Source organism: Streptomyces sp. CC208A (assembly GCF_030010625.1).
Taxonomy (GTDB): Bacteria; Actinomycetota; Actinomycetes; order Streptomycetales; family Streptomycetaceae; genus Streptomyces.
Genome location: NZ_JASCXN010000017.1, coordinates 56,583 through 144,972, shown reverse-complemented (window position 1 = coordinate 144,972; position 88,390 = coordinate 56,583). Strand labels below are relative to the sequence as shown.

Sequence of the window (88,390 nt, the reverse complement as noted above, 5' to 3'; positions counted from 1 at the left end):
GGAGGTCCGGTACAGGTCGAAGTCCTTGCCCATGGTCTTGAGCTCCCTGGAAATGCTTGTGGCACCTGGCTTTGTGGCACCCGGTAACGCCTACGGTACCGCTTATGGCACTGAGTACCCTCAGCAAAACACACTCAGTGCCATGACGCCAGAGCGCCCCGACGGCGATCGCCGTCGGGGCGCTCCAGGAGACCGATCGGTCGGTTTCTTCTCAACTCTCCGCATCCGTCGGGTCGGCCTCCTCTCGTCGCCGTCGCGCCTCGTCGTACTGGGCCGCCAGGAGCGTCGCGCGCTCCTCGCTCATGTCGAGTCCGGTCAGCACCGCGGGGGTGCTGATGCTCGGCAGGACGTGCCGGAGCAGCACGATCACGCGATGGGTCAGGTCTGCGCGATCGCAAACCACCTGGGACATGGTCTGGATCCCCGCGAACGCGCCCGAGAAGAGCTCGGCGGTGTCCAGTACGTTGACGTGCGGCAGGATCTCGCCCTGTGCTTTGGCCACGGTGAGGGCCTCCGCGACCTGGTCCACCCAGGCCTGGAACGGCGCCGCCCGGTCCACACTGGTCGCCCCGCTGTCGAGGGCGAGCGCCACGCTGGCCCGGACCAGCGAGTCGGTCTGCAGCCGGTGGGCGAGGAGGAAGCCCTGGTCCACCAGTTCCTGGAGCTTCACCGCCTGGGGGGTGAGGGGCTCGTCGAGCAGCTGGGCGCTCAGCACGCCGAGGGCGAGTTCTTCCTTGGAGGCAAAGTGGAAATACAGGGCTCCCTTGGTGACCCCGGCGCGCGCCAGGATCTCCCCGATCGTCGCCCGCTCGTAACCGCGCTCCGCGAAGACCGCCGCCGCCGAATCGAGGATGATCCGCCGCGTCCTGATCGCACGCGCTTGCTGCGCCAAGATGCCTCCTGCTGTCTCGCTGTCCGTGCTCGCCCCGTGACGTGAAGCATTGAAAAGAAAACCGGATTGTACGTACTCTACGCGCGACCTAACTCAGCGAACCTCGATGGGTGATGCAAGGGGAGTCATGGATCAGAACCTTCAAGGACTGTCAACTCCCGTACCCGGAGAGTTTGTTCACCGTGCTGATCCCGCCGACATCCTTCCTACCGGTTGGGCCCGTGTCGCGGAGAACCGATTCTCCGTGACGGCTCGCTGGCCCGGCGACCACCCCTATTTCGTACCGCGAACGGGGGACCGGCACGACCCGCTCCTGGTCGCCGAAACCATGCGCCAAGCGACCATGCTGATATGCCACGCCGAATTCGGGGTACCCGCGGACGATCAGTTCGTCATGTGGGACCTCTCCTACGGCGCCGTCGCCGGGGAACTGACCCGGACCGGGGGACCGACGGAGATCACCGTCGACCTGCTCTGCTCGGACATACGCACCCGGGGGCGCGGCCTGAGAGAGATGCGCACCGCCCTCGTCCTCAGCCGCGACGGCCGGCGGCTCGCCTCGGGCGGCGGCGGCATCAACTGCACCTCGGCCCCCGCCTACCGCCGGATGCGGGGCGCCCGCATGGCCGTCCTTGCCGACTCCGTACCGCTCCTGCCCGCCCTGCCCCCGCACCTCGTCGGCCGGGACCGCGAGAAGGACGTCGTCCTCGCCCCCGGCGACGCGCCGGGCCGCTGGCGGCTGCGGGTGGACACCACCCATCCCACACTCTTCCGGCGCCCCAACGACCACGTTCCCGGCATGATGCTGCTGGAAGCCGCCCGCCAGGCGGCCGTGGCCGCCACGGCCGACCCGGGGCTGCTGCCCGTCGGCCTCGACGCCCGTTTCCACCGCTACGTGGAGCTGGACGAGCCCTGCTGGTTCGAGGCCGAGGTGCTGACCGGCCTCGACCGGGACACCGTCACCGTCCAGGTCTTCGCCCATCAGGGCGGCGCCGCCGTCCTCGACTGCACCCTCATCTCGCCGCGGCGCGTCCCGGCGGCGGCCTCGCTCGCCCCCGCCGCCCGCACCGCCGACTGACCGGCCGCCCGGCAGCCCCGCCGGACACCGGCCCACCACCCACCCGCACCGACCGGAAGAACCCCATGGGAACCCGCATCCTCGTCACCGGCGCCACCGGCTTCATCGGCGGCCGGGTCGCCGCCGCGGCCGCGACCCACCCCGACCTCGACCACGTGCGCCTGCTCGTCCGCCGCGCCGACGCGACGGACCCGGCCCGCACGGAGGGGACCTCCTCCGACAGGGCCGGCGGACCCGTCGTCGAGACCGTCGTCGGGGACCTGCGCGATCCCGAGGCCCTGCGCCGGGCCACCGACGGCGTCGACGCCGTCGTGCACTGCGCCTCCGCGATCGGCGGCGACGAGGAGCTGCTGCGTACCGTCAACGAGGAAGGCACCCGCGACCTCGTCGGCGCCGCCGTCCGCGCCGGCGCCCGCCGGATCGTCACCCTGAGCACCGCCTCCGTGCACGGCCGCGGACCCTTCCGGGCCGCGGGGCCCGACGGCCTTCCGCTCGCGCCGGTGTCGGCCACCAGCCGCACCCGGGCAGCCGGGGAACGGTACGTCCTGGAGGCCGGCGGCACCGTGCTGCGCCCGCACCTGGTGTACGGGACGGGGGACCGGCAGGTCGTCCCCGGACTCCTGCTGCTGCTCTCCGCCCTGCCGGGACCGCTCGCCCCCACCGGTTCGCTCCACTCGATGGTCGAGGTGGAGAGCCTGGCGGGCGCCCTCCTGGGCGCGGCGCTCTCCCCGGCCACCCGGCCGGGCGCGTACTACCTCGCCCACCCGGACCCGGTCTCCGACGCCGAACTGCTCGCCGCCGTCGAACCGCTGCTCCCGGAACCCGTGCGGGCCGCCCGGGGCCCCGCCGTGGAGCTCGCCGAGGCCCGCGCGCTGCTCGCGGGGAACCCGGTGGCCGCCCACCACCTGGAGCTGCTCGGCGTCGACCACTGGTTCGCCGACGAGCGCCCCTGGACCGACTTCGGCCGCGGCCCCGGTCCGGGCTTCACCGCCGCGTTCCCCCGCCATCTGCCCTGGTACCGGGGCCTGCTCGCCGCCCGAGGCTGAAGCCGTACCCACCCCCGCCGTTCCACCGCTCACAGCACGAACCACAGGACGTACCCCCATGTCGAGACTGGCAGGCAGGACCGCGATCATCACCGGCGCGAGCCGGGGCATCGGAAGAGGGATCGCCGAGCGGCTGGGCCGCGACGGCGCCCTCGTCGCCGTTCACTACGGCAACGACGAGCAGGCCGCCGCCGAGACCGTCGCGGCCGTCGAGAAGGACGGCGGCCGGGCCTTCGCCCTCCGCGCCCGGCTGGACCGTCCCGACGCCGTCGACACCTTCTACGCCGCCCTCGACCGCGGCCTCGAAGAAGCCGGCGCCGGGCCGGAGATCGACATCCTGGTCAACAACGCGGGCGCCAGCGGCTCCGGCCGGCTCCACCAGCTCACCCCCGAGGTCTTCGACCGGCTCTTCGCCGTCAACGTGAAGGCGCCGCTCTTCCTCGTCCAGCGCGGCCTCGACCGGTTCCGCGACGGCGGCCGCATCGTCAACGTCTCCTCGCTCACCTCCCGGAACGCCTACCCGGAATCCGTCACCTACGCCATGACGAAGGGCGCCGTCGACACCATGACCCTGGCCCTCGCCAAGGAACTGGGCCCGCGCGGGATCACCGTCAACACGGTCGCCCCCGGCTTCGTCGCCACCGACATGAACGCCCGCCTCCGGACGACCCCCGAGGCCGCCGCGGCCCTCGCCGCCCACTCGGTCTTCGGACGGATCGGGACCCCCGGGGACATCGCGGACGTCGTCGCCTTCCTCGTCTCCGACGACGCCCGCTGGATCACCGGCCAGTACCTGGAGGCAGGTGGCGGGGCGGGTCTGTGAGGCACGGGGCGCCCCTTTGAGGTGGGGGCGATGACACGTTTCCGCCGCCCGGGGCGGCGCCGACGCCGATCCGGGCGCTTGTCCGACCACGCGCACCGGGCCCGTCTCCGGGACGGCGACGACGCCGCTCGACGCGTACGCGATCGAGGCCCGGCCCGACGTGGACGAGGAGTCCCGGCGGCCCGCCGTCGGTCTGAGCCGGACTCGGCCTGCGCCCGGACCCCGTCGTCTGCGCGGAACGGTCCGGTACGGGGTCGGTACGGCTCCGACGCGGCGGCTCCCGGCCGGGCCGGCGCCGCCTGTCCCCGTGCCTCTCGGATCGCGCCAATCTCGCGGGGCGGCCGGACGGGCCGCCCGGCCGGAAGTGCCCGTTCCCGGACCGGGCCGCCCCGGTGGGGCGGTGGCGGCGGGCGGTGGGCGTGGCCCGTTCCCGTACATCGGAGGATGTCCGGACTTCCGGGTTGCCTCCGGGGGCGCCGGGCCGTAGTGCCGTTGGCGGGCCGGGCGCTCGTCCGCATCATCGGATCCGGCCCGTCCGGCCGTGCGGGGCCGCGACCGATCCGGTGAGGGGACACACGTACATGGAGAGCCGCTTCCACACCGGACGCCGACTCGCCCGTCTCGTCGCCGACCGCACCGGCCGGCCCGAGCTGGGGCACGACGCCGAGGTGGTGGCCCGGGTGCTGCCGTTCAAGGTGAGCGCGTACGTCGCGGACGTGCTCGTCGACTGGGAGCGCGGTCCCGACGACCCCCTCTACCGGCTGGTCGTGCCGCACCGCGACATGCTCGCCCCTGCCGACTTCGCCGCCGTCGAGGCGGCCCTGCCCGACCACGACCGGCTCTGCCGGGTCGTCACGGGCATCCGGGAGCGGCTCGACCCCGGCCCCGACCCCGGGGCCGCCACCGCCGCGCCGGGGCTCCAGCACACCTACCCCGACACCCTCCTCGTCCTCCCGCCGCAGGGCCAGACCTGCCACAGCTACTGCGGCTACTGCTTCCGCTGGGCGCAGTTCACCGGCGCGCCCGGCGCCCGGCAGGCCGTCGAGGGGCCCGGCACGATGTGCGCCCACCTCGACCGGCACCCGGGGATCACCGACGTCCTGCTCACCGGCGGCGACCCGCTCGTGATGCGCGCCGAGGCGCTCGGCCGCTATCTGGCGCCGCTCACCGGACGACGGCGGTACGCCCACGTCCGCACGGTCCGGATCGGCACCAAGGCCGTCTCCTTCCAGCCGGAGCGGTTCCTCACCGCACCCGACGCCGACGAGCTGCTCCGGCTCCTCGGCGGGGTGGTCCGCTCCGGCCGCCACCTCGCCCTGATGCTGCACGTCACCCACCCCCGCGAGCTGGAGCCCGCGCCGGCCCGGCGGGCGCTGCGCCGGCTGCACGCCACCGGCGCCGTGCTGCGCACCGAGGCGCCGGTCGTCCGGCACGTCAACGACGACCCCGCCGTCTGGGCCCGGATGTGGCAGGAGCAGGTGGGGCTCGGGCTTGTCCCGTACTCGCTGTTCGTGGCGCGGGACACCGGTCCGCGCCGCTATTACGGGCTGCCGCTGGCGCGGGCCCTGAGCGTGTACGCGGACGCCTGCCGGCGCGTCCCGGGCCTGGCGGGGTCGGCGCGCGGCCCGGTGATGGTCACGGAGCTCGGCGAGCTGGTCGTGGACGGGATCGCCCGGCTCCCCGACGGGCCTGCCTTCGCGCTGCGGGCGCTGCGCACCCGCGACCCGGCGCTGGCGGGCACGCTCGCCCACGCCCGCTTCGACCCGACGGCCCAGTGGTGGAGCGACCTCGTGCCGTACGGCGACCACGACCGGTGCCTGATCCCCTACCGTCCGCCGGCTCCCGTGCCGCTGCCGCCGGGGGAGTGAGCCCCGCCGCGTACGAGTCGCTTTCCGGGTGCGTGCATCGGCACGGCGATTCCGGGCAGCGGCCAGGGGAGAGACGGAGCGCGGGGGCCCGCGTCGGTCCCCGTGGCACGACGCTCGGTGAAGGGAGCGATCGACGGTGAAGCTGGACTTCCTGGAACCCGTCACGACGGGAAGGGGGCCCTGGGCGAGCGTGTACGCCGCGACCGGGCCGCCCGACGAAGCGGGCCTGACGCGCCGGGAGCTCTCCTGGCGCGAGCTGTGCCGTTCCCTGGACGAACAGGGGGCGGACCCCGCCACGGTGGCGGCGGTGCGGGAGGCGCTCGAGGACGCCGCGCCCGACGCCGAGCCCCGCGCGCTCGCGCTCTTCGCGGCCGAGGGGAGGGTGGCGCTGGAGTGCCGGCTCGACGAGCCCCCGGCACGGTCGGAGGCCACCTGGTCCGCCCTGCCGCACGTGGCGCCCCTGGTCGAACTGAGCGGACGGGAGCCCCCCTGTCTGGTCGCCCGCGTCGACCGGGCCGGCGCCGACTTCGAGCTCCACGGCACCGGCCGGGCCGAGGCCGCGGGCGGGGTCGAGGGCCGTGACTGGCCGCTGCACCGCGCGTCCGCCGGTGACTGGTCGGTGAAGCACTTCCAGGCGGCGGTCGAGAACACCTGGGAGGAGAACGCCCGGCTGATCGCGGACGAGATCACCCGCATGTGCGAGACCTCCGGCGCCGAACTGGTCGTACTGGCCGGCGGCGCCCGGGAGTGCCGTGCCGTACGGGACCACCTGCCCGAGGCGCTGCACGGAGCCACCTCGATCAGCGAGCACGGCGGCCGCGCCGCCGGGACGGACGACGCGCCCCTCATGGCCGACGTCCGAGCGGCCAGGATGGACCACATGGCACGCCGCACGGAGACCGTCCTCGACCGCTTCCGGGCCGGACGGAACGCCTCCGGCCGCCCCGAGGCCGCCGTCGAGGGCGTGCCCGCCGTCACGGAGGCCGTGCAGGAGCACCGCGTCGACACGCTGCTGCTCACCGAGGCCGGTTCCGACCTCCAGCGCGAGGTCTGGGTGGGCGCGGAGCCCGGCCAGGTGGCCGCCCGGCGCTCCGACGCGCAGGCGCTCGGCGCGGAGCCGGCCCGGCCCGCCCGCGCGGACGACGCCCTGCTGATCGGCACGGCGGCGGCCGGCGGCGAGGCGGTCCTGGTGCCGGGCGACGGCACCGCGGACGGCGGCGTGCCCGCCGGGGGCGTGGGCGCGCTGCTGCGCTGGCCCCGCGGCGAGGAGGAACGAGCGGCACAGCGCTGAGCGAGGAGGTGCGCGAGCATGCAACGCGGCAGCAACCCGGTGAGCGCCCGCCGGGACGACGAGATGAAACACGAACTGCAGGGCTACCTGAAGTCCGGGCAGCCCACCCACGCCGAGGACTACCGAGACCCCGAACCGCCCGCCGACGACGACCCGGAGGCCGCGGCCCCGGCCGCGGAACCGGCCACCGAGCTGGCCCGCCACCTCGGCCGTACGGCCTTCCCGACGGACGGACGGCGCCTCGCCGCCGCACTGGAGGAGGGGCACGCCCCCGGCACCCTGGTCGACGCGGTACGGCGTCTGCCGGAGGGCGGCCGGTACGGGTCCCCCGCCGAAGTGGCCCGCGCCCTCGACGAGTCGGCGGGCGGAGAGTGAAGGAGGCGGCAGCCATGCCCGATCCCCAGCAGCCCGAGGCCCGGCGCAGCGGCCGGGGCGGGGCGACCCCGCAGGAGAGCGGCGAGACCAAGGCCCGGGAAGCCCCCCGGGACGCCCTGAAGGGACGGCCCCACGGCAGCGACAAGGGCCGCAGGGGCGGTGGCGAGGGAGGTGACGTGCCTCCCGGGCAGCGCCCGGACCACCCGTGACCGCGGGCTCTGAGGGCCCCGCCGCGGCCGGCCGGTCACGGCGGGGCCCTCACACGGCCGGAGTCGCCGCCGGGGCCGGTCCGAGGACGCGGTCGAGGTAGGGGTTGGTGAGGACGCCGGCCGGGTCGAGCGCGTTCCGGAGGGCGACGAAGTCGTCGAACCGCTCGTAGCGGTCCCGGAGTTCGTCCGCGCCGAGGTCGTGCATCTTGCCCCAGTGCGGCCGGCCCCCGTACGCGCCGAGGATCTCCTGGCAGGCGTCGAAGTACCGCCGGTACGGCATCCGGTGGTACTGGTGGAAGGCGATGTAGCAGCTCTCCCGGCCCTGTGCGGTGGAGAGCCAGATGTCGTCGGCGGCCGTGAAGCGGACTTCGAGCGGGAACGACACCGGCTCCCCGCGGGTGTCGATCCACCGCCGGATCTCCCGCAGCGCCTCCGTCGCGTGGGCGCGCGGGATCGCGAACTCGCCCTCGTGGAAGCGGACGTCACGTGTCGAGGCGAAGACCCGGTACGCGTGATCGGTCCAGGTACGGGACGACATGGCGCGCGCCGCGAAGCGGGTGATCGGCGGCACCAGGCGCGGCACGCGGGTGCCGAGCCGGTTCAGGGCCTCGAAGGCCGGGCCGCCGACGGCCTCGTCGAACCGCCGGGAGAGCGCGCCGACGGGGGAGAGGGGCGTGTCGCCGGGCAGCCGGCGGAAGCGGCGGGTGAGCGTGGTCTCGCTGTGCGGGAACCAGAAGAACTCGAAGTGGTCGTTCTCCTCGACGAGTTCGTCGAGCCTGCCCAGGGTCTCGGCCACCGGCATGGAGGTGTCCCGGGCGTGCAGGGCGTAGAGCGGGACGGTCTGGAGGGTGACCGCGGTGATGACGCCGAGCGCCCCGAGGCCGACCCGGGCCGCCGCGAAGAGCTCGGGCCGCTCGGTCGCCGAACAGGCCGTCACCGACCCGTCGGCCAGGACGAGTTCGAGCCTCCGCACCTGGGTGGCGATGCCGCCGAAGCGGACGCCGGAGCCGTGGGTGCCGGTGGAGATCGCGCCCGAGACCGTCTGCCGGTCGATGTCGCCCATGTTCTCCAGGGCGAGGCCGTGCGCGGCGAGCAGCGGGTTCAGCTTCCACAGCGGCATGCCCGCGCCGACGGTGACGAGGCCGGTCTCCGGGTCCACCGAGCCGACGGCGTCGAGCCGGTCGAGCCGGAGCTGGACGCCCGGGGCGACGGCGACACCGCTGAAGGAGTGGCCGGAACCGACCGCCTTGACCCGCAGTCCGTCCCGTACCGCCTCCTTCACGGCGGCGGCCACGTCCTCGGTGGACGCCGGGCGCAGGATCCGCCGGGGGCGGGCCTCCTCGTTTCCGGCCCAGTTGCGCCACACGCTGCCGTTCTCGCTGCTGCCGGTGCTGCTCATGCGGGCGTTTCCCTTCGGGCCGGACGGTCGGGCGGTGGCGGGTTACCGCCGGTTCTCGCTGCCCGGAAGGGTGGACTTGGTCAAGCGTCCAAGTCAAGGGTCCCGGAGGCTTGACTTGGACGGACGACCAAGAGACCGTGACGGCGTCGTCACGAGCCCCGAGCAGGTCGACCGCGCAAGGTCCCCGAAGAGGTCCACAAAGGTCCACGAAAGGCCGCCCACCATGGCAAGCGCCCGCCCCGACGCCGCAGCCGCCGCGCCCGCCCCGCGCCCCGCCGGCTTCGCCGACCTGGAGAAGGCGACCGCCGGCCTCCAGCCGCCCTTCGCCGTCGTCGACCTCGGCGCCCTGCGCGCCAACGCCGCCCAGATGGCCCGCCGCGCCGGCGGCAAGCCGATCCGCCTCGCCAGCAAGTCCCTCCGCTGCCGCGCCCTGATCGGCGAGGTCCTGACCCTCCCCGGCTTCTCCGGCGTCCTCGCCTTCACCCTCCCCGAGGCCCTCTGGCTCGCCGCCCACGACCCCGGCCCGGACGTCCTCGTCGGCTACCCCACCGCCGACGCCGACGCGCTGGCCCGCCTCGCCGCCGACGAGGACGCCGCCGCCCGGATCACCGTCATGGTCGACTCCCCCGAGCAACTCGACCTGCTCACCGCCGCGATCGGCCCCTCAGGGCCGCCCGTACGCGTCTGCCTCGACCTCGACGCCTCCCTCCGGCTGCTCGGCGGCCGCGTCCACCTCGGCATGCGCCGCTCGCCCGTCCACGCCCCCGGGCAGGCGGCCGCGCTGGCCCGCGCCGTCGCCGCCCGGCCGCGCCTGAGGCTCGTCGGCGTGATGGCGTACGAGGGGCAGATCGCCGGCGTCGGCGACGACCAGCCGACCCAGGGACGCCCGATGCGCACCGCCGTCCGCGCGGTCCAGCGGCTCTCCGCCCGCGAACTGCGCGCCCGCCGCGCCGCCGCCGTCCGCGCCGTACGGGAGGTGGCCCCGCTGGAGTTCGTCAACGGCGGCGGCACCGGCAGCCTGGAGACCACCTCCGCCGAGCCCGCCGTCACCGAACTCGGCGCGGGCTCAGGGCTCTACGCCCCCGCCCTCTTCGACCACTACCGGGGCTTCAGCCCGCTGCCCGCCGCCTTCTTCGCGCTCGCCGTCGTCCGCCGCCCCGCCCCCGGCCACGTCACCGTCCTCGGCGGCGGCTGGACCGCCTCCGGCGCCCCCGGCCCCGACCGGCTCCCCGTCCCCGTCCACCCGGCGGGCCTGCGGATGCTCCCCACCGAAGGCGCGGGCGAGGTGCAGACCCCGCTCACCGGACCCGCCGCCGACACCCTCCGGGTCGGCGACCGCGTCTGGTTCCGGCACGCCAAGGCCGGCGAGCTGTGCGAGCGCGTCGACACCCTCCACCTCGTCGAGCACGACCGGGTGGTGGACGCCGTCCCCACCTACCGCGGCGAGGGCATGGCCTTCCTGTAAGGGGCTTCCTGTAAGAGGCTTCCCGGAACAAGGGCCTTCACCTGAGAACCGACGCCCGCCCGCTGCGGTACCTTGGCCGCGCCCGCCGCCCGTCCCGTACCGAGGAGCCCGCCCCATGACCCGACTCTCCGCCGGTGAGCGCCGCGAGCAGCTGGCGGAGGCGGCGATCCGGGTCATGATCCGCGACGGAGTCGCCGAGACCACCACCCGGGCCGTGGTCACCGAGGCCGGGGTGCCGCTCGGCGCCTTCCACTACTGCTTCCGCTCCAAGGAGGAGCTGTTCCAGACCGTCATCGAGCGGATCATGGAGCGAAACCTTCCGCCCGCGGACCTCGCGCACCCCGAGGGCGCCACCCCGTACGAGAGGATCCGCGCCCTCCTCCACGCGTACTGGGCGCAGGTCGTCGCCCGCCCGGACGAGCACCTGGTCACGTACGAGGTCACCCAGTACGCGCTCCGCAGGCCCGGGCTCGCCGACCTCGCCCGCCGCCAGTACCGGCACTACCTGGACGTGAGCCGCGCCCACCTGGAGTCCATGGCCCGGGCGGCGGGCCTCATCTGGACGGTGGACCCGCCGGTCCTCGCCCGCCACGGCCTCGGCGTCCTCGACGGCCTCACCCTCACCTGGCTGATCGACCGCGACGACACCCAGGCGCTGGCCGCCCTCGACGAGTACGCCCGCTACCTCGCCTCGGTCGCCGCCCCGCTGCCCGCGGGGGGACCGGGCGGCACGGAAGGGGTCAGCGCTCCTCGGCGGTCCGCGTCTCCTTGACGGTGTACGTGACCGCCGGCTCGCGGGGCGCGTCGTCCGCCTTCATCTCCCGCGCCTCGGCCTTGAGGATGCGGGCCGCCTTGCCGGCGTTGCGGGCCAGCTCCGGAAGCTTCTTCGCGCCGACCACCAGGGCGACGACGACCAGCAGGATCGCGAGCTCACTCAGACCGAACACGGGGACACTCCTGGTGGGGCGGGCGGGGACGGGGTCCGACCCGTGTCAATCTACAGGGGCGTAGAAGGACCGGGTAGGGTCGCCCCCCGAACGATGAACGGCAGTCGGGTGGCCCGGGCGAGCGGCCGGGAAAGAGCAGAGGGACGACGGATGAAGAAGCGGGACGCGGACGGCGCGGAGCCCGCCCCCCGGCGCGGCCAGGGCGAGTTGGAGGTCCAGGTCCTCGCGGCGGTGCGCACGGCCGGACGGCCGGTCACCGCGGGGTGGGTGCGGGAACGGCTCGGCGGCGGACTCGCGTACACCACCGTCATCACCATCCTCACCCGCCTCCACGTCAAGGGAGCCGTCGCCCGCGAACGCGCCGGCCGGTCCTTCGAGTGGACCGCCGTCGCCGACGAGGCCGGGCTCGCCGCGCTCCGCATGCGCAGGGTGCTGGACGGCGAGGGCGACCGGGAAGCCGTCCTCACCCGTTTCGTCACCACCCTCCCGGCCTCCGACGAACGCCTCCTGCGGGAACTCCTGGGCCGCGCGGAGGAAGAGGGCAGGGGTGAAGGGGCGGGGGAGGGCTGACGCCGTGGGGGTCTTCGTCTTCCTGCCGCTGGTCCTGCCGCTGACCGCGTGGCCCGTCGCACGCCTGGCCGAGCACCACCTCCACCCGCGTACCGCGACCCGGCTGCTCACCGCCGTCGCCGCCCTCCTCGCCGTGTGCAGCACGCTCTGCCTCGCCCTCCTGATGGTCGTCGGCACCGCCCAACTCCCCGGCAACCCGCTGCCGGACGCCTGGTCGGACCCGGAGGTGCGGGCCGCCCTGCCGTACGACGAGATCGCCGGCCGGGCGGCGATCCCCGCCCTGCTCGTGCTCGTCGCGGTCTGCGGCCGGGTGCTGCTGCGCCACCGGAGGATCCGCCGACGGGCCACCCGCGCCCTCGCCGGGCTGCCGGACACCCCGGTCGCGGTCCTGCCGGACCCGGCCCCCTACGCGTACGCCCTCCCGGCCGCCGCCCGCCGCTCCCGGGGGCGGGTCGTGGTCAGCCGCGGCATGCTCGCCCTGCTCGGTCCCGCCGAGCGGCGCGCCCTCTTCGCCCACGAGCGGGCCCACTTGACGGGCCGTCATGACCGGCTGCTGCTCGTCGCGCGGCTGGCCGCGGCGGCCAACCCGTTCCTGCGCCCGCTGCGTACGGCCGTCATGTACGCGGCCGAGCGGTGGGCGGACGAGGAGGCGGCGGTACGGGTCGGGGACCGGCGCGTGGTCGCGCGGGCCATCGGCCGGGCGGCCCTCGCCTCCGGCGGCGCGGGCCCCGCGACCCTGTCGGCCTTCGCCGTCGCCGGGCCGGTGCCGCGCCGGGTGGCCGCCCTCCTCGCGCCGCCGCCCCCGGCCCCGCGCGGCTGGCCGCCGGTCCGCACCGCCGTCGGCCTCGCCCTCCGGGGCGCGGTGGCCGGAGCCGCCGCCTCGGCGTTCGCCTCCGCGAACTCGGCGGTCACGCTCTACGCGGTCCTCAGAGCCGCCACCCCGCTGTAGCGGAGACACGAAAGTGTGCTGACCTGCCGCTGCCACCGTGTCCTGCGGCTGGTCACCTGCCCCCCGGACGGCTGCCCCGACTGGCCATGGGCCGTCCCGCGCTGTCCCCTCGCTGTCGCTGTTGCCCGGCGCCCTCCTGGGCGCCGCTGCCTCCACTGCCCTCGGGAACACCGCTCACCTCTACATACCGGTGCTGTCGCCCGTCCTCGGCGGGGTTCGCACCTTCACCGCCAGCGACCGGTCCCTCGACGGCCCCGACAGCTCCATGACCGACGGGATCCGGCTCGTCACCTGGTCGCCGAACGACGGCGCCGATCAGAAGTGGTCCACACCCGCCGGACCGACGGCGGTTGCGGGCTGTGGAACCGCTCCTCCGGCAAATGCGCCGAGGCTGAGAGCGACTCCACCGCTGTGGGTGCCCGGGGTATTGGGCATCTCCGAGGAGACGCCGGGCTTCCGGCCGGAGTGGGGGTGTCTCCTGCTCATGGGGAGGGACAGGCTCCTGCGGAGCAGGACAACGGGCTGCGATCTGCCGCCGGGGCGGCTCGCGCTGCTCTGACCCGCAGGTTTGGTGGTAAGCCACAGTTCCACTAGTTCGTGAGAATGACCACGGCGCATGTGAGGCGGGCGTTCAGGTACCGCTTCTGTCCCACGGACGAGCAGGCAGCGGAGCTGTCGCGCACGTTCGGCTGTGTGCGCAAGGTCTACAACCTGGCGCTCGCGGCCCGTACGGAGGCGTGGGCGCGGCAGGAGCGGGTGAACTACAACGCCACGTCGGCGATGCTGACGGAGTGGAAGAAGACCGAGGAACTGGCGTTCCTCAACGAGGTGTCGTCGGTTCCGCTCCAGCAGTGCCTTCGGCACCTGCAGAGCGCGTTCACGAGCTTCTTCGGCAAGCGGGCGAAGTACCCGCGGTTCAAGTCGAAGAAGAAGTCGCGGAAGTCCGCCGAGTACACCACCAGCGGGTTCCGCTTCCGCGACGGCAGGCTGACGCTGGCGAAGATGGCGGACCCGCTGGACATCGTGTGGTCGCGTCCGCTCCCGGAGGGGGCGTCGCCGTCCATCGTGACCGTCTCGCAGGACGCGGCCGGACGCTGGTTCGTCTCGATGCTGTGTGACGACCCGACGGTCAGGCCGCTGCCCGTCACGGACGCGGCGGTCGGGGTGGACGTCGGCCTGGACCACCTGCTCACCCTCTCCACGGGTGAGAAGGTCGCCAACCCCCGGCACGAGCGCCGCGACCGGGGGCGTCTGGCCAAGGCCCAGCGGCACCTCGCCCGCAAGGCCAAGGGGGACGGCGCCAACCGGGCCAAGGCCCGGCGCAAGGTCGCGAGGATCCATGCCCGGATCACCGACCGCAGGCGCGACGGCCTGCACAAGCTGACCACTCGGCTCGTTCGTGAGAACCAAACGATCGTGATCGAGGACCTGACCGTGCGCAACATGGTCAAGAACCACACGCTCGCCCGGGCCATCTCGGACGCGAGCTGGAGCGAGTTCCGCTCTCTGCTGGAGTACAAGGCCGCCTGGTACGGGCGGGAAGTGATCGCGGTCGACCGCTTCTTCCCCTCCTCCAGGCTGTGCTCCCACTGCGGCACCCTTCAGGAGAAGATGCCGCTCAGCGTCCGCACCTGGACGTGCGTCAGTTGCGGCACGACCCACGACCGGGACGTGAACGCGGCGCGTAACCTTCTGGCCGCCGGGCCGGCGGTGTCGGTCTGTGGAGCCGGTGTAAGACCCCAACGGAGAACTCCGGGCGGGCGGTCGGCGACGAAGCAGAAAACCCCACGGCGCGAGCCGTAGGACTCCCCCCTCATTCGTTGAGGGGGGAGGAAGTCAACCAGTGGACCTGCCATGGCGGTGCCAACCAGCAGTGGACGGTCGGCTGACGGAACCCCGGCCCCAGGGGCCTCAGAGGGGGACGACCGTCGCCTCCGTCGCCTTCACGCTGGTCCAGACGGACACGCCGTCGGCGAGGCCGAGTTCGGCGGCCGCCTGCGGTGTGATCTCGGCGACGAGATCGGGCGCCTCGGAGGAGGTGACGAGGACACGGAGGCGACTGCCGCCGCCGGTGATCTCGCGTACGGTCCCGGGCCAGACGTTACGGGGGCTGCCGGCGGGCCTCTCGCGGTGCACGGAGACCGCCTCGGGCGCGACGATCGCGAGAGCGGGGGTGCCGGGCGGCGGCGGTTCGGCCGCGACGAGGGCACCGCCGCCGTCGAGGGCGAGACCCTCGGCGGTGGCGGTGCCCGACCAGGCGTTGCGGCCCAGCATGCGGGCCACCCACGGGGAGCGCGGGTGGCGGGTGACCTCGGCGGGGGAGTCGTACTGAAGCGCGCGGCCGTCCTGGAGGACGAGGACGCGGTCGGCGAGGGAGACGGCCTCGACGGGGTCGTGGGTGACGATCAGGCACACCCCTCCGAAACCGGCCAGATGGGTGCGGAGCGTGTGCCGGACGTGGGCCCGGGTGGTCTGGTCGAGGGCGGCGAGCGGCTCGTCGAGGAGGAGGAGCCGGGGGCGGGCGGCGAGCGCCCGGGCGAGCGCCACCCGCTGGGCCTGCCCGCCGGACAGCTGGGCCGGCCGCCGGTGGGCGAGGTGTCCGACGCCGAGGCGGTCGAGCCAGCCCCGCGCCTCGCGGCGGGCCTCGGCGCGCGGCACGCCCTGGGCGCGGAGCCCGTAGGCGGTGTTGGCGAGAGCGGTGAGGTGCGGGAAGAGGGCGCCGTCCTGCGGGACCCAGGCGACCCGGCGGCGGTGCGGGGGGAGGGCCGTGACGTCGGTGGAGCCGAGGGAGAGCTCCGCGTGCGCCCGGGGGGTGAGACCGAGGAGGGCGCGGAGGAGGGTGGTCTTGCCCGCGCCGTTCGGCCCCACGACGGCGACGGTGGTGCCGGGCCCGGCGTCGAGGGCGAGACGGGTGAAGCCAGTGACCTCGGCGCGTAGCCCCCAGCGGCCGCCGTCCGGAGTGGGAACGGCGGGCGCGGCGACGTCGGGCGCCGGCTCCTCCACGGGCGCGGCGCGCCGCTTCCGGCCGGCCGGCGCGCCCGTCCACCGCCCCCGCAGGGCGATGAGCACGCCCATGGCGATGGCGAGGAGCAGCAGCGAGACGGAGGTGGCGGCCTCGGGCTCGTCCTGGAGGAGCAGATAGACCCGGAGCGGCAGGGTCTGGGTGGTGCCGGGCAGATTGCCCGCGAAGGTGATGGTGGCGCCGAACTCGCCGAGGGCCCGCGCCCAGGTGAGGGCCGCGCCCGCGACGAGACCCGGCGCGACCATCGGCAGGGTGACGGTGAAGAAGACCCGCACCGGCGAGGCGCCGAGGGAGGCCGCCGTCTCCTCGTACCGGGGGCGCAGCCCGCCGAGCGCCCCCTCCAGGCTGATGACCAGGAAGGGCATGGAGACGAAGGTCGCGGCGAGGACGGCGCCGGAGGTGTGGAACGGCAGCGTGACGCCGAAGGTGTCCTGCAACCAGGGGCCGAGGAGCCCGCGCCGCCCGAAGGCGAGGAGCAGGGCGACCCCGCCGACGGTCGGCGGCAGGACCATCGGCAGCAGCACGAGCGAGCGGACGAACGCCTTGCCGGGGAACGGCACCCGGGCGAGCAGCCAGGCCAGCGGCACGCCGAGCAGCAGCGAGAGCCCCAGAGCCCAGAAGGACACCACCAGCGAAAGCCGCAGTGCCTCGACGGTGCCCGGCGACGTCAGATGGCCGACGAACCCGCCCCACTCGGTCCGGACGAGGATCCCGATCAGGGGGAGGGCGAGGAAGGCCACCCCGAGCAGCGCGGGCAGCGCCAGCACGAGGGGCGGCCGGGCGCCTGCTCGTCTCATCACTCCCTCCTCACTCTCCCTACGGCTTCTGGAAACCGGCGTCCTGGAGGAACTTCTGCCCCTCGGGCGAGGAGAGCCAGGCGACGAAGGCGGTGGCGGCCCCGGCGTTCTCCGAGTCCTTCAGCGTGGCGGCGGGGTACTGGGCGACGGCGTTCTGGGCATCGGGGATCTCGACGGCGTCCACCTCGTCCTTCGCGCTCTCGGCGTCCGTCCGGTAGACGAGACCGGCGTCGGCCTCGCCCAGCTCGACCTTGCTGAGCACGGCGCGCACGCTGGGCTCCTCGGAGACCGGCCGCACGGTGATCCCCTGAGCGTCGAGGATCTGCCGGCTGTACTTGCCGGCAGGGACCTCGGGGGCCGCGAGGACGACCTTGAGGCCGGGGTCGGCGAGGTCCTTCAGTTCGTCGACCTTGTGCGGGTTGCCCTCGGCGGTGGCGATCACGAGGCGGTTCTTCGCGACGACCGTCGGCGTGCTCGTCTCGGCCCTCACCTTGTCCATGCTCGTGGTGTCGGCGGTGACCAGGACGTCGGCGGGCGCTCCCTGGGAGACCTGGGCGACGAGCTCCTGCGAACCGGCGAAGGAGAACGTGAGCTTCGTGCCCGGGTGGGACCGCTCGTACGCGGCTCCCGCCGTCCTGAAGACGTCGGTGAGGGAGGCGGCGGCGAGCACGGTCAGCTTCGTCGTCGACGGGGAGCCGGACGCTCCGGCCTTCCCCCCGCCGCTCGAACAGGCCGCGAGCGGCACGAGCAGGGCGGCGGCGAGCACGGCACCGGCGGTACGGCGCCCGGCGGGGATGCAGGTGGGCATGGGGCGGACTCCTCGGGGAGGGACGGAAGACGTGTGCGGGCTCAGGTGCGGTCGATGTGCACGCTGGTCGACTTCACGCGGGCGGTGGCCCGCATGCCGACTTCCAGTCCCAGCTCCTCCACGGCCTCCCGGGTCAGCAGGGAGACCAGGCGGTGCGGGCCTGCCTGGATGGTGACCTGGGCGGCGACGTCACCGAGCTTGATCGCGGTGATGATCCCCGGGAACGCGTTGCGGGCCGAGGTGTACGGGGCGTCCTCCTCGGCCTCGCTCTGCGCGAGCTCCACGCAGAACGCGGCGAGCGACTTCCCCTCGATCACACGGCGCCCGGTCTCGTCGCGGTGGGTCGCGATCCGGCCTGCGTCCGCCCAGCGCCGCGCGGTGTCGGGGCTGACGCCCAGCAGCCGTGCGGCCTGTCCGATGGTGTAGGACTGCATGTGCGCCACGGTAGGTCTGTTCTCCTGGCATCTGCAACAAGATGGTGGGTATCTCCATGGCGGGCGAGAGGGCGCTCGGAGGAACTGACGAGAGCGGCTCGCCGCAGGGGGTGCGCAGCGAGCCGTCCGGCCGGTCCTGAGGGGCATCTACGATGTTCCGACCCGCACGCCCCTCGTGGATGCGAGGGCGGACCCCTTCCCGTGACGCGCCGACCGCGCAAGGAGCCCCGTATGCCTGTCGACCACCTCCTCCCGGCGCGCGCGGCCGAGGCCGGGGAGCTCGCGGCGGCCCTGGACGCGCCCGTCGCCGACGCCGCCCGGCTGCGGAGCGCCCTCGCCTCCTGCGGGCTCGCGGAGGCGGCGACGTACACGGTCGTCGTCGCGTCCCTGGGGCAGAGCGGGGAGCCGGGGGAGGCGGCCGCCGTCCTCGCCGAGGCGCTGGACCACCTGCCGGGCGCGGCCCGCGCCGTCGCCGAGGGGCCCGGCGGCGAGGCGACGGCGGTCGTGGCCCGCGCGGCGGACGCCGGGTACGACGTACGGGCCCGGCTCGGCGAGGTCTGGCCGCCGCCGCGGTCCCACGCCGTCCCGCACGCCGGTGTGAGCTGCCCCGTCGACGACCCGGAGCGGCTTGGCGGCGCCCTCGCGCAGGCCCGGCACGCCCTGGCGGCGGCCCGGACGGTGAGCCCCGGGCAGCCCCGGGTGGCGGGCCTCGGCGACCTCGACGGGCTCGGGATGCTGCTGGCCGGCGTCCCCGCCGACGTACGGGAGGTGTACCGCGCGACGGTCCTGGGCCCGCTCCTGGGCGCCGCCGGGCGGAGTTCGGGCGCGACGCTCCTGGAGACCCTGCGGGCCTTCCTGGCGCACGACTGCTCCTGGGCGCGGACCGCCGAGGCCCTGCGCGTCCACGTCAACACCGTCCGCTACCGCGTCGAGAAGATCGAGGCGCTGACCGGCCGTGACCTGTCCCGCCTCGACCACCAGGCGGACCTGTACGCGGCGCTGCTCCACCGCTGACGGCGGCGCCCTCGCGCGGCGACTCCCGTCCGCTTGTGCTTCTTCGGCGAACTTTCGCCGATCTTCTTGACGGGGGAGTCGTGCCCCTGAGAGGAGTGGCGGCTGCACCACTCCCACGGAACCACTCCCACGGACGGCCACCCCACCCCGAAGGGGGCGATCAGCGCATGACCAAGCCCGAGAGCGCCTACGACGTCGTCATCAGCGGCGGCAGCCTCGCCGGCTGCGCGGCGGCGGTCCTGCTCGCGCGCCGCGGTGCCCGCGTGGCCCTGCTGGAACGCCGCTCGGACCCCGAGGCGTACAAGGTGCTGTGCACCCACGCCCTCACCGCCTGCGCCTACCCGGTGCTCGACGAGCTCGGCCTCGTACCGGACCTGGAGAAGGCCGGAGCCGTCCGCAACGAGGCGCGCTGGTACACCCGTTGGGGCTGGGTCGAGCCGAAGGCCGCGCCGGGCGGGCCCGAACTCCCGTACGCGTACAACGTCCGGCGCGCCATCCTCGACCCGCTCATCAGGTCCCTCGCGGCCCGGACCGACGGCGTCGACCTGCTCCTCGGCCACAGGGTGACCGGGCTGCTCCAGGAGGCCGGGCGGACGGCCGGGGCGCGCGCCGCGACGCCCGACGGCGAACGGGAGCTGCGGGCCCGGCTGGTCGTCGGCGCCGACGGCAAGGACTCGACCGTCGCGAAGCTCGCCGGTGTGCCCACCCGGCGGTACGAGAACCGGCGCTTCGGCTACCTCGCCTACTTCCGCGACCTGCCGCTGCCCGGCGGGATCGGCCAGACCTGGTTCCTCGAACCGGACATGGCGTACTCCTTCCCCAACGACGGCGGCCTCACCCTCCTCGCGGTCCTCCCCGACAAGAAGCACCTCCCCGCCTTCAGGAAGGACCTGGAGGGCAGCTTCCTCTCCTTCGTCCGCGCCCTGCCCGACGCTCCCCCCGTCGACTCCGCCGAACGCGTCTCGAAGATCGTCGGAACCGTCGACCACCCCCTGATCACCCGCGAACCGACCGCCCCGGGCCTCGCCCTCGTCGGCGACGCCGCCCTCGCCGGCGACCCCCTGTGGGGCGTCGGCTGCGGCTGGGCCCTCCAGAGCGCGCACTGGCTGGCCGAGGCGGTCGCCCCCGCCGTGACCGGCCACGGGGACCTCGACCGCTCCCTCGCCGCCTACGGCCGTACCCACCGCCGCAGGCTCCGCCCCCACCAGCGGCTGGCCGTCGACTTCGCGAAGAGCCGCCCCTTCAACCCCCTGGAGCGCCTCATGTTCTCGGCGGCGGCCCGCGACGCCGCCACCGCCCGCCACATGCACCTCTTCGCCTCCCGCCTGATCAGTCCCCTCGGCTTCCTCGCCCCGAGGGCCGTGGCCAGGGCGGCGGCGGTCAACCTCCGGCACCGCGCCCGGGGAACAGGTCAGGCGAGGTAGGGGGCGGGGCTGCCCTCGGCGACCTCCGCCCGGCCGGCGCGACCCCCGCGCGGTCCCGTGGACCGGCCGGTGCTCCGCCGCCGCGCCCACCACACCGCGCAGACCAGGGCTCCCGCCGCCCCGTACGCGGCGGTCGGCCCCGCGATGCCGGTGACCGGGCCGGCGAGGTACGCGACCGCGCCCGCCAGGGCGACGCCGAGCCACTCCCAGCGGCCGTCCAGGGCGACCAGGGCGATCAGCAGCAGGGCGTACCAGGAATAGCCGGGCGTCAGCAGGAGGAACGCCGTGCCGATGGTCGACAGGGCGCCGCTCCACGGCCGTCCGGGGTCGCCGCGCCACCACACCGCCGCCGACACCGCCACGATGCCCAGGACCGCCGCGGGCAGCGCCCACGCGTCGGGCAGGACGAGGCGGAGCAGGGCGTACCGGCCGCCGGCGCCCGCGTCGTCGTAGCCCTCCTCCTGGGCGTAGCCGCTCAGGTAGCCGAGGACGGAGCCGTCGGAGAGGAGGACGTACGGCAGGTACGCCAGCGCCACCGTCGCCGCGGCCGCCAGCGTCACGGCCGCGACCGCGCGGGGCCGCCTGAGCCCGGACAGCGCGCCGGGCAGGAGCACGGCGGGCAGCAGCTTGGCGGCGACCGCCAGGCCCAGCAGCACCCCGCCCGTGACGTGGCGGCGGCGCGCCACCAGGGCGAGCGCGCCGACCGAGAGGAGCACGGCCAGGACGTCGACGTGGGCGTTGTCGACGGCCTCGACGGGGACGGCCGGGCACCACGCCCACAGAGCAGCCCGGCGCGGATCGCCCCGGCGGCGGAGGACGCCGAGCAGGAGGCCGGTGACGGCCAGGGCCAGCAACGCCGAGGCCACCTGGAGCCCCTTGTGCCGGGAGTCCTCCGGCGACAGGACGTGGACGAGGAGGAACCAGCCCTCCGCCACCGGCGGGTAGATCGTGTGCACGGCGGGCCGGTTGATCCGGGTGCACCGGCCGTCGCCGAGCGGCGCGAGACCGCTCCCGTCCCGCCCGCACTCCTCGGGGCCGGGGAAGAGCCAGTCGTCGCGGAGGCCGCCGAGCGCCGGGTCGGCGGGCGCGTGGTCGTAGGGCGAGACGCCGGCCGCCTGCACCCGGCCGTCCCACGCGTACCGGTAGGAGTCGGTGCTCGTCCGAGGGGCCGCCACCAGGCCGGCCGCCGTCACCGCGACCGCCCCCGCGAGCACGAGCGGGACGACGTGCCGGCGCGGGACCCGGCGCAGGACGAGCGCGGCCGCCGCGAACACCGCCCACGCGCCCGCGTACCCACCCAGAAAGCCGGTCCCGTGCGCGCCCGAACGGAGCAGGAGCACCAACGACGCCGTCAGGAACGACAGCAGAAGCGCGGTGACGAGGACGGGGAACGGGAGACGGCGGTCGCGGGTCATGGGCGCAGACTGGCAGCGCGCACGCCGGACGAGGAAGCGACCCGGCGGAGCGTCCGACTTTCGTAAGGTGTCGGACCGCCCACACGGCCGTCCGCAGCGGTGTCATGGACGGCATGACCTCCCGTACGCCCAAGCGGGCAGGGCCCGCCCCGCGCACCCTGCCCCGACTCCGGCCGCCCGCCTTCCACGGCCGACTGCACGACGCGAGAACGGCGACCGCCGTCGGCCGGTGGCTCGGCGCCGCGTTCGCCGTCTGCTTCGTGACCGGCCTGGTCAGCCACTACCTCCAGCAGCCACCGGGCTGGCTCGCCGACCGGCTGCCCACCCGGCCCGTGTGGGGCTACGCGCTCAACCAGGGCCTGCACGTCTCCACGGGACTGGCCGCGATCGTGCTGCTCCTGGTCAAACTGTGGGCGGTCTACCCACGGCTGTTCGTGTGGCCGCCGGTGCGGTCCGTGCGGCACGCCCTGGAACGGCTGTCGGTCGCGCTGCTCGTCGCCTCGGCCGTCTTCGAGGTGCTGACGGGGCTGCTCAACATCGTCGAGTGGTACCCGTGGCCGTTCGGCTTCGTGCAGACCCACTTCGCCGTGGCCTGGGTGGTGACCGGTTCGCTCCTGCTGCACATCGCGGTCAAGGCCCCCGAGATCAGGGACCATTGGAGCCGGCGTTCGGCCGGCACGCGCGCGCTTCCGGCCGAGGACGCCGTCGACCGCCGCTCGCTGCTCCTCGGCACGGGCGCGGCCGTCGGCGTGGTGACGCTGACGACGGTCGGCCAGTCCTTCACCCCCCTGAAGGCGTTCGACCTGCTCGCACCCCGCCACCCCGACCACGGGCCGCAGGGGCTGCCGGTGAACCGGACCGCCGCCGCGGCCGGAGTGACGGCAACGGCGCTGCGGGACTGGCGGCTTGAGGTCGCGGGCCCCCGCCCGTACGTCCTCACGCTCGACGCGCTGCGGGGGATGCCGCAGACCGCGGTCCGGCTGCCGATCGCCTGCGTCGAGGGCTGGACCGTGGACGCCGACTGGACCGGGGTACGGATCCGGGACCTGGTCGAGCGGGCCGGCGGCCGGCCGGGCCGCGACGCCCTGCGGGTGACGTCCCTGGAGGTGAGCGGCGCCTATCGGGTGATGAACATGGGCGCGGAGTACGCGGAGGACCCGCTCACCCTCCTCGCCCTGGCCCTCAACGGGGCCCCGCTCACGCTCGACCACGGCTCCCCGGCCCGGGTCATCGCCCCCAACCGGCCGGGAGTCCTGCAGACCAAGTGGGTGCACCGGCTGGAGGTGCTGTGAGAGGGACCAGTGTTCCGCGCCTTGTGCTCGGCGGGCTCGGCCTCGCCCTGATCGGCCTCGGCGCATGGCTGGTGGCGACCGAGCCGGAACCGCTGGGCGTGCTGCTGTGGCTGGCCGGCGCGCTCGTCCTGCACGACGGGATCCTCGCCCCGCTGGTGTTCGCCGTGGGGCTGCTCCTGGTCGGCCGGCGCCTGCGGGGCGTGCTGCGCGGGGCGCTCCTCGTGGCGGGCAGCGTGATCCTGGTGACGCTGCCCCTCCTCGTACGGCCGGGGGAGCCGCCCCACCCGTCGGCGCTGCCCCTGCCGTACGGGCGGAACCTCGCGATCGTGCTGGCGGCCGTGGCCGTGGTGACGGCCGCCCTGGTCTCCGTACGGTGGTGGCGGGACCGTCAGGAGCGTGCCGCGGACGACGGCTGAGGGACGAGGGACAGGAAGGGGCGCCCGTCCACGGTCCACCGGTCGGCGACGGCCCAGCCCGCGCCGCGCGCGTGGGCGGCCAGGGCCCGGGCACCCACCCGGGCCCACGGGAACGGCGCCCCGCTTCCGCCCCTGCCGTCGTCGACGCGCACCTCGCAGCGCTCGTCGACGTCCACGGGCGCGCACTCCGCGATGACCTGGCCGGAGGGCGCCACGACCTGCCGTATCCGGTCCAGCAGCGCGGCCGGGTCGCCGCCGATGCCCGCGTTGCCGTCGATGAGGAGCGCCGTGTCCCAGCGCCCCTCGGCGGGCAGCGGGTCGAAGACCGAACGGCACAGGGCCGCCGCGCCGAGCCCCTCGGTGCGCGCCACCGCCTCGGGACTGACGTCGATGCCGAGCGCGCGCCGCCCCTCGGCGGCGAGCGCGGCGACCAGCCGCCCCGGCCCGCAGCCGATGTCGAGGACCGTGCCGCGGCAGCGGTCGAGCACGGAGCGGTCGGCACGGTCCGGCCCCTCGCACCAGCGCTCGACCTCCAGGGGCAGCAGCCAGCCGTCGTGCCGGCGCAGGAAGAGCGGGCCCTTGCCGGTGCGCAGGGCGCAGGTGTACGGGTCGGCCTGCCACGCGGCCGTGGTCACGGTGGTCGTGGCAGCCGTTGGAACGGTCCCTGCCGTCGTGGTCCCTGCTGCCGTGGTCGCCGCCGTGGTGGTCACCGTCCCGCTCCCGTCGCCGCGGCGGTCAGTTCGGCGTGACGGGCGGCGAACCGGGTGCCCGGCGCCTCGGCCGCCACCCGCCGGGCGTCCTCCGCGGTGTCCACGTCCCGGAGGACCGGCAGGTCCCCGACCCGCAGCCCGGCGGCCAGCAGCCGCTCGTGCTGCACGGCGCCCGTGCGGGGCGTGGACATCGGGACGCCGAGCAGGAGGGAGGGAGCGGGCCGTGCGAGGCCCAGGGCCCAGAAGCCGCCGTCGGCGGCGGTGCCGAACCAGGCGTCGTACCGCTCCCAGCACAGGGCGGGGGCCAGCAGCTCCGGGGCGACCTGGGGGGTGTCCATGCCGATGAGCAGCGCGGGCCCGGAGCAGGCCGCGAACGCGGCGGCCAGGCGTGCGTCGAGCCCGCCGCCCGTCTGGGGGACGACCTCGAAGCCCGGCGGCAGCCACGGGCCCGGCCGCCCGTCGAGGACGAGAACGTGCCGGCCGGCCGGAACGAGCGCCGCGGCGGCCAGCGTGTCGGCGAGGGCCGCCTCGGCGAGGCCGGCCGCCTCCTCCGGGGTGAACGGGGGCGTCAGACGGGTCTTCACCCGGCCGGGCCGGGGCTCCTTGGCGATGACGAGGAGGGTGGTCACGGGCGGCCCCCGCCCGCCGGCACCGGTTCGTCGAGCACCTTGCGCATGTCGTGGACCGCCTGCCAGGTGCCCCGCCAGGTGCCGGTGACCTTCGACCGGCCCGCACGGGGCAGATACGGGACGTCGACCTCGTCCACGCGCCAGCCGGCGTCGGCCGCCCGGACGACCATCTGGAGCGGGTAGCCGCTGCGCCGGTCGGAGAGGCCGAGCGCGAGCAGCGCCTCACGGCGGGCGGCCCGCATCGGCCCGAGGTCGTGCAGGCGCAGGCCCGTGCGGCGGCGCAGCAGCCACGCCAGGGCGAGGTTGCCCGCCCTGGCGTGGGCGGGCCACGCGCCCCGCCCGGTGGGGCGGCGGCGTCCGAGGACGAGATCGGCGGAGCCGTCGGCGACGGAGCCGACGAGGCCGGGCAGCAGGCCGGGGTCGAGGGAGGCGTCGCAGTCGCAGAAGCAGACGAACTCGGCGTCCGAGGCGAGCAGCCCGGCATGGCAGGCGGCGCCGAAGCCGCGCCTCGGCTCCTCCACCACCCGCGCGCCGAGCCCGGCGGCGATCGCCGCCGACCCGTCGGACGAGCCGTTGTCGACGACGATCGCCCGCCACCCGGCCGGGACGCGGGCCAGGACCCAGGGCAGGGCCTCCGCTTCGTCGAGACAGGGAAGGACGACATCTACGGTCATGGGGGTCACAGCTCCCACCGTAGGAACCGAGGGGCCCTCCGGGGGCTCCGCACTCCTTACGAAACGCGGACGTCCCGCCGGACTCCGCCCGGGTGGCCGTGACCGCCCGGGTCCGCGGATGCGACGCTGTGCGGCATGAGTGAGCACAGCGTCCCGGCGGGCCGAGCGCGCATCCTGGTCGTGGACGACGACCCGACCGTCGCCGAGGTGGTCACGGGCTACCTGGAGCGGTCAGGACACGCCGTGGAGCACGCGGCCGACGGACCCGACGCCTTGACGCGCGCGGGGGAGCGGCGGCCGGACCTCGTCGTCCTCGACCTCATGCTGCCCGGCCTCGACGGCCTGGAGGTGTGCCGGCGGCTGCGGGAGGCCGGGCCCGTACCGGTGATCATGCTGACCGCGCGCGGCGAGGAGGAGGACCGGATCACGGGTCTGGAAGTGGGCGCGGACGACTACGTCACCAAGCCCTTCAGCCCCCGCGAACTGGTCCTGCGGGTGGAGTCCGTACTGCGCCGCAGCCGGGCGGCCGACGCACCGGACGCACCCCGGACCGTGCTGCGCGCGGCGGACCTGACGGTCGACCCCGCCACCCGCCGGGCCACCCGCGCGGGCGGCGAACTCGCGCTCACCCTGAGGGAGTTCGACCTCCTGTCGTACTTCCTGGAACATCCCGGCGCCGCGCACACCCGGGAGGAGCTGATGCGGTCGGTGTGGGGATGGGACTTCGGGGACCTGTCCACCGTCACGGTCCACGTCCGCCGCCTGCGCGCCAAGATCGAGGAGGACCCCGCCCGGCCCCGTCTCATCCGGACGGTGTGGGGCGTCGGCTACCGCTTCGAACCCCGGCAGGACGAGGAAGAGGACGGGACGAGGGAGAGGACCGAGGGATGAAGGACCTCCTGCTCATCGCCGCCTTCGCCCTCGGCGGAGCCGTGTGCGCCGGACTGGCGGGCGCGGTCGTGCTCCGTCTCGTCCGCCGCCGTTCCGTCGCCGTCTCGCTGACCGTCGTCGCCGCCGTGACCGTGACGGCGATGCTCGCCGGGACGCTCGCCGTCGCCCAGGCGATGTTCCTGTCCGCGCACGACCTGTGGGTGGTGACCGTCGTCGTGGCCATGGCGGCGCTCGTCTCGCTCGGCACCGCCCTCGTCCTCGGCCGGTGGGTGGTGGCCCGCAGCCGCGCCCTCGCCCGCGCCGCGCGGGACTTCGGCGACGGCGGAAGTTTCTCCGCCCCGGCCGGCACCGCCACCGCCGAACTCGCCGCCCTCACCCGGGAACTGGCGGCCACGAGCGCGAAACTCGACGCCTCCCGCCGCCGGGAGCGCTCACTGGAGACCTCCCGCCGGGAACTCGTCGCCTGGATCTCCCACGACCTGCGCACCCCCCTCGCCGGACTGCGGGCGATGGCGGAGGCGCTGGAGGACGGCCTGGCGGCCGATCCCGCCCGCTACCACCGTCAGATCCGCGTCGAGGTCGACCGCCTGACCACCATGGTCACCGACCTCTTCGAACTCTCCCGCCTCCACGCCGGCGCCCTGACCCTCAGCCCGATCCGCATGTCGGTGTACGACCTGGTGGACGACGCCCTGAGCGGAGCCGCCCCGCTCGCCCGCGAGAACGGCGTGCGCCTGGTGGGCGAGGAGGTCGCCGCCGTGCCCGTCGAGGTGGACGGCAAGGAGATGACCCGGGTCCTCGCCAACCTCCTCGTCAACGCCATCCGCCACACGCCCGCCGACGGCACCGTCGCCGTCGCGGCCGAACACCGCGCGGACAGCGTGGTCCTGTCCGTCACCGACGGCTGCGGGGGCATCCCCGACGAGGACCTCTCCCGCGTCTTCGACACCGGCTGGCGCGGCACCGAGGCCCGCACCCCGCCGGCCGGAGCCGGCCTCGGACTCGCCATCGTCCGCGGCATCGTCGAGGCCCACGCGGGCCGCGCCGAGGTGCACAACGTCCCCGGCGGCTGCCGCTTCGAGGTGACACTGCCCGCCGCGGCGACCTGAGCGGGCCTCAGCCCACGGCCGCCGAGCCGCGCTGCTCCGAGCGGGTTCAGCCCACGGCCGCCGAGGACCGCTGCTCCGAGCGGGCGAACTCGGCCATGCCCTCGGCGAAGCCGACCGCCGGCCGCCACCCGAGCTCGCGCCGCAGCCGCGACGAGTCGGCGGTGACGTGCCGGACGTCCCCGAGCCGGAACTCACCGGTGACCACCGGCTCGGGACCGCCGTACGCCCGGGCGAGGGCGGCGGCCATCTCCCCGACGGTGTGCGGCTCCCCGCTGCCGGTGTTGTACGCCGTGAGCGCGCCGCCCGGCAGCCCGGAGACGGCCTCCAGGACGAGCGCGTTCGCCCCCGCCACGTCCCGCACGTGCACGAAGTCCCGGCGCTGCCCCCCGTCCTCGAAGACGCGCGGCGCCTCCCCCCGGGCGAGCGCCGAACGGAAGAGCGAGGCCACCCCCGCGTACGGCGTGTCACGCGGCATCCCGGCCCCGTACACGTTGTGGTACCGCAACGAGACCGCCGCCCCGCCCACCGCCCGCGCCCAGGCCGCCGCCAGATGCTCCTGCGCCAGCTTCGTCGTGGCGTACACGTTACGAGGATCGAGCGGCGCGTCCTCACCGACGAGCCCGGGCACGAGCCCCGCCCCGCAGCCAGGACACCGAGGCTCGAAACGCCCCTCGACAAGATCCTCTGGCCGGCGGGGCCCCGGCCGTACGACCCCGTGGACGGCGCACTCGTACCGCCCCTCCCCGTACACGACCATCGACCCGGCAAGGACGAGCCGCCGCACCCCGGCGTCCGCCATCGCCGAGAGCAGCACGGCCGTACCGAGATCATTGCGGCTCACGTACTCCGGCGCGTCACCGAAGCCCTTCCCGAGCCCCACCATGGCAGCCTGATGACACACCGCGTCGACCCCCCGCAGCACCGCCCGCACGGCCACGGCGTCGCGCACGTCCGCACGCAGGAACTCCCCCTCCGGCAGCACGGGAGCCACGGGATGGGCATCGGCCGACAACGCGTCGAGAACGACCGCCTCGTGCCCGGCCGCCGAAAGGGCGCTGACGATGTGGGAGCCGATGAACCCGGCTCCACCTGTGACGAGTACACGCATGCCCGCGACGCTACGGACCGACCCGCCCCCGCGGACCGGACCACGCCGGTCCGTAAGACTTCCGTCATCCCGACGGGGCGCGCCGACCACGGCCGGTCCCGGTGCCCGGGGCCGATGGAGGCCCGTGTCGCACTGTCGCCGTCAGCGGGATCACGACCGGCCGTCCGGTCCAGCCCGGGCGCGGCGCCGAAGCCCCTTCCTGTGAACCGGTTCCCGGGTGGGCACATCCCCCGGGTCCCTTTCGGGGGTCAACCCGTGCCACCCGGCGCGGTCGTCCGCTCCTGCTGCAGGGCCCCCTCGCCCTCGGTGTCCAGATGCGGAAGCAGCCGATCCAGCCAGCCCGGGGTCCACCAGGCGCGACGGCCCAGCAGGGTCATCACCGCGGGCACCAGGAGGAGGCGGACGATCGTCGCGTCGATGAGGACGCTCGCCGCCAGGCCCAGACCCAGCATCTTCACCACGATGTTGTCCGAGATGAGGAAGGCCGCGAACACACTCACCATGATCAACGCGGCACAGGTGATCACCCGCGCCGTGATCTCCAGCGCGTGCGCCACGCTCGCCTCGGCGTCCCCGGTACGCAGCCACGCCTCGCGCACGCGTGACAGCAGGAAGATCTCGTAGTCCATGCTCAGACCGAAGACGATGGCGAACATCATCATCGGGACGTAGCTCTCGATCGGCACCTTCCCGGAGACGCCCAGCGCCGGACCGCCCCAGCCCCACTGGAAGACGGCCACGACCACTCCGTACGACGCGGCGATCGACAGCACGTTGAGCACCGCGGCCTTCACCGCCACCAGCAGCCCCCGGAACACGACCAGGATCACGAGGAAGGCCAGCGCCACCACCACCGCGATGATCACCGGGAGCCGGCTCGACACGATGTCGAGGAAGTCGACCTGGGCGGCGGTCGTCCCGGTCACGTACGTCTTCGCGTCCGTCCCGGCCACCGCCTGCGGCAGCACGTCGTCCATCAGGTGGTTGGTCAGCTCCGTGGTGCGCTCGTCCTGCGGGGAGGCGACCGAGTACGCGGTGCCGACCAGCACGTCACCGTCCGGCGTCGTCTGCAACGGTGTGATCTTGGCCGCGTCCGGAACGTTCGCGAGCGCCTTCTCCAGCTGGGAGGCCAGCGCGGAACGGTCACCGGTGGGCACCTCCGTCTGGTCGACCACCAGGGTCAGCGGCCCGTTCGCACCCGGCCCGAAAGCCGTGGAGATCAGGTCGTACGCCCTGCGGTCCGTGAACGACTCGGGATCGGCGCCGTCACCGATGTGCCCGAGCTGGATGAAGAGCAGCGGGAAGGCCAGGACGGCCAGGACCACGACGCCCCCCGCCAGGAACCACCAGGGACGCTTCTCCACCTTCTGGGCGTAGCGGTGCCAGGTGCCGTGCACCTGTCCGACGCCCGGTGCCGTGTCCGGTACGGCGTCCGTCTCGGCGACCGGTCGGCGCACGTGCAGGCGGTCGATGCGGCGGCCCACGAGCCCCAGCAGAGCCGGGACCAGGGTGAGCGCCGCCAGTACCGCGGTGACCACGGTGAAGGCCGCGGCGAGCCCCAGTTTGCCGATGAACGTCACGCCCGAGGCCCACAGTCCGGAGAGCGCGATGATCACGGTGCAGCCGGAGACCAGCACCGCCCGTCCACTCGTGGTCGTCGCGAGCCCTGCCGAGTCGGCGGGACGACGGCCGTTCATGATGTTCTGGCGGTGCCGGGTGATCAGGAACAGCGCGTAGTCGATGCCGACCCCGAGCCCGATCATCGTGGCCAGCGTCGGAGAGACCGTGGCGAAGGTGAACGCCGAGGCCGCCAGGCCCAGCAGTGCGAGCCCGCACACCGCTCCGACGAGCGCGGTGACCAGCGGCATCACGGCGGCGACCACACTGCCGAAGCCGATCAGGAGCACCACGACCGCGACGGCGAAGCCGATGGCCTCACTGGTCCGGTCGTCGGGCGCCGGACGGGCCAGCTCACCGAGCGGGCCGCCGTACTCGACGGTGACCCCGGAGTCCCGCAGCGGTTGTACGGCGGAGTCGACGCCGTCCAGATAGCCGGTGCCGAGCGTGGACGGCGGCACGCTGAAGCGGATGGTGACGTACGCCGTCTCGCCGTCCGTGGACAGCGGCCCTGTGTTCGGCTCCGAGGACGAGGCGGTCGGCGGGGGAGTACCCGGTGGCGGCAGCGGATTCTGCACGCTGAGCACGTCGGGCAGCTTCTCCAGCGCGGCCACGGTCGAGTTCACGGCCGAGGACTCCTGGGTGAGCGGACCGGAGGGCCGGTTCAGCACGATCTGGGAGGAGTAACCTCCGGCCACCGGATCGTGTGCCTTCAAGACGTCCACGCCCTCCGAGGACTGCACCCCGGGCAGCGTGAAGTCGTCCGAGAACTGCCCGCCGACCAGCCGGTCCGCGATCTGCAGCCCCGCCAGGGCCGCCAGCCACAGAGCGATGACGACGACGAAATGCCGGGCACACCAGTGCCCGAGGCCGTAGAGAAAGCCCTTCGGCGGTGTTCCGCCGCCCGTGGCCGGGCGGCCGCTCCCGGCCTGGTCTCGCGCGTCCATGGCACCGCCGTACGGACAGGGGGTCCCCGAGTTGCCGGTACCTCCGTCGATGAGTGGTCTTCCACGACAATTGTTGGCTCTTCGGGCGTCCCCGTCATCTCGACGCCCGTGCTCCGCTCCCCCGTCGCCGGACGCCGGGGCTTCGCCGCCGCACCGGAGGAGCCGCGTTCCGCCGTCCCTCCCCGGTGGAGACCCGTCAGCCGCCGTGCCGGATCGGGCCCGGAGCCGGGCGCCGACAGCGGGAACGCGAAGTGTTCTCCGCTCAACGCCGGTCACGGCCCGAGGGGCGTACCACAGGCCCGCGGCCCCGCGCACTCGGCCCGGACGAGGTGCGGTCGGTCGGCCCGCGGCCCCGCGCCGGCGGACGTGGTGAAACCCCTCGGGCCGGCGGTGACCTCACCGACCGGGGATCCCGGTGGGTCTTCCGTCCGGCAACCGTGTTCTCCGGCGCGGACCGGCTGCTCCCACCGCGGCGGGGGCGGGGTTCACAACCGGTCCCTGGCGGGCGTCGGCGGCTGTCGTCCGGCTGTTCCGGTTTCTGGTTGTCCGCTCCTTCCGGGCAACCGGAGTCCGAACGCGGTGGGTGTGTGCCGGATGGCGTCGGCCACGAGGTTGCCGCTGGTTTGGCGCGGTCGTACGGGGTCGGCGTCGTGCCACAGGCCGACGGCGGCGGTCTGCCCCTGCTGCCGCTCGATCGCCCGGGCCGTGGTCCGCGCGGTGAGCCCGGCCGTGGCGGCGACGCTGCTCGCTCCGACGACGGCGGTGACGAGGAACAGCCTGAACAGCAGTCTTCCCCGCACAGGGAGCCTGCCGGGCGGACGGACGGGGCGCCGCCGATTCGCCGGGCGCACCGGGCCGGATGACCGCGAAGGGCCACGGGCCGAGTGTCGGCCCGTGGTCGTTCTCCCCTGCCTGCGTGCCGTCGTGGGTCCCGGCGCTGAAGCGGCCGAAGACGGCGGTGCGCGGGGGAAAGCCGCACGGCAGGTAGCGCCAGGGCACCCCGATCCAGTCGGGGAACCGGGTCTTTTCCTGTTCGGCTCGCCGCGTTCGGGGTGTCCCGCCTCGCCTGGGGCGCGTGCGGCGTTTATATGTACAGCACGCTGTACGTCTTGAATCGGATGGAGCGGGGACTCGATGGCTGTCAGAACGAGATACCTGATCACAGCAGTGATGGCCTGTGTCCTGGTCGTCTTCGTGTCGCCGTTCTCGTCCGGAGCCGTGCCCCCTGTGCAGCACCCCACGTCGGAGCAGCGTGCCCCGACGGGTGCCTGCGTGGCGCAGACGCCGGGGTACAACCAGTGCCGGATCTTCCGGGCCGACAGTTCCGCACAGACGTTCACGCCGCCCGCCGCGGCGACCGCGGTGCGGTTCCATCTGTGGGGCGACGGCGGTGGCCCGAACGGCAGCGCCAGTGCCGGGGGAGTCGGCGGCCACACCCAGAGGTCGGTCTCGGCGCCACTGTCAGTGTCGTACTCGATCAACGTTCCCGCGGCGAGAGGCACGGCCGACGACGGCAAGGGTGCCGGCGGTGACGCCGCCTGGGTGAAGGACGCGTCCGGGACCCTGCTGCTGGTCGCGGGCGGTGATGTCGGCACCCGCGAGGGCAAGGTGAGGGCCGACGCTCCGCTCGGGACCGGTGGCGTGGACGACCCGTTCTACGGTGATGACAGGTACGGCACTCCCAGGACGGCCGGTGCGGCCGTGGTCGAGTGGAGGATCCCGGCCGTGAACATCGAGTCACCGAAGGACGGTGACACCATCGGGCCCACCATCGAGTTCACCGGGACCGGTGCGCCCGGTGCCCGGGTGGCGCTCACCCGTGGTTCGTCGACCGTCGGCACGGCGACCGTCGGTGGCGACGGCCGGTGGGCGGTCGTCGCCACCGGTCAGAGCACCAGCAGCGGCCCGGTGACCTACACGGCGACCCAGACGTTGGCAGGTCAGACGACTCTCACGCACAGCGTCTCGGTCAGGGTGGTCGGCAGCGGGAGTATCACGGGTAGTCCGGTGACACTGATCCGGACCTCCAACACCGGTGGGTGCCAGGCCGACTACAGGAGTACGAAGCAGTTCTACGGCTCCGGCGCCTGCGGCACCGGCATCGGGGTGGGGAGCAGTGTCTACGGCGGCGTGTCGTTCGTACAGAGTTCGAGCAGCGCGAGCACCAAGGCCGTCAACCAGACGCCGACCACCGGCACCGGCACCGTGGACGATCCCTTCACGATGACGACGGACTTCACGGCCGCCGACGTACTGCGCCTCTCCCAGCGGGAGACCTACGTCAACGGCGAGAACGGGTTCAGGGTCGACATCACGGTCACGAACTACGGCACCAGGGCGCAGTCCGGCCACCTGTACCGCGGGGGTGACTGCTACCTCCAGGGCTCCGACAACAGCTACGGCGTGGTCCTTCCGGCCGCTCCGGGGAGGGGCAACGGCATCGCCTGCGTGAAGAACGCCGACGGCACCGGACAGGCCATGATGTTCGTTCCGCTCACTCCCGGAAGCTCCTACATGGAGGGCCGCTACAGCACGGTCAGCAGCCAGATCGGGACCGGCAGGGCCCTGCCGAACACCTGCCAGTGCGGGAGCAACCTGGACAGCGGCATGGCCATCTCGTGGCCGTACTCGCTGGAGTCGGGCGCGTCGCAGACCTTCAGCTTCTTCACCTACTTCCGCCCGGCGGACGTGAAGCCCATGCAGGCGGAGAAGACGGTGTCGCCGGGCAGGGCGAAGCCGGGCGACACCGTCACCTACACCGTGAAGATCACCAACCCGAACACCTATCCGGTGACCACCTTCGGCTTCACCGACACCCTGGACAGCCGACTGGACTACGTCGCCGACTCGACCCGGGGCATGGACCTGGACGAACCCACCGTGACGGGATCCCAGGTGGGCTGGGCCACCTTCACCACACTACCCGCCGGGGAGTCCTCCACCTTCACCTTCCAGGCGAAGGTGAAGACCACGGCGACCCCGGGCACCGCGACCAACGACTTCAGCGGTGACGGCATCGCCGCCCTGTCGAAGGCGGCGCCGCTGGTGATCGCGCCGGGGGCGAACCTGACGGTGGCCAAGACCGTCGACAAGCCGAAGGTCCCGATCGGCGGGCAGGCGGTCTTCACCGTCACGGTGAGGAACGACGGACCGAACGCCGCGGCGAACGTCGTGCTCACCGACCGGCTGCCGACCGGTCTCACCTGGGTGTCGGACGACTCGGCGGGCACGTACGACAGGACCAGTGGCCAGTGGAAGGTCGGCGCACTGGCCAAGGACGCCACCGCGACCCTGAGGATCACGGTGAGGGGCGCCCAGGAGGGCGAGTTCCTCAACGCCGTGACGGCGCTGACCTCGGACACGATCAACGACAACCCGCTGTGCGCGGACGCCTCGGACCCGGCCACATGCCCGAACGCCAAGCTCTTGGTGCGCACCAGTGACCTGGCGATCACCGCGGGAACCTCCCCGAACCCGGTGGTGCCCGGCGGCACCTCCACGGCGACGCTGACCGTCACCAACAACGGGCCGTCGACGACGGGGGACGCGGCGACCGTGACCTTCACGCTGCCGCAGCGCACGAAGCCCGGTGCGCCGCTGCCGTCCGGCTGCACCGCGGCCACTGACGGCACGTCGGTCACCTGCACCGTGGCCGCCGGCTTGGCCAGGGATGCCAGGGCCGTCCTCGCGATCCCGTTGGTCGTCGACTCGAACGCCCCGGTCGCGGCCGCGCTGTCGGGCGGCTCGGCGGTGGTGACCTCCGCCGACGACCCGAGGGCGGAGAACGATACGGCGGCGGTGCCGCTGTCGACCACCGCGAAGGGGGTGAACGACCTGGCGATGTCGGCGACCTCGCCCACCGCCCCGGTGATTCCCGGTACGGCGGGCACCGTGACCGGGACGGTGCGCAACGGCGGCCCGTCGGACACCACGTCGGTGTCGACGGTGACGTTCACGATGCCGGACCACACCACGGCCGCCGCACCCCAGCCCGAAGGATGCATGGTGACGGCGGGCAGGAAGTCTGTGACGTGCACGATCCCGGCCGGACTGAGGAGCGGAGCCACGGCCTCGTTCGCCGTCTCGGTGGTGGTCGATCCGAACGCGCCGCTCGACACGGCACTCTCGGACGGCCGCGTCACCGTGGCGAACGCCGAGGATCCGGCGATCGGGAACAACTCGGCTCCCTTCGTGGTGCGGACCACGGAGACGGCCGAGGCCGATCTCGCGATCAAGAAGAAGGTGGACGACACCACACCCGTCGTCCTCCGGCGACAGGTCCACCTGTGAGGTCGGGTCCACGGACGACGGCCTGTCGTGGACGGTGGGCGCGGTGACGCCGGACGCTCTTCCGGCGCCGGCGTCGAAACTCGTGCAGGCCAAGCGGCGGTTGCGCCGAGTCCGGCCAGAACGCGAACGGCCGGGAGCCGGAGAGGCCGCCGGCCGGGGCAGCGGAGACGCGCGCGGCCGCCGTCCTGCTCGGCTCGGCCTGCAGCGGTGGTGACACGGGCATCAGGCCCCGTGGCAAGGCCACGCCGGCAGTTTCCGTCGGGAAGACCGAGCAGTGTGCCGGATGCGGCCACGAGCGGTCTGCTCGGGGCGGACGGGGCCGAATCCGCCGAGCCGACCCCGGTCAGGGCGGACGTCGAGCTCACGCTCACGAACGGACGATACGCTCGACGACGTACGGGCGACCGCCGTCGCCCCCCCCCAGACGCCGCGGACAGTGAGGTGGCTCGGCGGCGCCTTGTGGGTGAGGAAGCCGGGGCGTACCCGGCATGGCGCTGCGAGCCCAGCCCACTGGGTATCGCGTCCGGCCGCTCGCCGTACGCCGCCACAGCCGCTGTCGGCCCGCTGCCCGGCACCTGCTCGACGGTGGGTCACCGTCCGGCGTCTCGCCGATCGCCGGGACGGCTGACCGCCGCATGTTCTCCCATGCCCGGCCGACGGTGATGGGGTGTTCTCTTCCGGCCCGGCTCCGTCACCCCGAGACCCCATCGCTCCTGTGTCGCTGCCACACCGATCGGAGTATGACGATATGTCATGACTCGCCGTATATGTACAGAATAATCGTAACGGACTGTCGATGGGTATGGGCCGGGGCGCCCCCTGTGGGAAAGTGAGGGCCCTTCATGGAGAGCGGTCGCAAGGTGACGTGGGCCAGGGGGGCAGGTCTGCGGCGCGGGGTGGGGTACACGGTTCCCGGCGCTCTGATGATGGGGGTGGTCCTCGCCGGGGCGTCCGCTCTTCCCGCCTCGGCGGCTCTCCTTCCGTCGGAAGGGGCGGGGAACGGCTGTGCCCGCGAGGTCTCGACACTGACGTCCCGCCAGGCGGCGTCGGCCGATGGACACGGGGCACCTGCGAGGGCTGACGTGCCAGGAGCGGTGCTCCGTCCTTCCTCCGACCCGGAGTGCCAGGGTGAGGGTGAAGGCGCGAGGGCTGGGAGCGGCGTGGTGGCGCCCTCCGGCCCCCCGGCGGGGGCGAACGGGCGCGTCGCGTCGGACGGCGAGCCGAGGGAGGGGCTGCCCCGGGCGCCGGGCGAGGAGGAAGGACGGGGGGAAGGAGGTAAGGAGCAGGGGGGTGGCCGGGGGTGGAAGGGGAATCCGGGCGCGGAGGGGAGTTCGGTTTCGGGTGCGGAGAGCCGGCCGGTGATGGACGCGGATCGACGGGAGGAGGTCTCCGCTGGCTCCGGTCTGGTGGTCCTGGCTCCGGTGAGACCGCGTGCCGTGGCCCCTGGTGAGACTTTCGACTACCGGATCACGGTGGTCAACCACGGGCCCGCGCAGGCCAGGAACGTCACCGCCACCGACGAGCTCCCCCCCGCCCTGTCCTTCGTCGGTTCCAAGGACGGCTGCACGGCGGACGGCCGGCAGGTGACCTGTGGTCCGGTGGCGAGACTCGACCCGGGTGGGACGGCTTCGTGGGTCGTCACCGTGCGTCTGGATCCCGCGTACACCGGCGACGGCTCGGACATCCTCAACCAGGCGACGGTGATGTCGGACACCCACGACCCGGACACCGCCAACAACACCGGCCCGCATCCGGGTGCCGGTCCGCCGGACGGGACGGTGGAGCGCCCGCGTGCGGATCTCGCCGTCGCCAAGGAGTTCGCGGGGGCGGATCCCGTGGTTCCGGGGACCGTCTTCGCCTACACCCTCACCGCGCGGAACCACGGGCCCTCGCAGGCCGCCGGTGTGTCGGTGACCGACGACCTTCCCGACGGTATGGCGTTCGTGGACTCCCCGGACGGCTGCACGGGCGAAGCCGGTGCGTACGGCGGGACCGTCGTCTGCCCCGAGAGGGCGGCTCTCGCCCCGGACCGGCACGTGGCGTTCACCGTCCGGGTCAGGCTGGCCCCCGACTACACCGGTGACGGGTCCGACCTGGTCAACCGGGTCCGTGCCGGGGCACGAACCGACGACCCGGACCCGTCCAACAACACCGCCGAGCTCACCGGCCTTCCGGGCGAGGACGGAGGACCTGCCCCGGCCTCTGCGGACCTCGTCCTGACCAAGCGGTACGAGCTTGCCGACGGCGCCGACGCGGTCATGCCCGGTGAGACCTACGCCTACGTGATGATGGTCCGGAACGACGGTCCGTCCACGGCGCGGAACGTCTCGGTCACCGATCCGCTGCCCCGTGCCCTGTCCTTCGTGGGTTCCCCGGACGGCTGCACGGCCGAGGGGGCCACGATCACCTGTGGCGGCTCGGACCGCCTCGCTCCGGGGGAGACCGCCGAGTACCGCTTCACGGTAGAGCTCGCCCGTGACTTCGACGGTGACTGCGCCGAGGTCGACAACACGGCTCGGGCGGCCTCCGACGTGCACGACCCGGATCCGGGGAACAACGTCTCGACCGTGGGGAAGGCGAATCCCGGAGAGGTCGGCGGCTGCGGTGTGCCCATCCGTCCACTGCCCACTCCGTCGCCGTCCCCCACGCCCGACCACGACCAGAGCCACACACTTCCGGACACCGGGAGCGGGTTCCCCGGATGGCTTCCCTGGACGTCAGGGCTGGCGCTCGCCGCGGGCAGCGGACTGGTGTTCCGTGTCCGTCGGCGGCATCGAGCCTGAGCACCCGGGCGTCCGGGCTCGAAGTGTCCGGAGGCCTCGGACAGGCAGTCGAACGACCGGTGCGGCTGCTTCACACCCCTTCCCCCCCGCGTGGCCCCGGCCTTCCCGCCGGGGCGGAGAGAACAGGAAGCGATGCCGATGGCAACAAGGAGACCCTGGAGGCCACTGCCCTGGCTGGCGGCTGTGATCGCGTGCGCGCTGCCGCTGTGGGGCTCCGCTCCGACCGCGGCGGCGCCGCAGCTCGAAATGGTCTCGACGCGTGCGGCGGGACCGGGAGCGGAGGGCCGGATGGTCCCGCCGGGCGGTCTGATCACGTACACGCTCACCGTGACGAACAAGGGCCCGTCGGTGGCGAAGAACGTCACAGCCACCGACACGCTTCCTGCGAACATCACCTTCGAGTCCTCGGCCGACGGTTGCACGGCCGTCGGCCAGAAGGTCACCTGCGGCCCGGAGGCCGAGCTCGCGGTCGGCAAGACGAAGACCTGGACGTTCGTCGCTCGGCTCAACCCCTCCTACAACGGCACCGGTGACGATCTCGGTAACGCCGCCACGACCCATTCGGACGCCACCGACCCCGACGAGGACAACAACACCAACGACCCGGTCATCCCGCCCGGTCCCTTCGACCCGAAGGCGGACCTGGTCGCCACCAAGTCGGTGGTGCAGACCGGGGCCGTGACACCGGGCGAGGAGTTCGGGTACACGGTCACCGTCACCAACAAGGGACTCTCCGACGCCCGTAACGTCAAGGCAACGGACACGCTGCCGAAGCTCCTGAACTACGTGTCCTCCGACGACGAGTGCACCGAGTCGCAGCAGAAGGTCACCTGCGGCCCGGAGCCGGTCCTCGCCCCCGGAGCGTCGGTGAGCTGGACGTTCAAGGTCCAGCTCGACCCGTCGTACACCGGCGACGGAAAGGATCTGCCCAACACGGCCACGGCGGGCTCCGACACGGCCGATCCGGACACCCGGAACAACACCTCCGACCAGGCCTACCCTCTCGTCGGCACCCCCAAGGCGGACCTGAGGATCGACAAGACCACCGTCACCGACACCCCGGTGTCCCCCGGTGAGACCTTCCAGTACGCGGTGCGCGTCACCAACGACGGACCTTCCCGTGCCGAGAACGTCAGCGTCAGCGACCCTCTGCCGAAATGGCTGTCCTTCGTCTCCTCCGCGGACGGCTGCACGGCCGTCGGGCAGCGGGTCAGCTGCGGCACCCTGCCCACTCTCGACTCCGGCGCGGCCAGGACCTGGATCTTCACGGTCATGATCGACTCCGGCTACACGGGCGACGGCTCGGACATCCAGAACGTCGCGTCCGTCACCTCGGAGACGGCCGATCCCGACGAGACCAACAACACCAGCGACCCCGCCGGCCCGCCCGGCGACAAGGTCAACCCGCCCACGGCGGACCTCAGCGTCACCAAGGAGGCGGTGGGCGACACCCCGCCCGTCCCCGGCCGGGAGTTCCAGTACCGCATCACCGTCTCCAACGACGGTCCGTCCGCGGACGCGCACAGTGTGACCCTCACCGACAGGCTGCCCAAGGAACTGGCCTACGTCTCCTCCACCCCGTCCGGCTGCACCTACGACGGTGACACCGTCCGCTGCGCCAGGAGCATCCCGCTGAAGGTGGGCGAGAAGGCCGTGTACCTGCTGACGGTCAAGCTCGACCCCTCCTACACCGGCGACGGCACCGAGATCGTCAACAGCGCCACGGTCACCGCCGCGAACATCGACCCCAACAGTGACAACGACACCGGCAGTGCGCCCCTGCCCGACGGCAGGGCCGGAGACCCCAGCGCCGACCTGAAGGCGCAGAAGAGGCTCGGCAGCGACTCCCCGATCTCGCCCGGAGAGACCTTCCCCTACGAGATCACGGTCACCAACCAGGGCCCGTCCGAGGCCAAGCAGGTCAAGGCGACCGACACCCTGACGGAACACCTCTCCTTCGACCACTCGTCCAATGGCTGCACCGCCGCAGGGAAGACCGTCACCTGCGGCCCCGAGGCCACACTCGGACCGGACGAGTCCAGGACCTGGACCATCTGGGTGAAACTCGCCCCCGGCTACACCGGCGACGGGGACGACATCGTCAACACCGCCACCGTCTCCTCCGCGACCGCGGACCCGGATGGCGGCAACAACTCCAGCACGGTCACCGGCGTCCCCGGCAACAGGGTCGACGAGGCCAAGGCCGACCTCGAAGTGGACAAGGAGGCCACCGAGAACAAGGACGGAAGGACGAGGTCCGGCGGGATCCACGCCTTCGGGCGGGACTGACGGACAGCGGCTGACCGGAGACCGCACGCGGACGGCCCCGGCAGGGAAACCGGCCGGGGCCGTCCGCGAGGCATGAGCGGCGACCCCTCCCCAGATCGGACGCCCTGTCAGTGCTGGTCGGCGGCCAGGTCATGGATGCGTGGGTGGGCGTCGGGCCAGGTGAACGGAGGCGGCAGTGGTGTTCCCGGCGTCCCGGATGCACTTGACCATGAGAGGATCCGGCAGCCGGAACCGTTCCGCCACCGCGTCCACGATGCGTTCATCGGCCTGGTGGGCGACCACGGCCCGGAGCTCTTCCGACCGCCGGCCCGCCAGGCTCAGCACCTTGAGTGAGGACTGCGCCATCCGGCGGACCGCCTGGAGGCGGACCTGGCGGCCGTTCATCGCCAGGAAGCGGGCCGATCGGGGAGTGTCGTCGGAAGCGGGCGGGTGACGTGATCCACCGGTTTCGACGACCACGTGGGAGAGTCCGATTCCATCGCCTGCCAGATCCGTGGCGACGACCGACCCCGGTTCGCCGACCGTGCCCCCGGTGAGCAGGACGGCTCCCGCGCCGCCTCCGAAGGCGACGGCGGTGTGCGGTCCAGCGCAGACAGGTCCGGAACACGGCAGGTGCCTTCTGCGGCCGGGCGCCCGGTCACGGAACAGGACGACGAAGAGAGCCGAACGGGATCCCACCCCGACCTTGCGGCAGAAATGCGATTCCCCTCGCAGGGCAGGCCGGTGCGTGCGGCTGGAACAGAGGACCCCGCGGTACGGCCGGCCCCGCCGCGAGCGAGGGGCTGGGGCGGAACCGTCCGTGGAGCGGGCCGGGTCCACGGACACCGCAGCCGGGCGGGTGGCAGTCGGGGTCATCGGCATGCGGGCGACGGAGCACGGATACGCTTCGGTCACCAGCAGCCGTCGTGCCCGGCTTCGAGCCGGTCGGGCGGGTCATGCCATGGCGCGTGTTCCCGCGGTCGGCCTGTGTCCGGGTCCGGTACTCCGGGGTGGTGCGAGACCCGCTCCGAGGGGTGTCGAGGACAGCGAGCGACACCTGGCCCGTCGTGTGGCGAGAGCCTCCTCTCATCGGCCTGAGGAAGCCCGTCGTGCGGCGCTGTCATGGACGAAGGGGAATGTCCTCGTAGTTCGCGCGTGTGAAGTCGATCGTTGGGGCCGATGTGTCGACTACAACCAGTCCCGCCGTTTGAAGACGAAGTACAGGCTTGTGCACACCGCCGCCATCAGCAGAATCGCGAACGGATAGCCGAACGTCCAGTCCAGCTCGGGCATCGCGTCGAAGTTCATGCCGTAGATGGTTCCCACCAGCGTCGGTGCGAACAGGATGGCCGCCCACGACGAGATCTTCTTGATCTCCTCGTTCTGCTCGAAGCCGGCTTCCGCCAGGGCGCGCATCTCCGCGTTCTGCTGCTGGGTCACCAGGGTCGCGTTGACCGTGAGGATCTCCGTGAGGGCCTGGCGGAAGCCGTCGACGCGTTCGCTGGTGTGGGTGACGTGGTCGGCGACGTCGCGGAGGTAGCGCTGGAGTTCCTCGTCGGTGCCGTACTTGGCGAAGCCGGCCATCAGGCCGTGGAGCATGCCGACGAGGGGGCGGGTGGCGCGCTGGAACTCGACCATCTCGCGGGAGAGTTCGTAGATGCGGCGGGAGACCGCGGGGTCGCCGCCGAAGACCTCGGTCTCGATCTCGTCGATGTCGTTCTGGACGCCCGCGACGACCGGCGCGTAGCCGTCGACGACCGCGTCCAGGATGGCGTACAGGACGGCCTCCGGGCCGAGGGAGAGGAGGGCGGGGTCCTCCTCCATGCGGCGGCGGATCGCCGAGAGGTCCGGGGCCGCGCCGTGGCGGACCGTGATGAGGAAGTCGGGGCCCACGAAGACGTGGAGCTCGCCGAAGTCGACCTCCTCCGGGGCGTCCAGGTAGCGGGCCGCGCGCAGGACGACGAAGAGGGTGTCGCCGTACCGCTCCAGCTTGGGGCGCTGGTGGGCCTCCAGGGCGTCCTCGACCGCGAGTTCGTGGAGGTCGAACTCGGCGGCCAGGGAGAGGAGTTCCTCCTCGGTCGGGCGGTGCAGACCGATCCACGCCATGCCGTCCGGGTGCTCGCGCAGCTGCCGGTACGTCTCCGCCAGTGTCGTCGGCGACGAGACCCTGCGGCCGTCGCGGTACAGGGCCGCCTGGATCACGCTCGGCCCCTCGGGGGAGGGGTCCGGGGGTGCGGGGGCGGGGGGCGGCTCCGGGCGGCGGCGCCAGGCCGCGCGGGGGTGGCGGTCGGACACGTGCGTACCTCCGTCGGCTGCGGGCCCCCGGGTCTCATCCCCCCGGGATCCGGAAGGACCCTCAGGGGAGGGAGGAAAAGGATATAGGGGTGGGAATCGGGGTGTGGGTCAGGTCCCCCTCCCCGCTACGGCAGCACGCCCGCCCGGCGCGCCGCCACCACCGCCTCCAGACGGGTGTGCGCCCCCAGCTTCCGCATCGCCGAGCGCAGATAGCCCTTGACCGTCTCGGGGCGCAGGCCGAGGCGCTGGGCCGCCGCCGCGTTCGTCGCGCCGGAGGCGACCGACGCCAGGACGTCGGTCTCGCGCGGGGTCAGCGCCACGCCCGGGAGCGGTGCCGCGTCCGGCGGGGGGCCGGACGCCGCCTCCAGGCGGCCGCAGACGGTGAGCAGGCGGGTCCGCAGCTCCGGGTCGGCGATCTGCGGGGCGAGGGCGCGCAGCTCGCCGTGGGCGTGCCGCACCTCCTCCCACGACGGGCCGGGGGGCGCCTCCGCCCGTTCCGCGAGACGGCTCGCCTCGTCCCGTACCGCCAGCGCCTGCTCCACGTCCCTGGCCGCCGCCACCGCCGCGTCGAAGACCCGCTCGCCGAGCGGCAGCGCGTCGCGCAGCGCCCCGTACAGCACCCCGCGCACCTGCCGTCGGACGACCACCGGCACCGCGATCACCGAGCGCAGGCCCTCCGCCGACACGGGCACGTCGTACTCGTGGGTGATGTGCCGGGCCACCGCGTAGTCGGTGACCGCGCACGGGCGGGCCAGCGCCAGGCACTTCCCGCCCAGGCCGTTGCCGGGGGAGACCGCCAGGCCCCGGAGCGCCGGGGTCACCGCCCCGTGCAGCTCGGCGATCCGCAGCGGCCGGCCGCCGTCCCGCACGAGGCCGCCGAAGACCACGGGCAGCCCGCTGCCGCGCCGCAGCCGCAGCAGCGCGGCCCGCAGCTCCACCGCCTCGATCCGCTCGGACACGGGAGATCTCTCCTTCACCCACACCATCACCCCCGAACGGGGGTAGTGAGACCTGGGTCACCGATTACACGATGGGCGGGACCGGTCCCGCAACGAGGAGTACACATGACGGCTACCAGCGCGACCGAGGAGTTCCGGGCCGCCCGGGACGTCCTGCTCCGGCACCGGGAGGACTACGCGGCGGCGTACGAGGGCTTCGCCTGGCCCCGCCCCGGCCGGTTCAACTGGGCGCTGGAGTGGTTCGACGTCATCGCCGGGGGCAACGACCGCACGGCTCTCCACATCGTCGAGGAGGACGGCTCCGAGACGAAGATGAGCTTCGCGGAGATGTCCGCCCGCTCGAACCGGGTCGCGAACTGGCTGCGCGCCCAGGGCGTCCGCGCCGGAGACCGGATCATCGTCATGCTGGGCAACCAGACCGAGCTGTGGGAGACCATGCTCGCCGCGATGAAGCTGCGCGCGGTCGTCATCCCCGCCACCCCGCTCCTCGGCCCCGCCGACCTCCGCGACCGGGTGGAGCGCGGTCGGGCCCGGCACGTGATCGCGCGCGCCGAGGACACCGCCAAGTTCGACGAGGTGCCCGGCGACTACACCCGCATCGCGGTCGGCGGCGACGGCGTGACCTGGCTGGGGTACGAGCTCTCCGCCCACGAGCCGGACGTCTTCGAGCCCGACGGCGCCACCCTCGCCCACGACACGCTGATGCTCTACTTCACCTCCGGCACCACCGCCCGCCCCAAGCTCGTCGAGCACACCCACACCTCCTACCCGGTGGGGCACCTGGCGACGATGTACTGGATCGGGCTCACCCCCGGCGACGTGCACCTCAACATCTCCTCGCCCGGCTGGGCCAAGCACGCCTGGTCCAACCTCTTCGCCCCCTGGAACGCCGAGGCGACCGTCTTCATCCACAACTACACGCGCTTCGACGCGGCCCGGCTCATGACCGAGATGGAACGGCACGGCGTCACCTCCTTCTGCGCCCCGCCCACCGTGTGGCGGATGCTCATCCAGTCCGACCTGAGCCGCCTGACCACCCCGCCGCGCGAGGTCGTCGCCGCGGGCGAGCCGCTGAACCCCGAGGTCATCGAGGCGGTCCGGCGCGCCTGGGGCGTCACCATCCGCGACGGCTTCGGCCAGACCGAGACCGCCGTCCAGGTCTCCAACAGCCCTGGCCAGCGCCTCAAGGAGGGCTCCATGGGCCGCCCGAGCCCCGGCTACGCGGTCACCCTGGTCGACCCGGTGACCGGCGCCCCGGACGCGGAGGAGGGCGAGATCTGCCTCGACCTGTCCGTCCACCCCGTGGGCCTGATGACCGGTTACCACGGCGACCCGGAGAAGACGGCGGAGGTGATGGCCGGCGGCTACTACCGCACCGGTGACATCGGCAGCCGTGACGAGGACGGCTACGTCCATTACGTGGGGCGAAGCGATGATGTTTTTAAGTCCAGTGACTACAAGGTCAGTCCCTTCGAGCTGGAGAGCGCGCTCCTCGAACACGAGGCCGTCGCCGAGGCCGCCGTCGTCCCCGCGCCCGACCCCCTCCGGCTCGCCGTCCCCAAGGCGTACGTCGTCCTCGCCGACGGCTTCAAGCCGGACGAGGAGACCGCCCGGGCCCTCTTCGCCCACTCGCGGGCCGTGCTCGCCCCGTACAAGCGGGTCCGCCGCATCGAGTTCGCCGAGCTGCCGAAGACCGTCTCCGGCAAGATCCGCCGGGTCGAGCTGCGCCGCCTCACCGCCGAAGGGGCCTCCACCGGCCCGGAGTTCGCCGAAGGAGACCTCGCATGACGAGTGCGTCGCTCTCGTACGCGCACGGGGTGTCGGACATCCCGCTGCTCGGCGCCACCATCGGTGCCGACCTCGACCGGGCCGTCGCCGCCTGGCCCGACCGCGAGGCCCTGGTCGACCTCGCGGACGGACGCCGCTGGACCTACGCCGAGTTCGGCGCCGACGTCGACCGGATCGCCGGGGCGCTGCTCGGCAGCGGCGTCCGCAAGGGCGACCGGGTCGGCATCTGGGCGGTGAACCGCGCCGAATGGGTCCTCGTCCAGTACGCGACCGCCCGCGTCGGCGCCGTCATGGTCACCATCAACCCGGCCTACCGCGCCCACGAACTCGCCTATGTCCTGCGCCAGTCGGGCATCTCGATGCTCTTCGCCTCGCTCGCGCACAAGACGAGCGCCTACCGGGCGATGGTGGAGGAGGTGCGGGGAGAGTGCCCCGAGCTGCGGGAGGCGGTCTACTTCGGCGACGCGAGCTGGGACGCCTTCGCGGCCCGCCCGTCCGGGGGCCTCGTCCCCGAGCCGCTCTCCGCCGACGAACCGGTGAACATCCAGTACACCTCGGGCACCACCGGCTTCCCCAAGGGCGCCACGCTCTCCCACCACAACATCCTCAACAACGGTTATTTCGTGGGCGAGATGCTCGCCTACACCGAGCGGGACCGGATCTGCGTGCCGGTGCCCTTCTACCACTGCTTCGGCATGGTGATGGGCAATCTGGCGGCCACCTCGCACGGCGCCTGCATCGTCGTCCCGGCCCCCTCCTTCGACCCGGCGGCCACCCTCCGCGCCGTCCAGAAGGAGCGCTGCACCTCCCTCTACGGCGTACCGACCATGTTCATCGCGGAGTTGAACCTCCCCGGCTTCGCCTCGTACGACCTCTCGTCCCTCAGGACCGGCATCATGGCGGGCTCGCCGTGCCCCGTGGAGGTGATGAAGCGGGTGGTCGCGGAGATGAACATGGCGGAGGTCTCCATTTGTTACGGCATGACGGAGACCTCGCCGGTCTCCACCCAGACCCGCCGCGACGACGACCTGGAGCGGCGCACCGGCACCGTCGGCCGGGTCCTGCCGCACCTGGAGGTGAAGGTCGTCGACCCGGCCACCGGTCTCACCGTGCCGCGCGGCACCTCGGGCGAGCTGTGCACCCGCGGCTACAGCGTGATGCTCGGCTACTGGGACGAGCCGGCGAAGACCGCCGAGGTGATCGACGCGGGCCGCTGGATGCACACCGGCGACCTGGCCGTGATGCGCGAGGACGGCTACGTCCAGATCGTCGGCCGCATCAAGGACATGATCATCCGCGGCGGCGAGAACGTGTACCCGCGCGAGATCGAGGAGTTCCTGTACGGACACCCCAAGATCGCCGACGTGCAGGTCGTCGGGGTCCCCGACGAGCGGTACGGCGAGGAGATCCTGGCCTGCGTCATCCCGCGCGACCCGGCCGACCCGCCGACCCTCGACGAGCTCGCCGCCTTCTGCCGCGACCGCCTCGCCCACTACAAGGTCCCGCGCCGCGTCGAGGTCCTCACCGAGTTCCCGATGACGGTGAGCGGGAAGGTGCGAAAGGTGGAGCTGCGGGAGCGGTACGGCTCCTAGGCCGACGGCGGCGCCAGTTCGCGGCGCATGCAGACGCGGGGCCAGGCCGCCAGGCCGTGGGCGGCCTCGGCGGCGCTGATGGCGCGCAGGCCGTCCGTCAGGGCGGGGTCGGCGTCGGCGAGGGGGCGGAAGCCGAGACGGGTGTAGTACGGGGCGTTCCACGGCACTTCGGCGAAGGTCGTCAGGGTCAGGGCCGTCAGGCCCTCGGCCCGGGCGGCCTCCGCCAGGTGCTCGATCAGCGCCCGGCCGACGCCCCGGCGGGCCGCTTCCGGGTGCACGGAGACCTGCTCGATGTGGGCGGCGCCGTCGACGGGGTCCATGAGCAGATACGCGACGGGCCGGTCGGTCCCGTCGACCGCCACCCACGCCCGGCCCGCCGCCCGGTACCCCTCAAGGACGTCCAGCGGGAGGGGTTCGTCGTCGGCGATCGCCGTCATGCCGAGGGTACGGAACGGTTCGCCCGCCGCGCGCTCGATCGACCGGAGCAGGGGGAGTTCGGCCGGTGCGGCCGCTCGGATGCGCATACGCCAGTATGGCCCGGCCTCAGCCCCCGTCGGAGGGGCGGCGGCCGAGCAGGCCCCCGTCGCGGGAGAAGCGCGGCAGGAACAGGGCGAGCGCCGGATCGCCGTAGAGCGCCACGTACAGCTGGACCAGGTGCCCGTCCGTCACCTCCCGCCGGTGCGCGGGCAGCGGGTGCCGCTCCCGCAGCTCGGCCAGGAGCCGGCGGGCGGCCCGCGTCGCCGGCGGCAGCCGCAGGAGGGCGAGCGCCGCCAGGAGGACAGGACCCCCGGCCGCCAGTACGAGTACGGGTCCGGGACCGTCCTCCGTGCGGGCGCCGGCGAGCAGCCCGGCGGCGAGCGTCCCCGGCGCCGCGGCCAGCAGCAGGAGGGCCGTGCGGCGGCGCCCCGGCGGCCGCAGCAGCCCCGCCCGGCCCAGCTCGGCCCGCAGGCCGTCCACCGCCCGGCGCGCCTCGGGGCGCCGGCCGAGCGCGGACAGGGCCAGGGCGTTGCGCAGCGAGCGGTGGACGCCGAGCTGGAGAGGGTCCCGGATCCGGCCGGGCCCGCCATTGGCCCGAATCGTATGTTTGCGGCCCGCCGCGACCGCCCCGCGCTGGTGCAGCGCCACCAGCGCGACCGTCACCGCGGCCCGCCGCCCGCCTCGCAGCAGGGCCAGCGCCTCCGGCCCCGGCACCGCGCCGGCGGAGCCCGTACCGCCTTCTCCGCCCCGTACACGCAGCAGTACCGCCGCGACCAGCAGCTCGGCCCAGGCGGCACCGGCCGCCGCCACGAACCACCACGTCCCCGTCCCCATGAGGCCCACCCCCCGGGATGTTTCTGCCCGGCGGAGCATGATCGTCACGCGTGGATGGCCGAATCCGTTCGCCGAGGGCCGGTCGTACCGATCAGGTCGTACGGATCAGATGGCGCCGCCCGAGGTGAGCTCGTCGGCCGCGTCGTTCACGGGCTGCGGGGTGCCGGTCAGGTCGAGGACGAAGAGCGGCAGCCGTATCTCGACGGCACGGGACCGGGCCTCCGGTGTGTAGCCGGCCAGCGAGAAGAAGACGCTCACGGCGGAGGCGCTGAGCCCGTTGAGCCACAGGCACTCCACGGCCCGCAGCCCGGTCGGCCGGGTGGTCGGGTCGACCTGGGCGACGAGCCCGGGACCGCGCAGGTCCACCGCGGCGGAGTGCCGGTCCTCCGGCTGCACGATCTCCCGGAACCCGAGCCAGTCGAGGTACGCCGCCGCCGCGGCGACCGCGTCCCGCGCCGTCCGGATCGTCACCGGCCGGAACGCGCCCCGCGCCGGCGCCGGCCGCGGCGCGGCCGGCGGGAACGGGAGGTGCGCGGGGTACCGCTCGGCGAAGGACCGGGGCGGGGCCCCGAACCAGTCGGAGACGGGAGCGGCGGGCCCTTCGCCGTTCTCCTCGGCCTCCGGATCCCGGGCGGGGAGGAAGGCCGCCGGGTCGGGGGCGGGCCCGGTGCCGGCGGAGTCGTCCGGCTCGGACAGCCGGGGGCCGTAGCCCTCGGAGCCGTACCCCTCCTCGGGTGTGGTCTCCGGGCCGGGGAGCGAGACCCCCGCCCCCGCCTCGGTCTCCGCCGTCACCGGTGGCACCGGTGTCTCCGCCGTCACCGGTGCCACCGGGATCCGCAGCACCGCCCCGCAGGAGCAGCCCAGCTCCGGGTGCGGCCACTCGTCCTCGCGGCCGCAGGCGCCGCAGCGGACGGTGACCCACTCGTCCTGCCAGGTCCGGTGCCGGACCGGTTCGGCGGGCGCGTCCGGGATCACCGGCGCGGCGACCGGGCTCCCGCAGGCGCAGGGGAAGACGGGTGCCGCGTACGGATGGCTCCGCCGGCACTCCGGACAGCGCACCGATACCGACTCACCCACGCCGAACCCCCTCTTTCCGTTCGGCCATCGTCCACCAATCCGGCCGTCCGAGGGGGCGACTTCGGCCATCAGGAAGAGGCCACCGGTGCCCGTTCGGTGCCCGTCTGGTGGGCGGTCCCTTGACGGCTTCCCGACCCCCACCTACATTGCTTCCGTATAGCAGAACAGTTCTTCCGCATTACGGAAACAGGCTCGGGCGGTCCGCCCGGAACCTGCGACCGACCGGCCGAAGCAGGAGCACTCCCATGCCTCGTATGACCGCCGCCGCAGCGGCCGTTGAGATCCTCAAGCGCGAAGGCGTCACCAACGCGTTCGGCGTCCCCGGCGCGGCGATCAACCCCTTCTACCGCGAGCTCAAGAACGTCGGCGGCATCAGCCACACGCTGGCCCGCCACGTCGAGGGCGCCTCCCACATGGCCGAGGGCTACACCCGCGCCAAGGCCGGCAACATCGGTGTCTGCATCGGCACCTCAGGACCCGCCGGCACCGACATGATCACGGGCCTGTACTCGGCGATCGCCGACTCGATCCCGATCCTCTGCATCACCGGCCAGGCCCCGGTCTCGAAGCTCCACAAGGAGGACTTCCAGGCCGTCGACATCGCCACGATCGCCAAGCCGGTCACCAAGGCCGCCACCACCGTCCTGGAGGCCGCGCAGGTCCCCGGCGTCTTCCAGCAGGCCTTCCACCTGATGCGCTCCGGCCGGCCGGGCCCGGTCCTCATCGACCTCCCGATCGACGTCCAGCTCACCGAGATCGACTTCGACCCGGAGACCTACGAGCCGCTGCCGGTCTACAAGCCCCAGGCCACCCGCGCCCAGGCGGAGAAGGCGCTCTCCTTCCTCCTGGAGTCCGAGCGCCCGCTGATCGTCGCCGGCGGCGGCATCATCAACGCCGACGCCGCCGACCTCCTCGTCGAGTTCGCCGAGCTGACGACCATCCCGGTCATCTCCACCCTCATGGGCTGGGGCACCATCCCGGACGACCACGAGCTCGCCGCCGGCATGGTCGGCGTCCAGACCGCGCACCGCTACGGCAACGCGACCTTCCTGGAGTCGGACTTCGTCCTCGGCATCGGCAACCGCTGGGCCAACCGCCACACCGGCTACAACCTCGACGCCTACACGGCGGGCCGGAAGTTCGTCCACGTCGACATCGAGCCCACCCAGCTCGGCAAGATCTTCGCCCCGGACTACGGCATCGCCTCCGACGCCAAGGCCGCCCTGGAGCTCTTCGTCGCCATCGCCAAGGAGTGGAAGGCCGAGGGCAGGCTCCCCGACTTCACCGCCTGGGCCGCCTCCGCGCAGAACCGCAAGGCCACCCTCCAGCGCCGCACGCACTTCGACGACATCCCGATGAAGCCGCAGCGCGTCTACGAGGAGATGAACAAGGCCTTCGGCCCGGAGACCCGGTACGTCACCACCATCGGCCTCTCCCAGATCGCCGCCGCGCAGTTCCTGCACGTCTACAAGCCGCGCCACTGGATCAACTGCGGCCAGGCCGGCCCGCTCGGCTGGACCATCCCCGCCGCCATCGGCGCCGCCACCGCCGACCCGCAGACCCCGGTCGTCGCGCTCTCCGGCGACTACGACTTCCAGTTCATGATCGAGGAGCTGGCGGTCGCCGCCCAGCACAAGGTCCCCTACGTCCACGTCCTCGTGAACAACGCCTACCTCGGTCTGATCCGGCAGGCGCAGGGCGGCCTCGGCATCAACTTCGAGGTCAACCTCGAGTTCGAGAACATCAACACCCCCGAGATCGGCGTCTACGGCGTCGACCACGTCAAGGTCGCCGAGGGCCTGGGCGTCAAGGCGATCCGCGTCGAGGACCCGAACAAGCTCGGCGAGGCCCTGGAGCAGGCCAAGAAGATGGCCGTCGAGTTCCAGGTCCCGGTCGTCGTCGAGGCGATCCTGGAGCGCATCACCAACATCGCGATGAGCAAGACGGTCGACATGAGCGACGTCACCGAGTTCGAGGAGCTGGCCACCGAGCCGGCCCACGCGCCGACCGCGATCAAGCCGCTCGCGGTCTGATCGCCGGGCCCGCCCGCGCCCGTCGTCCACGTGAAGGGCGCGGGCGGGCCCACCCCGGGGCCCCATCCCCGCGCACGTGCCCGACCGGATCCGTCCGGCCGGGCACGTGGCGTTGTCCGGCCGCCGGTTATGTTGGACACCCGGCCCCTGGAGACGGAGCCGGGAAAGAGGAGAGCGCCATGACCGCCGCCGTCGCCCGCCTGGTCACCCACGTCGAGCTGGACGAGCCCCGCACCACGGCCCGACAGCTGTCGGTCTCGGCCCGGCTGGAGGCCGAACTCCCCGACGGGCACGCCCTGGTCCTCCTCGACGACCGGGGCTGGAGCGAGAGCCTCATGGGCGACGGCGACATCCGGGACTTCCTCACGGTGGAATCCGTCGAGGAGACCGCCCGGACGGTCGTCGGCCCCGACGAGCCCGCCGACGGCCGGACCGCGGAGGAGGAGACCGCCCACTGGGCGGCCCTCGCCGCCCGCCTGGCGGAGCAGGGCGTACGGGTGGACGCGGCCGCCCTCGCCCGCCTGCCGCACGCCGTCGTCCTCGGCGAACGCCTCCGCGCCTGGGCGGGCTTCTAGGGCGCTCTCCGCGCTTGTACGAGAACGGCGCCGGCGTCCGTCCAGTCGTACAGCACCGACCGCCCCGCCCGCCTGCGCCGCACGAGCCCGGCGTCGTGCAGCACCTTCAGGTGCCGCCCCACCGACCCGAGGCCCTGCCCGGTCAGCGCCACCAACTGGCTGGTCGACAGGGGCGATTCGAGGCGCAGCAGGACGCCCGCGCGAGCCGTCCCGAGCAGCGCGGCCAGCGCCTCCGGCACCGCGGGGCCCGAGCCGTCCGCCAGAACTCCCGCGCAGGGATAGACGATCGCGTACCGCTCGTCCCCCTCCCTGTCCGCGTCCCATGACACCCACCCCGTCGCCGGCGTCACCGGCACCAGCAGCAGTCGGCCGCCCTCGACCGAACGCGGCGGATAGTCACGGGCGTTGACCTGGAGCCGGCCGTCCCCCAGCCAGCGCGTCCTCCCCGGACACAGCTCGTCCAGCGCCGCCGCCCAGCCGTCCCGCGCGAGGCGCGCGGTCCGGCCCGTCACATCGGCCTCCATCACCCGACGCCGCCGCGGCCACTCCGGCAGCACCGTCTCCCGCCACACCCACTCCAGCAGCGCGGCCAGCCGCCCCGGCAGATCCCGCGCCGAGGCGAGCGGCTCCGGCACCGGCCCGCCGACCGACACCGCCAAGTCGGCCAGGGCGGCGCCCGGTTCGGTCGCCCGGACCACCGCCACCTCCTCCTCGAAACACCGCTCGCCGTCACCGCCGCCCTCGCCGCGGGGCTCCGCGCCGTCCCCGTACACGAAAGAGCGCGGAACCAGGGACCGTAAACCTGGTTCCGCGCTCTTGCTTGATGACCGCCCGACGGCACGAGGCTGGCGCGACAGGACGTTCGCGCCGCCGGGCGGAGCTTTGGCGGGTGCCTGCTCCCGAGGCCGGCGGACGGAGTCCGACGCGGCCGTCCGAAGCCTGCGAAGCAGTGCGAGGGCGGCGTCGAGAGCGGGTCGTTCGCGCCGCCGGGCGGAGTCTGTGAATTCCCTTGTGCGGGAAAGGCGTCGGGAGGGAGGGCGTTGGGACCGCGGCGGCTCCGGCGGGCGCTTCGGCCGGTCCCTTCCTTCAGGTCTGAAAGGGGGGCCGGGCGTCCTGGCCACCGCACTGGCTCGCAGCCGCCGCGGTCCTCACGCTGTCCATGAACACCGGCCACCCCTCATCCGGGCCGGTGTTCCGGACGGCGTACGGCATTGACCTCCCGTCAGCTGCCGTACGCGGTCTGGTCGTCGGGAGAGGATCAGTCCTCGCGCAGGGCGCGGACCGCCTCCTCGACGCGCTTGCCGTACTCCGCGTCCGCCGCGGCGAAGTGGGCGATGTTCTTCTCGATGACGTCCTCGCGGGACACCTGGGAGAGACCGCCGGCGATGTTGGCGATCAGGCGGGACTTCTCGTCCTCCGACATCAGACGGTAGAGCTCGCCGGCCTGGAAGAAGTCGTCGTCCTTGGCGTGCTGCGGGGCCGCGTGGGTGCCGGTCCAGCCGTGGACCGCGAGCGGCGCGGAGAGCGGCGCGTCGGTCTGGGCCGGGCCCTGGTACGAGTTGGGCTCGTAGTTCTTGTCGTACCGCGAGCCGTTGCGGGTGGCCATGAAGCCGTCCCGGCCGTAGTTCTCGGCGACGGTCGCCTTGGGGGCGTTCACCGGCAGCTGGGTGTGGTTGACACCGAGGCGGTAGCGGTGGGCGTCCGCGTAGGCGAAGAGGCGGCCCTGGAGCATCTTGTCCGGCGACGGGCCGATGCCCGGGACGAAGTTGTTCGGGGAGAACGCGGCCTGCTCGACCTCGGCGAAGACGTTGTCCGGGTTGCGGTCGAGGACCATCCGGCCGACGCGCTGGAGCGGGTAGTCGCCGTGCGGCCACACCTTGGTGAGGTCGAACGGGTTGAAGCGGTAGTCGGCGGCCTCGGCGGCCGGCATGACCTGCACGTAGAGCGTCCAGGACGGGTTCACGCCGCGCTCGATGGCCTGGAGCAGGTCCGTCTGGTGCGAGTTGGCGTCCTTGCCGACGAGCTCGGCGGCCTGCTCGGAGGAGAGGGAGCGCACGCCCTGGTTCGTCTTGAAGTGGTACTTGACGAAGAAGGCCTCGCCCGCCTCGTTGGTCCACTGGTAGGTGTGCGAGCCGTAGCCGTTCATGTGACGGTACGAGGCCGGGATGCCGCGGTCGCCCATGAGCCAGGTGATCTGGTGGGTGGCCTCGGGGGCGTGGGCCCAGAAGTCCCAGACGTTGTCCGGCTCCTGACGGCCCGTGAAGGGGTCGCGCTTCTGGGAGTGGATGAAGTCGGGGAACTTGATCGGGTCCTTGATGAAGAAGACCGGGGTGTTGTTGCCGACGAGGTCGTAGTTGCCCTCCTCGGTGTAGAACTTCACCGCGAAGCCGCGCGGGTCGCGGACCGCGTCCGCGCCGCCGAGCGAGTCGGCCACGGTGGAGAAGCGGATGAAGAGCTCAGTCCTCTTGCCCACCTCGGAGAGGAAGTCCGCCTTGGTGAAGCCGGTGACGTCGTCGGTCACCTCGAAGTAGCCGTACGCGCCGGAGCCGCGGGCGTGCACCACGCGCTCCGGGATCCGCTCACGGTTGAAGCGCGCGAGCTTCTCGAGGAGGTGCTGGTCCTGGAGGAGGAGGGGGCCACCGACGCCGGCGGTGGCGGAGTTCTGGTTGTCGGCGACGGGGGCGCCGGACTCGGTCGTAAGCACGCGCTTCGACATCGTGGCCTTTCCGGTACGTGCAGGATGCTGCTGACGATGCGTGGAGCGTAGGTACGCCCCTCGGAAAACGTCAACAGTTTGTTGAAAATGAAGTGTGGTGTTCCGGGCGGCGGCCGCGCCTGGGCGCGACAGGACAGGTGTCAGCACGGCCACCGCCCGGAAATCTGGGGCCCCGGGGTCCCGGGGCTTCGGCTCAGACCTGCGCGCCGGAGAGGCGCTCGACGGCGCGGAGCAGGGCCGAGTGGTCCAGGCCGCCGTCACCCTGCGCGCGCAGTGAGGCGACGAGCTGGGCGACCACGGCGCCGACCGGGAGGGCCGCGCCGACGTTGCGGGCGGCGTCGGTCACGATGCCCATGTCCTTGTGGTGCAGGTCGATCCGGAAGCCGGGCTTGAAGTCCCGGTTCAGGAAGTTGTCCTTCTTGCGGGTCAGTACGGTCGAGCCGGCCAGACCGCCGTTGAGGACGTCGAGGGCGGCCTGGAGGTCCACACCGGACTTCTCCAGGAAGACCACGGCCTCGGCGCACGCCTGGATGTTGACGGCGACGATGAGCTGGTTGGCCGCCTTGACCGTCTGACCGGAACCGTGCGGCCCGCATAGGACGATGGTCTTGCCGAGGGTCTCCAGGATCGGGAGGGCCGCGTCGAAGTCGGCCTGCTCGCCGCCGACCATGATGGAGAGCACGGCCTCGATGGCGCCGGCCTCGCCGCCGGAGACGGGGGCGTCGATGACGCGGATGCCCTTCTCCTTGGCGTTCTTCGCCAGGTCGACGGAGGTCTGCGGGGTGATCGACGACATGTCGATGATCAGCGCGCCCTGCTTGGCGTTCTCCAGGATGCCGTCGGGGCCGTAGGAGATCGCCTCGACCTGCGGGGAGGCGGGCACCATCGTGATGACGACGTCGGCGTCCTTGACGGCCTCGGCGATCGAGCCGGCCGCGGTGCCGCCGGCGGCGGCCAGGCGGTCCAGCTTGTCCTGCTCCAGGGTGAAGCCGGTGACCGAGTAGCCGGCCTTGATCAGGTTCTCGGACATGGGGGAGCCCATGATGCCGAGGCCGATCCACGCGATCTTGGGAAGGTTGCTCATGAGGGTGCCTCTCAAAACAAGGTCGTACGGGGAGGGGGCCTGCGTCAGCGGGCCGGGCGGGCCTCGGCGGGGAGCCACTCGAAGGACGCGGCGGCGTCGGCGGCCTTGTACTCCAGGCCCACGAAGCCGTCGTAACCGGCCTTCCTCAGTTCGTCGAGGAGCTGCTCCAGCGGCAGTTCGCCGGTGCCCGGGGCGCCGCGGCCCGGCATGTCCGCGATCTGGACGTGGCCGGTCTTGTCCGCGTACCGCGCGATGACGGCGCTGACGTCCTCGCCGTTCATGGCCAGGTGGTAGATGTCGAGGAGGAACTTGGCGTTGCCGAGCCCGGTGGCCTCGTTCACCTTGTCGACGACCTCGATCGCGGCGGGGGCGCTCACCAGCGGGTAGAGCGGCGACTCCGGCTTGTTGAGGGTCTCGATCAGCAGGATCGCGCCGACGCGGTCGGCGGCGCGGGCCGCCGCCACCAGGTTCTCCAGGGCGAGGGCGTCCTGGACCTCGGGGTCGACGCCCTCGACGCGGTTGCCGTAGAGCGCGTTGAGCGCCTTGCAACCGACCGAGGCGGCGAAGTCCGCGGCGATGTCGATGTTGGCCTTGAAGCGGTCGGACTCCTCGCCCGGGACCGAGACCGCGCCGCGGTCCGGGCCGGGGAGCTGCCCGGCGTAGAAGTTCAGGCCCACCAGCTGGGTGCCGGCGTCCTCAAGGGCTTTCCTGAGGGCGTCGAGCTCGCTCTGCTCGGGGGTGGCGGTGTCGATCCAGGGCCACCACAGCTCGACCGCGGTGAAGCCGGCCGCGGCGGCGGCCGCGGGGCGCTCCAGGAGCGGGAGTTCCGTGAAGAGGATCGACAGGTTCACATCGAAGCGCTGGTCGGTGTATCCCATGAGGGGTAGGCGCTCCTTCCGTATTGCGGAAGTCGTTTTCTGTCTGGTGGAAGGTTGCAGGGCGGGCGCCCCACTTGTCAAGAGGTCCCCGCAGGTCCGGGGCTCCCGTGGGCGCCGCACGGCCCGTAGCGTGGGGGCATGGTGCGTTTGAGAGTGGAGTTCACGACCGAGCCGTTCGACCTCGACGAGGCGCCGGCCCATGCGGTGGTGGCTCGTGAGGTCATCCAGTCGGCCGACCTGGACGCCGTCGACGTCGGCCCCTTCGGCAACACCGCGGAAGGCGGTGCCGACGCCGTCCTCACCGCCGTCGACGAGCTGCTGCGCAAGGCGCTCGGTGCCGGCGCCACCCGGGTCTCGCTCCAGGTCAATGTGATCGGCGAGGGCGGGGAGGACGCGAAATGACCGAGCATCCCTTGGCGGCGGCGGTGAAGCCGCTGGTCGACGCGATGGGCGCGGAAGTGCTGGAGCCGGCGCAGGCCGCGGCCGACGACGTCGTGCTCTCCTGGGAGGGCGAGGACGTCCTCGCCGTACGGCTGCCGCAGCTCTCGGACTCCCTGGACCGCATCCTCGCGGCCATGGAACGGCGGCACGGAGTGCCGCTGTCGGAGCTCGACCGCAAGGCCAAACAGGAGATAGTCCGACTGCTTGAGACCCGCGGCGCCTTCTCGGTGCGCCACGGGGTGGAGACGGTGGCGAGTGCACTGGGTGTCAGCCGCTTCACTGTGTACAACTACCTGAACAGGGAAAACGGCTCCAAGAACGCCTAGTTGATCAAGAGTGGCCACAAGCCGTCGTCCACATGCCGGGACGACGGCCTTTGTGTCCCCGACTTTTCAACAAAGTGTTGACGTGGTGTTGTCGAGAGCGTTAGCTATCCGCAGCCCGTCCGACGCACAGCGAAAAACAGCCACGGAGGCTTCCCGTGACTTCAGGTACGACACCGGGCCTCATCCGGTTCAACACCTCCGCGGACAGCGAGGCGCTCGCCACGCTCCACGAGGTGTGCTCCAGCTCGGCATGGGGGAGCAGGATCCTCGCCCAGCGCCCGTACGCCACCGCCGAAGCCCTCTTCCTCGCCAGCGACGCCGCCATGGCCGAGCTCACCGCCGAGGACCTGGCCGAGGCGATGGAGGGCCACCCGCCGATCGGTCGTCCGAAGGAAGGGGATGCCACCTCCACCCGCGAGCAGAGCGGGATGGCCGGCTCCTCCGCGGAACTCAAGGCCGAGATGCTCGAACTGAACCTGGCCTACCAGGAGAGGTTCGGCCACGTCTTCCTCATCTGCGCCACCGGCAGGACCGGCGAGCAGATGCGTGACGCGGTCAAGGAACGGATCGGCAACTCGCCCGAGCAGGAGCGCGAGATCGTCCGCACCGAACTGGGCAAGATCAACCGCATCCGGCTCACCCGTCTCGTAGAGGAAGAGAGCGCCGCATGAGCACCGACACCACGGCCTCGGTGTCCACCCACATCCTGGACACCAGCATCGGGCGCCCCGCGGAGGGCGTGGCGATCGGCCTCGCCGCCCGCGCCGGCTCCGACGCCGCCTGGGTCGCGCTCGGCGGCTCGGCCACCGACGCCGACGGACGGTGCAAGGACCTGCCGGCCCTGCCGGTCGGCACCACCCACGTACGTCTCGACTTCGAGACCGAGGCGTACTTCCTGAGCAAGCAGAACCAGCAAGCCGAGGCGCAGCAGGACGCCCCCGCGAATCGGGACAGCGGTCCGGCCGGTGCTTTCTTCCCGGAGGTGGCGATCACGTTCGCCGTCAAGCCGGGCGAGCACTACCACGTACCGCTGCTGCTCAACCCGTTCGGCTACTCCGTTTACCGAGGGAGCTAGCAGACATGACACCCCTTTCCCGCCCTGCCCACCCTGTGATCCTCGGCCAGAACCAGTACGGCAAAGCAGAGAACCGCGTCGTCAAGATCACGCGGGACGGCGCCACCCACCACATCAAGGACCTGAACGTCTCCGTCGCCCTCTCCGGCGACCTCGACGACGTCCACCTCACCGGCTCCAACGCCCACTGCCTCCCCACCGACACGACGAAGAACACCGTCTTCGCGTTCGCCAAGGAGTACGGCATCGAGTCCGCCGAGCAGTTCGGCATCCACCTCGCCCGCCACTTCGTGACGAGCCAGGAGCCGATCAAGCGGGCCCGGATCCGGATCGAGGAGTACGCCTGGGAGCGCATCGCCTCCTCCGACGCCAACTCCAAGTTCATCGGCGCCGACGAGGTCAACCACTCCTTCGTCCGCAAGGGCCAGGAGACCCGCGTCACCCAGATCACCTACGACGGCGAGAAGTGGGAGGTCATCTCCGGCCTCAAGGACCTCGTCGTCATGAACTCCACCAACTCGGAGTTCTGGGGCTACATCAAGGACAAGTACACCACCCTCCAGGAGGCGTACGACCGCATCCTGGCCACCCAGGTCTCCGGCCGCTGGCGGTTCAACTGGACCGACGACGAGCAGCGCATGCCCAACTGGGAGCGGTCCTACGAGCAGACCAAGCGCCACATGCTCGAGGCCTTCGCGGAGACCTACTCGTACTCCCTCCAGCAGACGCTGTACCAGATGGCCACGCGGATCATCAACCACCGCGCGGAGATCGACGAGGTGCGCTTCTCGCTCCCCAACAAGCACCACTTCCTGGTCGACCTCGAGCCCTTCGGGCTGAAGAACGACAACGAGGTCTACTACGCCGCCGACCGCATGTACGGCCTCATCGAGGCCACGGTCCTGCGGGACGGCGCCACCGCGCTGATCCCGGTCGACATGACCAATCTCTGAGCGACCCGGTCCCCGCCCGCCGCGGGCGGGGACCGGAACCGGCGGGCCGACGCCGGCGCACCCGCCGCCGTCCCGCCGAACCTGTTCTTTCATCATCTCGGCACCCGGAGCCGTCACACGGCCCCGGCACTCAAATCCTCCTAGGGTCCTGCCGTGCCCACCCCACCCATGAGGAATGAAGGAAGCACCGCCATGGCAGCACCTTCGGCAGACCGGCGCATCGTCATCGAGAACGCGGCGATCGCCACCGTCGACGCGAACGACACCGAGTACGCCTCCGGCCACCTCGTCGTCGCCGGCAACAGGATCGAGTCCCTCGGCGCCGGCAAGGCCCCCGAGAACCTGGAGAACGTGGTACGGCGGATCGACGCCACCGGCCACCTGATCACGCCGGGTCTGATCAACACCCATCACCACTTCTACCAGTGGATCACCCGGGGCCTCGCCACCGACCACAACCTCTTCAACTGGCTGGTCGCGCTCTACCCGACGTGGGCGCGGATCGACGAGCAGATGGTGCGCGTCGCCGCCCAGGGTTCGCTCGCCATGATGGCCCGCGGCGGCGTCACCACCGCCATGGACCACCACTACGTCTTCCCCCAGGGCTCCGGCGACCTGTCCGGCGCGATCATCGGCGCCGCCTCCGAGATGGGCGTGCGCTTCACCCTGGCCCGCGGCTCCATGGACCGCAGCGAGAAGGACGGCGGCCTGCCGCCGGACTTCGCCGTCGAGACCACCGAGGGCGCGCTCGCCGCGACCGAGGAGACGGTGAAGAAGTACCACGACGCCTCCTTCGACTCGATGACGCAGGTCGCCGTCGCCCCCTGCTCGCCCTTCTCCATCTCCACCGAGCTCCTCCGCGAGGGCGCCGCCCTCGGCCGCCGGCTCGGCGTGCGCATGCACACCCACGGCTCCGAGACCGTGGAGGAGGAGAAGTTCTGCCACGAGCTGTTCGGCATGGGCCCGACCGACTACTTCGAGTCGACCGGCTTCCTCGGCGAGGACGTGTGGATGGCGCACTGCGTCCACATGAACGACTCCGACATCGCCGCCTTCGCCCGCACGAAGACCGGTGTCGCCCACTGCCCGTCGTCGAACGCGCGCCTCGCCGCCGGCATCGCCCGCGTCCCCGACATGCTGAAGGCGGGCGTCCCGGTCGGCCTCGGCGTCGACGGCACCGCCTCCAACGAGTCCGGCGAGCTCCACACCGAGCTCCGCAACGCCCTCCTTATCAACCGCCTCGGCGCCCACCGCGAGGCCGCGCTCAACGCCCGCCAGGCCCTGCGCCTGGGCACCTACGGCGGCGCGCAGGTCCTCGGCCGCGCCGACAGCATCGGCTCCCTGGAGGCGGGCAAGCTCGCCGACTTCGTCCTCTGGAAGATCGACGGCCTCGGCCACTCCTCGATCGCCGACCCGGTCACCGCCATCGTCTTCGGCGCGGCGGCCCCGGTCACCGCCTCCTTCGTCAACGGCGAGCAGATCGTCGAGAACAACCGTCTGCTCACCGTCGACGAGGACACCATCGCGCGCGACGCGCGCACGGAGGCGCAGCGCCTGGCCCGCATCGCGGCCCAGGGCTGACCCTCCCCCCGGAATCCGGTCGGGGGGGACGGCCCCCGACCGGTCGCCGCGGACCCGAGCGGGGCCCGCGGCAGCCAGACCGGGGTGCGGCACACGGCAGACCCGTGTGCCGCGCCCCGGGACGGTGACGCCGTCACCCACCCCGGGACGGGGTGCCGCGTCCGTACCCCCACCGGGCCGCCCGTCCCCGCGCCGCACCTCCCGCCCCCGGCGCACCGCGCCACCCCGCGAAGAGCCGCACCTCCCGCACAGCACCGCGCACCACCTCCCTGACACCCGCGTCGCCGCCGACGTGTAACCGACCGGAGGAACCCCGTGGCCGCCAAGCCCCAGGTTCGCAACGCACCCGACGCAGGCCCCGCCCCGGACGACCGGACCAAGCATCCGGTCGACGAGACCCTGCCCCCACTGAAGATGTTCACCAGCGGCCTCCAGCACGTGGCCGCCATGTACGCGGGCGTGGTGGCCCCGCCGCTGATCGTCGGAGCGGCCGTCGGCCTCTCCGGCACCGAACTCACCTTCCTCACCGGCGCCAGCCTCTTCACCGCCGGCCTCGCGACCTTCCTCCAGACCCTCGGCGTCTGGAAGATCGGCGCCAAACTGCCCTTCGTCAACGGCGTCACCTTCGCCGGCGTGGCCCCCATGCTCGCCATCGTCGACACGACGAAGGACAAGTCCGACGCGCTGCCCGTCATCTTCGGCGCGATCATCGTCGCCGGGCTCCTCGGCTTCCTCGCCGCCCCCTGGTTCTCCCGCCTTGTGCGGTTCTTCCCGCCGGTCGTCACCGGCACCGTCATCACCCTGATCGGCGTCTCCCTGCTGCCGGTCGCCTTCGGCTGGGCCCAGGGGCCCAACCCGGCGGCGGAGGAGTACGGTTCGGGCAGATTCCTCGGTCTGGCCGCCGTCACCCTCGGCATCGTCCTGCTGCTGCGCCGCTTCACCCGCGGCTTCCTGAAGCAGATCGCCGTCCTCGTCGGCCTGGTCGTCGGCACGCTGATCGCCATACCCTTCGGCGTCACCGACTTCACCCCGGTGACCGAGGCGGACCTCGTCGGCTTCCCGACCCCCTTCCACTTCGGCGCCCCGCAGTTCGCGCTCGCCGCGATCATCTCGATGTGCGTGGTCATGCTGGTCTCGATGACCGAGTCCACCGCCGACATGCTGGCGCTCGGCGAGATCGTCGAACGGCCCGCCGACGAGAAGACCATCGCGGCCGGCCTGCGTGCCGACACGCTCGGCTCGGCGCTCAGCCCGCTCTTCAACGGCTTCATGTGCAGCGCCTTCGCCCAGAACGTCGGCCTGGTCGCCATGACCCGGATCCGCAGCCGCTTCGTGGTCGCCTGCGGCGGCGGCCTCCTCGTCCTGATGGGCCTCTCGCCGGTCGCGGCCTCGCTGATCTCGGTCGTGCCACGCCCGGTCCTCGGCGGCGCGGGCGTCGTCCTCTTCGGCTCGGTCGCCGCCAGCGGCATCCAGACCCTGGTGAAGGCCGGCCTGGAGAAGGACAACAACGTGCTCATCGTGGCGGTCTCGCTGGCGGTCGGCATCATCCCGATCACAAGTCCGGGCTTCTACCACGCCTTCCCGGAGACCGCGCAGATCATCCTGGACTCCGGCATCTCCACCGGCTGTGTCGCGGCCGTCCTGCTCAACGTGGTCTTCAACCACTTCGGCGGGCGCCGGGACGACGACGAGGTGACCGCCCCGATGGAGCCGGGCGAGGAGATCTCCGAGTCCCGCACCCAGGCGGCTCCCGCCCACTAGGACCCGCAGCACCAGGATGCGCAGCACCACGGCCCACAGCCTCAGGGCCCGCAGCACCAGGACCCCCGGCGTCCGTCCCGCCCGCCCCGGGCCCCGCGCGTTCCGCGGGGCCCGGGGCCGCGTGCTGTCCGGCGCCCTCACCGCCACTCCAGCGCGATGCGCCGGGCGCACTCCCGGGCCAGGGCCGGATAGGCGGCGGCGATCGCCGCGTACAGCCTGCGCCCCAGCAGCCGCTCGGCCTCGCGGCGCCCGAGGTCGCCGTAGAGCCCGTCGAGCAGCGTCTCGTACCGGGCCAGGGCCTGCCGCAGATACCCGACCTGCCACCGTACGAGCGAACCGTCCGCCGCGAGACCGTCCCCGTCCGGTCCGCGGGGGGTCAGCAGGTGCCGGTGGCGCGCCGCCCGTCGCTCCAGCTCGGCCGCCGGCAGCCGGGGCACCTCGATCGGCTCGGCCCGGACCGCGGCGAGCACGGCCGCCCGCCGCCGCTCGGCGAGCACCCCGGCGGCGGCGCTCCGCCGCGCCCCCGCGAGGGCCGCGGACGCCGCCGCGAACTCCGGCGCCCGCTCCACCGCCTCCACCCGCGCGAGCAGGTACAGCCGCACCGGGACGCACCGGCGCGGATCGCGCCCCTGCACGTCCGGCAGCCCGAGCAGCTCCTGCACCATCGTGTCGCTCCAGCCGCGCCGCCGTACCCCGGCCGACGACACGTACAGACAACGGTCCGTCATGATCCCCCCAAGAATCGACTACGGAGAGTAACGATCCCAGTGAAGCGCACCCCACTGACAACGCCCCCTTGCGCACCTCCCGGCCGGCGTGCGATATAGGTCTGGACCTTTCTGGAGGACGTCCGACGGACGGAGGCCGGCCCGTGCAACGCCCGCTCGCCACACGCCTGTTGACAAGTGCGGCGCTCGCCGCGCTCACCGCCTGCTCCGGCGCCGGAGCCGCGGAGCCGAAGGACACCACCCCGCCCACCGCCCCCACCGGCCTCACCGCCACCTCCGGCAGCGCCACCACCGTCCACGTCATGTGGGAGGCCGCCACCGACGACCGGGCCGTCACCGGCTACCAGGTCCTCCAGGACGGCCGCCCGGTCAGGGACCTCCCCGCCGCCACCCTCATGACCGACGTCACCGGCCTCGCCCCCGGCACCCGCCACACCTTCGCCGTCCGCGCCCGCGACGCCGCCGGCAACCTCTCGCCCCTCACCCCCGCCGTCCCCGCCACCACCCTCCGCGCCACCGCCGAGGACCACGAACCCCCCACCACCCCCGGCGCCCTGCACGCCACCCCCGACGGCCCCGGCGCCGCCGTCCTCACCTGGACCGCCTCCCGCGACGACACCCGCGTCACCGCCTACGACGTCCACCAGTCCGGTGTCCGCGTCCACACCGCCCCCGGCACCGCCACCACCGCCCGCCTCACCGGCCTGCGCCCCGGCACCGCCTACTCCTTCACCCTCCGCGCCCGCGACGCCGCCGAGAACTCCTCCCCGGACAGCGCCCCCGCCGACCTCACCACCGCGCCCGCCCCCGGCGCACCCCCCGACACCTCCCCGCTCGCCCTCGCCGCCACCTCCGCCCACGGCGAGATCACCCTCACCTGGACCCCGCCCGACACCGGAGCCCCCGTCACCCACCACGAACTCCACATCGACGGCCGCTTCGCCACCACCATCGCCTGGGGCACCGCCCCGCCCTCCGGCCGCGCCGCCTACACCTTCCCCGCCCAGTCCCCGCCCGGCACCACCCTCACCCTCACCCTCCGCGCCCGCCTCCCCGACGGCACCTGGGGCGACTTCTCCGCCCCCAGGACGGTCGTCGTCCGCTGATCCGGACGGGGACGCCGGACGGGACCCGGACGGGACGCCGGGCAGGCCCCGGAGCGGGACCCGGGGCGGCACCCCGGCCGGGGGTGTCCCTCAGGCCGTTCCCGCCGCCCCCGACCTACCCTGGAACCGTGGCCGAGACCGTTCTCACCAATACCGGGCTGGACAGGTTCCTCGAGCGCCTCGACGGCGGGCCGGAGGCACGGGACCCCGCGTTCCTGCGGGCCGCCGAAGTCGTCCTCGGGCTGCTCGCGCTGCGCGGCGCGGACCGCGCGAGCGGACTGCCGGAGCCGGGGCCGGATCTGGTGCGGCGGCTGCTCGTGGAGGACCTGCCGACGTTCGTGTACGTGCCGCCGGGGGAGCTCGCGGCCTATCCGGCCGTCCTCGGGGAGCTCGCCGGCTGCTTCGACGGGGACCTGCGTGAGCGGGTCGCGGCCGCAGTCGACGAGAGCGCAGGGGACTTCGAACGGGCCATGGACGACCCGGGCAACCTCACCTGGCACCGCTGGTACGCCTCCCTGCTGCGCACCGTCGGTGCCGACCTCGGCGACGCCGAGGACGTACGGCGGCGGATCGGGGCCCTCGACGGGGCGCCGCTGCCCGACGGGGTGCTGCGGGCCGACCTCATGGGACGGACCGCGCTCGCCGACACCGTCCTCGCCGAGGCCGTCGCCCGCGCCTACGTACGGGACGCCGAGGAACCGCCCCTCGCCGGGCCGCTCCTCACCGACCACGCCGTCGCCGCCGGCGTCGGGAAGGTCGCCGCCGCGCTCCTCGACCGCTGGACCGCCGCCGGGCTCGCCGAACAGCTCACCGGCGCCTACGCCCACTTCGCGCCGGGCCCCGACGACTTCCCCCACCTCGTCCTCGCCGACGCCCTCCTCGACGAGCACATGGACTACCACGGCGACACCGGCGTCCCCGTCCCGCCGCCCGCCGGGGAGGAGAGCGGTGACGGGGCCGTCGAGCGGGACGCCGACGCGCTGCTCGCCGCCGTCGAGGAACTGGCCGAGGAGGAGTACGAGCCGTACGGCGGCGAGGCGCCGCACCTGTTGTACGCGCTCTACCAGCGGGGCTGCGGCGCCGACTCGGTCGCCCGCCGGACCGCCGAGTACGAGGACTGGACCGTCGACCCGGACCTGGAGGACGTGCCCGTGACCGTGCCGGAGGGCGCGGCCGGCCCGTACGTCACCCCGCCCGTGCCCGAACTCGTCCGGCTGACCGGCTCCACCGGCCTCGACGAGGACGACCGGGCCCGCCTGGAGGGCCCGGCCCGCGAACTCGCCGCCGTCGTCGACCGGCTCGCCGCCACCGGCCTCGTCTTCCGTGCCGGCGACGCCTTCGGGCTGACCCCGCGCGGCGCCGCCACCGTCCGCTACCTCCTCCGGGTGCGCCGGGTCGCCGCGCCCACCGCCGCCGAGGCCGCCGCCTGGCCGGCGCGGGAGCTGGTCGCCGCCGCCGCGGAGTGGCCGCACGCGCCCGCTGCGCGCGCGCTCGCCGACTGGCTGCACGCTCGCCGGGACACCGCCGACGCCTGGTCGCAGCTGCTCGACGCGTTCGACACGGCGCACGCCCACGCCTCCGAAGGGGCGGCCGTACGGGGCCTGTTCGGGCTCCTCGACACGGCCACCGCCCCACCCGGCGCCCTGCGCGGGGCGCTGCGCTCCCCGGTGATCGGCGCCTACGCCCTGCACGCGCTCCAGGTGCGCGGCGAGGAGGCCGACGCGGTCCAGGTGCCGGTGTCGGCCCGCGCCCTGCACCTCCTGGACCGGCTGCCCGCGAAGAAGGGCCCGCTGGAGTCGCGGCGGGCCGCCTTCGACGCGGCCGCCGCCGACTGGCCGGGCGGCTCGGCCGCCCTGGTGAAGGCGATGGCCGAGGCCGACCGGCACGGTGCCGAACGGGTCCTCGGCCCGCTGGGCATCAGCCTGCCGTGAGGTACATCCCTGAAGGACCCGCGCCCGCCGTGTTCCGGCAGGCGCGGTGGCCCGACGGGACGGTGTCGATCAGGGCGAGGCAGCGCCCGAGGGCCTGCTGACCGTAGGCGTTGGGGTGCATGGACTCCTGCACGAGCCCCTGGGTGCTCTGGCTGTCGATCCACCGCGCCCACTCGCTCGCCGCCCCCGAGGGCGGCAGCGAGGCCGTCACCTGACGGCTCGCCTTCGCGCACACCTCGCGGCCCTGGAGCGCGTCCCGCAGGTCCAGGAACTGCGCGCCCTTCGCCACCGCCACCTGCCGCAGCCGGTTCGCGAGCTGGGGGACCAGGGAGTCCCGCGCCCAGTCGGAGTCCTTGTTCCAGAAGGGGCAGCCGCCCGTGTTCACCCGGCTCCAGCCGCTCTCGGAGTAGCGGTTCTCGGCGGCGCGCGGAATGGGGGAGGGGTAGGACTGGAGCACGATCCGGTAGTCGGAGGCGGCGTACCCCGCGCCGGTCATCACGGCCCGGATCTCGTCGACGGCCTTGCCGACGGCGGCCATCACCCCGTCGATCCTGGCGTCGACCTCGACCTGCTGGTCGTCGTGGCAGTACGAGTACCAGACGATGTAGTCGGCCGCGCAGGTGGCGATGATGTCGGCGAAACCGAGGTCGTTGCCGCCGATGGAGAGCGCGATCAGCTTCACGTCGTGGGAGGCGGCGACGGCCGCGAGCTGGTCGGCCTGCGGGGCCTCGCCCTTGTACGCCTGCCCGCCCTGGGAGGCGCGGAAGACGTTCTTGGTGGTCGCCCCGGAGCAGGCCAGGTTGATCAGGGAGCTCGCGATCGGCCCGGCGCTCTTCACCTCGGCGGTGTCCGAGCGGTGGCAGCCGCCCGCGGTGGAGCCGTACACCCGGGACGGGTCGTAGCCGCTGCCGGTCCAGGCCCGGTCGGTGCCGTTCCGGCTGCCGGAGTTGGTGAGGCTGTTGCCGAGCCAGCGGCCGGCCTCGCCGGAGATGTAGCTGTCACCCATGGCGACGACGGCGGTGGGACCGCTGCCGGGGGAGGCCTGGGCGGACGGAGCGGCGAGCGAGGCGAGCCCGGCGGCGGTACACAGGGCCAGGAACGCGCGCAGCGCGCGGTGGGGCGTCGAGGGCATGGCTGTGTGCTCCTGCGGTACGCAGTGACGTGGGGGACAGCCGCCGGCCGGTGGCATGGCGGAATCTCGCACGGCGTGTCTTATTACCGCTAGGTAGCTGCATATCTCGGTTGCGTCACGTCACCTGTGACCCACCAGGGACCCACGACGCCGAAGGGCCCGGCCCCGGAGCTGTGCGTTCACCGGGAGGCGGGCCCTGAGCAGGAGCGGGAGGCGTCAGCCGATCAGCTGTTCGTACGCCGGGAGGGTGAGGAAGTCGGCGTAGTCCGCGTCGAGGGAGACGTGGAGGAGGAGGTCGTGGGCCTGCTGCCACTTGCCGGCGGCGAAGGCCTCCTCGCCGATCTCCTCGCGGATCGCGGCCAGTTCCTCGGCGGCGACCTGGCGGGCCAGCTCGGGGGTGGCGGTCCTGCCGTTCTCGAAGACGACGCCCGCGTTGATCCACTGCCAGATCTGGGAGCGGGAGATCTCGGCCGTCGCCGCGTCCTCCATCAGGTTGAAGATGGCGACGGCGCCGAGGCCGCGCAGCCACGCCTCGATGTAGCGGATGCCGACCTGGACGGCGTTGCGCAGGCCCTCGTAGGTGGGCCTGGCGTCGAGCGAGTCGATGGCGATGAGGTCGCCGGGGGCCACCGAGACGTCCTCGCGCAGCCGGTCCTTCTGGTTCGGCTTGTCGCCGAGGACGGCGTCGAAGGAGGCCATGGCGATCGGGACCAGGTCGGGGTGGGCGACCCAGGAGCCGTCGAAGCCGTCGCCGGCCTCGCGGTCCTTGTCGGCCTTGACCTTCTCGAAGGCGACCTTGTTGACCTCGGCGTCCTTGCGGGAGGGGATGAAGGCCGCCATGCCGCCGATCGCGTGCGCGCCGCGCTTGTGGCAGGTGCGGACGAGGAGTTCGGTGTACGCGCGCATGAACGGGGCCGTCATCGTGACCGCGTTGCGGTCCGGGAGGACGAACTTCGGCCCGCCGTCACGGAAGTTCTTGACGATGGAGAAGAGGTAGTCCCAGCGGCCCGCGTTGAGGCCGGCGGCGTGGTCGCGGAGCTCGTAGAGGATCTCCTCCATCTCGTACACGGCCGTGATGGTCTCGATGAGGACCGTGGCGCGGACGGTGCCCTGCGGGATGCCGACGTAGTCCTGGGCGAAGACGAAGACGTCGTTCCAGAGGCGGGCCTCCAGGTGCGACTCGGTCTTCGGCAGGTAGAAGTACGGGCCCTTGCCGAGGTCGATCAGGCGCTGCGCGTTGTGGAAGAAGTACAGGCCGAAGTCGACGAGCGCGCCGGGCACCGGGCGGCCCTCGAAGGTGAGGTGACGCTCCTCCAGGTGCCAGCCGCGCGGCCGCATGACGACCGTGGCGAGCTCCTCGGCGGGCCTCAGGGCGTAGGACTTGCCGGTGCGCGCGTCGGTGAAGTCGATGTTCCGGGTGTAGGCGTCGATCAGGTTGACCTGGCCGAGGACCACGTTCTCCCAGGTGGGGGCGGAGGCGTCCTCGAAGTCCGCGAGCCACACCCTGGCGCCGGAGTTGAGCGCGTTGATCGTCATCTTGCGGTCGGTGGGACCGGTGATCTCGACACGGCGGTCGTTCAGGGCCGCCGGGGCCGGCGCGACCCTCCAGGAGTCGTCGGCGCGGATCGCCGCGGTCTCCGGCAGGAAGTCGAGGGTGGAGGTGCGGGCGATCTCGGCGCGGCGCTCGGCCCGGCGGGCGAGGAGCTCGTCCCGGCGCGGCGTGAAGCGGCGGTGGAGCTCGGCGACGAAGGCGAGGGCCGCCTCCGTCAGCACCTCCTCCTGGCGCGGCAGGGGCTCGGCGTCGACGACGACCAGGGGGGACGGCGCTGGTGCGGACATGGACGGTCACTTCCTTCAGCGGATTGCGCGGGCGGTGCCTGGCGGCCGCCGGGCGTCACGGGCGGCACGGAGTGCCGCGGGTGCCGGGATGCGGCCGCGAGCGCCGTCACCGGGGCTCAGGCGCTTTTACTTGGTGGATATTAGTTTCCTCATAGTGGAAGTTCAATGGATTGTTGATGTCGAGATTCTTCGAGTCGACAGAACGTGGCTCGGGGTGCCAGCCCCCTCACTCCAGGTGCCCGCCCCCGGCCCCGCTCACCCTTTTCCCACCCTTCGAGGCGGTGGAGGTTCCCACCCCTCAAGACGGTGGAGATCCGCCTCCGTGTCGATGTCGAAGGGCTCCGCCACGTCCGAGCAGTCCACGAGCGCGACCGCGTCCCGGTGCGCCGCCAGGTAGTCCCGCGCCCCCCGGTCGCCCTCCGCGCCCGCCGAGATCCCCGCCCACCGGTCCGCCCCGAACAGCACCGGATGCCCCCGCTTCCCGTCGTACGAGGCCGCCGCAAGGGCGTCCCGCCCCTCGTACGTCCCCCGCACCCGGGCCACCGCCGCCGCCCCGATCCCCGGCTGGTCCACCAGCGACACCAGCGCCGCGTCCACCCCGCGCGGGTCCGCCGCCAGCGAGGCGAGCCCCACCCGCAGCGAGGACCCCATCCCGTCCGCCCACCCCGGGTTCTCCACCAGGACGCAGTCCGGCAGCTCGGCCCGCTCCCGTACGAGCTCCGCCGACGCGCCCAGCACCACGTGCACCACCGCGCAGCCGCCCTCGCGCAGCACCCGCACCCCGTGCTCGACCAGCGGCCGGCCCCGGTACGGAAGGAGCGCCTTCGGGCGCCCGCCGAGCCGCCGCCCGCCGCCAGCGGCGAGCAGCAGACCGGCGACGAGGGGAGGGGCGGCAGGGGAGGAGGAGGCTGTCTTCGTCATGGGAACTGCTTACCGCATGACGCGGAATGACACGGTCGTATGAATGCGCGGCACGGCCTCTTCCCCGCCGGGCGGCCGGGGAGTTAACTGACCCCCACTCAGGGCGCCCGACCACCGTCCCGGGCCATCGGGAGCGGACGTCTCGGAGTGGGGGGCCGTGTTGCGGAGCGTGGGGCAGAGGCGAGTGACCGGCGAGACAGTGGACCCGAGGGTGGCCGGACTGCGGTCCGCCGTCTCCCGTCTCCGGCGCGAACTGGCCGGACACCGGGGCGAGTTCGCCGACCGGGAGATCGCCGAGGACGCCCTGGCCGCGCTCGACGCGATGGCGGTGAGCGGAGCCCCCGAGGTGCGGCGGCTGCGCCGCAGCCTCCTTCTCGTCGCCGGCTCCCTCGGCTCCGTCAGCGCCCTCGCCGACGCCCTGGCGGGCCTCCGGCACGCCGTCGAACTCTTCGGCCCGCCGCCACAGGCCTAGTCGGTACGGGCTACCGCCGGATCAGGCGCCGCTCGCGGGCCGCCGCCACCGCCGCCGTGCGCGAGTCCACGCCCAGCTTGGCGAAGACGTGCACCAGGTGGGACTTCACCGTCGCCTGGCTGAGGAAGAGCACCTTGCTGATCTGCTGGTTCGACAGTCCCTCCCCGACCAGCTGGAGCACCTCCAGCTCCCGCTTGGTCAGCGCTTCCGCCGGGGTCCGCATCCGGTCCATCAGGCGGTGCGCCACCGCCGGGGCCAGCGCCGACTGGCCGGCCGCCGCCGTCCGCACCGCGGCCGCCAGCTCCTCCGGCGGCGCGTCCTTCAGCAGATAGCCGGAGGCGCCGGCCTCCACCGCCGCCAGGATGTCCGCGTCCGTGTCGTACGTCGTCAGGACCAGCACCTTCGGCCCGCCCGGCACCGCCGTGATCGCGGCCGTAGCCTCCGATCCGTGCATCCCCGGGCCGAACTGGAGGTCCATCAGGACCACGTCGACGCCCCCGGCCGCCGCCAGCTCCACCGCGCGCTCCGCCGTCGCCGCCTCGCCGACCACGGCGAAGCCGGGCTCGGTGTCCAGGACCGCGCGCAGCCCGGCCCGTACCACCGGATGGTCGTCGGAGAGCAGCAGCCGGATCGTCGCCCCCGTCATGCCCGGCCCCCACCGGGCAGCGGGAGGGTGACCGCGACGGCCGTGCCCTGCCCCGGCGCGGACTCGACGGTGAACGTGCCGCCCAGCGACCGCGCCCGCGAGCGCATCGCCGGAAGCCCGAACCCGCCGCCGTCGCCGGAGGGGCGTACCGCCTCCGGGTCGAAGCCCTTCCCGTCGTCCACCACGTCCAGCGCCACCGCGTCCTCCATGAACGACAACGTGATCTCCGCCCGGCCGGCCCCCGCGTGCCGCACCGTGTTCCCCAGCGCCGACTGGGCGATCCGCAGCAGCGCGACCTCGTACGGGGTCGGCAGCTCCACCGGCGTCCCGCTCACCGAGAACCGCACCCGCGGCCCCGCGCCCGGCTCGCACAGCCGCTCAAGGGCCGCCGCCAGCGAACCGCTCTCCAGGTCCGGCGGCGTCAGCGCCCGCACGAACCGGCGCGCCTCCGCCAGGTTGTCCTGCGCGGCCTGCCGCGCCCGGTCGATGTGCCCGGCCGCAGGCGAACCCGGCGGCAGCGCCCGCTCGGCCGCCCGCAGCAGCAGCTGGATCGACGACAGCCCCTGCGCGAGCGTGTCGTGGATCTCCCGGGCCAGCCGCTCCCGCTCGGCCAGCGTCCCCGCGTGGCGCTCCGCCGCCGCCAGCTCGGCGCGGGTGGTGATCAGCTCCTCGACCATCCGCTGCCGCCGCTCGCTCTCCCGGTACAGCGCCTGATAGCCGAGGACCGTGGCGACGGCGACGGCGCCGCCGAGCAGCGGGCCGATGAAGACCCCCGGGTTCAGGGCGGCGCCGTGCCCCACGTACGAGAGGATCGCCGCGCCCGCCGTCAGCGCCACGGACGGCAGCGACCAGCGGGCCGGCAGCAGGTGCAGCTGGAGGAAGTACAGCGGGAAGGCCAGCCACAGCGCCTCCGGCGTCGCCCACAGCAGGGCCAGCCAGGACAGCGCCAGGACCGCCAGCCAGCAGGCCGCGGCCCGCTGCGACCGCCGCACGGAGGGGAGCCAGGCCCCCGCCGCGTAGACGCCGCCCGTCACGATCGCGAGGACCGTGCCCGCCGTGGAGTGGGCGCGGACCGCGGCCAGCACGAGCAGGCCCGCCATCAGGAGGTGCAGGCAGAGGCGCAGGGCGCGGAGGGCGGGGGTGAGTGCGCGCGGATCCATGACCTCACCAGCGTAGACAGCGAGTGGAGGTCACGGCTCAACCGAAAGTTTGATTACGGAGCCATCCGTGGCGCGATGCCTGCGAGGAGGTGTGGCCAGCAGGCTTGGCCCCATGTTCGTGGCATGGAGAGACCTGAGATTCGCCAAGGGGCGGTTCGCCCTCATGGGCACGGTGATCGTGCTGATCACCCTGCTCGTGGGGCTCCTTTCCGGGCTGACGGCCGGACTCGCGCGGGAGAACATCTCCGCGATCACCGGCCTGCCCGCCGACCGGATCGCCTTCGCCGCCCCGCCGGCCGGGCAGTCGGTCTCGTTCACCAACTCCACGGTGACGGAGGAGCAGTGGAAGGCCTGGGCGGGGCGGCCGGGGGTGAGCGGGGCGGCGCCGCTCGGCATCCGTACCCTCAACGCGGTCGCGGGCGAGCGGACGGCCGCCGTCTCCGCCCTCGGTACGCGGCCGGGCGACGGGCTCGCGCCCGGCGCGGTGGCCCCCGGGAAGGCCGTCCTGTCGGAGTCGGCGGCGGCGGAACTCGGCGCGGGCGTCGGGGACGCGGTCCGGCTCGGGCCGCTGGCGGTCGCCGTCGCGGCGGTCGCCGGGGACGCCTCGTACAGCCACACGCCCGTGGTGTGGACCTCGCTCGACGACTGGCAGCGGCTCGGGGCCGGCGGTACGGCCGCCGGGGCACAGGCCGAGCAGGCGACGGTGATCGCGCTGCGCGGCGACGGCGCCGACTGGGCGGCCGGGGACGCGGCCGTCGGCACGGAGGCGCGGACCGTGGACGCGGCCCTCACCGCCATAGGGTCCTACCAGGCCGAGAACGGCTCGCTGCAGCTCATGCGCGGTTTCCTCTTCGTCATCTCCGCGCTCGTCATAGGGGCCTTCTTCACCGTCTGGACCATCCAGCGCAGCGGTGACGTCGCCGTCCTCAAGGCGCTCGGCGCCTCCACGCCGTACCTGCTGCGCGACGCCCTCGGGCAGGCGGTGCTCATGCTGGTGGCGGGGACGCTGCTCGGCACGGGCCTCGCCCTCGGCATCGGCGCGCTCGTCAGCGGCGGCGACGTGCCCTTCGTCCTCTCGCCGCCGACCCTCCTCGGGCCCGCCGCCGTCATCATCGTGCTCGGTGCCGTCGGCTCCGCCCTGTCCATCCGGCGGATCACCGCCGTCGACCCCCTCACCGCGCTCGGGAGCGTCCGATGAGCCTCGAACTCGATGCCGTGACCCTGACCTACCCGGACGGCGACGGGCGGCTCACCGCTCTCGACGCGGTCTCCCTGGCGGTCCCGCCGGGCCGCCTGACGGCCGTCGTCGGGCCCTCCGGCTCCGGCAAGTCCAGCCTGCTGGCCGTCGCCGCGACCCTGGTGACCCCCGACCGGGGTCGGGTCGTCGTCGCCGGCACGGACACGGCGGGGCTCGACGCGGCGGGGCGGGCGGAGCTGCGGCGGAGGTCGATCGGGATCGTCTTCCAGCAGCCGAACCTGCTGCCCTCGCTGACGGCGGTCGAACAGCTCCAGGTCATGGCGCACCTGTCGGGGCGTCCGCCGGCGTCGGTACGGGGCCGGGCCATGGACCTGCTCGACGCGGTCGGCCTCGCGGACCGGGCCTCGCGCCGCCCGCACCAGCTCTCCGGCGGCCAGCGCCAGCGCGTCAACATCGCGCGGGCGCTGATGAACGAGCCCGCGGTGCTGCTCGTCGACGAGCCGACGAGCGCGCTCGACCACGAGCGGGGCGCGGCGGTCGTCGCCCTGCTCGCGCGGCTGACGCGGGAGCGGGCGACGGCGACGGTCCTCGTGACGCACGACCGGGCGCACCTGGACGCCGCCGACGAGACGGTCACGGTCCAGGACGGCCGTCTGACGGCGGTCGCCGCGGCCTGACCGTTACTGCGCGCCGTTGGGGGCCGTGGTCGTGAGGGCCGTGGAGAGTTCGCGGGCCACCTGCTGGAGGATGGGGACGATCTTCTCCGTGGCGGCCTCGGTGACGCGGCCCGCCGGGCCCGAGATGGAGATGGCCGCCGCGGTCGGGGAGTCGGGGACGGAGACCGCGAGGCAGCGGACCCCTATCTCCTGCTCGTTGTCGTCGACGGCGTACCCCGCCTCCCGCACCGCCGCCAGCGCCGAGAGGAAGCCGTCCGGCGTGGTGATGGTCTTCTCCGTGGCGGCCGGCATGCCGGTGCGGGCGAGCAGGGCGCGCACCTCGTCGTCCGGGGTGTGCGCCAGCAGCGCCTTGCCGACGCCCGTGGAGTGCGGCAGCACCCGGCGGCCGACCTCGGTGAACATGCGCATGGAGTGCTTGGACGGCACCTGGGCGACGTACACGATCTCGTCGCCATCGAGCAGGGCCATGTTCGCCGTCTCGCCGGTCTCCTCGACGAGCCGCGCCAGGTAGGGGCGGGCCCAGGTGCCGAGGAGACGGGAGGCGGACTCGCCGAGGCGGATCAGGCGGGGGCCGAGCGCGTACCGGCGGTTGGGCTGCTGGCGGACGTAGCCGCAGGCGACCAGGGTGCGCATCAGACGGTGAATAGTGGGCAGAGGCAGTCCGCTGCTGGCGGAGAGCTCGCTCAGCCCGACCTCGCCCCCGGCGTCGGCCATCCGTTCCAGGAGGTCGAAGGCGCGCTCGAGGGACTGGACGCCTCCGCTCGCGGCGGGCTTGGCGGCCTCGGTGGTGCTGGCGCTGGACGTCGGCACGGCAACGGTCCTTTCGGGGCAGGCGGGCAAGGCAGCAGCCTACCGGGCCGCCGGGCCGTGCACCGTGTGCGGGGCCCGGCGTCCGGGCCGGTCAGCGGGGTGTTTGTCCGTTGTCGGCGGCTGCTCGGCAGGGGCCGGGTCCGCCCCGCCTGTGCGGAGCTACCTTCTACTGTACGAAATTCGCATTCCACTTTGTGGAAACCTCTAAGTCGACTTCCTCGGACGTCGCCGAGATGGACCCGCCCTTGACGGCATGTCGTCCCGGCCGCAGACTCCTTCAACAGTTCGTTGAATTTCTGCTTCGTGAAGCTCCGTGAGGCTCCGGGAAGCGGAACGGGAAAGGGGCATGGTGGACGTCAATCTCGTACTGCGCTCGACACGGGTCATCACCCCGGAGGGCACCCGGCCCGCGGCCATCGCCGTCTCGGGCGGGACGATCGCGGCGGTGCTGCCGTACGACGCCGAGGCGCCGGCCGGAGCGGTCCTGGAGGACGTGGGCGACGACGTCGTCCTCCCCGGTCTCGTCGACTCCCACGTCCACGTGAACGACCCCGGCCGCACCGAGTGGGAGGGGTTCTGGACCGCCACCCGCGCGGCCGCCGCCGGCGGCATCACCACGATCGTCGACATGCCGCTCAACTCGCTGCCGCCGACCACCACCGTGGAGAACCTGCGGGTCAAGCAGGAGGTGGCCCGGCCCAAGGCCCACGTCGACGTCGGCTTCTGGGGCGGCGCCCTGCCCGACAACGTCAAGGACCTGCGCCCCCTGCACGACGCCGGCGTGTACGGCTTCAAATGCTTCCTGTCGCCCTCCGGCGTGGAGGAGTTCCCCGAGCTCGACCAGGAGCAGCTGACCCGCTCCCTCGCCGAGATCGCCGGCTTCGGCGGGCTGATGATCGTGCACGCCGAGGACCCCCACCACCTCGCCGCCGCCCCGCAGAAGTCCTCCTCCCGGTACGCCGACTTCCTCGCCTCCCGGCCCCGCGACGCCGAGAACACCGCCATCGAGAACCTGATCAACCAGGCCCGGCGGCTCGACGCCCGCGTCCACGTCCTCCACCTCTCCTCCTCCGACGCGCTGCCGCTCATCGCCGCCGCCAAGGCCGAGGGCGTCAAGGTGACCGTCGAGTCCTGCCCGCACTTCCTCACCCTCACCGCCGAGGAGATCCCGGACGGCGCCACCGAGTTCAAGTGCTGCCCGCCGATCCGCGAGGCCGTCAACCAGGACGCGCTCTGGCAGGGGCTCGCCGACGGCGTCATCGACTGCGTCGTCTCGGACCACTCCCCGTCCACCGTCGACCTGAAGACGCCGGACTTCTCCTCCGCCTGGGGCGGCATCTCCTCGCTCCAGCTCGGCCTGCCCGCCATCTGGACCGAGGCCCGCCGCCGCGGCTTCGACCTCACCGACGTGGTGCGCTGGATGTCCGAGGCCCCCGCCCGCCTCGCCGGACTCGACCGGAAGGGCGCCATCGAGGCCGGCCGCGACGCCGACTTCGCCGTCCTCGACCCCGACGCGACCTTCACCGTCGACCCCGTCGAGCTCCAGCACCGCAACCGCATCACCGCCTACGCGGGCAGGACCCTCCACGGCGTCGTCACCTCCACCTGGCTGCGCGGCGTGAAGATCAACGACCGCGGCACCCTGGCCGAGCCCTCCGGCCGCCTCCTCGAAAGGAACAACTGACCCGTGAGCACCGGCATACCCTCCTTCACCGGCGACGCCAGCCCCTACGGCGGCGGCGACCCGTACGCCGACTACCGCACGGCCGAGTTCCCCTTCACCCAGTACGCGGACCTCGCCGACCGCCGCCTCGGCGCCGGCGTCATCGCCGCCAACGACGAGTTCTTCGCCGAGCGCGAGAACCTCCTCAAGCCCGAGGCCGCCGAGTTCGACCCCGAGCACTTCGGCCACAAGGGCAAGATCATGGACGGCTGGGAGACCCGCCGCCGACGCGGCGTCTCCGCCGCCGAGCCGCACCCCACCGAGGACGACCACGACTGGGCCCTCGTCCGGCTCGGCGCCCCCGGCGTGATCCGCGGCATCGTCGTCGACACCGCCCACTTCCGCGGCAACTACCCCCAAGCCGTCTCCGTCGAGGCCGCCTCCGTACCCGGCTCGCCCTCGCCCGAGGACCTCCTCGCCGACGACGTGAAGTGGACGGTCCTCGTCCCGCGCACCGCCATCGGCGGCCACGCCGCCAACGGCTTCGCCGTCGACGTCGAGCAGCGCTTCACCCACCTCCGCGTCAACCAGCACCCGGACGGCGGCATCGCCCGCCTCCGCGTGTACGGCGAGGTCGCCCCCGACCCGGCGTGGCTCGGCGTCCTCGGTACGTTCGACCTGGCCGCCCTGGAGAACGGCGGGCAGGTCGAGGACGCCTCCGACCGCTTCTACTCGCCGGCCACCAACACCATCCAGCCCGGCCGCTCCCGCAAGATGGACGACGGCTGGGAGACCCGCCGCCGCCGCGACAAGGGCAACGACTGGATCCGCTACGCCCTCGCCGCCGAGTCCGAGATCCGCGCCGTCGAGATCGACACCGCGTACCTCAAGGGCAACAGCGCCGGCTGGGCCGCGCTCTCCGTCGCCGCCGAGGGCTCGGAGGACTGGACCGAGATCCTGCCCCGGACCCGCCTCCAGCCCGACACCAACCACCGCTTCGTCCTCGACGCGCCGGCGGTCGGCTCCCGGGTGCGGATCGACATCTACCCGGACGGCGGCATCTCCCGCCTCCGCCTCTTCGGCTCCCTGACCGAAGCCGGCGCGGCGCGGCTGACCGCCCGCCACCAGGAGCTCGGCGGCTGACCGCAGCCGTACGACTCCGGGGACCGTACGACTCCGCGGTCCGTACGCCTCCGGGGCCGGCCGGCCGACACCGGCCCGGCCCCGGACCGCCCGGAGCCTCCTCCGGGCCCCCTGACCGGGCGGGTACGACACCCCGCCCCGCTCGCGAGGGCGCGCCGACCCGACAGCACCGGCGCGCCCTCGCGGCCCTTCCCCCGGCTACGCGGCGTGGCCGCCGTCCACCGACAGCTCGGCGCCCGTCACGTACCGGCCCTCCGGGCCCGCCAGATAGGCGACCGCCGCCGCCACCTCCTCCGGCGTGCCGAAGCGGCCAAGGGCCGTCAGCGCCGCCTGCCCTTCCGCGTACGGCCCGCCCGCCGGGTTCATGTCGGTGTCGACCGGCCCCGGACGGACGAGGTTCGCGGTGATGCCGCGGCCGCCCAGCTCCCGGGCCAGCGCCCGGTTCAGACCGGTCAGCGCGGCTTTGCTCATCGCGTAGAGCGTGCCGCCGGGGCCGGGCACCCGCTGGGTCATGCAGGTGCCGATCGTCACGATCCGCCCGCCGTCCGTCATCCGCCCGGCCGCCGCCTGGGAGGCGAGGAAGGCCGCCCGGACGTTCACCGCGAGCACCCGGTCCACGTCGGAGAGCGCCAGCGACCCCAGCGGGCCGAGCACGCCGATCCCGACGTTGTTCACCAGCACGTCGAGCCGGCCCAGGTCGTCCGCCGCCCGGTGCACCACGCCCGCCGCGTCCCCGGCGTCGGCCGCGTCGGCGCGCAGCGGCAGGGCCCGCCGCCCGGCCGCCTCGATGCGGGCCGCGACCTTCGCGGCCGCCGCCTCGTCGCGTACGTAGCTGAAGGCCACGTCCGCGCCCTCCCGGGCGAGCCGCACCGCCGTCGCCGCGCCGATGCCCCGGCTGCCGCCCGTCACCAGGGCCACCGTGCCGTTCATCGTGGACATACCGAACCTCCGTGAGAAGCGCCGACTGGTTGCGGTTTCAATGAAAGTCGGCGGAGGGCCCGGCCACCGGCGGGAATCGGACGCCGACCCGTGCACCGATGAGTTCCGCCGGGCGGTGGAGTCGGAAGGGGTGGGACACGATGGTCCGGAGAACAGAAAGGGCATCCCTCATGGCCACCCTCAGCCTCACCCAGTTCCTCACCCTCGACGGCGTCTACCAGGCCCCCGGCGGTCCCGACGAGGACACCAGCGGCGGCTTCACGCACGGCGGCTGGAGCGTGCCGTACGGGGACGACGACTTCGGCCGCTTCATGAACGACGTCTTCGCCCGGCCCGCCGCCTTCCTCCTCGGACGCCGCACCTACGACATCTTCGCGAGCTACTGGCCGAAGCAGACCGACCCCGCGGACCCCATCGCGTCCAAGCTCAACGCCCTGCCCAAGTACGTCGCCACCACCACCCTCGAATCCGCCGACTGGGCCGGTACGACCCTGCTGCGCGGGGACGCCGTCCAGGAGGTCGCCGCGCTCAAGGAGAGCCTCGACGGCGAGATCCAGATGCACGGCAGCGGCGGTCTCGCCCGCACCCTCCTCGCCCACGACCTCATCGACACCCTCCACCTGCTCGTCTTCCCGGTCGTCCTCGGCACCGGCCTCCGCCTCTTCCCCGAGGGGGCCCGTCCGACCGCCTTCCGACTGGCCGGGAGCGGCGTCACGAGCGCGGGCGTCACCCTCCACACCTACGAGCACGCGGGCCGCCCCGCCTACGGCAGTTACGCCTGAGAAACGGGTGTAGCCACCACGGGTCTCGCCGGGTACGGTGATCGCTCCGAGTGCGAGCCGCCGAAGTCTCCACCCCGTTCCGAACGTGGGAGAACCGGCCCGCCATGTCCTCGATCGCCGCGCCCATGGCCCTCGGCGCCCCGCGCCGCGCCTGGCTCACCGACCTGCCGCTGCTGCTCGTCGCCGTCTTCTGGGGCGGCAGCTACCTCGCCGCCAAGGGCATCACCACCGGCCACACCGTCGTCGCCGTCCTCGTGCTGCGCTTCGCGCTCGTGGTGCCGGTCCTGGTCGCCGCCGGATGGCGCGGGCTGCGGGCGCTGACCGGGGCGCAGTGGCGTGGGGCCGCGCTGCTCGGGGCGATCCTCGCCGGGATCTTCCTCCTGGAGACGTACGGCGTCGTCCACACCTCCGCCACCAACGCGGGCCTGATCATCAGCCTCACCATGATCTTCACCCCGCTCGCCGAGGCCGCCGTCACCCGGACCAGGCCCTCACGCGGTTTCCTCGGCGCCGCCGGGCTCTCCGTCGCCGGTGTCGTGCTGCTCACCCAGGGGGCGGGCTTCACCGCGCCCTCCCTCGGCGACCTGCTGATCCTCCTGGCGGCGGTCGCCCGGACCGTGCACGTCCTCGCCATGGCCCGGATCGAGGCCGTCCGGTCGGCCGACTCCCTCTCCCTGACCACCGTCCAGCTCGGCACCGCCGTCCTCGTCTTCGCCGTCCTCGCCGCCGCCGGCGACGGCGCCACCCCCTGGGCCACCGCGCTCGACTTCGGCCCCCGCGAGTGGGCCGGGCTCCTCTTCCTCTCCGTCTTCTGCACGCTCTTCGCCTTCTTCGTGCAGATGTGGGCCGTACGCCGCACCTCCCCGTCCCGCGTGAGCCTGCTGCTCGGCACCGAACCCCTCTGGGCCGCCCTCGCGGGCATCGCCCTGGCCGGCGACCGCCCCGGCCTCCTCGGTCTCGTGGGCGCCGCCCTCGTCCTCGGCGGCACGGCCTGGGGCCGCCGGGCCGCAGACGCCCCCTGAATCCCGGCTCAGCTCTTCTCCACCCGGTCCTTACCCACCCGCTCCGAGACGATCATCAGGACCAGGCCGAGGACGGCGAGCACGATGTTCGCGAAGACCTCCCGGCCTTCGAGGACCCCCACGTTCTCGGTCAGGAAGCGCGTCGCGCCCATGAACGAGAACCAGCCGCCCGTCAGTTCGCGGACCACGCCGCAGACGCCGAAGACGGTCAGCAGGAAACCGGTGACCTCCAGAAATCTCCTCATACGGCGATCCTGGCCGCGACCGGCGGCCCGCCGCGTCCACCCCCGGTCCACCGCCGTGCGACCTAAGTCGCGACCTGGGTGTCGACCCGTACGACTTCGGTAGCGGACGGGCCCGCGCGAGCGGTGCGGCGGGCCCCGGCTGCGTACATTGCGAACATGACGCGTACGGACCGGCAGCGCCGGCTGCTCCCCTCCCACCTGCTCGAACCGGGCGGGACCGGAGCCGCCCGGCCGCGCCGCACCGTCCGCGACTGGGTCGTCGACACCCTCGTCTTCCTGCTCGCCGCCTTCTTCGGACTCGTCGCCCTCGACACCAGCGCCCGGTACGACAGCGGCCCCGTCGTCCTGACCGACCAGATCGCCGCCGCCCTCGCCTGCTGCGCGCTCTGGCTGCGCCGGCGGTGGCCCACCGGGCTCGCCGCCGTCCTCGCGGTCGTCGGCGCCCTCGTCCCGGCCGCCGCGGGCGCCATGCTCGCGGGCCTCTTCAGCGTCGCCGTCCGCCGCCCCTTCCGGGACATCGCCTGGATCGTCGCCCTCGCCCTCGCCGGGGCCCTCGCCACCGTCTTCGTCCGCCCCGATCCCGAGACCGGCACCCTCCTCGGGATCGTCCTGGGCGTCGCCCTCATCCTCCTCGTCACCGCCTGGGGCATGCTCGTACGATCCCGCCGCCAGCTCGTCGAGGCGCTGCGCGAGCGCGCCGAGCGGGCCGAGGCGGAGGCCGGGCTGCGCGCCGCGCAGGCCCAGCGGCTCGCCCGCGAGGCCATCGCCCGCGAGATGCACGACGTCCTCGCCCACCGCCTCACCCTCCTCAGCGTCCACGCCGGAGCCCTGGAGTTCCGCCCCGACGCCCCGCCCGAGCAGATCGCCCGCGCCGCCGGCGTCATCCGAGACAGCGCCCACGACGCCCTCCAGGACCTGCGCGAGATCATCGGCGTGCTCCGCGCCCCGGACGAGGAGACCGGCGGCGGCGACCGGCCGCAGCCGACCCTCGCCACCCTCGGCGCCCTCGTCGACGAGTCCCGCGAGGCCGGGATGAGCGTCGTCCTCGACTCCTCGGTCGACGACCCCGGCTCGGTGCCCGCCGCCACCGGCCGCACCGTCTACCGGATCGCCCAGGAGGGTCTGACCAACGCCCGCAAGCACGCCCCCGGCGCCGAGGTCACCCTCACCCTGCGCGGCCGGCCCGGCGACGGACTCACCGTCGAGGTCCGCAACCCGGCCCCCGACGGGCCCGTGCCGCACGTCCCCGGCTCCGGCCAGGGCCTCATCGGCCTCTCCGAGCGGGCCGCCCTCGCCGGCGGGCACCTCGACCACGGACCGGCCCCCGGCGGCGGCTTCGCCCTCACCGCCTGGCTACCGTGGCCCCCATGACCATCCGGCTCCTCGTCGTCGACGACGACCCCCTGGTCCGCGCGGGCCTCACCCTGATGCTCGGCGGCGACGAGTCCCTCCGGATCGTCGGCGAGGGCTCCGACGGGCGCGAGGTCCCCGACCTCGTCGCCCGGCTCGCCCCCGACGTCGTCCTCATGGACCTCCGTATGCCGCACATCGACGGGCTCACCGCCACCGAACGGCTGCGCGCCCGGCCCGGCGCCCCCGAGGTGATCGTCCTGACCACCTTCCACGCCGACGAGCAGGTGCTGCGCGCCCTGCGGGCCGGCGCCGCCGGGTTCGTCCTCAAGGACACCCCGCCCGCCGAGATCGTCGCCGCCGTCCGGAAGGTCGCCGCCGGTGAGCCCGTCCTCTCGCCGGCCGTCACCCGCCAGCTGATGCGGCACGTCGCCGGGCGGCCGGAGACCCGGCACCGGCGGACCGCCGCCGCCGAGCGCCTCGCCGGGCTCACCGAGCGCGAACGGGAGGTCGCGCTCGCCGTCGGCCGCGGCGCCTCCAACGCCGAGATCGCCGCCCGGCTCTACATGAGCGTCCCCACCGTGAAGACCCACGTCTCCCGGCTGCTCGCCCGGCTCGGCCTCGACAACCGGGTCCAGATCGCCCTCCTCGTCCACGACGCCGGCCTCCTCGATCAGGACCCCGACGGGGCTACCGGCGAGTAGGGTGACCCGGGTGACCGACATCGCCACCCTCGCCATGGCACGCGACATCCTGCGGGCCCAGCCCTTCAGCCGTCTCGTCGGCGCCGACGTCCGCGCCTTCGGCGACGGCGGAGCCACCCTGGAACTGCCGATCCGCGAGGACCTGCGCCAGCAGAACGGCTTCGTGCACGGCGGAGTCCTCTCGTACGCCGCCGACAACGCGATCACCTTCGCCGCCGGCACCGTCCTGGGCGCGGCCGTCCTCACCGCCGGCTACTCCATCGACTACGTCCGCCCCGCCGTCGGCGTCACCCTCCGCGCCCGCGCCGAGGTCCTGCACGCGGGCCGCCGCCAGGCCGTCGTCCGCTGCGAACTCCTCACCGTCGACGAGGAGGGCGGCGAGACCCTCTGCGCCCTCGCCCAGGGCACCGTCCGCGCGGTCGGCTAACCCTCCGCGACCACCGTCACCGGCCGGTGCTCGCGCCGGGAGCGCTCGCACGCCTCCGCGACCCGCAGCGCGGCCAGCGCCTCGCCGCCGTCGCACGGGTTCGGGACCTCGCCGCGCACCAGCCGGACGAAGGCGTCCAGCTCCGCCTCGTACGCGGGGGCGAAGCGCTCCAGGAAGCCCGGCCAGGGCTTGGACGGCGGGGCGGGGGCGTGCGGCTCCAGCGAGGTGAGGGGTGCCCGGTCGTCCAGGCCCACCACGAGCTGGTCGCGGTCGCCGGCCAGCTCCATCCGCACGTCGTAGCCCGCGCCGTTGCAGCGGGTCGCCGTCGCCGTCACCAGCGTGCCGTCGTCCAGGGTGAACAGGGCCGCCGCCGTGTCCACGTCCCCGGCCTCGCGGAACATCGCGGGGCCCGCGTCGGCGCCGCGCGCGTACACCTCCACGACCTCGCGTCCCGTCACCCAGCGCACGACGTCGATGTCGTGGACCATGCAGTCCCGGAAGAGACCGCCGGAGAGCGGCAGGTACGCGGCGGGCGGCGGCTCCGGGTCCGAGGTCACCGTCCGTACCGTGTGCAGCCTCCCCAGGCGCCCGGCGCGGACGGCCTCCCTGGCCGCCCGGTAGCCGGCGTCGAAGCGGCGCATGAAGCCCAGCTGGAGCTCGGTGCCCGCCTCCGCCACCGCCGCGAGGGCGGCCAGCGTGCCCGGCACGTCCAGGGCGATCGGCTTCTCGCAGAAGGCGGGCAGGCCCGCCCGCGCGGCCCGGCCGATCAGCTCCGCGTGCGCGGCCGTCGCCGAGGCGATCACCACCGCGTCCAGGTCCCGGCCGAGGAGCGCGGTCACGTCCGGCGCGGCCTCGGCGCCCAGCGCCGCCGCCACCGCGTCCGCCCGCACCGGATCGGCGTCGGTCACCACCAGCGAACCGACCCCCGGATGCCGGGCGAGCACCCCCGCGTGGAAACTCCCGATCCGGCCCGTACCGATGAGTCCGATGCGCATGATCTCACCGTGGGGGCGCCCGCCGGACGGTGTCAAGGTTTGCCCGGACCGGCGCAGGACAAGTGTCGGAGAAGCACGGGTGAAGCACAGGGGGAAGCGCGGGTGACGACGGCCCCCCGGCGAGTGCCCCGACCCGCATGACCGATACTGCAATGCACGCAGAAGGACACAAAGGAGGGCACGACCCCGTGACCAGGCTTCGGACAGGGCTTCGGACGGGAGGGGTACGCGCCGCTGTCGGCGCCGTGCTCGCCCTCGCGCTCACAGCGGCGCTCGCCGGGTGCAGCAGCACCGGCGGCAAGCGCGCGGAGGACGCCCGCAAGGCCGCCGCCGCCCAGGGCCGGGCGGCCGTGGACACCCCTCGCTGGACCTTCGCCATGGTCACCCACTCGGGCGACGGCGACACCTTCTGGGACATCGTCCAGAACGGCGCCGAGCAGGCCGCCGCCAAGGACAACATCACCTTCCTCTACGCCCACAGTGACGAGGGTCAGCAGCAGGCGCAGCTCATCGACTCGTACGTCGCCAAGGGCGTCGACGGGCTGATCGTCACCCTCGCCAAGCCCGACGCGATGAAGGCGTCCGTGGAGAAGGCCGTCAAGGCCGGCATCCCGGTGATCACCGTGAACTCCGGCGCCGACCAGTCCAAGGCCTTCGGCGCCCTCACCCACATCGGCCAGGACGAGACCGTCGCAGGGCAGGCCGTCGGCGAGGAGCTGACGAAGCGCGGGAAGAAGAAGGCCCTGTGCGTCCTGCACGAACAGGGCAACGTCGGCCACGAACAGCGCTGCGCCGGCACGAAGGAGACCTTCGGCGGCGAACTGGTCGACCTCTACGTCGACGGCACCAACATGCCCGACGTGAAGGCGACCATCGAGGCCAGACTCCAGTCCGACAAGGCCATCGACGCCGTCGTCACCCTCGGCGCCCCCTTCGCCGACACCGCCGTCCAGGCCGCCAGGAGCGCCGGCAGCACGGCCGAGATCGAGACCTTCGACCTCAACGCCAAGGTCGCCGCCGCCCTCGCCGACGGCACCCTCGGCTTCGCCGTCGACCAGCAGCCCTACCTCCAGGGCTACGAGGCCGTCGACCTTCTCTGGCTCCACCGCTACAACGCCGACGTCCTCGGCGGCGGCAAGCCCGTCCTCACCGGACCGCAGATCATCACCGAGGACCAGGCCGAGGCCCTGAAGCGGTACACGGAGCGGGGGACCCGATGAGCACCACCGCGCCCCCTCCGACACCGGGCGACGACCTCGACCACGTCGACGAACGACTGCTCCGCACCACCCCGCTGAAGAAGCTCCTCGCCCGCCCCGAACTGGGCTCGGTCGTCGGCGCCCTCGCCGTCTTCGTCTTCTTCGCGGTCGTCGCCGACGGCTTCCTGCGCCCCGCCGGCCTCGGCACCGTCCTCTACGCGGCCTCCGTCCTCGGCATCATGGCCGTCCCGGTCGCGCTGCTGATGATCGGCGGCGAGTTCGACCTCTCCGCCGGTGTCCTCGTCACCAGCGCGGCGCTCGTCTCGTCGATGTTCAGCTACCAGATGACCGCCAACGTGTGGGTCGGCGTCGGCGTCTCGCTGCTCGTCACCCTCGCCGTCGGCGTCTTCAACGGCTTCATGCTGACCCGCACCAAGCTGCCCAGCTTCATCATCACGCTCGGCACCTTCCTCATGCTGACCGGCCTGAACCTCGGCCTCACCAAGCTGATCACCGGCACCGTCTCCACCAAGACGATCGCCGACATGGAGGGCTTCCCCTCCGCCCACGCCGTCTTCGCCTCCACGCTGACCGTCGGCGGCGTCGAGCTGAAGGTCACCGTCCTGTGGTGGTTCGGCCTGGTCGCCCTCGCCACCTGGATCCTGCTCCGCACCCGCTTCGGCAACTGGATCTTCGCGGTCGGCGGCGGCGCCGACGCGGCCCGCGCGGTCGGCGTCCCGGTCCGCCGCACCAAGATCGGCCTCTACCTGGGCGTCGCCCTCTGCGCCTGGATCTCCGGCCAGCACCTGCTCTTCTCCTTCGACGTCGTCCAGTCCGGCGAAGGCGTCGGCAACGAGCTGATCTACATCATCGCGGCCGTCATCGGCGGCTGTCTGATCACCGGCGGGTACGGCTCGGCCATCGGCTCCGCCGTCGGCGCCCTCATCTTCGGCATGACCAGCAAGGGCATCGTCTACGCCGAGTGGAACCCGGACTGGTTCAAGTTCTTCCTGGGAGCGATGCTCCTCCTGGCGACCCTGCTGAACGCCTGGATCCGCAAGCGCGTGGAGGCGACCCGATGACGGCGACGACGGCGACGACGGCACGGACGACCCCGCTCGTGGAGCTGACCGGCGTCAGCAAGTACTACGGCAACATCCGCGCCCTCGAAGGGGTCTCCCTGGAGGTCGGGGCCGGCGAGATCACCTGCGTCCTCGGCGACAACGGCGCCGGCAAGTCCACCCTCATCAAGATCGTCGCCGGCCTGCACCGGCACGACGCCGGCACCTTCCGCATCGACGGCGAGGAGGTCGTCCTCGGCACCCCGCGCGACGCCCTCGACCGGGGCATCGCCACCGTCTACCAGGACCTCGCCGTCGTCCCCCTGATGCCCGTCTGGCGGAACTTCTTCCTCGGCTCCGAGCCGACGAAGGGCAAGGGCCCCTTCCGCCGGCTCGACGTCGAGCGGATGCGGACCACCACCCGCGAGGCGCTGCTCCGCATGGGCATCGACCTGCGCGACGTCGACCAGCCCATCGGCACCCTCTCCGGCGGCGAACGCCAGTGCGTGGCCATCGCCCGCGCGGTCCACTTCGGCGCCAAGGTCCTCGTCCTCGACGAGCCGACCGCCGCCCTCGGCGTCAAACAGTCCGGCGTCGTCCTGAAGTACGTGGCCGCCGCCCGCGACCAGGGCCTCGGCGTGGTCCTCATCACCCACAACCCCCACCACGCCTACCTCGTCGGCGACCGCTTCGTGCTGCTCAAGCGGGGCCTCATGGCCGCGAGCCACGCCAAGGGGTCGGTGACGCTCGACGAGTTGACCCGCCAGATGGCGGGCGGCAGCGAGCTGGACGACCTCCGTCACGAGCTGGAGCGCCCCACCGCCCCGTGACCCGCCCTCCGTCTCCTCACACGGACCCGGCACCCCTCCTGGCAGAATCGACGCGATGAGTAGCTACCGTGACCCCGCCGCCCGGGGCGGTGTCCTGCGGACCGTCGGCACCCGCGAGCGGCGCTCCCACCTCTCGGCGCCCCGGGTGCCGACGGTGGGCATCGACATCGGCGGAACCAAGGTGATGGCGGGCGTCGTCGACGCCGACGGCACCATCCTGGAGAAGATCCGCACCGAGACCCCCGACAAGTCCAAGAGCCCCAAGGTCGTCGAGGACACCATCGTCGAACTGGTCCTGGACCTCTCCGACCGGCACGACGTGCACGCCGTCGGCATCGGCGCGGCCGGCTGGGTCGACGCCGACCGGGCCCGCGTCCTCTTCGCCCCCCACCTCGCCTGGCGCAA

The 88,390-nt window shown here is 73.3% G+C and carries 81 protein-coding genes and 2 pseudogenes (1 of these 83 running past the window's edge); 49 read left to right on the top strand and 34 right to left on the bottom strand.

Features of this window, described 5'->3' with window-relative positions:
• Window positions 1-211 precede the first annotated feature (211 nt).
• On the bottom strand, window positions 212-892 hold the full coding sequence (locus QK442_RS19925) for a ScbR family autoregulator-binding transcription factor (RefSeq protein WP_282695327.1): 681 nt from the start codon (window positions 890-892) through the stop codon (window positions 212-214).
• 106 nt (window positions 893-998) lie between these two features.
• Here QK442_RS19925 and QK442_RS19920 point away from each other — a divergent pair, with 106 nt between their 5' ends.
• The 7 genes from QK442_RS19920 to QK442_RS19890 all read left to right on the top strand — a co-directional run bounded on the left by QK442_RS19920 (window position 999) and on the right by QK442_RS19890 (window position 7,582).
• Window positions 999-1,970 (top strand): ScbA/BarX family gamma-butyrolactone biosynthesis protein, encoded by a 972-nt coding sequence (locus QK442_RS19920; protein WP_349239664.1) that lies wholly within the window; start codon window positions 999-1,001, stop codon window positions 1,968-1,970.
• Between the two features lie 65 nt (window positions 1,971-2,035).
• Window positions 2,036-3,016, top strand: a complete 981-nt coding sequence (locus QK442_RS19915) for an NAD-dependent epimerase/dehydratase family protein (RefSeq protein WP_282695325.1) — start codon at window positions 2,036-2,038, stop codon at window positions 3,014-3,016.
• 58 nt (window positions 3,017-3,074) lie between these two features.
• A complete protein-coding gene (locus QK442_RS19910) occupies window positions 3,075-3,839 on the top strand; it encodes a glucose 1-dehydrogenase (RefSeq protein ID WP_282695324.1) in 765 nt (254 codons plus the stop codon).
• A gap of 581 nt (window positions 3,840-4,420) precedes the next feature.
• A complete protein-coding gene (locus QK442_RS19905; RefSeq protein WP_282695323.1) occupies window positions 4,421-5,707 on the top strand; it encodes a lysine 2,3-aminomutase in 1,287 nt (428 codons plus the stop codon).
• Window positions 5,708-5,843: 136 nt separating this feature from the next.
• A complete protein-coding gene (locus QK442_RS19900; protein WP_282695322.1) occupies window positions 5,844-6,998 on the top strand; it encodes a Vms1/Ankzf1 family peptidyl-tRNA hydrolase in 1,155 nt (384 codons plus the stop codon).
• A gap of 18 nt (window positions 6,999-7,016) precedes the next feature.
• Window positions 7,017-7,373: a DUF2795 domain-containing protein gene (locus tag QK442_RS19895; RefSeq protein WP_282695321.1), complete on the top strand. Its 357-nt coding sequence runs from the start codon at window positions 7,017-7,019 to the stop codon at window positions 7,371-7,373.
• 14 nt (window positions 7,374-7,387) lie between these two features.
• Window positions 7,388-7,582 (top strand): hypothetical protein, encoded by a 195-nt coding sequence (locus QK442_RS19890; protein WP_282695320.1) that lies wholly within the window; start codon window positions 7,388-7,390, stop codon window positions 7,580-7,582.
• A gap of 49 nt (window positions 7,583-7,631) precedes the next feature.
• On the opposite strand, the gene QK442_RS19885 is transcribed toward QK442_RS19890, so the two are convergent.
• Window positions 7,632-8,981: a D-arabinono-1,4-lactone oxidase gene (locus QK442_RS19885; protein ID WP_282695319.1), complete on the bottom strand. Its 1,350-nt coding sequence runs from the start codon at window positions 8,979-8,981 to the stop codon at window positions 7,632-7,634.
• A gap of 223 nt (window positions 8,982-9,204) precedes the next feature.
• Here QK442_RS19885 and QK442_RS19880 point away from each other — a divergent pair, with 223 nt between their 5' ends.
• On the top strand, window positions 9,205-10,446 hold the full coding sequence (locus QK442_RS19880; protein ID WP_282695318.1) for an alanine racemase: 1,242 nt from the start codon (window positions 9,205-9,207) through the stop codon (window positions 10,444-10,446).
• Between the two features lie 115 nt (window positions 10,447-10,561).
• Entirely contained in the window at window positions 10,562-11,218 is a 657-nt protein-coding gene (locus QK442_RS19875; RefSeq protein ID WP_282695317.1) for a TetR/AcrR family transcriptional regulator, read from the top strand.
• Here the strand turns inward: QK442_RS19875 and QK442_RS19870 are convergent.
• The gene (locus QK442_RS19870; RefSeq protein WP_282695316.1) at window positions 11,187-11,393 is read right to left on the bottom strand and encodes a twin-arginine translocase TatA/TatE family subunit; all 207 of its coding nucleotides are present in this window, start codon (window positions 11,391-11,393) and stop codon (window positions 11,187-11,189) included. The genes QK442_RS19875 and QK442_RS19870 overlap by 32 nt on opposite strands.
• Window positions 11,394-11,543: 150 nt before the next feature.
• Here QK442_RS19870 and QK442_RS19865 point away from each other — a divergent pair, with 150 nt between their 5' ends.
• The 4 genes from QK442_RS19865 to QK442_RS19850 all read left to right on the top strand — a co-directional run bounded on the left by QK442_RS19865 (window position 11,544) and on the right by QK442_RS19850 (window position 14,715).
• Window positions 11,544-11,963, top strand: a complete 420-nt coding sequence (locus QK442_RS19865; protein ID WP_282695315.1) for a BlaI/MecI/CopY family transcriptional regulator — start codon at window positions 11,544-11,546, stop codon at window positions 11,961-11,963.
• Between the two features lie 4 nt (window positions 11,964-11,967).
• Window positions 11,968-12,912: a M56 family metallopeptidase gene (locus QK442_RS19860; RefSeq protein ID WP_282695314.1), complete on the top strand. Its 945-nt coding sequence runs from the start codon at window positions 11,968-11,970 to the stop codon at window positions 12,910-12,912.
• 121 nt (window positions 12,913-13,033) lie between these two features.
• A complete protein-coding gene (locus tag QK442_RS19855; RefSeq protein WP_282695313.1) occupies window positions 13,034-13,471 on the top strand; it encodes a hypothetical protein in 438 nt (145 codons plus the stop codon).
• Between the two features lie 44 nt (window positions 13,472-13,515).
• On the top strand, window positions 13,516-14,715 hold the full coding sequence (locus QK442_RS19850; protein ID WP_282695312.1) for an RNA-guided endonuclease TnpB family protein: 1,200 nt from the start codon (window positions 13,516-13,518) through the stop codon (window positions 14,713-14,715).
• A gap of 108 nt (window positions 14,716-14,823) precedes the next feature.
• On the opposite strand, the gene QK442_RS19845 is transcribed toward QK442_RS19850, so the two are convergent.
• The 3 genes from QK442_RS19845 to QK442_RS19835 are packed head-to-tail and all read right to left on the bottom strand — an operon-like array spanning window position 14,824 to window position 17,973.
• Window positions 14,824-16,731, bottom strand: coding sequence for an ABC transporter permease (locus QK442_RS19845; protein WP_282695311.1), 1,908 nt, complete (start codon window positions 16,729-16,731; stop codon window positions 14,824-14,826).
• 19 nt (window positions 16,732-16,750) lie between these two features.
• Window positions 16,751-17,539 (bottom strand): molybdate ABC transporter substrate-binding protein, encoded by a 789-nt coding sequence (gene modA / locus QK442_RS19840; protein ID WP_282695310.1) that lies wholly within the window; start codon window positions 17,537-17,539, stop codon window positions 16,751-16,753.
• A 41-nt stretch (window positions 17,540-17,580) separates the two neighbouring features.
• The gene (locus QK442_RS19835) at window positions 17,581-17,973 is read right to left on the bottom strand and encodes a helix-turn-helix transcriptional regulator (RefSeq protein WP_282695309.1); all 393 of its coding nucleotides are present in this window, start codon (window positions 17,971-17,973) and stop codon (window positions 17,581-17,583) included.
• 231 nt (window positions 17,974-18,204) lie between these two features.
• Between QK442_RS19835 and QK442_RS19830 the strand changes: the two genes are divergently transcribed.
• Together QK442_RS19830 and QK442_RS19825 are read left to right on the top strand one after the other, a co-directional pair.
• Complete coding sequence (locus QK442_RS19830) at window positions 18,205-18,987, top strand: helix-turn-helix domain-containing protein (protein ID WP_282695308.1); 783 nt, start codon at window positions 18,205-18,207, stop codon at window positions 18,985-18,987.
• 167 nt (window positions 18,988-19,154) lie between these two features.
• Window positions 19,155-20,411 (top strand): NAD(P)/FAD-dependent oxidoreductase, encoded by a 1,257-nt coding sequence (locus QK442_RS19825; RefSeq protein ID WP_282695307.1) that lies wholly within the window; start codon window positions 19,155-19,157, stop codon window positions 20,409-20,411.
• Here the strand turns inward: QK442_RS19825 and QK442_RS19820 are convergent.
• A complete protein-coding gene (locus QK442_RS19820; RefSeq protein ID WP_282695306.1) occupies window positions 20,399-21,826 on the bottom strand; it encodes a glycosyltransferase family 87 protein in 1,428 nt (475 codons plus the stop codon). The genes QK442_RS19825 and QK442_RS19820 overlap by 13 nt on opposite strands.
• A 113-nt stretch (window positions 21,827-21,939) precedes the next feature.
• Here QK442_RS19820 and QK442_RS19815 point away from each other — a divergent pair, with 113 nt between their 5' ends.
• The gene (locus tag QK442_RS19815; protein WP_282695305.1) at window positions 21,940-23,118 is read left to right on the top strand and encodes a molybdopterin-dependent oxidoreductase; all 1,179 of its coding nucleotides are present in this window, start codon (window positions 21,940-21,942) and stop codon (window positions 23,116-23,118) included.
• Window positions 23,115-23,534: a hypothetical protein gene (locus tag QK442_RS19810; RefSeq protein WP_282695304.1), complete on the top strand. Its 420-nt coding sequence runs from the start codon at window positions 23,115-23,117 to the stop codon at window positions 23,532-23,534. The genes QK442_RS19815 and QK442_RS19810 overlap by 4 nt, the downstream gene beginning before the upstream one ends.
• Here the strand turns inward: QK442_RS19810 and QK442_RS19805 are convergent.
• From QK442_RS19805 to QK442_RS19795, 3 genes are all read right to left on the bottom strand, one after another.
• Window positions 23,507-24,169: a class I SAM-dependent methyltransferase gene (locus tag QK442_RS19805; RefSeq protein ID WP_282695303.1), complete on the bottom strand. Its 663-nt coding sequence runs from the start codon at window positions 24,167-24,169 to the stop codon at window positions 23,507-23,509. The two genes, QK442_RS19810 and QK442_RS19805, sit on opposite strands and share 28 nt — an antisense overlap.
• A gap of 71 nt (window positions 24,170-24,240) precedes the next feature.
• Window positions 24,241-24,873 carry a DUF2064 domain-containing protein gene (locus tag QK442_RS19800; protein WP_282695302.1) on the bottom strand — a complete coding sequence of 211 codons (633 nt, stop codon included), beginning with the start codon at window positions 24,871-24,873 and terminating at the stop codon, window positions 24,241-24,243.
• Window positions 24,870-25,547 carry a glycosyltransferase family 2 protein gene (locus tag QK442_RS19795; RefSeq protein WP_282695336.1) on the bottom strand — a complete coding sequence of 226 codons (678 nt, stop codon included), beginning with the start codon at window positions 25,545-25,547 and terminating at the stop codon, window positions 24,870-24,872. Before QK442_RS19795 ends, QK442_RS19800 begins: the two co-directional genes overlap by 4 nt.
• Before the next feature lie 135 nt (window positions 25,548-25,682).
• Between QK442_RS19795 and QK442_RS19790 the strand changes: the two genes are divergently transcribed.
• Both QK442_RS19790 and QK442_RS19785 read left to right on the top strand, forming a co-directional pair.
• Window positions 25,683-26,438: a response regulator transcription factor gene (locus QK442_RS19790; RefSeq protein ID WP_282695301.1), complete on the top strand. Its 756-nt coding sequence runs from the start codon at window positions 25,683-25,685 to the stop codon at window positions 26,436-26,438.
• Window positions 26,435-27,547 carry a HAMP domain-containing sensor histidine kinase gene (locus tag QK442_RS19785; RefSeq protein ID WP_282695300.1) on the top strand — a complete coding sequence of 371 codons (1,113 nt, stop codon included), beginning with the start codon at window positions 26,435-26,437 and terminating at the stop codon, window positions 27,545-27,547. Before QK442_RS19790 ends, QK442_RS19785 begins: the two co-directional genes overlap by 4 nt.
• A gap of 46 nt (window positions 27,548-27,593) precedes the next feature.
• Here QK442_RS19785 and QK442_RS19780 read toward each other — a convergent pair whose 3' ends face one another.
• From QK442_RS19780 to QK442_RS36365, 4 genes and pseudogenes are all read right to left on the bottom strand, one after another.
• Window positions 27,594-28,655, bottom strand: a complete 1,062-nt coding sequence (locus tag QK442_RS19780) for an NAD-dependent epimerase/dehydratase family protein (RefSeq protein WP_282695299.1) — start codon at window positions 28,653-28,655, stop codon at window positions 27,594-27,596.
• 248 nt (window positions 28,656-28,903) lie between these two features.
• A complete protein-coding gene (locus QK442_RS19775) occupies window positions 28,904-31,219 on the bottom strand; it encodes an MMPL family transporter (RefSeq protein ID WP_282695298.1) in 2,316 nt (771 codons plus the stop codon).
• A 485-nt stretch (window positions 31,220-31,704) separates the two neighbouring features.
• On the bottom strand, window positions 31,705-32,019 hold the full coding sequence (locus tag QK442_RS19770) for a hypothetical protein (protein ID WP_282695297.1): 315 nt from the start codon (window positions 32,017-32,019) through the stop codon (window positions 31,705-31,707).
• A gap of 115 nt (window positions 32,020-32,134) precedes the next feature.
• Window positions 32,135-32,221 (bottom strand): annotated as a pseudogene (locus QK442_RS36365) (IS5/IS1182 family transposase); the annotation flags it as partial.
• Between the two features lie 132 nt (window positions 32,222-32,353).
• Here QK442_RS36365 and QK442_RS19765 point away from each other — a divergent pair.
• From QK442_RS19765 to QK442_RS19755, 3 genes are all read left to right on the top strand, one after another.
• The gene (locus QK442_RS19765) at window positions 32,354-35,509 is read left to right on the top strand and encodes an isopeptide-forming domain-containing fimbrial protein (RefSeq protein ID WP_282695296.1); all 3,156 of its coding nucleotides are present in this window, start codon (window positions 32,354-32,356) and stop codon (window positions 35,507-35,509) included.
• 842 nt (window positions 35,510-36,351) lie between these two features.
• Window positions 36,352-38,292, top strand: a complete 1,941-nt coding sequence (locus QK442_RS19760) for a hypothetical protein (protein ID WP_349239663.1) — start codon at window positions 36,352-36,354, stop codon at window positions 38,290-38,292.
• A 138-nt stretch (window positions 38,293-38,430) separates the two neighbouring features.
• Window positions 38,431-40,581 carry a DUF11 domain-containing protein gene (locus tag QK442_RS19755; protein WP_282695294.1) on the top strand — a complete coding sequence of 717 codons (2,151 nt, stop codon included), beginning with the start codon at window positions 38,431-38,433 and terminating at the stop codon, window positions 40,579-40,581.
• Window positions 40,582-40,710: 129 nt separating this feature from the next.
• Here the strand turns inward: QK442_RS19755 and QK442_RS19750 are convergent, their stop codons facing one another.
• The 3 genes from QK442_RS19750 to QK442_RS19740 form a co-directional block, all read right to left on the bottom strand.
• Window positions 40,711-40,965 (bottom strand): 3-oxoacyl-[acyl-carrier-protein] synthase III C-terminal domain-containing protein, encoded by a 255-nt coding sequence (locus QK442_RS19750; protein ID WP_282695293.1) that lies wholly within the window; start codon window positions 40,963-40,965, stop codon window positions 40,711-40,713.
• A gap of 783 nt (window positions 40,966-41,748) precedes the next feature.
• Window positions 41,749-42,855: a magnesium and cobalt transport protein CorA gene (locus tag QK442_RS19745; protein WP_282695292.1), complete on the bottom strand. Its 1,107-nt coding sequence runs from the start codon at window positions 42,853-42,855 to the stop codon at window positions 41,749-41,751.
• A 125-nt stretch (window positions 42,856-42,980) separates the two neighbouring features.
• Window positions 42,981-43,814: a helix-turn-helix transcriptional regulator gene (locus QK442_RS19740; RefSeq protein WP_282695291.1), complete on the bottom strand. Its 834-nt coding sequence runs from the start codon at window positions 43,812-43,814 to the stop codon at window positions 42,981-42,983.
• A 105-nt stretch (window positions 43,815-43,919) separates the two neighbouring features.
• Between QK442_RS19740 and QK442_RS19735 the strand changes: the two genes are divergently transcribed.
• Window positions 43,920-45,602: an AMP-binding protein gene (locus tag QK442_RS19735; protein ID WP_282695290.1), complete on the top strand. Its 1,683-nt coding sequence runs from the start codon at window positions 43,920-43,922 to the stop codon at window positions 45,600-45,602.
• Window positions 45,599-47,194 carry an AMP-binding protein gene (locus QK442_RS19730; RefSeq protein ID WP_282695289.1) on the top strand — a complete coding sequence of 532 codons (1,596 nt, stop codon included), beginning with the start codon at window positions 45,599-45,601 and terminating at the stop codon, window positions 47,192-47,194. The genes QK442_RS19735 and QK442_RS19730 overlap by 4 nt, the downstream gene beginning before the upstream one ends.
• Here QK442_RS19730 and QK442_RS19725 read toward each other — a convergent pair.
• The 3 genes from QK442_RS19725 to QK442_RS19715 form a co-directional block, all read right to left on the bottom strand.
• Window positions 47,191-47,718, bottom strand: coding sequence for a GNAT family N-acetyltransferase (locus QK442_RS19725; protein ID WP_282695288.1), 528 nt, complete (start codon window positions 47,716-47,718; stop codon window positions 47,191-47,193). The genes QK442_RS19730 and QK442_RS19725 overlap by 4 nt on opposite strands.
• A gap of 19 nt (window positions 47,719-47,737) precedes the next feature.
• Window positions 47,738-48,505, bottom strand: coding sequence for a TIGR04222 domain-containing membrane protein (locus tag QK442_RS19720; RefSeq protein ID WP_282695287.1), 768 nt, complete (start codon window positions 48,503-48,505; stop codon window positions 47,738-47,740).
• Window positions 48,506-48,610: 105 nt separating this feature from the next.
• The gene (locus QK442_RS19715; RefSeq protein WP_282695286.1) at window positions 48,611-49,582 is read right to left on the bottom strand and encodes a hypothetical protein; all 972 of its coding nucleotides are present in this window, start codon (window positions 49,580-49,582) and stop codon (window positions 48,611-48,613) included.
• Between the two features lie 245 nt (window positions 49,583-49,827).
• Here QK442_RS19715 and gcl point away from each other — a divergent pair, with 245 nt between their 5' ends.
• Together gcl and QK442_RS19705 are read left to right on the top strand one after the other, a co-directional pair.
• Entirely contained in the window at window positions 49,828-51,615 is a 1,788-nt protein-coding gene (gene gcl, locus QK442_RS19710) for a glyoxylate carboligase (RefSeq protein WP_282695285.1), read from the top strand.
• A 179-nt stretch (window positions 51,616-51,794) separates the two neighbouring features.
• Complete coding sequence (locus QK442_RS19705; RefSeq protein WP_282695284.1) at window positions 51,795-52,190, top strand: hypothetical protein; 396 nt, start codon at window positions 51,795-51,797, stop codon at window positions 52,188-52,190.
• On the opposite strand, the pseudogene QK442_RS19700 reads toward QK442_RS19705, so the two are convergent.
• The 4 genes and pseudogenes from QK442_RS19700 to QK442_RS19685 form a co-directional block, all read right to left on the bottom strand.
• Window positions 52,187-52,906, bottom strand: a pseudogene (locus QK442_RS19700) (ArsR family transcriptional regulator); the annotation flags it as partial. The gene QK442_RS19705 and the pseudogene QK442_RS19700 sit on opposite strands and share 4 nt — an antisense overlap.
• Window positions 52,907-53,448: 542 nt before the next feature.
• Window positions 53,449-54,906: a catalase gene (locus tag QK442_RS19695; RefSeq protein ID WP_282695283.1), complete on the bottom strand. Its 1,458-nt coding sequence runs from the start codon at window positions 54,904-54,906 to the stop codon at window positions 53,449-53,451.
• 193 nt (window positions 54,907-55,099) lie between these two features.
• Entirely contained in the window at window positions 55,100-55,990 is an 891-nt protein-coding gene (locus tag QK442_RS19690; protein ID WP_282695282.1) for a 2-hydroxy-3-oxopropionate reductase, read from the bottom strand.
• A 44-nt stretch (window positions 55,991-56,034) separates the two neighbouring features.
• The gene (locus QK442_RS19685) at window positions 56,035-56,868 is read right to left on the bottom strand and encodes a TIM barrel protein (protein ID WP_282695281.1); all 834 of its coding nucleotides are present in this window, start codon (window positions 56,866-56,868) and stop codon (window positions 56,035-56,037) included.
• Window positions 56,869-57,009: 141 nt separating this feature from the next.
• Here QK442_RS19685 and QK442_RS19680 point away from each other — a divergent pair, with 141 nt between their 5' ends.
• From QK442_RS19680 to QK442_RS19650, 7 genes are all read left to right on the top strand, one after another.
• Entirely contained in the window at window positions 57,010-57,270 is a 261-nt protein-coding gene (locus tag QK442_RS19680; RefSeq protein WP_282695335.1) for a hypothetical protein, read from the top strand.
• The gene (locus QK442_RS19675; protein ID WP_282695280.1) at window positions 57,267-57,635 is read left to right on the top strand and encodes a helix-turn-helix domain-containing protein; all 369 of its coding nucleotides are present in this window, start codon (window positions 57,267-57,269) and stop codon (window positions 57,633-57,635) included. The genes QK442_RS19680 and QK442_RS19675 overlap by 4 nt, the downstream gene beginning before the upstream one ends.
• A 155-nt stretch (window positions 57,636-57,790) precedes the next feature.
• Window positions 57,791-58,306: a 2-oxo-4-hydroxy-4-carboxy-5-ureidoimidazoline decarboxylase gene (uraD, locus tag QK442_RS19670; RefSeq protein WP_282695279.1), complete on the top strand. Its 516-nt coding sequence runs from the start codon at window positions 57,791-57,793 to the stop codon at window positions 58,304-58,306.
• Window positions 58,303-58,710, top strand: a complete 408-nt coding sequence (gene uraH / locus QK442_RS19665) for a hydroxyisourate hydrolase (RefSeq protein WP_282695278.1) — start codon at window positions 58,303-58,305, stop codon at window positions 58,708-58,710. The genes uraD and uraH overlap by 4 nt, the downstream gene beginning before the upstream one ends.
• A 5-nt stretch (window positions 58,711-58,715) precedes the next feature.
• Window positions 58,716-59,663 (top strand): factor-independent urate hydroxylase, encoded by a 948-nt coding sequence (gene pucL / locus QK442_RS19660; RefSeq protein ID WP_282695277.1) that lies wholly within the window; start codon window positions 58,716-58,718, stop codon window positions 59,661-59,663.
• A gap of 192 nt (window positions 59,664-59,855) precedes the next feature.
• On the top strand, window positions 59,856-61,244 hold the full coding sequence (locus QK442_RS19655) for an 8-oxoguanine deaminase (protein WP_282695276.1): 1,389 nt from the start codon (window positions 59,856-59,858) through the stop codon (window positions 61,242-61,244).
• Window positions 61,245-61,658: 414 nt separating this feature from the next.
• On the top strand, window positions 61,659-63,005 hold the full coding sequence (locus QK442_RS19650) for a nucleobase:cation symporter-2 family protein (RefSeq protein WP_282695334.1): 1,347 nt from the start codon (window positions 61,659-61,661) through the stop codon (window positions 63,003-63,005).
• Between the two features lie 137 nt (window positions 63,006-63,142).
• Here the strand turns inward: QK442_RS19650 and QK442_RS19645 are convergent, their stop codons facing one another.
• Complete coding sequence (locus QK442_RS19645) at window positions 63,143-63,733, bottom strand: hypothetical protein (protein ID WP_282695275.1); 591 nt, start codon at window positions 63,731-63,733, stop codon at window positions 63,143-63,145.
• Window positions 63,734-63,876: 143 nt separating this feature from the next.
• Here QK442_RS19645 and QK442_RS19640 point away from each other — a divergent pair, with 143 nt between their 5' ends.
• Both QK442_RS19640 and QK442_RS19635 read left to right on the top strand, forming a co-directional pair.
• Window positions 63,877-64,839, top strand: coding sequence for a fibronectin type III domain-containing protein (locus tag QK442_RS19640; protein ID WP_282695274.1), 963 nt, complete (start codon window positions 63,877-63,879; stop codon window positions 64,837-64,839).
• A gap of 128 nt (window positions 64,840-64,967) precedes the next feature.
• Window positions 64,968-66,770, top strand: a complete 1,803-nt coding sequence (locus QK442_RS19635; RefSeq protein WP_282695273.1) for a hypothetical protein — start codon at window positions 64,968-64,970, stop codon at window positions 66,768-66,770.
• On the opposite strand, the gene QK442_RS19630 is transcribed toward QK442_RS19635, so the two are convergent.
• The 3 genes from QK442_RS19630 to QK442_RS19620 form a co-directional block, all read right to left on the bottom strand.
• Complete coding sequence (locus QK442_RS19630; protein ID WP_282695272.1) at window positions 66,757-67,902, bottom strand: GDSL-type esterase/lipase family protein; 1,146 nt, start codon at window positions 67,900-67,902, stop codon at window positions 66,757-66,759. The genes QK442_RS19635 and QK442_RS19630 overlap by 14 nt on opposite strands.
• A 216-nt stretch (window positions 67,903-68,118) precedes the next feature.
• On the bottom strand, window positions 68,119-69,741 hold the full coding sequence (gene aceB, locus QK442_RS19625) for a malate synthase A (RefSeq protein ID WP_282695271.1): 1,623 nt from the start codon (window positions 69,739-69,741) through the stop codon (window positions 68,119-68,121).
• Window positions 69,742-69,996: 255 nt separating this feature from the next.
• Window positions 69,997-70,662 (bottom strand): nucleotidyltransferase family protein, encoded by a 666-nt coding sequence (locus tag QK442_RS19620; RefSeq protein WP_282695270.1) that lies wholly within the window; start codon window positions 70,660-70,662, stop codon window positions 69,997-69,999.
• 157 nt (window positions 70,663-70,819) lie between these two features.
• On the opposite strand from QK442_RS19620, the gene QK442_RS19615 reads away from it, so the two are divergent.
• Complete coding sequence (locus tag QK442_RS19615) at window positions 70,820-71,134, top strand: DUF5955 family protein (protein WP_282695269.1); 315 nt, start codon at window positions 70,820-70,822, stop codon at window positions 71,132-71,134.
• Between the two features lie 10 nt (window positions 71,135-71,144).
• Here QK442_RS19615 and QK442_RS19610 read toward each other — a convergent pair whose 3' ends face one another.
• Window positions 71,145-71,780, bottom strand: a complete 636-nt coding sequence (locus QK442_RS19610; protein ID WP_282695268.1) for a response regulator transcription factor — start codon at window positions 71,778-71,780, stop codon at window positions 71,145-71,147.
• The gene (locus QK442_RS19605; protein ID WP_282695267.1) at window positions 71,777-72,940 is read right to left on the bottom strand and encodes a sensor histidine kinase; all 1,164 of its coding nucleotides are present in this window, start codon (window positions 72,938-72,940) and stop codon (window positions 71,777-71,779) included. Before QK442_RS19605 ends, QK442_RS19610 begins: the two co-directional genes overlap by 4 nt.
• 112 nt (window positions 72,941-73,052) lie before the next feature.
• Between QK442_RS19605 and QK442_RS19600 the strand changes: the two genes are divergently transcribed.
• On the top strand, window positions 73,053-74,138 hold the full coding sequence (locus QK442_RS19600; protein ID WP_282695266.1) for an ABC transporter permease: 1,086 nt from the start codon (window positions 73,053-73,055) through the stop codon (window positions 74,136-74,138).
• Window positions 74,135-74,815, top strand: a complete 681-nt coding sequence (locus QK442_RS19595) for an ABC transporter ATP-binding protein (protein ID WP_282695265.1) — start codon at window positions 74,135-74,137, stop codon at window positions 74,813-74,815. Before QK442_RS19600 ends, QK442_RS19595 begins: the two co-directional genes overlap by 4 nt.
• Window positions 74,816-74,818: 3 nt before the next feature.
• Here the strand turns inward: QK442_RS19595 and QK442_RS19590 are convergent, their stop codons facing one another.
• Window positions 74,819-75,625, bottom strand: a complete 807-nt coding sequence (locus QK442_RS19590; protein ID WP_282695264.1) for an IclR family transcriptional regulator — start codon at window positions 75,623-75,625, stop codon at window positions 74,819-74,821.
• Window positions 75,626-75,971: 346 nt separating this feature from the next.
• Here QK442_RS19590 and allB point away from each other — a divergent pair, with 346 nt between their 5' ends.
• Complete coding sequence (gene allB, locus QK442_RS19585; protein WP_282695263.1) at window positions 75,972-77,309, top strand: allantoinase AllB; 1,338 nt, start codon at window positions 75,972-75,974, stop codon at window positions 77,307-77,309.
• 3 nt (window positions 77,310-77,312) lie between these two features.
• Window positions 77,313-78,431, top strand: coding sequence for an allantoicase (gene alc, locus QK442_RS19580; RefSeq protein ID WP_282695262.1), 1,119 nt, complete (start codon window positions 77,313-77,315; stop codon window positions 78,429-78,431).
• A gap of 198 nt (window positions 78,432-78,629) precedes the next feature.
• Here alc and QK442_RS19575 read toward each other — a convergent pair whose 3' ends face one another.
• Window positions 78,630-79,370, bottom strand: a complete 741-nt coding sequence (locus QK442_RS19575) for an SDR family oxidoreductase (RefSeq protein WP_282695261.1) — start codon at window positions 79,368-79,370, stop codon at window positions 78,630-78,632.
• Between the two features lie 170 nt (window positions 79,371-79,540).
• On the opposite strand from QK442_RS19575, the gene QK442_RS19570 reads away from it, so the two are divergent.
• Both QK442_RS19570 and QK442_RS19565 read left to right on the top strand, forming a co-directional pair.
• Window positions 79,541-80,152 (top strand): dihydrofolate reductase family protein, encoded by a 612-nt coding sequence (locus QK442_RS19570; protein ID WP_282695260.1) that lies wholly within the window; start codon window positions 79,541-79,543, stop codon window positions 80,150-80,152.
• Window positions 80,153-80,256: 104 nt separating this feature from the next.
• A complete protein-coding gene (locus QK442_RS19565; RefSeq protein ID WP_282695259.1) occupies window positions 80,257-81,174 on the top strand; it encodes a DMT family transporter in 918 nt (305 codons plus the stop codon).
• Between the two features lie 8 nt (window positions 81,175-81,182).
• Here QK442_RS19565 and QK442_RS19560 read toward each other — a convergent pair whose 3' ends face one another.
• Entirely contained in the window at window positions 81,183-81,419 is a 237-nt protein-coding gene (locus QK442_RS19560; RefSeq protein ID WP_282695258.1) for a hypothetical protein, read from the bottom strand.
• Window positions 81,420-81,575: 156 nt separating this feature from the next.
• On the opposite strand from QK442_RS19560, the gene QK442_RS19555 reads away from it, so the two are divergent.
• The 3 genes from QK442_RS19555 to QK442_RS19545 are packed head-to-tail and all read left to right on the top strand — an operon-like array spanning window position 81,576 to window position 83,900.
• Window positions 81,576-82,790 carry a histidine kinase gene (locus QK442_RS19555; RefSeq protein ID WP_282695257.1) on the top strand — a complete coding sequence of 405 codons (1,215 nt, stop codon included), beginning with the start codon at window positions 81,576-81,578 and terminating at the stop codon, window positions 82,788-82,790.
• Window positions 82,787-83,473 carry a response regulator transcription factor gene (locus QK442_RS19550; RefSeq protein ID WP_282695256.1) on the top strand — a complete coding sequence of 229 codons (687 nt, stop codon included), beginning with the start codon at window positions 82,787-82,789 and terminating at the stop codon, window positions 83,471-83,473. The genes QK442_RS19555 and QK442_RS19550 overlap by 4 nt, the downstream gene beginning before the upstream one ends.
• A gap of 34 nt (window positions 83,474-83,507) precedes the next feature.
• On the top strand, window positions 83,508-83,900 hold the full coding sequence (locus QK442_RS19545) for a PaaI family thioesterase (RefSeq protein ID WP_282695333.1): 393 nt from the start codon (window positions 83,508-83,510) through the stop codon (window positions 83,898-83,900).
• Here QK442_RS19545 and QK442_RS19540 read toward each other — a convergent pair.
• Complete coding sequence (locus QK442_RS19540; RefSeq protein WP_282695255.1) at window positions 83,897-84,895, bottom strand: Gfo/Idh/MocA family oxidoreductase; 999 nt, start codon at window positions 84,893-84,895, stop codon at window positions 83,897-83,899. The two genes, QK442_RS19545 and QK442_RS19540, sit on opposite strands and share 4 nt — an antisense overlap.
• Before the next feature lie 245 nt (window positions 84,896-85,140).
• Between QK442_RS19540 and QK442_RS19535 the strand changes: the two genes are divergently transcribed.
• The 4 genes in view from QK442_RS19535 to QK442_RS19520 are tightly spaced (at most 55 nt apart) and all read left to right on the top strand, a layout consistent with a single transcriptional unit that may run on beyond the window.
• Window positions 85,141-86,115 carry a sugar ABC transporter substrate-binding protein gene (locus tag QK442_RS19535; protein WP_282695332.1) on the top strand — a complete coding sequence of 325 codons (975 nt, stop codon included), beginning with the start codon at window positions 85,141-85,143 and terminating at the stop codon, window positions 86,113-86,115.
• Window positions 86,112-87,176 carry an ABC transporter permease gene (locus QK442_RS19530; protein WP_282695254.1) on the top strand — a complete coding sequence of 355 codons (1,065 nt, stop codon included), beginning with the start codon at window positions 86,112-86,114 and terminating at the stop codon, window positions 87,174-87,176. Before QK442_RS19535 ends, QK442_RS19530 begins: the two co-directional genes overlap by 4 nt.
• Window positions 87,173-87,985 (top strand): ATP-binding cassette domain-containing protein, encoded by an 813-nt coding sequence (locus QK442_RS19525; RefSeq protein ID WP_282695253.1) that lies wholly within the window; start codon window positions 87,173-87,175, stop codon window positions 87,983-87,985. The genes QK442_RS19530 and QK442_RS19525 overlap by 4 nt, the downstream gene beginning before the upstream one ends.
• Before the next feature lie 55 nt (window positions 87,986-88,040).
• Window positions 88,041-88,390, top strand: partial view of an ROK family glucokinase gene (locus QK442_RS19520; protein WP_282695252.1) — the 5' end (the start) only. 814 nt of this gene lie beyond the right edge of the window; only the first 350 of its 1,164 coding nucleotides appear in the window; the start codon lies at window positions 88,041-88,043; its stop codon lies off the right edge, out of view.

Bases quoted from the DNA above. Each gene is read 5' to 3' on its own strand.
- QK442_RS19920 (WP_349239664.1), top strand. From the start codon at position 999: ATGGGTGATGCAAGGGGAGTCATGGATCAGAACCTTCAAGGACTGTCA.
- QK442_RS19915 (WP_282695325.1), top strand. From the start codon at position 2,036: ATGGGAACCCGCATCCTCGTCACCGGCGCCACCGGCTTCATCGGCGGC.
- QK442_RS19910 (WP_282695324.1), top strand. From the start codon at position 3,075: ATGTCGAGACTGGCAGGCAGGACCGCGATCATCACCGGCGCGAGCCGG.
- QK442_RS19905 (WP_282695323.1), top strand. From the start codon at position 4,421: ATGGAGAGCCGCTTCCACACCGGACGCCGACTCGCCCGTCTCGTCGCC.
- QK442_RS19895 (WP_282695321.1), top strand. From the start codon at position 7,017: ATGCAACGCGGCAGCAACCCGGTGAGCGCCCGCCGGGACGACGAGATG.
- QK442_RS19890 (WP_282695320.1), top strand. From the start codon at position 7,388: ATGCCCGATCCCCAGCAGCCCGAGGCCCGGCGCAGCGGCCGGGGCGGG.
- QK442_RS19885 (WP_282695319.1), bottom strand. From the start codon at position 8,981: ATGAGCAGCACCGGCAGCAGCGAGAACGGCAGCGTGTGGCGCAACTGG.
- QK442_RS19880 (WP_282695318.1), top strand. From the start codon at position 9,205: ATGGCAAGCGCCCGCCCCGACGCCGCAGCCGCCGCGCCCGCCCCGCGC.
- QK442_RS19875 (WP_282695317.1), top strand. From the start codon at position 10,562: ATGACCCGACTCTCCGCCGGTGAGCGCCGCGAGCAGCTGGCGGAGGCG.
- QK442_RS19865 (WP_282695315.1), top strand. From the start codon at position 11,544: ATGAAGAAGCGGGACGCGGACGGCGCGGAGCCCGCCCCCCGGCGCGGC.
- QK442_RS19850 (WP_282695312.1), top strand. From the start codon at position 13,516: ATGACCACGGCGCATGTGAGGCGGGCGTTCAGGTACCGCTTCTGTCCC.
- QK442_RS19845 (WP_282695311.1), bottom strand. From the start codon at position 16,731: ATGAGACGAGCAGGCGCCCGGCCGCCCCTCGTGCTGGCGCTGCCCGCG.
- modA (WP_282695310.1), bottom strand. From the start codon at position 17,539: ATGCCCACCTGCATCCCCGCCGGGCGCCGTACCGCCGGTGCCGTGCTC.
- QK442_RS19835 (WP_282695309.1), bottom strand. From the start codon at position 17,973: ATGCAGTCCTACACCATCGGACAGGCCGCACGGCTGCTGGGCGTCAGC.
- QK442_RS19830 (WP_282695308.1), top strand. From the start codon at position 18,205: ATGCCTGTCGACCACCTCCTCCCGGCGCGCGCGGCCGAGGCCGGGGAG.
- QK442_RS19825 (WP_282695307.1), top strand. From the start codon at position 19,155: ATGACCAAGCCCGAGAGCGCCTACGACGTCGTCATCAGCGGCGGCAGC.
- QK442_RS19820 (WP_282695306.1), bottom strand. From the start codon at position 21,826: ATGACCCGCGACCGCCGTCTCCCGTTCCCCGTCCTCGTCACCGCGCTT.
- QK442_RS19815 (WP_282695305.1), top strand. From the start codon at position 21,940: ATGACCTCCCGTACGCCCAAGCGGGCAGGGCCCGCCCCGCGCACCCTG.
- QK442_RS19795 (WP_282695336.1), bottom strand. From the start codon at position 25,547: ATGACCGTAGATGTCGTCCTTCCCTGTCTCGACGAAGCGGAGGCCCTG.
- QK442_RS19790 (WP_282695301.1), top strand. From the start codon at position 25,683: ATGAGTGAGCACAGCGTCCCGGCGGGCCGAGCGCGCATCCTGGTCGTG.
- QK442_RS19785 (WP_282695300.1), top strand. From the start codon at position 26,435: ATGAAGGACCTCCTGCTCATCGCCGCCTTCGCCCTCGGCGGAGCCGTG.
- QK442_RS19780 (WP_282695299.1), bottom strand. From the start codon at position 28,655: ATGCGTGTACTCGTCACAGGTGGAGCCGGGTTCATCGGCTCCCACATC.
- QK442_RS19775 (WP_282695298.1), bottom strand. From the start codon at position 31,219: ATGGACGCGCGAGACCAGGCCGGGAGCGGCCGCCCGGCCACGGGCGGC.
- QK442_RS19765 (WP_282695296.1), top strand. From the start codon at position 32,354: ATGGCTGTCAGAACGAGATACCTGATCACAGCAGTGATGGCCTGTGTC.
- QK442_RS19760 (WP_349239663.1), top strand. From the start codon at position 36,352: ATGGAGAGCGGTCGCAAGGTGACGTGGGCCAGGGGGGCAGGTCTGCGG.
- QK442_RS19755 (WP_282695294.1), top strand. From the start codon at position 38,431: ATGGCAACAAGGAGACCCTGGAGGCCACTGCCCTGGCTGGCGGCTGTG.
- QK442_RS19750 (WP_282695293.1), bottom strand. From the start codon at position 40,965: ATGAACGGCCGCCAGGTCCGCCTCCAGGCGGTCCGCCGGATGGCGCAG.
- QK442_RS19735 (WP_282695290.1), top strand. From the start codon at position 43,920: ATGACGGCTACCAGCGCGACCGAGGAGTTCCGGGCCGCCCGGGACGTC.
- QK442_RS19730 (WP_282695289.1), top strand. From the start codon at position 45,599: ATGACGAGTGCGTCGCTCTCGTACGCGCACGGGGTGTCGGACATCCCG.
- QK442_RS19725 (WP_282695288.1), bottom strand. From the start codon at position 47,718: ATGCGCATCCGAGCGGCCGCACCGGCCGAACTCCCCCTGCTCCGGTCG.
- QK442_RS19720 (WP_282695287.1), bottom strand. From the start codon at position 48,505: ATGGGGACGGGGACGTGGTGGTTCGTGGCGGCGGCCGGTGCCGCCTGG.
- gcl (WP_282695285.1), top strand. From the start codon at position 49,828: ATGCCTCGTATGACCGCCGCCGCAGCGGCCGTTGAGATCCTCAAGCGC.
- QK442_RS19705 (WP_282695284.1), top strand. From the start codon at position 51,795: ATGACCGCCGCCGTCGCCCGCCTGGTCACCCACGTCGAGCTGGACGAG.
- QK442_RS19695 (WP_282695283.1), bottom strand. From the start codon at position 54,906: ATGTCGAAGCGCGTGCTTACGACCGAGTCCGGCGCCCCCGTCGCCGAC.
- QK442_RS19690 (WP_282695282.1), bottom strand. From the start codon at position 55,990: ATGAGCAACCTTCCCAAGATCGCGTGGATCGGCCTCGGCATCATGGGC.
- QK442_RS19685 (WP_282695281.1), bottom strand. From the start codon at position 56,868: ATGGGATACACCGACCAGCGCTTCGATGTGAACCTGTCGATCCTCTTC.
- QK442_RS19675 (WP_282695280.1), top strand. From the start codon at position 57,267: ATGACCGAGCATCCCTTGGCGGCGGCGGTGAAGCCGCTGGTCGACGCG.
- uraH (WP_282695278.1), top strand. From the start codon at position 58,303: ATGAGCACCGACACCACGGCCTCGGTGTCCACCCACATCCTGGACACC.
- pucL (WP_282695277.1), top strand. From the start codon at position 58,716: ATGACACCCCTTTCCCGCCCTGCCCACCCTGTGATCCTCGGCCAGAAC.
- QK442_RS19655 (WP_282695276.1), top strand. From the start codon at position 59,856: ATGGCAGCACCTTCGGCAGACCGGCGCATCGTCATCGAGAACGCGGCG.
- QK442_RS19650 (WP_282695334.1), top strand. From the start codon at position 61,659: ATGTTCACCAGCGGCCTCCAGCACGTGGCCGCCATGTACGCGGGCGTG.
- QK442_RS19645 (WP_282695275.1), bottom strand. From the start codon at position 63,733: ATGACGGACCGTTGTCTGTACGTGTCGTCGGCCGGGGTACGGCGGCGC.
- QK442_RS19630 (WP_282695272.1), bottom strand. From the start codon at position 67,902: ATGCCCTCGACGCCCCACCGCGCGCTGCGCGCGTTCCTGGCCCTGTGT.
- aceB (WP_282695271.1), bottom strand. From the start codon at position 69,741: ATGTCCGCACCAGCGCCGTCCCCCCTGGTCGTCGTCGACGCCGAGCCC.
- QK442_RS19620 (WP_282695270.1), bottom strand. From the start codon at position 70,662: ATGACGAAGACAGCCTCCTCCTCCCCTGCCGCCCCTCCCCTCGTCGCC.
- QK442_RS19610 (WP_282695268.1), bottom strand. From the start codon at position 71,780: ATGACGGGGGCGACGATCCGGCTGCTGCTCTCCGACGACCATCCGGTG.
- QK442_RS19605 (WP_282695267.1), bottom strand. From the start codon at position 72,940: ATGGATCCGCGCGCACTCACCCCCGCCCTCCGCGCCCTGCGCCTCTGC.
- QK442_RS19600 (WP_282695266.1), top strand. From the start codon at position 73,053: ATGTTCGTGGCATGGAGAGACCTGAGATTCGCCAAGGGGCGGTTCGCC.
- QK442_RS19595 (WP_282695265.1), top strand. From the start codon at position 74,135: ATGAGCCTCGAACTCGATGCCGTGACCCTGACCTACCCGGACGGCGAC.
- allB (WP_282695263.1), top strand. From the start codon at position 75,972: ATGGTGGACGTCAATCTCGTACTGCGCTCGACACGGGTCATCACCCCG.
- QK442_RS19575 (WP_282695261.1), bottom strand. From the start codon at position 79,370: ATGTCCACGATGAACGGCACGGTGGCCCTGGTGACGGGCGGCAGCCGG.
- QK442_RS19570 (WP_282695260.1), top strand. From the start codon at position 79,541: ATGGCCACCCTCAGCCTCACCCAGTTCCTCACCCTCGACGGCGTCTAC.
- QK442_RS19565 (WP_282695259.1), top strand. From the start codon at position 80,257: ATGTCCTCGATCGCCGCGCCCATGGCCCTCGGCGCCCCGCGCCGCGCC.
- QK442_RS19560 (WP_282695258.1), bottom strand. From the start codon at position 81,419: ATGAGGAGATTTCTGGAGGTCACCGGTTTCCTGCTGACCGTCTTCGGC.
- QK442_RS19555 (WP_282695257.1), top strand. From the start codon at position 81,576: ATGACGCGTACGGACCGGCAGCGCCGGCTGCTCCCCTCCCACCTGCTC.
- QK442_RS19550 (WP_282695256.1), top strand. From the start codon at position 82,787: ATGACCATCCGGCTCCTCGTCGTCGACGACGACCCCCTGGTCCGCGCG.
- QK442_RS19545 (WP_282695333.1), top strand. From the start codon at position 83,508: ATGGCACGCGACATCCTGCGGGCCCAGCCCTTCAGCCGTCTCGTCGGC.
- QK442_RS19540 (WP_282695255.1), bottom strand. From the start codon at position 84,895: ATGCGCATCGGACTCATCGGTACGGGCCGGATCGGGAGTTTCCACGCG.
- QK442_RS19530 (WP_282695254.1), top strand. From the start codon at position 86,112: ATGAGCACCACCGCGCCCCCTCCGACACCGGGCGACGACCTCGACCAC.
- QK442_RS19525 (WP_282695253.1), top strand. From the start codon at position 87,173: ATGACGGCGACGACGGCGACGACGGCACGGACGACCCCGCTCGTGGAG.